The organism is Finegoldia magna ATCC 29328 (genome assembly GCF_000010185.1).
GTDB lineage: Bacteria > Bacillota > Clostridia > Tissierellales > Peptoniphilaceae > Finegoldia > Finegoldia magna_H.
This window is the reverse complement of the sequence record NC_010376.1, coordinates 1,648,872-1,764,214: the sequence shown is the minus strand read 5'-3', so window position 1 is coordinate 1,764,214 and position 115,343 is coordinate 1,648,872. Positions and strand designations below refer to the sequence as shown.

The 115,343-nt window shown below is 34.8% G+C and carries 94 protein-coding genes (2 of these 94 cut by a window edge); 61 read left to right on the top strand and 33 right to left on the bottom strand.

The genetic code is table 11. The features are described 5' to 3' along the window. From FMG_RS08325 to FMG_RS08290, 8 genes are all read left to right on the top strand, one after another. Positions 1 to 222, top strand: partial view of a hypothetical protein gene (locus FMG_RS08325; protein ID WP_041250632.1) — the final stretch only. 822 nt of this gene lie to the left of the window's left edge; 222 of the gene's 1,044 nt are visible here — the last part of the coding sequence; its start codon lies beyond the left edge, outside the window; it ends in the stop codon at positions 220 to 222. 2 nt (positions 223 to 224) lie between these two features. Further along, the gene (locus tag FMG_RS08320; protein WP_012291213.1) at positions 225 to 911 is read left to right on the top strand and encodes an ABC transporter ATP-binding protein; all 687 of its coding nucleotides are present in this window, start codon (positions 225 to 227) and stop codon (positions 909 to 911) included. 81 nt (positions 912 to 992) lie between these two features. Continuing rightward, entirely contained in the window at positions 993 to 1,871 is an 879-nt protein-coding gene (locus tag FMG_RS08315; protein ID WP_012291212.1) for a CPBP family intramembrane glutamic endopeptidase, read from the top strand. A 122-nt stretch (positions 1,872 to 1,993) separates the two neighbouring features. Next, positions 1,994 to 3,082, top strand: coding sequence for a cysteine desulfurase family protein (locus tag FMG_RS08310; RefSeq protein ID WP_012291211.1), 1,089 nt, complete (start codon positions 1,994 to 1,996; stop codon positions 3,080 to 3,082). After that, on the top strand, positions 3,075 to 4,175 hold the full coding sequence (mnmA, locus tag FMG_RS08305) for a tRNA 2-thiouridine(34) synthase MnmA (RefSeq protein WP_012291210.1): 1,101 nt from the start codon (positions 3,075 to 3,077) through the stop codon (positions 4,173 to 4,175). The genes FMG_RS08310 and mnmA overlap by 8 nt, the downstream gene beginning before the upstream one ends. A 111-nt stretch (positions 4,176 to 4,286) precedes the next feature. Then, entirely contained in the window at positions 4,287 to 4,547 is a 261-nt protein-coding gene (locus tag FMG_RS08300) for a type II toxin-antitoxin system RelB/DinJ family antitoxin (protein ID WP_012291209.1), read from the top strand. An 81-nt stretch (positions 4,548 to 4,628) separates the two neighbouring features. Beyond that, positions 4,629 to 5,051, top strand: coding sequence for a hypothetical protein (locus tag FMG_RS08295; RefSeq protein ID WP_012291208.1), 423 nt, complete (start codon positions 4,629 to 4,631; stop codon positions 5,049 to 5,051). Positions 5,052 to 5,111: 60 nt separating this feature from the next. Next, a complete protein-coding gene (locus FMG_RS08290) occupies positions 5,112 to 5,468 on the top strand; it encodes a hypothetical protein (RefSeq protein WP_012291207.1) in 357 nt (118 codons plus the stop codon). A 30-nt stretch (positions 5,469 to 5,498) separates the two neighbouring features. On the opposite strand, the gene FMG_RS08285 is transcribed toward FMG_RS08290, so the two are convergent. Next, positions 5,499 to 6,020 (bottom strand): cysteine hydrolase family protein, encoded by a 522-nt coding sequence (locus FMG_RS08285; RefSeq protein WP_012291206.1) that lies wholly within the window; start codon positions 6,018 to 6,020, stop codon positions 5,499 to 5,501. Positions 6,021 to 6,184: 164 nt separating this feature from the next. Here FMG_RS08285 and FMG_RS08280 point away from each other — a divergent pair, with 164 nt between their 5' ends. From FMG_RS08280 to FMG_RS08255, 6 genes are all read left to right on the top strand, one after another. Continuing rightward, a complete protein-coding gene (locus FMG_RS08280; protein ID WP_002838702.1) occupies positions 6,185 to 7,834 on the top strand; it encodes a putative manganese-dependent inorganic diphosphatase in 1,650 nt (549 codons plus the stop codon). Between the two features lie 19 nt (positions 7,835 to 7,853). Continuing rightward, positions 7,854 to 8,807 carry a ketopantoate reductase family protein gene (locus FMG_RS08275; RefSeq protein WP_012291205.1) on the top strand — a complete coding sequence of 318 codons (954 nt, stop codon included), beginning with the start codon at positions 7,854 to 7,856 and terminating at the stop codon, positions 8,805 to 8,807. A gap of 244 nt (positions 8,808 to 9,051) precedes the next feature. Continuing rightward, complete coding sequence (locus tag FMG_RS08270) at positions 9,052 to 14,877, top strand: FMN-binding protein (protein ID WP_012291204.1); 5,826 nt, start codon at positions 9,052 to 9,054, stop codon at positions 14,875 to 14,877. Next, positions 14,874 to 15,557 (top strand): ferric reductase-like transmembrane domain-containing protein, encoded by a 684-nt coding sequence (locus FMG_RS08265; RefSeq protein ID WP_012291203.1) that lies wholly within the window; start codon positions 14,874 to 14,876, stop codon positions 15,555 to 15,557. The genes FMG_RS08270 and FMG_RS08265 overlap by 4 nt, the downstream gene beginning before the upstream one ends. 178 nt (positions 15,558 to 15,735) lie before the next feature. Further along, positions 15,736 to 16,095, top strand: a complete 360-nt coding sequence (locus FMG_RS08260) for a hypothetical protein (protein ID WP_012291202.1) — start codon at positions 15,736 to 15,738, stop codon at positions 16,093 to 16,095. Between the two features lie 104 nt (positions 16,096 to 16,199). After that, the gene (locus FMG_RS08255) at positions 16,200 to 16,706 is read left to right on the top strand and encodes a DUF6568 family protein (protein ID WP_012291201.1); all 507 of its coding nucleotides are present in this window, start codon (positions 16,200 to 16,202) and stop codon (positions 16,704 to 16,706) included. A 15-nt stretch (positions 16,707 to 16,721) separates the two neighbouring features. Here the strand turns inward: FMG_RS08255 and FMG_RS08250 are convergent, their stop codons facing one another. Together FMG_RS08250 and FMG_RS08245 are read right to left on the bottom strand one after the other, a co-directional pair. Next, on the bottom strand, positions 16,722 to 17,129 hold the full coding sequence (locus FMG_RS08250) for a DUF3139 domain-containing protein (protein WP_012291200.1): 408 nt from the start codon (positions 17,127 to 17,129) through the stop codon (positions 16,722 to 16,724). A gap of 103 nt (positions 17,130 to 17,232) precedes the next feature. Then, a complete protein-coding gene (locus FMG_RS08245) occupies positions 17,233 to 17,475 on the bottom strand; it encodes an AbrB/MazE/SpoVT family DNA-binding domain-containing protein (protein ID WP_012291199.1) in 243 nt (80 codons plus the stop codon). Between the two features lie 128 nt (positions 17,476 to 17,603). Between FMG_RS08245 and FMG_RS08240 the strand changes: the two genes are divergently transcribed. Then, positions 17,604 to 18,020 (top strand): DUF3139 domain-containing protein, encoded by a 417-nt coding sequence (locus FMG_RS08240; RefSeq protein WP_012291198.1) that lies wholly within the window; start codon positions 17,604 to 17,606, stop codon positions 18,018 to 18,020. 23 nt (positions 18,021 to 18,043) lie between these two features. Here the strand turns inward: FMG_RS08240 and FMG_RS08235 are convergent, their stop codons facing one another. From FMG_RS08235 to FMG_RS08225, 3 genes are all read right to left on the bottom strand, one after another. Continuing rightward, entirely contained in the window at positions 18,044 to 21,463 is a 3,420-nt protein-coding gene (locus FMG_RS08235) for a pyruvate carboxylase (RefSeq protein WP_012291197.1), read from the bottom strand. A gap of 11 nt (positions 21,464 to 21,474) precedes the next feature. After that, positions 21,475 to 21,894 carry a deoxycytidylate deaminase gene (locus FMG_RS08230; protein WP_012291196.1) on the bottom strand — a complete coding sequence of 140 codons (420 nt, stop codon included), beginning with the start codon at positions 21,892 to 21,894 and terminating at the stop codon, positions 21,475 to 21,477. Between the two features lie 141 nt (positions 21,895 to 22,035). Beyond that, a complete protein-coding gene (locus FMG_RS08225; RefSeq protein ID WP_012291195.1) occupies positions 22,036 to 22,413 on the bottom strand; it encodes a type II toxin-antitoxin system HicB family antitoxin in 378 nt (125 codons plus the stop codon). A 103-nt stretch (positions 22,414 to 22,516) separates the two neighbouring features. Here FMG_RS08225 and FMG_RS09740 point away from each other — a divergent pair, with 103 nt between their 5' ends. From FMG_RS09740 to FMG_RS08215, 3 genes are read left to right on the top strand one after another with little or no spacing between them, the layout of a single operon-like run. Next, positions 22,517 to 22,660, top strand: a complete 144-nt coding sequence (locus tag FMG_RS09740) for a hypothetical protein (protein WP_158297417.1) — start codon at positions 22,517 to 22,519, stop codon at positions 22,658 to 22,660. 42 nt (positions 22,661 to 22,702) lie between these two features. After that, positions 22,703 to 22,921: a type II toxin-antitoxin system RelB family antitoxin gene (relB, locus tag FMG_RS08220; protein ID WP_002838701.1), complete on the top strand. Its 219-nt coding sequence runs from the start codon at positions 22,703 to 22,705 to the stop codon at positions 22,919 to 22,921. Further along, a complete protein-coding gene (locus FMG_RS08215; protein ID WP_002838725.1) occupies positions 22,918 to 23,178 on the top strand; it encodes a type II toxin-antitoxin system RelE family toxin in 261 nt (86 codons plus the stop codon). The genes relB and FMG_RS08215 overlap by 4 nt, the downstream gene beginning before the upstream one ends. A 109-nt stretch (positions 23,179 to 23,287) precedes the next feature. Here the strand turns inward: FMG_RS08215 and FMG_RS08210 are convergent, their stop codons facing one another. Genes FMG_RS08210 through ybaK form a run of 3 tightly spaced genes read right to left on the bottom strand, consistent with a single transcriptional unit; the run spans position 23,288 to position 26,368 of the window. Continuing rightward, positions 23,288 to 24,598 carry a hypothetical protein gene (locus FMG_RS08210; RefSeq protein WP_012291194.1) on the bottom strand — a complete coding sequence of 437 codons (1,311 nt, stop codon included), beginning with the start codon at positions 24,596 to 24,598 and terminating at the stop codon, positions 23,288 to 23,290. Beyond that, a complete protein-coding gene (locus FMG_RS08205) occupies positions 24,591 to 25,895 on the bottom strand; it encodes a glutamate--cysteine ligase (protein ID WP_012291193.1) in 1,305 nt (434 codons plus the stop codon). Before FMG_RS08205 ends, FMG_RS08210 begins: the two co-directional genes overlap by 8 nt. A gap of 2 nt (positions 25,896 to 25,897) precedes the next feature. Continuing rightward, positions 25,898 to 26,368 carry a Cys-tRNA(Pro) deacylase gene (gene ybaK, locus FMG_RS08200; RefSeq protein ID WP_002838699.1) on the bottom strand — a complete coding sequence of 157 codons (471 nt, stop codon included), beginning with the start codon at positions 26,366 to 26,368 and terminating at the stop codon, positions 25,898 to 25,900. Positions 26,369 to 26,494: 126 nt separating this feature from the next. On the opposite strand from ybaK, the gene FMG_RS08195 reads away from it, so the two are divergent. Then, positions 26,495 to 27,253 (top strand): MBL fold metallo-hydrolase, encoded by a 759-nt coding sequence (locus FMG_RS08195; protein ID WP_002838696.1) that lies wholly within the window; start codon positions 26,495 to 26,497, stop codon positions 27,251 to 27,253. A gap of 171 nt (positions 27,254 to 27,424) precedes the next feature. Next, positions 27,425 to 30,112, top strand: a complete 2,688-nt coding sequence (locus FMG_RS08190) for a calcium-translocating P-type ATPase, SERCA-type (RefSeq protein WP_012291192.1) — start codon at positions 27,425 to 27,427, stop codon at positions 30,110 to 30,112. A gap of 241 nt (positions 30,113 to 30,353) precedes the next feature. Here the strand turns inward: FMG_RS08190 and FMG_RS08185 are convergent, their stop codons facing one another. The 9 genes from FMG_RS08185 to FMG_RS08145 all read right to left on the bottom strand — a co-directional run bounded on the left by FMG_RS08185 (position 30,354) and on the right by FMG_RS08145 (position 38,856). Beyond that, positions 30,354 to 31,310 (bottom strand): ABC transporter ATP-binding protein, encoded by a 957-nt coding sequence (locus FMG_RS08185; RefSeq protein WP_012291191.1) that lies wholly within the window; start codon positions 31,308 to 31,310, stop codon positions 30,354 to 30,356. 1 nt (position 31,311) lies between these two features. Next, the gene (locus FMG_RS08180; protein ID WP_012291190.1) at positions 31,312 to 32,271 is read right to left on the bottom strand and encodes an ABC transporter ATP-binding protein; all 960 of its coding nucleotides are present in this window, start codon (positions 32,269 to 32,271) and stop codon (positions 31,312 to 31,314) included. Further along, positions 32,268 to 33,083: an ABC transporter permease gene (locus FMG_RS08175; RefSeq protein WP_012291189.1), complete on the bottom strand. Its 816-nt coding sequence runs from the start codon at positions 33,081 to 33,083 to the stop codon at positions 32,268 to 32,270. The genes FMG_RS08180 and FMG_RS08175 overlap by 4 nt, the downstream gene beginning before the upstream one ends. Continuing rightward, positions 33,083 to 34,033 (bottom strand): ABC transporter permease, encoded by a 951-nt coding sequence (locus tag FMG_RS08170; RefSeq protein ID WP_012291188.1) that lies wholly within the window; start codon positions 34,031 to 34,033, stop codon positions 33,083 to 33,085. The genes FMG_RS08175 and FMG_RS08170 overlap by 1 nt, the downstream gene beginning before the upstream one ends. A gap of 53 nt (positions 34,034 to 34,086) precedes the next feature. Further along, positions 34,087 to 35,691 carry an ABC transporter substrate-binding protein gene (locus tag FMG_RS08165; RefSeq protein ID WP_012291187.1) on the bottom strand — a complete coding sequence of 535 codons (1,605 nt, stop codon included), beginning with the start codon at positions 35,689 to 35,691 and terminating at the stop codon, positions 34,087 to 34,089. Positions 35,692 to 36,443: 752 nt separating this feature from the next. After that, a complete protein-coding gene (locus FMG_RS08160) occupies positions 36,444 to 36,971 on the bottom strand; it encodes a hypothetical protein (RefSeq protein ID WP_012291186.1) in 528 nt (175 codons plus the stop codon). Positions 36,972 to 37,060: 89 nt separating this feature from the next. Further along, positions 37,061 to 37,579: a hypothetical protein gene (locus FMG_RS08155; protein ID WP_012291185.1), complete on the bottom strand. Its 519-nt coding sequence runs from the start codon at positions 37,577 to 37,579 to the stop codon at positions 37,061 to 37,063. 1 nt (position 37,580) lies between these two features. Beyond that, positions 37,581 to 38,225, bottom strand: coding sequence for a hypothetical protein (locus tag FMG_RS08150; RefSeq protein ID WP_012291184.1), 645 nt, complete (start codon positions 38,223 to 38,225; stop codon positions 37,581 to 37,583). Then, complete coding sequence (locus FMG_RS08145; protein WP_012291183.1) at positions 38,209 to 38,856, bottom strand: ATP-binding cassette domain-containing protein; 648 nt, start codon at positions 38,854 to 38,856, stop codon at positions 38,209 to 38,211. Before FMG_RS08145 ends, FMG_RS08150 begins: the two co-directional genes overlap by 17 nt. Positions 38,857 to 39,022: 166 nt before the next feature. Between FMG_RS08145 and FMG_RS08140 the strand changes: the two genes are divergently transcribed. Next, the gene (locus FMG_RS08140; protein ID WP_012291182.1) at positions 39,023 to 39,850 is read left to right on the top strand and encodes a hypothetical protein; all 828 of its coding nucleotides are present in this window, start codon (positions 39,023 to 39,025) and stop codon (positions 39,848 to 39,850) included. A gap of 67 nt (positions 39,851 to 39,917) precedes the next feature. Here FMG_RS08140 and FMG_RS08135 read toward each other — a convergent pair whose 3' ends face one another. Beyond that, positions 39,918 to 41,348, bottom strand: a complete 1,431-nt coding sequence (locus tag FMG_RS08135) for a cell wall-binding repeat-containing protein (RefSeq protein ID WP_012291181.1) — start codon at positions 41,346 to 41,348, stop codon at positions 39,918 to 39,920. A gap of 44 nt (positions 41,349 to 41,392) precedes the next feature. Beyond that, positions 41,393 to 41,941: a hypothetical protein gene (locus FMG_RS08130; protein WP_012291180.1), complete on the bottom strand. Its 549-nt coding sequence runs from the start codon at positions 41,939 to 41,941 to the stop codon at positions 41,393 to 41,395. A 413-nt stretch (positions 41,942 to 42,354) separates the two neighbouring features. On the opposite strand from FMG_RS08130, the gene FMG_RS08125 reads away from it, so the two are divergent. After that, positions 42,355 to 47,868: a G5 domain-containing protein gene (locus FMG_RS08125; protein ID WP_012291179.1), complete on the top strand. Its 5,514-nt coding sequence runs from the start codon at positions 42,355 to 42,357 to the stop codon at positions 47,866 to 47,868. Between the two features lie 114 nt (positions 47,869 to 47,982). Here FMG_RS08125 and FMG_RS08120 read toward each other — a convergent pair whose 3' ends face one another. Continuing rightward, a complete protein-coding gene (locus FMG_RS08120) occupies positions 47,983 to 48,831 on the bottom strand; it encodes a hypothetical protein (protein WP_012291178.1) in 849 nt (282 codons plus the stop codon). A 200-nt stretch (positions 48,832 to 49,031) separates the two neighbouring features. Here FMG_RS08120 and rbsK point away from each other — a divergent pair, with 200 nt between their 5' ends. Then, on the top strand, positions 49,032 to 49,910 hold the full coding sequence (rbsK, locus tag FMG_RS08115) for a ribokinase (protein WP_012291177.1): 879 nt from the start codon (positions 49,032 to 49,034) through the stop codon (positions 49,908 to 49,910). Positions 49,911 to 50,121: 211 nt separating this feature from the next. On the opposite strand, the gene FMG_RS08110 is transcribed toward rbsK, so the two are convergent. Beyond that, complete coding sequence (locus FMG_RS08110; protein ID WP_012291176.1) at positions 50,122 to 51,108, bottom strand: LLM class flavin-dependent oxidoreductase; 987 nt, start codon at positions 51,106 to 51,108, stop codon at positions 50,122 to 50,124. A 197-nt stretch (positions 51,109 to 51,305) separates the two neighbouring features. Between FMG_RS08110 and FMG_RS08105 the strand changes: the two genes are divergently transcribed. The 10 genes from FMG_RS08105 (at position 51,306) to FMG_RS08060 (ending at position 62,277) form a co-directional block, all read left to right on the top strand. Next, the gene (locus FMG_RS08105) at positions 51,306 to 52,169 is read left to right on the top strand and encodes a polyphosphate kinase 2 family protein (protein WP_012291175.1); all 864 of its coding nucleotides are present in this window, start codon (positions 51,306 to 51,308) and stop codon (positions 52,167 to 52,169) included. A gap of 9 nt (positions 52,170 to 52,178) precedes the next feature. Further along, positions 52,179 to 53,033 carry a beta-carotene 15,15'-monooxygenase gene (locus FMG_RS08100; RefSeq protein WP_012291174.1) on the top strand — a complete coding sequence of 285 codons (855 nt, stop codon included), beginning with the start codon at positions 52,179 to 52,181 and terminating at the stop codon, positions 53,031 to 53,033. 111 nt (positions 53,034 to 53,144) lie between these two features. After that, positions 53,145 to 54,581, top strand: coding sequence for a UDP-N-acetylmuramoyl-L-alanyl-D-glutamate--2,6-diaminopimelate ligase (locus FMG_RS08095; protein WP_012291173.1), 1,437 nt, complete (start codon positions 53,145 to 53,147; stop codon positions 54,579 to 54,581). Between the two features lie 549 nt (positions 54,582 to 55,130). Then, the gene (locus FMG_RS08090; protein WP_012291172.1) at positions 55,131 to 56,276 is read left to right on the top strand and encodes a double-cubane-cluster-containing anaerobic reductase; all 1,146 of its coding nucleotides are present in this window, start codon (positions 55,131 to 55,133) and stop codon (positions 56,274 to 56,276) included. Positions 56,277 to 56,466: 190 nt separating this feature from the next. Continuing rightward, a complete protein-coding gene (locus FMG_RS08085) occupies positions 56,467 to 57,927 on the top strand; it encodes a flippase (protein WP_012291171.1) in 1,461 nt (486 codons plus the stop codon). A gap of 441 nt (positions 57,928 to 58,368) precedes the next feature. Beyond that, a complete protein-coding gene (locus FMG_RS08080) occupies positions 58,369 to 59,310 on the top strand; it encodes an AEC family transporter (RefSeq protein ID WP_012291170.1) in 942 nt (313 codons plus the stop codon). 106 nt (positions 59,311 to 59,416) lie between these two features. Further along, complete coding sequence (locus tag FMG_RS08075) at positions 59,417 to 59,887, top strand: PTS sugar transporter subunit IIA (protein ID WP_012291169.1); 471 nt, start codon at positions 59,417 to 59,419, stop codon at positions 59,885 to 59,887. Next, positions 59,880 to 60,155 (top strand): PTS sugar transporter subunit IIB, encoded by a 276-nt coding sequence (locus FMG_RS08070; RefSeq protein WP_002838763.1) that lies wholly within the window; start codon positions 59,880 to 59,882, stop codon positions 60,153 to 60,155. The genes FMG_RS08075 and FMG_RS08070 overlap by 8 nt, the downstream gene beginning before the upstream one ends. Positions 60,156 to 60,180: 25 nt before the next feature. Further along, complete coding sequence (locus FMG_RS08065) at positions 60,181 to 61,539, top strand: PTS ascorbate transporter subunit IIC (protein WP_012291167.1); 1,359 nt, start codon at positions 60,181 to 60,183, stop codon at positions 61,537 to 61,539. Between the two features lie 27 nt (positions 61,540 to 61,566). Then, a complete protein-coding gene (locus FMG_RS08060; protein WP_012291166.1) occupies positions 61,567 to 62,277 on the top strand; it encodes a transaldolase in 711 nt (236 codons plus the stop codon). Between the two features lie 245 nt (positions 62,278 to 62,522). Here FMG_RS08060 and FMG_RS08055 read toward each other — a convergent pair whose 3' ends face one another. The 6 genes from FMG_RS08055 to FMG_RS08030 form a co-directional block, all read right to left on the bottom strand. Then, positions 62,523 to 62,831: a type II toxin-antitoxin system RelB/DinJ family antitoxin gene (locus FMG_RS08055; RefSeq protein ID WP_012291165.1), complete on the bottom strand. Its 309-nt coding sequence runs from the start codon at positions 62,829 to 62,831 to the stop codon at positions 62,523 to 62,525. A 350-nt stretch (positions 62,832 to 63,181) separates the two neighbouring features. Further along, entirely contained in the window at positions 63,182 to 64,207 is a 1,026-nt protein-coding gene (locus tag FMG_RS08050) for an ATP-binding protein (RefSeq protein WP_012291164.1), read from the bottom strand. A gap of 13 nt (positions 64,208 to 64,220) precedes the next feature. Beyond that, a complete protein-coding gene (locus tag FMG_RS08045) occupies positions 64,221 to 67,457 on the bottom strand; it encodes a type I restriction endonuclease subunit R (RefSeq protein ID WP_012291163.1) in 3,237 nt (1,078 codons plus the stop codon). A gap of 12 nt (positions 67,458 to 67,469) precedes the next feature. Continuing rightward, positions 67,470 to 68,702, bottom strand: a complete 1,233-nt coding sequence (locus FMG_RS08040; protein WP_002840701.1) for a restriction endonuclease subunit S — start codon at positions 68,700 to 68,702, stop codon at positions 67,470 to 67,472. 1 nt (position 68,703) lies between these two features. After that, on the bottom strand, positions 68,704 to 70,443 hold the full coding sequence (locus FMG_RS08035; protein ID WP_002840827.1) for a type I restriction-modification system subunit M: 1,740 nt from the start codon (positions 70,441 to 70,443) through the stop codon (positions 68,704 to 68,706). Between the two features lie 14 nt (positions 70,444 to 70,457). Then, complete coding sequence (locus FMG_RS08030) at positions 70,458 to 70,685, bottom strand: helix-turn-helix domain-containing protein (protein ID WP_002841002.1); 228 nt, start codon at positions 70,683 to 70,685, stop codon at positions 70,458 to 70,460. Positions 70,686 to 71,030: 345 nt separating this feature from the next. Here FMG_RS08030 and secA point away from each other — a divergent pair, with 345 nt between their 5' ends. The 11 genes from secA to FMG_RS07975 all read left to right on the top strand — a co-directional run bounded on the left by secA (position 71,031) and on the right by FMG_RS07975 (position 83,428). Then, a complete protein-coding gene (secA, locus tag FMG_RS08025) occupies positions 71,031 to 73,760 on the top strand; it encodes a preprotein translocase subunit SecA (protein ID WP_002840721.1) in 2,730 nt (909 codons plus the stop codon). Between the two features lie 354 nt (positions 73,761 to 74,114). Continuing rightward, a protein-coding gene (gene prfB / locus FMG_RS08020; protein ID WP_187362817.1) for a peptide chain release factor 2 occupies positions 74,115 to 75,210 on the top strand; the annotation gives its coding sequence in 2 pieces (ribosomal slippage) (positions 74,115 to 74,186 and positions 74,188 to 75,210; 1,095 coding nt in all). Between the two features lie 62 nt (positions 75,211 to 75,272). After that, positions 75,273 to 76,664, top strand: coding sequence for a beta-Ala-His dipeptidase (gene pepD / locus FMG_RS08015; RefSeq protein ID WP_012291162.1), 1,392 nt, complete (start codon positions 75,273 to 75,275; stop codon positions 76,662 to 76,664). A 12-nt stretch (positions 76,665 to 76,676) separates the two neighbouring features. Then, a complete protein-coding gene (locus FMG_RS08010; protein ID WP_002837085.1) occupies positions 76,677 to 76,988 on the top strand; it encodes a DUF1292 domain-containing protein in 312 nt (103 codons plus the stop codon). Further along, on the top strand, positions 76,978 to 77,814 hold the full coding sequence (locus FMG_RS08005; protein ID WP_012291161.1) for a Cof-type HAD-IIB family hydrolase: 837 nt from the start codon (positions 76,978 to 76,980) through the stop codon (positions 77,812 to 77,814). Before FMG_RS08010 ends, FMG_RS08005 begins: the two co-directional genes overlap by 11 nt. After that, a complete protein-coding gene (locus FMG_RS08000; RefSeq protein WP_002837087.1) occupies positions 77,807 to 78,247 on the top strand; it encodes a peroxiredoxin in 441 nt (146 codons plus the stop codon). The genes FMG_RS08005 and FMG_RS08000 overlap by 8 nt, the downstream gene beginning before the upstream one ends. Next, positions 78,240 to 79,175 (top strand): TIGR01212 family radical SAM protein, encoded by a 936-nt coding sequence (locus FMG_RS07995; protein ID WP_012291160.1) that lies wholly within the window; start codon positions 78,240 to 78,242, stop codon positions 79,173 to 79,175. The genes FMG_RS08000 and FMG_RS07995 overlap by 8 nt, the downstream gene beginning before the upstream one ends. Positions 79,176 to 79,219: 44 nt before the next feature. Further along, positions 79,220 to 79,642 (top strand): ATP-binding protein, encoded by a 423-nt coding sequence (locus FMG_RS07990; RefSeq protein ID WP_002837093.1) that lies wholly within the window; start codon positions 79,220 to 79,222, stop codon positions 79,640 to 79,642. Between the two features lie 956 nt (positions 79,643 to 80,598). Continuing rightward, complete coding sequence (locus FMG_RS07985; protein WP_012291158.1) at positions 80,599 to 81,657, top strand: DUF5633 domain-containing protein; 1,059 nt, start codon at positions 80,599 to 80,601, stop codon at positions 81,655 to 81,657. Between the two features lie 758 nt (positions 81,658 to 82,415). Continuing rightward, entirely contained in the window at positions 82,416 to 82,889 is a 474-nt protein-coding gene (locus FMG_RS07980) for a site-2 protease family protein (protein ID WP_012291157.1), read from the top strand. A 32-nt stretch (positions 82,890 to 82,921) separates the two neighbouring features. Beyond that, a complete protein-coding gene (locus tag FMG_RS07975; RefSeq protein WP_012291156.1) occupies positions 82,922 to 83,428 on the top strand; it encodes a M50 family metallopeptidase in 507 nt (168 codons plus the stop codon). Positions 83,429 to 83,494: 66 nt separating this feature from the next. On the opposite strand, the gene FMG_RS07970 is transcribed toward FMG_RS07975, so the two are convergent. The 3 genes from FMG_RS07970 to FMG_RS07960 all read right to left on the bottom strand — a co-directional run bounded on the left by FMG_RS07970 (position 83,495) and on the right by FMG_RS07960 (position 85,546). Continuing rightward, a complete protein-coding gene (locus FMG_RS07970; RefSeq protein ID WP_041250672.1) occupies positions 83,495 to 84,643 on the bottom strand; it encodes an MFS transporter in 1,149 nt (382 codons plus the stop codon). Between the two features lie 78 nt (positions 84,644 to 84,721). Beyond that, positions 84,722 to 84,934 (bottom strand): hypothetical protein, encoded by a 213-nt coding sequence (locus FMG_RS07965; RefSeq protein WP_002837078.1) that lies wholly within the window; start codon positions 84,932 to 84,934, stop codon positions 84,722 to 84,724. Between the two features lie 60 nt (positions 84,935 to 84,994). Continuing rightward, entirely contained in the window at positions 84,995 to 85,546 is a 552-nt protein-coding gene (locus tag FMG_RS07960) for a hypothetical protein (protein ID WP_012291154.1), read from the bottom strand. Positions 85,547 to 86,352: 806 nt separating this feature from the next. Here FMG_RS07960 and FMG_RS07955 point away from each other — a divergent pair. After that, positions 86,353 to 87,225: a DUF5633 domain-containing protein gene (locus FMG_RS07955; RefSeq protein WP_012291153.1), complete on the top strand. Its 873-nt coding sequence runs from the start codon at positions 86,353 to 86,355 to the stop codon at positions 87,223 to 87,225. A gap of 103 nt (positions 87,226 to 87,328) precedes the next feature. Here the strand turns inward: FMG_RS07955 and FMG_RS07950 are convergent, their stop codons facing one another. Then, positions 87,329 to 87,781 (bottom strand): hypothetical protein, encoded by a 453-nt coding sequence (locus FMG_RS07950; protein WP_012291152.1) that lies wholly within the window; start codon positions 87,779 to 87,781, stop codon positions 87,329 to 87,331. A 238-nt stretch (positions 87,782 to 88,019) separates the two neighbouring features. Between FMG_RS07950 and FMG_RS07945 the strand changes: the two genes are divergently transcribed. The 13 genes from FMG_RS07945 (at position 88,020) to sdaAA (ending at position 105,451) form a co-directional block, all read left to right on the top strand. Further along, entirely contained in the window at positions 88,020 to 88,559 is a 540-nt protein-coding gene (locus FMG_RS07945) for a sigma-70 family RNA polymerase sigma factor (RefSeq protein ID WP_041250631.1), read from the top strand. A 174-nt stretch (positions 88,560 to 88,733) separates the two neighbouring features. Then, positions 88,734 to 89,399, top strand: a complete 666-nt coding sequence (locus FMG_RS07940) for a nitroreductase family protein (RefSeq protein ID WP_012291150.1) — start codon at positions 88,734 to 88,736, stop codon at positions 89,397 to 89,399. Between the two features lie 190 nt (positions 89,400 to 89,589). After that, entirely contained in the window at positions 89,590 to 90,534 is a 945-nt protein-coding gene (locus tag FMG_RS07935) for a DnaJ domain-containing protein (RefSeq protein WP_012291149.1), read from the top strand. An 18-nt stretch (positions 90,535 to 90,552) separates the two neighbouring features. Then, positions 90,553 to 93,138, top strand: a complete 2,586-nt coding sequence (clpB, locus tag FMG_RS07930) for an ATP-dependent chaperone ClpB (RefSeq protein WP_012291148.1) — start codon at positions 90,553 to 90,555, stop codon at positions 93,136 to 93,138. Positions 93,139 to 93,859: 721 nt separating this feature from the next. Beyond that, on the top strand, positions 93,860 to 94,723 hold the full coding sequence (galU, locus tag FMG_RS07925; protein WP_002838056.1) for a UTP--glucose-1-phosphate uridylyltransferase GalU: 864 nt from the start codon (positions 93,860 to 93,862) through the stop codon (positions 94,721 to 94,723). A gap of 82 nt (positions 94,724 to 94,805) precedes the next feature. Next, on the top strand, positions 94,806 to 95,501 hold the full coding sequence (locus FMG_RS07920) for a LytR/AlgR family response regulator transcription factor (RefSeq protein WP_012291147.1): 696 nt from the start codon (positions 94,806 to 94,808) through the stop codon (positions 95,499 to 95,501). Between the two features lie 7 nt (positions 95,502 to 95,508). Continuing rightward, a complete protein-coding gene (locus tag FMG_RS07915; RefSeq protein WP_012291146.1) occupies positions 95,509 to 96,174 on the top strand; it encodes a sensor histidine kinase in 666 nt (221 codons plus the stop codon). Between the two features lie 79 nt (positions 96,175 to 96,253). Continuing rightward, complete coding sequence (locus FMG_RS07910; RefSeq protein WP_012291145.1) at positions 96,254 to 98,056, top strand: ABC transporter ATP-binding protein; 1,803 nt, start codon at positions 96,254 to 96,256, stop codon at positions 98,054 to 98,056. Next, positions 98,040 to 99,875: an ABC transporter ATP-binding protein gene (locus FMG_RS07905; RefSeq protein ID WP_012291144.1), complete on the top strand. Its 1,836-nt coding sequence runs from the start codon at positions 98,040 to 98,042 to the stop codon at positions 99,873 to 99,875. Before FMG_RS07910 ends, FMG_RS07905 begins: the two co-directional genes overlap by 17 nt. A 53-nt stretch (positions 99,876 to 99,928) precedes the next feature. Beyond that, a complete protein-coding gene (locus FMG_RS07900; protein ID WP_012291143.1) occupies positions 99,929 to 101,962 on the top strand; it encodes a cell wall-binding repeat-containing protein in 2,034 nt (677 codons plus the stop codon). A 232-nt stretch (positions 101,963 to 102,194) separates the two neighbouring features. After that, complete coding sequence (locus tag FMG_RS07895; RefSeq protein WP_012291142.1) at positions 102,195 to 103,742, top strand: cell wall-binding repeat-containing protein; 1,548 nt, start codon at positions 102,195 to 102,197, stop codon at positions 103,740 to 103,742. Between the two features lie 137 nt (positions 103,743 to 103,879). Next, entirely contained in the window at positions 103,880 to 104,542 is a 663-nt protein-coding gene (gene sdaAB, locus FMG_RS07890; protein ID WP_002838071.1) for an L-serine ammonia-lyase, iron-sulfur-dependent subunit beta, read from the top strand. 9 nt (positions 104,543 to 104,551) lie between these two features. Beyond that, positions 104,552 to 105,451: an L-serine ammonia-lyase, iron-sulfur-dependent, subunit alpha gene (gene sdaAA, locus FMG_RS07885; protein ID WP_012291141.1), complete on the top strand. Its 900-nt coding sequence runs from the start codon at positions 104,552 to 104,554 to the stop codon at positions 105,449 to 105,451. A gap of 65 nt (positions 105,452 to 105,516) precedes the next feature. Here sdaAA and FMG_RS07880 read toward each other — a convergent pair whose 3' ends face one another. Next, on the bottom strand, positions 105,517 to 106,068 hold the full coding sequence (locus FMG_RS07880; RefSeq protein WP_002838044.1) for an ECF transporter S component: 552 nt from the start codon (positions 106,066 to 106,068) through the stop codon (positions 105,517 to 105,519). Between the two features lie 152 nt (positions 106,069 to 106,220). Between FMG_RS07880 and FMG_RS07875 the strand changes: the two genes are divergently transcribed. From FMG_RS07875 to FMG_RS07865, 3 genes are all read left to right on the top strand, one after another. Beyond that, positions 106,221 to 112,913 carry a cell wall-binding repeat-containing protein gene (locus FMG_RS07875; protein WP_012291140.1) on the top strand — a complete coding sequence of 2,231 codons (6,693 nt, stop codon included), beginning with the start codon at positions 106,221 to 106,223 and terminating at the stop codon, positions 112,911 to 112,913. A gap of 138 nt (positions 112,914 to 113,051) precedes the next feature. Beyond that, positions 113,052 to 114,335, top strand: a complete 1,284-nt coding sequence (gene murA, locus FMG_RS07870) for a UDP-N-acetylglucosamine 1-carboxyvinyltransferase (protein WP_035110465.1) — start codon at positions 113,052 to 113,054, stop codon at positions 114,333 to 114,335. Positions 114,336 to 114,398: 63 nt separating this feature from the next. Continuing rightward, positions 114,399 to 115,343, top strand: the beginning of a protein-coding gene (locus FMG_RS07865) for an SF1B family DNA helicase RecD2 (RefSeq protein WP_012291139.1). The gene runs 1,287 nt beyond the window's last position; the window shows 945 of its 2,232 coding nt (coding positions 1-945); the start codon lies at positions 114,399 to 114,401; its stop codon lies beyond the right edge, outside the window.

Sequence of the window (115,343 nt, the reverse complement as noted above, 5' to 3'; positions counted from 1 at the left end):
TTATCAGGAGCTAGAACCAAGGATATTATGGCACGAAACTCCGTTTTCGTAGTTTTAGTAAATGTTGCAGCATTCTGTTTGCTTTTCGTATTAAACGGATTTGCAATTAATACTTTTTCGGTAGTGGCGTTTATTTACATGATTTTATGTATATTGATATTAGAAATAGTTATGTATTTGATTTTGAAAAAAAGCGATCTGATTGATTTGATAGGTGATTGATTATGATAGAAATAAAAAATTTGACCAAAAAATTCAGCACAAATGGTGAAGAACTTCTTGTATTGGATAATGCTGAAATGAATATAAATGATGGGGACAATATCATTATTTCAGGAGAAAACGGAGCAGGTAAGACTACTTTTTTGAAGATTGTGGGTTTGTTGGATAGGAAATATTCAGGAGATTATATTTTGGATTCCAAATCAGTTGGGGATTTTACCGAAAAAGATATGTCTAAATACAGAAATGAAGTGTTTGGGTTTATTTTTCAGGAATACAATTTGATAGAATCAGAGACTACCTACGATAATATTCTCATACCATTGATTTATTCATCGAAATACAAGAGAGCTGACAGGAAAAAAAGAATTCAAGAGATTAGCGAAGAATTTGAAATAACGGAGATTTTGAACAAAAAAGTAAAGTATCTATCAGGAGGAGAAAGACAAAAAGTGACCATTGCAAGAGCTTTGGTGAATGAGCCGTCTGTTATTCTGATGGATGAGCCTTCAAACACACTTAATCTGAGAATGAAGGACAAGCTGATAGAATATATCGAAGTTTTGAAAAGAAAATCAAAAACTATTGTAGTTGTGAGTCACGACAAGTATTTGACTGATAATTTGAAAAACAAAGATTTTATGGAATATGAACTGGAAGATGGAAAGTTTCACAAAGTTGGGGAATAATTTTAACGATTAAATCAAGCCTAGTGCTTGATTTTTTTATTGCAAGAAAATTTGGGTATATATAATTAACTGGAGGTTTTTATGGAGAATACAAAAAAACTAAAATTTTCTAATCTTTTGATTGCGATTTTACAAGGAGTTATCCTTTTACTTTTGTTCGTGATTCCAGAGCTTGTTGTTGGAGTGATTGGAGGAGTTGTTGCCAAGCTTATAGGATTTGATGGTAATTTCCAAGATTTTTATGTGAAAAATGGGGCGGTTTTTCTTTTATGTGGACAAATCCTGAGGATTATTATTTTCCTTTTAATCATTAAATTTAGAACGAAGATTTTTCAAACGAAATACAATAGGGATTACTTAAAGAAAAGAAAGATTACTTTTTCTGAAATCGTGAAGCTTTTCGTGGTGGGAATTGGTCTTATTGGTCTTATCAATATTACTGTTGCTTTGATGATGTATTTGGGCAAATTCTTCCCACAAATTGTGGCAAGCCTTGAAGTTTACAACAAGGCATCTGAAGAATTGATGAAGGGTAATATGATGTTGTCGGTTCTTGCTATTACGATTTTCGCTCCGATTTCAGAAGAGTTGATGTTGCGCGGGACTTTATTCACAGAAAACGAACGACTTCTTCCTTATAAATGGGCGATTATTCTGAATGGGATTGTGTTCGGAGTGTTCCATTTTAATTTGTTCCAAGGAGCGTATGCATTAATCGGAGGGATTGTGATTTGTGCCGTGTATTATTACACAGAAAGCATTTACGCATCCATTCTTCTTCACATGATTAACAACACTTTCAGCATGGTTATTTCTTCGAATGAGGCTGTGGTGCAAAGTTTTGCTTCGATTTTTGGGATAGTAATGCTTGTGTGTATGGTTTTGATGTTTGTTTTCTTGAGGGATTTCAAGAAGAAGAGAGAACTCAGACATTTGAATTACGAAGATTTAAAAGAATAGATTTGAAATTATCGACAAACCTTGATGTGTAAATTCGCATTGAGGTTTTTTATTGTGGGAAATTAGTGTTGATTTTTTTGTTGAAAAACTATAGTATAATAGCATGTAAGAGAGGTTAGATTATGATTTATTTGGATTATGCGGCGACATCTTTGAAAAGGGTGGAGCTTATTGAATATATTATGAATAATATGATGGATTTTGATGCGAATGCTGATAGTATTCACAAAATGGGAAGGTTATCGAAGAAGACTTTGGAGAATTCCCGTCATGAGATTGCGAAGTTTTTGAATACTTCTGATGATAGGATTGTATTCACAAGCGGTGCGAGTGAATCCAACAATTATATTATCAATAATTTTTCTGATGAGAATTACGATATTATAACTTCCAAGATTGAACATCCATCTATTTTGAATCCACTAGATCACAACAAATCTAATGTAATTTTGATAGATGCACAACAAAACGGTGTGGTTGATTGCGATGAAATTATTCGAAATATCACACCTAATACAAAGCTAATTATTCTTCAACATGTAAACAATGAAACGGGAGTTATTCAACCTGTTAAAAAACTTGGAGAATATTTGAAGGATACGGAGATTTGGTATCATATCGATGCGACTCAATCGGTGGGTCATGAGGATGTCGATGTTGAGGATTTGCACTGCGATTCGTTGTCGTTTTCGGGACACAAACTAGGAGGACTCAACGGATTTGGGGTGTTGTATATAAGGAAGGATTTGGATAATCTGATTTATGCAGGTGAGCAAGAAAATTACAGGAGAGGTGGCACTTCTTTTGTGATGGGGGCATTTACTTTGGAAAAATCTTTGCAAAAATCTGTCGAAGAACGTGAGTATATTGCAAATTTGAAGAAGACTTTCTTGGATAATATACATTTTGATTACGAAATTAATGGTAATGTGGACAATTCTTCATCTCATATTTTGAACTTGTATATTCCGTTTGAGAAGAATGATTTCTTGTTGACTTATTTGGATATGCATGGAATTTGCGTGTCAGCAGGCTCTGCTTGTTCTGCAGGTAGCATCACGAATTCTCATGTGATTGAGAATATGTTTGATGCTCAAAGGGCAGAACATTCAGTGAGGTTTAGCTTTGGGTTTAAAAATACAGAAGAAGAAATATTGAAAGCAGTAAATGTGTTAAATGATTTGTACGAAAAAGGAAAATACAATGGATAATTCGAAAATAAAAGTAGTAGTAGGAATAAGTGGAGGCGTGGATTCGTCAGTGGCGGCACTTTTGTTGAAACAACAAGGCTATGATGTCGTGGGGATTTTCATGAAAAATTGGGACGAGACAGATGATGATGGCGTCTGCACGGCAGAAGAAGATTACAAGGATGCGGTGGCTGTTGCGAATGAAATCGGCATAGATTATTATTCGATTAATTTTGAGAAAGAATACTACGACAGAGTGTTCACCTATTTCTTGGACGAATACAAAAAAGGCAGAACTCCCAATCCCGACATAATGTGCAACAAGGAAATCAAATTCAAAGCGTTCTTGGATTTTGCGATGAAACTTGGCGCAGATTATGTGGCAACGGGTCACTATGCAAGAATTGAACGAGGTGATGACGGAGTGAAGCTACTTCGTGGGCTTGATAATAACAAAGATCAGACGTATTTTCTAAGCCAACTTACACAAGAGCAAATCAAAAACGTAATGTTTCCAGTTGGAGAACTTCAAAAAAAAGAAGTGCGTGAGATAGCGAAGAAATACAACTTGGCTACGGCTGACAAGAAAGATTCTACGGGAATTTGTTTCATCGGAGAGAGAAATTTTAATGAATTTTTGTCACATTATTTACCAGCAAAACAAGGAAACATAGTAGATGTCGATGGAAATATAATGGGCAAACACAACGGACTTATGTATCACACAATCGGTCAACGAAGAGGACTTGGAATTGGCGGAGATGGAGCAGCGTGGTTTGTATGCGGGAAAAATTTGGCGACAAATGAATTAATCGTATGCCAAGGAGAAGACAACCCACTATTGTACTCCAATAAATTATACGCAAGTCAATTTGAAACATCGCTTAATCATTTGGACAGAAATGAGTTCGATTGTACAGCGAAATTCAGATACAGACAAAAAGACATCAAAGCGCACGTCAAATTCATCGACGATACGCATGTGGAAGTCACTTATGACGACACGAAAGCCGTAACACCAGGACAAGCAGCAGTGTTCTACGACGGCGAAGTGTGCATAGGATCTGCGATAATAGATGAAGTGTACAATGGAGATAAAAAATTAATGGTATAAAACAGTCCACTAGATTGTAAAATCTGGTGGATTTTTTTGAGTGAAAATATTTAAAATGTATGTTATTTGTATGTTGTTTGTGATAAAATAATGTTGAAAGGAGCTGGTATTATGGCACAAACAAATATTAATATAAGAATGGATGAAAATCTAAAAAAGCAATTTGATTCATTTTGTTCAGAGGTTGGAATGAGTATGTCAACAGCTTTTAATATCTTCGCAAGAACAGTTGTAAGACAAAGAAAAATTCCTTTTGAAATATCTACAGAAAAAGATCCATTTTACAGCGCTGAAAACATTGAAAGATTAAAAAAATCCATAGAACAAATGGAAAAAACAGGCGGGACTATTCATGAGGTAAACAACAAGTAGCATCCAATTATTACAAAATGTCAAATAGTGAATAAATTGACGATATTTGTGGTAAATATTGTATAAGAAGGAGAGTAGACTATGCAAAAAGAAGAAATAAAAGAAGCAATTGATGTGTGTGACGATTTAATAATAAAACTTGAAGATGTACTTAACGATTTGAAATCGGCGAAAAACTGGGCTATGGCAGATTTTATATTTGGCGATGGTATGATTGGTTTTTTCAAGAGAAGCAAAATGGAAAAAGCTCAAAGCAAACTTCACTTAATCGAAAATCTGTCACTAAGATTGCAAAAAGAATTGTCGGACATCGACTTAGAATTGAAAGATTTTGGAGATTTGTATTCGATGAAGGAGTTCATGCTTGACATTGTGTTCGACAATCCATTTACAGATTGGAGAATTAGAAAAGAAATTAATCAAGTGTACGATTCAACGTATGAATATTTGGAAAATATTGAAATGTTGAGAGATAACTTAACAAAAGAATACAATAAATTGTAAAAATATTTTGGGATAGGTGTTTAAGTTTAATAGAAAGGTTTACACAAAAGGAGGAGTATCATGAAAAATGATAAGAGATTTACAATTGTGGCAATACTTTTTGCAATATCACTTGTGTGCAATGCGTATTTTCTAACTAACATGACAAAGGCTGACGAAGCTGACACTCATAGAATAATTGAAAGATACGTCAAGGAAAATCCCGAAAAAGAAGACGATACCTTAATTAAAGCTACATTAGAAAAGTTTGCCAAGGACGAAAAACATTTGGTGTTGACTCAAGATGGCAAAGACGTAACCAAACAACACGAAGATAAGCTGTTGGAATTCAACAAAAATAAAGACTACAAAGCAGCCAAAGAATACGTCCTCAATGAAAACATATCAATCGGTTATTCAGATGACAATATAAAATAGAAAACAAAAATAGCAGCCATGGCTGCTATTTTACTTTACTACGACTTGTACTCCTTTGAGTATGTCGAATGTTTCTTTGTTTAGTTTTTCATCGGAGCTATCAGTCAAGTTCTCGTCGACTATGACAGTTGCTTCTGGGTTGAATGTTTTCGCCAATATTGCATTGGAAAGTGTGCAGATGTTGGATACAAGTCCACACAATTCTATTTCTGAGAATTGGTGTTCTCTTAAGTAATCACAAAGTTCAATGCTTCCAAATGTTGGTTTTTCGATTAATATGTCTTCTTTTTCTACTAATTCAGCTACTTTTCCGTACAATTTGTGTCCGTTACTTCCTTTGATGCAGTGTTCTACTGGAAGAAATTTGCCTTCTTGTGTGTTCAAATAATTTTCTTCGTGAGTATCGAATGTGAATATGATTTGTTCATTGTCTTCTCTTGCTTTTTTGATTCTCTCACAGATTCTATCTTCGAGTTTATCTGCTCCGTCAAATCCCAAAGCACCGTCTACGAAATCATTTTGAAAATCTACTACGATTAAAAGTTTATCCATTTAAGTCACTCCTTTAAGTTATTATATCTCAAATACAAAATTTTTTACAATAAGTGTTTAAATTATCAAAAGATTGGTATATAATCATAAAGGTTAGGAAAATAAAATTAAATAATCAATCGGCAGAAAAATAATGTTTGATTGATTTTTATGAAGGAGAAAATATGGATAAAATATATATAACTGGGCACAAGAACCCTGATACAGATTCTATCTGCGCGGCGTTATCTTATCAAGAGTTGAAGAAAAGAACTGGAGAAGAAAACGTCGAAGCTATAAGACTTGGCGATGTCAACAGGGAAACTCAATTCGTGTTGGATTATTTTGGGGTGGATGCGCCTACGTTCATGGATTCGATGAAGCCACAAGTCAAGGATTTGAACTTCGATGTGGCAACATGCGTGTCCCAAAACGCGAGCCTTTACAAAGCGACTAATATTATGCAAGAAAAAAACGTCGCTAGTTTGCCAGTAATCGACATCGAAGAAAGACTTCTTGGAGTTGTATCAATTTCTGATATTACAAAATGTTACATGGAAGTGTGGGATGATCAAATCCTTCGCCACTCAGAAACTCCCGTGGAAAACATCATCGATGTTTTGAGAGCGAATGTTTTGAATATTCCAGCAGAAGATAGGGCATTGTCTGGGAAAATGGTAGTAGGAGCGATGGATCCAAAACAAATGGCGAAGTATTTGGAAGAAGATGACATCGTGATTTTGGGTAATAGAGAAGACTCACAAGTAGATGCGATAGATAAGAATGTGTCCATGATTATACTTACTGGTGGCAATAAATTATCAGATGAATTGATAGAAAAAGCAAAACAAAAAGACATAATAGTAATTTCTACGGAATTTCAAACATACATGGCAGCACGTCTTCTTCCACAATCTGTGCCTGTAAATTACGTCATGACAAGAGACGATGTCGTTAATTTCTCATTGACAGACACTGTTGAAGATGTGAAAAACACAATGTCCAAGACAAGATACAGATCATATCCAGTAGTTGACAATCAAAACAAAGTTGTGGGAAATATTTCCAGATATCACGTTATCAATGAAGAAAAGAAAAAGCTAATCTTGGTGGATCACAACGAAAGAAACCAATCAGTTGATGATATGGAATGCTGCGACATCACAGAAATCATCGACCACCACAGAGTTGCAAACGTCGCTACACAAAACCCTGTTTATTTCAGAAATGAACCTGTTGGATCAACTTGTACAATTCTTTCCAAAATGTTCTTGGAAAAAGGAATTGTTCCTACAAGACAAACTGCGGGATTGTTGTGTTCAGCAATAATTTCCGACACATTATTGTTCAGATCACCGACTGCAACTGAAACAGATAGAATGATTTTGGAAAGAATGGCAAAAATCGCCAACATCAACCCAGAAGAATTTGCGATGGAAATGTTCAAAGCAGGAACATCATTAGAAGGAAAATCACCAGCAGATTTGTTAAACACTGATGTTAAGACATTCAACATCGAATCATACACTTGTAGAGTAGCACAAATCTTCTCAATGGATTTGGATAATCTTGGCAAAATCAAAGACAGTTTACTTGAAGAAATGAACAAAATTAGAAACGACAAGAAAGAAGCTACATTTGTACTAATTCTTACAGACATCTTCAGAGAAGAAAGCGAAGTTTTGGTTTCTGGAATGTTCCAAGAACAATTAGCAGGAGCGTTCGATACTAAAATCGACAACAATTCATTCTTGGCAAAGGGACTTCTTTCAAGAAAAAAACAAATGATCCCAAAACTTAACCAAGCTGTGTTAAAATATATCCAAGAGAATTAATTTGAAAGGGAGAGATAAATTGAAAATTACAATTTTAGGGGCAGGAGCAATGGGTTGTATGCTTGCAAAAGCAATCGAATCTCCTGGTAACGAAGTCAATTTAGTAGATCCATATGAAGCTCACATGGAAAAAATCAGAAAAGATGGAATCAGAATTATCGACAGAACTGGCGGCGAAAGCACAGTAAAAGTAACATCTGCAAGTACATCTTCAGAAAATTTGGAAGTTCAAGATGTTGTTGTAATCCTTGTAAAAGGATACGACACAGAAAAGATTTTGACGGAAAATATGAACATCGTGGGAGATCACACAGTCGTAATGACACTTCAAAATGGTATCGGCAACGTCGACATTTTGAAAAAATACATCAAAGAAGAAAACATCGCACAAGGAATTATGTTCATATCTGCATCTATCGAAGCGCCTGGAGTTATCAGCGCAGGATATGATAGCGATAAAATCAACGTAATATTTGGCGCTATCAATGAAAACCACGACGATAAATTGTTCTACGAAATCGAAAAAGCATTCAGCATGAACGACATCAAAACAGAATTAAATCCAGATGTAGACAGAATTATGTGGAGAAAATTATACATCAACGCAATCTACAACCTACCTTGCGCAGTAATGCATTTGTCCACAAAATACACTAGAACTGACGAAAATTCCGTAGCAATATTGAAGGCTATCTCAGACGAATTCATAGCCGTAACTGACAAATTGGGCTACAATTTCGATGGCGACAAACTTTTCAGAAAATACGTCACAGATGCGTTCGAAGAATACGGAGACATATTGCCATCTGCAGCACAAGACACACAAAAACACAGAAAAACAGAAGCAGAATTCTTGAATGGAGCAATCGTAAGACAAGCGAAAAAACTTGGACTTGAAGCACCAGTTAATGAAACAATCTACAGATTAGCAATGGTTCAAATGAGCAACTACGATAATATGTTTAGTTTGTAAAATAAAATACGACAATTATTGCCACCAATAATTTTGGAATTTATCCAATTTTATTGGTGGTTTTTGTTTGTTAAAATAATAAATCAAATAATTCAACATTAAATTTATTTAGAAAAAGTGTTGTGTTTTTTTAGAAAATTTTCTATAATAAAAAAAGCGATACTGATAATCAAAACCATCCATGAGATTTGAAAAAGTTTTATGATGATATCATGCGCAAAAATTTCTTATAGAAAGGAAAAATATGGAAAGAGAAAAACTAAAGAAATGGTTATCCTTTACTCTTGCTACATTAGTAACAGTTGCGATGGCGTTTTCTATTATTTCTTATAATAAAAAACACAAGATAAATTACGCTACAAACAACAAAACACAAATAGCATCTGGTAGTAATGTAGAGGGATTAAAGGACGGCGAATACGAGGGAAATAGCCAGGGATACGGCGGTGATTTCAAGGTCAAAATTAAAATAAAAGACGGAGAGTTGTCGGCAATTAATGTCGTAACTAACAATGAAACACCTGAATATTACGAAAAAGCATCTGTAATTATCGCACAAATTTTGGAAAAAGGTAATACCGATGTGGACTCTATTTCAGGGGCGACGATTTCATCTGAAGCGATCAAAAACGCTGTAAGAGATGCGCTACATAAAGCTGGTTCAAAAAAAGAAACACCAAAACTAGCAGAAAAAACTCAAAAACATAGCACACCAAATGTAGCCACAAAAGGACTAAAAGATGGAGTGTACGAAGCAAGTTCCAATGGTTATGGTGGAAGATTAGCGGTAAGAGTCACTGTAAAAAACGGCAAATTGACAAATATTGATGTGATTTCAAATAACGAAACGCCGTCGTATTTTAACAGAGCATCTTCTGTGATCGACAGAATTTTAAGCACAGGAAGTGTGAATGTGGATTCTGTTGCAGGAGCGACAATATCTTCAAACGCAATCAAACAAGCAGTATCCAAAGCATTGGCACAAGCAGGTTCCAAAGAAAAAGCGAAGATTTCAAAAGTAAATCCAAACGCAAAATCAGGCAAGAAAAGCATCAGAAATCTTGTCGGAAAAATTTCCGTAGGAAGCAAACAAATAAAAGATGGTCAGTATATCGGAGCTGCACAAGGTTTCAACGGGCCAATCAAAGTAAGAGTTACAGTAAAAGAAGGATCCATTGCGAAAATAGAAATATTATCTCATCACGATGATAATCCATATTTCCAAAGAGCTTCTCGTGTAATTTCGAAAATTCTTGGAAAACCTGGAAAAGCAGTGGACACAGTATCACAAGCGACATACTCAAGCAGAGGAATTATAAATGCAGTCAACAACGCATTGTCCAAAGCAGGAGTCTTGCCAAATGCATCCAAGGGAAAAAAGGCAGAAAATCCAAGACAAAACAACAAAAAGCCACAAAATAAACCGGGAAATAATAACACAAATAGTAGCGGCAAAATAAATAACGCAAAACTAAAAGACGGTCAATTCACAGGAGTTGCACAAGGATTTAATGGTCCAATCACAGTTAGAGTTACAATATCGAATGGATCGATTACAAATGTAGAAATATTATCTCACAGTGATGATGCACCATATTTTGCAAGAGCAATGGCTGTAGTTTCACGAATTCTTGGAAAACCTGGAAAAACAGTGGACACAGTATCACAAGCGACATACTCAAGCAGAGGAATTATAAATGCAGTCAACAACGCATTATCCAAAGCAGGGGCAGCACCTAATATATCCAAGGGAAAAAAGGCAGAAAATCCAGGACAAAACAACCAAAACCCACAAAATAATCCGGGAAATAATTCTAATACAAATAGCTCTGGTAGAATAAATGACGCAAAACTAAAAGACGGTCAGTTCACTGGAATTGCACAAGGATTTAATGGTCCAATAACAGTTAGAGTTACAGTATCCAACGGATCGATTACAAATGTAGAAATATTATCTCACAGTGATGATGGACCATATTTTGCAAGAGCAATGGCTGTAGTTTCACGAATTCTTGGAAAACCTGGAAAAACAGTGGACACAGTATCCACAGCGACATACTCAAGCAGAGGAATTATAAATGCAGTCAACAACGCATTGTCCAAAGCGGGGGTTGCGCCAAATATATCGAATGAAAATAAACCAGAAAATCCAAGACAAAACAACAAAGAAGAAGGAAAAGAAAACAACAAAAAACCACAAAATAATCCGGAAGATAATTCTAAGCCTAATAGCTCTGGTAAAATAAATGATGCAAAAATAAAAGACGGTCAGTTCACTGGAATTGCACAAGGATTCAGTGGTCCAATTACAGTTAGAGTTACAATAACAAACGGATTAATCTCGGGTGTAGAAATAGTATCTCACAGTGATGACGCACCGTATTTTGCAAAAGCAATGGCGGTAATTTCAAGAATTCTTGGAAAACCTGGAAAAACAGTAGACACAGTATCCACAGCGACATATTCAAGCAGAGGAATTATAAATGCAGTCAATAACGCATTGTCCAAAGCAAAATCCTCGCCAAACGAATCTGATCAAAAACCAGAAAATAAACCAGAAAAAGAAAATCCAGATAAGAAAAATCCGGAAAAAGAAAATCCAGATAACAATGACAAAGATACGGACAAAAATGGCACACCAAAAATTGACGAAGCTTTGAAAAAATACTACAACGACAATCCACTGAGAGATGGAGAGTATACTGGATGGGGCGTTGGTTACATTAACACAAGGAAAACCAAGACCTACATCAAAGTTAAAAATGGCGAAATAATCGACATCAAAGTAGGAAAAGAATCGGAATACGGAGATGATATGGGTCCATTTAGGAAAAAAGCTGAAAAAGTTTTGGCGTTCTTAAAAGGAAAACAAGGACGATTAAATCTTGCAAAAATGGGATTATACCGTGAGTATTTCGAACAAATTAGAAACAGCAGAGATCCGAAATCAAAAGTAGAACAATTATTTGGCAAAAAATATGGCGTGCTTTTAAATGGACTTTCTGGAAATAACATTAAAACAGAATCTGATTTGACGCTACTTTCAAGAGCCGTAAAAGCGTACATGTCAGACAAATACAACTCAAAAGAAATGTTCGATAGTATATCAGGTGCTACCGTAAGCGCAAGTGGAATTGCACAATCCACAAGAGAAGCGACAGAAAAATCGTCAAATGATTACAAGAATAATTCAGATGTCAAAGAAATCGCCATCATATCACCTAAAAACAAAACAATTAAAGTGAACAAAAACGATGCAGCAGATTTCTCTGAAATGGAGATTATTGTGACTAAAAAAGACGGTTCAGCAGAAAAAGTTAGCTGGAAAGATTTCCAATCAAAAGGAATTTCAATTACAGATGACAAGGGCAACATGATTAGTAAGGATTTGTCAAAATATTCCGATACGAACTTAATCAAAGCAAGAGTTGTTCATAAAAAATCATTGTCATACGATGAGTTCAGAATTCTAATCGGAAATTACAGCAAGGATTACATCGTAGGATTGGAATACAGTGCTGACGGAATCAATTGGTACAGATTGGAAAACGCATCAAAAGATTCTGAAAACACAAACAACATTTCAGACAGACAAATAATTGATGCACCAAAATCATTTGAATTTGCGAAAGTGAGAATTCGTGCAGTATCTAAAAACAACAAAAGATATGAATATACAACAACAAACACTGCATTCGACAACGGTCAAGCAAAATATCATCTAGTAGCGAAAGATAATCCAAATCTTCCAAGTGTAATATTCGTAACATTCAAATTATCGGGAAATGAATCGGACAAGAAACGTGTTGAAGACAAAGAAAAAGAAAATGAACATAAAGAAAAAGAAAAACCACGAGGAAAAGAAGAAATAGAAGTAGGTCCAAAAGAAATCGACACAAGTTTGATGGAATCAAGTGGACAAAAATGGATAGAAGGTCAAGAGATAAGACCGGCCACAGTAACAAGTCTTTTAAAGGGTGCAAATATATTGCCAGAAATAGAAGGATTGCCAAGAGGATTATCATTTGACGGAAAGACCATATCAGGAACGCCACAAGTAAGCTCAGAAGGTTGGCCTGAAGATAACAGAGGATTCAAAACATTCAAACTAAAATTCAAAGCAGAAAAAGGCGATAAAATTTTAGTAAGAACAATCGAATATTGGTTGTACAGAGATAAAGACAGAGATGGAATATCCGATGATGAAGAAAAAGATCACGGCGAGAAATTCACACCACGAAGAGCTAATGGAAAACCGATAATAGTTAATGGTAAAGCTCCAAGCCTAGAAGAATACAAATCAAGATTCTCAAACATACCAAAAGACGGTTCAGTAGAAGTAAGCTTTAAAAATCAACCAGACTATAGCAAAGTAAGCGAAGTTCCACAAAAAGTAGTCCTACAATTCAAAGCAAAAAATGCAAAAGATGTAGGAGAAGCTTTTGTAATGGTAGTAGTCAAAAAAGCCGCTGAAAATGAAAAACCACAAGGAAAACAAGAAATAGAAGTAGACAAAAATGTAATCGACACAAGCTTAATGGAATCAAGTGGACAAAAATGGATAGAAGGTCAAGCGATAAGACCAGCCACAGTAACAAGTCTTTTAGATGATGCAAAAATATTGCCAGAAATAGAAGGCTTGCCTCAAGGATTATCATTTGACGGAAAAACCATAACAGGCACTCCAGAAAGAAGTGACGAAGGATGGCCAGCAGATGGAAGTGGTTTTAAAACATTCAAACTAAAATTCAAAGCACAAAAAGGCGATAAAATTTTAGTAAGAACAATCGAATATTGGTTGTACAGAGATAAAGATAGAGATGGAATATCCGATGACGAAGATACGGATAACGGAGAAAAATTCACAGCTACATTCTCAAATAGACAACCAATAATAGTAGAAGGTAAAGCCCCAAGCCTAGAAGATTACAAAGCAAAATTCTCAAATATACCAAAAGACGGTTCAGTAGAAGTAAGTGTTAAAAAAGAACCAGATTTCAGCAAAGTAAGCGAAGCTCCACAAAGAGTAGTCCTACAATTCAAATCAAAATATTCAAATAAAGTAGGAGAAGCTTATTTAATGGTAATAGTAAGGAAAGCTGTTAAAAAAGAAATAGAAGTAAACCAAACAGTAATCGACACAAGCTTGATGGATTCTAACGGACAAAAATGGATCGAAGGAAAACCAATCAGACCAGCGACAGTGAAAAGTCTTTTACAAGGTGCAAAAATATTGCCAGAAATAGAAGGCTTGCCACAAGGATTATCATTTGACGGAACGACAATAACAGGAACACCACAAGTAAGTCCACAAGATTGGCCTAATGATAACAGTGGTTTCAAAACAATCACACTAAAATTAAAAGCAGAGAAAGACGGCAAAATATTAGTGAGAACATTGACATACTGGGTGTACCGCGACAAAGACCATGACGGAATATCAGATGACGAAGATGGGGATAATGGAGAAAAATTCACACCACAAAGAAATGGAGTGCAACCAATAATAGTCAACGGAACAAGACCTACAATAGAAGATTTCAAAAAGAAATTCTCCAACATACCAGAAGATGGATCGGTAGAAGTAACGATTGAAAAAGAACCAGATTATACGAAGAAAAGTGAAACACAACAAAAAGTTATTCTTATATTCAGAGTGAAATCTACAAATCAGATAACAAAATCATTCGTATTTGTCAAAATCGTAAAACCAGTCGTGGATGACAAAAAGCAAGAAAAAGAAAATCCTGAAAAGAAAAATCCTGAAAAGAAAAATCTAGAAAAGAAAAATCCTGAAAAGAAAAATCTAGAAAAGGAAAATCCAAAGAAGGAAAATTCTGAAAAACAACCAGACAAAAATACTATTGACAAAAAGTCGGAAAAATCTCAACCAAAAAACGAAAAAACTACAACAAAAACTCCAAATAGTGATCAATCAAACCGAGTTGAACTCAAATCAGTCGAAAAAACTAATGGAAAAACTAACGGAAAAACTGATTCGAATATCGACACAAAAAAGCAAGATGAAAAACAAAAGAATTTGGAAAACTTGAAGGAGGAGATTAGATGACTTTAATAATAGGAATACTTTTCACGATAATTTTTTATAGCTTAACAGCAAAGTCAATAAAAAAACACCCAGTAGCATATTATTTGGGAATGTACGCATGGACGGGACTAGTTGTGTGTTATTATAACATGGGTTACGACAGATACTTGCCAACTTGGTTCAACGAATATTTTATGAAAATATTCTCCAGAGGAATATTTGCAACAGCCACATTTATGATAGTAATGTTCGTAGGAACAGTTACAAAACACAATGATTTTACGAAAAAAATGATGAGCATTCGTGGAGAAATGTCTATAATAGGAAGTTTGTTGGTTATTAGTCACAACATAATATTTGGAATACATTATTTTCCAGTGCTTTTCACAAATCCTTCATCCTTGCCACAAAGAGAACTAATCGCATCAATAATAACAATATTTTTATTGTTGATGCTGATTCCACTTTTTGTTACATCGTTCAAATCAGTTCGAAGAAAAATGAATGCCAAAAATTGGAAGAAACTTCAAAGAATGGCGTATCCATTTTTCATTGGAATTTATGTGCATGTAATGGTGCTTTATTCAAATGATTGGAAAGCACACCTCTCTGGAGTTATAATCTATACGATTATATTTGCAAGCTATGTGATATTGAGATTAAGAAAATCAATGTATAAGAAGAAAAAAACACAACGATAATTTGTATTAAGCTGATTGTATAATAAAAAATATCAGAGTTTCTATCAAAGATAATCTCTGATATTTTTTTATTTACTTATAACAATATAACAACATAATTGATAAATAATAATTAATTGTAATAAATATAGAAACATGATATTATAAATATAACAAATAAGATAAATGGAGGGATATTATGCCAGCACAAGAAATGGTAGCACAAGAAATTTATGAAATAACGAGAAATTATGCAGTAGTTACAGCGGTATTTCTAATCATAAGCATTTTAGGCTTGTATTTATCATTAAAACGTAAAGACAATGGTATTTTACACATAATGACAACAGTATTTCTAACAGCTTTGGCATTTGCAATGATGTGTATGAACTTCACGATTACTCTTTTACACGACGGATTTAGCTCCAACGATTCAATGCTTGTGAATTTCTGCCTTTACGGATGGTTATTGTCATTAGTATTGGTGGGTATTAGCGCAATAATATCCAGTAGAAATATCTTAAAACAACGCAAGAAACAACAAAAATTGAATTACTAAAACAACGGCCACCAACAGTAGTTGGTGGTTTTTCCGTCTAAATTTATACAGATTGATTATTACCATTAAATATTATAAAATAAAATAAAAACAGGAGGGAATATATGAAAAACAAATTTAAATTAATCGTTTGCGTGAGCTTTATGTTGGTATTATTTGCAAGTTGCAACCAAAAACAAGATGAGCCTACAAAAAAAGCCACAGGAGTTGAATCCAAAAACGTAACCACAGAAGAAGACAAACAAAAGAAAATCGAAGAGTACGAACAAAACATCAAAGGCGTCAAGGAAATCAAAGTAGCAGAACTTGATGAAGTGAGTGCAGGCAAGGAAATCACAGTGTATCTTGGAAGAAAAACTTGCCCCGATTGTCAAAAGTTTTCAAAAACATTCAAACCTTTCGTATCCAAATATGAAATCTACTACATAGATAGCGTAGCTGGAATCAAAAAATCTCCAGAAGATTTGAAGAAATTCAGAACTGACAACGACCTCAAAACAGTCCCAGCAGTGTTTCGAGTTAAAGACGGAAAAATCACCGATAGAATGAACATCGACGACAAAGTGGGGACTACATCAGAAGAATTACAAAAATTTTTTGATAAGAAATAAGGATAAGCCATAACGTTAGTTATGGCTTGTTGCTTTAGTCTCCCAATCATCATCTAGAGGAGGATATTTAAATTTTTGCATTTCTTCAGGGCTCAGACTCTTAAAATCATCTTTTGACTGAAAATCAATAGCATCTAATCTAATTTTACCACGATTTGAGTAATCGTCATAAATATAAATAAGAGTAAAATCCGCAGGATCTTTTATCTGCACTCTGTATACTTGGTTTCCTTTCATATAATCTTTTATCGCTTTTATCTCTTTTATGTTATCTTCTTTTATACCCTGAGCATCCATATATCTGTACAATTTTTTGTACCCGTAATGTCTTTGAACTGGAACAGCTATAATCCATTTTATAGCTACAAAAGCTACAAGACATATTAGTAGTATTTTGACTATAGAAAACTTTTTCTTTTTCATTGTTTTATTCTCCTTTCTATGATATTATTATACTATAAAATATAAAGGAGGCAAAGGTATGAAAAGATTTTTTTCTATTATTTTATTTATTAAAATTGTTAACTTACCATACTTCTTTTCCTGTCATTTTTCCCCAATCAATATCTTCTTTTGAATATTTCCCATTAAAATCTTCAAACAAATCTTCAATATTCATTTCATCATCAGACGAAATTTCGATTATTAGTTTGTTATCCTTAATTTTTAAATCCAAAATATCATCATCTTTCCAATTTAAAGCATCCAAAATCGACCTTGGAATTTGCAACAAATGAGAATTTCCACACTTAGATAATTTGATTTTCATAATTTCCTCCAAACGTTAAATTATTAATATATAGTATATACTTTTTTTAAAAAATTTTGAATGTCCTTTGATATTCCTCCATCAAAAATATAGTATAATTATAATACAAACACGAAGGAGATTTAAAGATGCAAAAAACAACAAAAACAAACTTCAGAAAAATATTGAAACTAGTTTTATGGGCAGGTCTGATTATATTTTGTATCAATTTAATTATAAAATATCCTGTGCACAGATACATTGGTTTTGACAGAATGTATAAGTACATGGATATGCAGAAAATCCCAAGAAGTGATATCAAAAGTGTGAGGGCTTTCAGATCCACAAAAACGGACGATTATGTTTATTGGGTTGTGTTAAAAGATTTGGAAAATTATAGGTTTGAATATGGATATAATTTGAAAAAAGACAACATGTCGTTGAACATTAGTAAGAAAGAATATGATGATGTGTACAAGTATATTAGTGACGAGGAAGTTGCTACATTAAAATATAAACCACTTAAAGAAAGCATTTACTATTTCAAAAATAAAATAGGATTGTAGATTTGACTCTACAATCCATTTTTTTATTCCAAAACTATTAAAAGTTGGTCTGTGTCGATGGTGTCATTTTCTTTGATTAGGATTGATTTTACAATTCCTTCTGATTTGGATAGTATGTTGGTTTCCATTTTCATGGCTTCTACTACTACTAATGGGTCGTTGACTGATACTTTGTCGTTTTCTTTGACTAGAACTTTTACGACTCTTCCTGGAATTGATGCTCCGATTTCTTTGTCGTTGTTAGGATCTGCTACTGATAGGTTGTCTTCTTCACGTTCAGTGATTTTTGCAGATTCATCGAACACTTTTACTTCACGTCTGTTTCCGTTGACTTCATAAGTGAAGTTTCGGTAGCCGTCTTTTTCCAATCTTCCTTTTTCTATTAGTTTGATGATGAGGATTTTGCCTTCTTCTATTGGAACTTCGACTGTTTCTTTTTCGTTTATTCCTTCGAAGAATGTCGGAGTGTCCATGTAAGTGAAGTTGCCTTTTGTTTTTCTGTAGTCAATGTATTCTTCGAATACTTTTGGATAAAGTGCGTGTGAGATGATGTCTTTTTCGTCGAATTCCATTTTGTATTTGTCTTCTAAATCTTTTTTGTCTTTTTCAAAATCAAATGGGTCGATGTAAAGTCCAGCTCTTTTTGTGATTGGCTTTTCATCTTTTAGTACGATTTTTTGTAATTTTTCGTTGAATCCACGTTCAGGTTGTCCCATCATTCCTTTGAAAAATGATATTACAGAGTCTGGGTAGTCGAGGTTTTTGCCTTTTTCGTATATATTTTCTGGAGTGAGTCCATTTGCCACCATGAATATAGCCATGTCTCCGACCATTTTGGATGATGGTGTAACTTTGATGATGTCACCTAGCATGTCGTTGACTTTTTTGTACATTAATTTTACTTCGTCGAATTTTTCTCCAAGTCCGAACGATTCTACTTGTGGTTTGAGGTTGGAATATTGTCCTCCAGGAATTTCGTAGCGATAAATTTCTGTTGTACCACTTTTCAAATCGCTCTCAAATTGTGAGTAGTATGAGCGAACGTCTTTGTAGTAGTTGCTGATTTTGTCACAGTTCGAAAGGCTGATTCCCGTTTGACGTGGAGTGTTTTCAAGAGCTGCTACGACTGAGTTGAGTGCAGGTTGACTTGTGAGTGAACTCATTGAGTTGAAGCAAGTGTCAACTATGTCAACTCCAGATTCACAAGCGTTGATTATTGTAGCGACTCCGTTTCCTGTGGTGTCGTGTGTGTGCAAATGAATCGGAACAGAAATTTCGTTTTTCAATGCTGAAATTAGCTTCGTTGCGGCGTATGGTTTTAAGAGTGCGCTCATGTCTTTGATTGCGATAATATTTGCGCCGATGGATTCTAGTTCCTTTGCTTTTTTCACGTAATATTCTAGTGAGTATTTGTCTCTTGTTTCGTCCAAAATGTCACCTGTGTAGCAAAGCGTTGCTTCCAAGATTTTTCCTTGTTCAAGTACGCTGTCACACGCAAGTCTCATTCCGTCGATGTAGTTTAGCGAATCGAATACTCTGAACACGTCGATTCCGTTTTCTGCGGCTTTTTGTACAAATTTAACCACGACATTATCTGGGTAATTTTTGTATCCTACGGTGTTGTTTCCACGAAGTAACATTTGGAATAAAATGTTTGGAATTCTTTTGCGAAGTTCTTGTAGTCTAATCCAAGGATCTTCCTTCAGAAATCTGTAGCTTACGTCAAATGTTGCGCCACCCCACATTTCCAAACTGAACAAGTCCTTCATCAATTCATTGGTAGCTTCTGCGATAGGAAGCATATCTCTTGTTCTCATTCGTGTCGCCATCAATGATTGGTGCGCATCTCTTAGTGTAGTATCAGTGATTAGAAGTTTATCTTGGTTCAAAATCCAATCGCTAAGTCCCTTGGCGCCTTTTTCTTCGAAAATATCTTTGGTTCCTGTAGAATTTGTCTTGGTAAATTCTGGTATTTGTGGAATGTTGTAATCTTTTTTGTCGTTATTAATGGAGCGTTCACTGATGAAATTCAACACTTTAAGCTCTTTATCAGTTGATGGTTTGATGTCGAAAAGTTCAGGGTTTTTGGAGATAAATCCCGTGTCACAAGTTCCCTTGTGGAATTCTTCTGTGTTTAGAACATTGATGATGAAGCCGATATTTGTCTTCACGCCGCTGATTTTCGTTTCTCTCAAAGCACGGATTGCTTTGTTGATTGTGTCGTTGAATGTTCTGGAGAAGGCAGTGATTTTAACCAAAAGCGAATCGTAATATGGTGTGATTACTGAGCCTGTGAATCCATTGCCACCGTCAAGTCTCACGCCGAATCCGGAACTTGTACGATACAAATCAATCTTACCTGTGTCAGGCATGAAATTATTCGCAGGATCTTCTGTCGTAATACGGCATTGGATTGCGTAACCATTTGTGTGGATATCGTCTTGTGAATAAATTCCTATCTCATCAGAATCAAAACTTTTGCCGTCTGCAATCAGAATTTGAGTTTGAACGATATCAATTCCAGTGATAAGCTCACTAACTGTGTGTTCTACTTGAACTCTTGGGTTTACTTCGATAAAATAGTGGTTTTCATCTTCGTCCACCAAAAATTCCACAGTACCGGCGTTTGTGTAGCCAACTTCCTTGCAGATTTTGATGGCATCGTTGTGAAGTTCGTTTTTTGTCTTTTCTGAAATCGAAAATGCAGGAGCAAATTCAACAACTTTTTGGTGACGTCTTTGAATGGAACAATCCCTCTCGTATAAGTGAAGAATATTTCCGTGATTGTCGGCTATGATTTGCACCTCAATGTGTTTTGGGTTGCGGATGTATTTTTCGATAAACATATCGTCTGATCCGAAAGCCTTCTTGGATTCGTTTTGCGCGCTGACGAAAGAACTCATCAAATCAGATTCTTTTTCGACAATTCTCATTCCACGTCCGCCACCACCAGCACAAGCTTTTACCATAACTGGATAGCCGATTTGGTTTGCGATTTCCAATGCTTCATTTTTATTTCTGATAGGAGTCTCCACGCCCTCGATAGTTTGTACGCCGGCTTTCTTGGCAACTAACTTCGATTGGACCTTGTCACCTAAACTATGTAGAACGGATTCGTCAGGACCCACGAAAATAATTCCGTTTTCCCTGCAACGTCTCGCAAATTCTGCATTTTCACTCAAAAATCCATAACCCGGATGAATCGCATCGCAGTGTTTGGATTTTGCAATCGCAATGATTTTTTCGATATCTAAATAACTCGACAAAGGTGATGCCGCATCTTTTATCAAATACGATTCGTCAGCCTTTGTTCTGAAAAGGGAAGTCTTGTCCTCTTCGCTGTAAATCGCAACGCTTCTTATTCCAAGCTCACTACAAGCTCTGAAAATTCTTATAGCAATTTCGCCACGGTTTGCCACAAGAAGTTTTTTTATTTTATCCATATTACACCTCTTTAAATTTGGACATATTCAATATTATTTCGGTCTAACAATTCAATCGCATAATCATCTACACGATAAGCCTCGTGATAATAAATCTTGCTAATTCCAGCTTGAATTAAAGATTTCGTGCAGTTCAAACAAGGAAAATGAGTCACATAACAAATACAACCCTTCACAGCAATTCCTTCTTTCGCACAATACAACAAAGCATTCATCTCTGCGTGAATCGTAGCAATACAATGTCCGTCACGCAAAGTGTGACCAACCTCGTCGCAGTGAGGATTGCCACTAATAGCACCATTGTAACCTGTCGATACAATCCTGTTGTCAGAATTCACCAACACACAACCGACAAATGCCCTGTCACAAGTGCTTCGTGTCGCAACATTCAATGCCAAATCCATAAAATATTCATTCCAAGATTTTCTCATACTGACCTCTCATCATCATTAAAAAATTTCTTTACCTTTAATATTATCATAAAAGCACAAAAATCTAAACAGAAACACAGGGAAAATCACACACAAAAAAAGCCACACAATGTGGCTTGGGAAATAAAAATATTTACAAAATTATGCGTTGATTTTCTTTTCAAGAGCTGTGGTCAAAACTTCGGAATAATTGATATTTTGACGATCACAAAGTCTAACCAACCATTCAGGGACTGTAACATTTTTTCTGATGGTTTTGTTGTTTTTGATAAATGGTGTGGGATCAACTTGAATCATTGACGTAAATCCATCTTCGACTTTTATTTTTGTAATATCACTTGGTTTAGGAAGTGGAAGATCTTCATCAATGAAAGTAGCCAACACGCTTTCCAACATTTGATGAGCATTCACCATTGCTTCTTCGATATTATCTCCTTCAGTTCCACCACCAAATTCTGGAAATTCCACCCAATAAGAATCTTCTTCTTTATGAAAAATAGCAGGATATGATTTTAACATCGTCTAACCTCCTTATGCTTTAATAATACGCATAATACGCATAAAAGTCCAGCATTGTATTAGAATAATATAGGAAATAATAAAAATAGAAAGAGTTGAGGCAATGAAAAGTACAACTGCAGAAAATTTCAGGGATAATTTATCCGAAATGATTGATGAATTAATAAAATCAAATGAACAGCTAAAAGTTACAACTAAAAATTATGGTGTCGTGAGCTGTAGACTTGACTTAGTAAAAGATTTATAATACAATTGTGTTACGATGTAACACAATAAAAGGAGTGATTTTATGGCTACTATAACGATTAGATTGAGCGAATCGGATAAGGAACTTTTCACAAATGTTTCAAAAGAAAAAAACAAAACTTTATCCGACTGGGCAAGAGAATCATTATTGGAAAAAATCGAACAAGAGTATGATGAAAAGATAATTAATGAGTATCTGTTAAACAAAGACCAAATGAAATTTTACAGTAATGATGAGGTAAAAAAAGAGTTGGGTATATGAGGGTTATTTATTCAGAAAAATCACTAAAATCCTTGAAAAAACTCGATAAGCCTATTCAAAAAATGATTATTCATTATATGGAGAAAGTAGGTCAATTAGAAGAGCCACGTGCAAGAGGTAAGGCGTTGTCAGCCAATTTGAGAGGATTTTGGCGATACAGAGTGTCGAACTACAGAATTATTTGCGAGATTGATGACGATAAATTAATAATCTGCGTTGTAGAAGTCGATCATAGGAAAAATATATATAAATGTTGAAAAAAGTTATTTGTAGTACGAGCTTTAATTCTACAAATAACTTTTTTATTTGCAAAAATTAAAGAATCATTTTCACACACCAAAAAAAGCCACACAATGTGGCTTTTAATTACTCATTTATGAACAAGTTAGGTGCTGTATAATATTTTCTGGCGCCGCTTACGACGTTATCTTTTCCGATTCGTGTGTAAGGGGCGATGAAGTGTTTGTTGTAGATGAAAAGTCCCACGACTTGTGTGAATTTGTTGAGTACAGGAGATTTTTCTTCGAATTCTAAGAATTCGCACTTATTCATATCGTAATATTCTTGGAAGACGTAGCCTGTGCAGATAAATTCCGGAAGTTTTTCTTTCAAATCATCTTCTCTCATTTCGCGGCCAACGTATATTCCAAGTGAAGCGTAGCCGTCAATTGGTTTGAAGATGTATTTATCCTTGTTCATTATGATTTCGTAAGCGTCACGTTCTTCGATTTTTTTCGTAAATGGAACGTGTTCGTCGATGAATTTCTTTTCTTCAGTGTTAAGTAGCGCTTGTGTTTGTTCGTCCCTGAAGATTTCAAATATAAGCTTGGAGTGCATCAATTGTGACCTGAACGATCCTACCATGAAGAATGCATTGTCCATGTACGCATCCAAGAATGGTTTGATTTCATCTTTTATTTTTAACAATTCTAATGTCACGATTCTTCTGTAAACCAAATCTATCACATAATCTCCGTGGCACAATTTGCCGTCTTTGTATTCCAAATCTCTGATGTCGATGATTTCGCAGTTGAATCCATTTTCTTCGTAGACTCTTTTGAATTCGTCAAATTCGTTTGGAGTTCCCACTTCCAAATTATCCACGATTGCAATGTTTGGTTTCTTATCGGATACGTATTTCTTGTACATATCAGCCGTTTCCCAAACCCATGGAGTGAACATGTCGATATTTTCGACTGAGTGTTTTTCCATGAATTTTTGCATAGCTTTTGTTTGAAGAAGAAGTTGTCCTAGTGTGTTGTCTTCGTTCATCGCAGATGATCCGTCAGTGTTGAGTTCACAAAGCATGTAGTTTACTCCGTCGTAGAACACATCGTAGCGACAAATCGGAACTGGCACATCGTATCCTGGATCGTGAAGCACTAGCTCTTCAATTGTTGGATCCAATTGGAATATTTTACGATATTCAGGATTTTTCACAAATTCTTCGGTGATTTTATCAGTAATGCTCATCAAAATATTTGAAATGTAGACAAAATCTGAGCGATTCCTTTTGTTGTAGAAAAGACCTTGGTAAGTCATAGGGATTGGTTCTCCGTGATAAATCGCCTTTGACACTTTTGTTTTGGCGATAAAATCCACGAAATCCCTGTAATACATGTCCTCGTCTTCTCGTACTATTTTATATAATTCTAATGAATATTCGTCATTATACATCTAAATCCTCCAATTTTAATTCATTTGCAACTACAGCTTCACGAAGCCCTTTTTCCTTGTAAATTTTCTCGAACTGATCTCTTGGATTCATTCCTTTTTCCAACATTTCTTCTAGTGGAATTAAATATCCGATTTCATTTGCAGGAAGTCCATTTTTTGCCATATCCACAAGCATTTTGCAAAACTCTAACATGTTTACATTCATGAATGTAGCATCCAGTCCTTTTTCACGTGCATCTAGTTTTGCTTTCATGCAATTTTCATATGTCATGTTTTTGAATAGCTCTGATAATTTGTCCAAATTAACCTCGTCGTAGAACAATCCTTTGATTAGGGCTACTGCTGAGAAATTAAGTGGATATTTGATTTCGTCCATCATTCGGATTTCAATGTATCGTTTCGCCCTTACATCTGGAAATACTATTGATAATGCGTGGAAAATCAAACCAGTGTCCTTCACATCTTCAAATACTTCCTTGAAAGTTGTCTTTCCGACATAATAAGGCTCGTGGTTTTCATCAATTGAGAAAATCAACGGCGTGTTCAAAATATGTTCGGCGTATTTTTTGTAGCTCAAATCATCATCGAAGCTAAACTTATACATACCAGATCTGTCAGTGTCTGTGTTTTCCCAAATGATTTCTCTCATGTTACGACTTTTTGAAGGCTCTCCTTCGAAAATATATGCGTTGTCGAACAATGTGTAGAAAACTGGAGACAAACAGTTGGCAATCTTGTATTTTCTAACGAAATCTTTTTCTGATGAATAGTCAATGCTACATTGCAAAGAACAAGTGCCCTTCATCATGTTGTGAGCCATGTCTCCTCTTTCGTTGAAATATTTGTACATAAAATCGTATCTTTTCTTAGGCAAGATTTTAATCTCGTCGATTTTAGTCACAGGATGATATCCCAAAGTCACCATAGCTTGGTTTTTCTTATCGAAAATTTCGACAAGTTTTCTCATATTTTTGATGTAAATATCCTTCAAATCGTCGATGTTCCACTTCGATGACAAAGCAACCTCGAACTGACTTCCAGGTTCTGTCGACACTGCCAAATCATCATTTTCAAGTCCAAGGATGTAATCGCCCTCTTTGTAAGCTGCACATCCATGATTGTGAAGTTCTCTGAGAGTTGCACCTACTCCATTATCACCGAAATACGACACAGTCTTCAAAGTATCCTTGTCTACGATGAAATGTTCCATTTCCATTCCTATAGTGAAATCTTCTTTTAGTTTTTCTCCGCTTTTAATGTAGTTAATTACAGCTTCAAGCTGTTTTTCGTAATCCATTTTTACTCCTTTTTAAGGTCCGCCACAGTAATATCACAAATTTTTATCAAATCTTGGGGAGCGATTTTGATTTGCGCACCGATTTTGCCGCCAGACACATAAATATATTCTTTATTTTCACAACTCTCGTCGATAAAAGTCTTAAATTTTGTTTTCATTCCGATAGGAGAACAACCACCTCTAATGTAGCCGGTAGTTTTTAATAAATCTTTTACATGAATCATTTCGAGTTTTTTCACTCCGGCTATTTTCGCACACTTTTTGAGGTCAAGCTCGTCTTTTACAGCTACAACGAACACGAAATTTTCATTCGTGTTGGAAATTGTGACAAGTGTTTTGAACACGTAAGCTTCATCCTCATTTAATTTGCTTGCGACATTTTCGCCACTCACATCGTCTCCTACGGAGTATTCTATATATTTATACCCAATTTTTTGTTTGTCGAGTATTCTCATTGCGTTAGTTTTTTTCATAAACTCATCCTTTCATTATTAATATTATACTACAAGTGAAAATATTTGTTGTTTTATAAAATTTATCGAATATTTACTTGCGTAAATTGTCTGTTTATGGGTAAATATATACGAGGAGGAATTTTAATGGAACACAAATTAAACATTAGATATATATACCACAGTTCATTTTCTTTGGAGTTTGAAGACAAGATTATTATTTTCGATTATTTTCAAGGAACTTTGCCAAAAAATGTGAACGATAAGAAGGTGATTTTCGTGGTGACTCATTCTCACGCAGATCACTACAACGAGAGTATTTTTGATTATGAAAATGCGAGTGACATTACATACATTGTCAGCGAGGATGTTTACGAAGAGGTTTTTGATTATGATACGAAAGACAATGTTGTGTTTTTGGGACAAGATAATATAGAAGAATTGAAAAAGCATTTCGATAAGAAGGTTATTAAGCTTGAAGTTGGTGAATCGACATCTGTCTACGGAGTTGATTTTACAGCTCTTGGTTCGACTGATATGGGAATTAGCGTGTATTTTGAAGCAAACCATTTGAAATTTTTCTTCGCAGGAGATTTGAACAATTGGGTGTGGGAAGAAGACACCGAAGAGGAAAAACAAAAGATGCAACAAGATTTCTCCAAGGAAATCGACAAGATTGGACACGTTGACATTGGATTTTTCCCGGTTGATCCGAGATTAAAGGAAAGATACGATTTGGGTGTGAATGAATTTGTCGACAAATGCAATCCGAAAGTTTTGTTCCCAATGCATTTCACAAAAGATCCGACGATTGTGGACAAATTTATCGACACTCACGATTACGAGGATTGCAAGATTGTAAATATGAAAAAAGAACACGATACGTTTCAAGTTATAATAAAATAATTGATTTAATATAATATTTTTGGTAAAATTAATATAACAAAAGGGAGTAGCTTAAAAATATTGTGTCGTCATTACGGTTGAAACCCGGCACAAGGCCACTTTGGTTAGCAAGACTTTTGCCAGAAATGGTGAAAGTTTTTTTTATTATGTAAATTAACAGGAGGTAAGAGATTGGATTGGTACAAGGAATCTAATGACAGTGTTATCAAAAGTTTGGATACTGACGAAAACAATGGTCTATCCGACAGTAAGGTAGCTAGTTTATTAGAAAAATACGGCAAGAACGTATTAAAAGAAAAGAAGAAAAAGTCCATGGCAGCCAAATTAAAGGATCAATTTTTGGATCCGATGATAATTATTTTGCTATTGGCATCTATTTTATCCATGGCTATTGGGGAAGTCACAGATAGTATTATTATCATCGCTATCGTTATTGTGAATGCGGTGCTTTCGATTTATCAAGAAGGTAAAGCGGAACAAGCGATTGAAGCTTTGCAAAAAATGGCAAGTCCTAAAGCCAAGGTCATCAGAAACGGCAAGATTATGGAAGTGGATTCACAAAATTTGGTTCCAGGAGATATCGTTGAATTGGAAACGGGAGATATTATTCCTGCGGATTTGAGATTGTTGGAATCTACTAACTTGAAAATCGACGAGTCATCGTTGACTGGTGAATCAGTTGCTGTAGAAAAAAATGCGAAGGATGAAATCACAACAGACGCAGGAATTGGCGACAGAACAAATATGGCGTACAGTTCATCTATCGTAAGCTACGGTAGAGCGAAGGGTGTCGTTGTAGAAACTGCACAAAACACAGAAATCGGTAAAATTGCAACGAGTTTGTCAGAAGTTGAAGACGAAGAAACTCCTCTTCAAAGAAAATTGGCACAATTATCTAAGCAATTGGGTATCATAACGGTTGTTGTGTGTGCAATTGTATTTGCGGTTGGATATTTCTTGTATGATTTTGGCGCATTGAACATGTTGATGACTGCGGTATCACTTGCAGTTGCAGCGATTCCAGAAGGACTTCCAGCTATCGTTACAATCGTGCTTAGCTTGGGAATGGGAAGAATGGCAGAGAAAAACGCCATCGTCAAGAAACTTTTGGCTGTTGAAACTTTGGGAACAACTACTGTAATTTGTTCCGACAAGACTGGTACATTGACTCAAAACGAAATGACTGTGAAGAAAATCTACGTCGATGGAACTGATGTCGATGTCACAGGAACAGGATACAAACCTGAAGGCGATTATTTGATTGAAGACCGTAAAATGCAAGAAGATGACATCAAATCTCTTAACACTTTGCTTCACATAATGAGTCTTACAAATGATTCGAAATTAATCGAAGAAGACGGAACATACAAGATTGTAGGAGATCCTACAGAAGGAGCGCTTCACACAGCAGCAGGAAAACAAAACATCACAAAAGAAGAATCCAATCAAAATTATCCTAGAATAGAAGAAATTCCATTCGATTCCGAAAGAAAGATGATGACTACATTCCACGATAAATTCTTATCTGACAAGATTATTTCCTTCACAAAAGGTGCACCAGATATAATTATTGAAAAATGTAGCAAGATTTTAATCGACAACGAAATCAAACCATTAACAGAAGAATTAAAACAAAAATTGTTGAATAAAAACAGCGAGTACGCAAAACAAGCACTTCGTGTACTGGCTTATGCACTTCGTGAACACGATGATTTGCCAAATGAAATTACATCTGAAAACATCGAAAAGAACATGGTATTTGTAGGATTATCAGGAATGATAGACCCACCAAGACTAGAAGTAAAAGATGCAATCGAAGAATGTAAAACTGCGGGAATCACACCAGTTATGATTACTGGAGATTATTTGGAAACAGCAGTAGCAATCGCGAAAGATTTGGGGATTTGTACAGACGACTCACAAGCAATCATGGGAGCTGAACTTAACAACATGACAGACGATGAAATCCGTGAAATCGTCAAAGAAAAGAGAGTTTATGCGAGAGTTTCTCCACAAAACAAAGTACAAATCGTAACAGCATTGAAAGAAAACGGACACATTGCAGCAATGACAGGTGACGGAGTCAACGATGCACCAGCAATCAAAAAAGCAGATATCGGAATTGCGATGGGAATCACTGGAACAGACGTTGCGAAGAACACTTCAGAAGTTATCCTTACAGACGACAACTTTGCGACAATTGTTCATGCAGTAGAAGAAGGAAGAATAATTTACTCGAATATCAAAAAATTCGTATCATTCCTACTAAGCTGTAACATCGCAGAAATTCTTATCGTATTCTTGGCGATAATGTTCAAATGGGACACACCATTTATACCAATTCAATTATTATGGTTAAACTTAGTGACAGACTCATTCCCAGCAATGGCTCTTGGAGTTGAAAAAGGAGAAGCTGACATCATGAACAGAGCTCCTCGTTCACCAAAAGAACCAATCATCGACAAGAACATGAGACTAAGCATTATCGTTCAATCATTGGCTATCACAGTTGCGACATTATTTGCGTACAACTACGGATTGAACCACTTCGATGGCCACATCGAATCTGCAAGAACAGTTGCATTTGCAACATTGATATTATCAGAATTACTAAGAAGTTATTCAGTAAGAAGTGAACACAAATCAGTATTCCAAATCGGAGTATTCTCTAACAAAGCATTAGTAATGGGAACATCACTATCACTATTCTTAATGCTAGCAGTAATCTACATTCCTGGAGTAAATGATGTATTCGAAACAATACCACTTCACCTTGAACACTACAAAGTAATCCTTCCATGTGCATTGTTGCCATTCGCAGCAGGAGAAATATTAAAAGCAGTAAAAAGCAAAAAATAATATATAATAAAAAAGGCGTATCGTGTGATATGAACCCCAAAATCCGGAATACGGATGGAGGGGTTTTTGTATGCCAAAATACATAAAAGAATTTAAAACAAAATTAAACGGAATGTCCCCTGTTATGTACAGATTACATTCCGCTTAAAATATTATTAAATCATTCCGTGTTTACGGGTTCAGGTCATAATGTAAATTATTTTACATATTCTAGTTCTAGCATCTCACTTTTAACTTCTCACTATATATTATGGCATGCCACTTTATGACCGGGGCTTACTTCAACCAGTTTAGGACATTCTTTCGAACAGATTTCTGTTTTATATGGGCATCGTCCTTGGAATACACATCCTTCTGGAAGGTTTATTGGACTAGGAATTTCTCTATTGCCATGGCTTAATATTTTTTCTCCAGTAACTTCTGGTTTTAAAACTGAATTTAAAAGTTCTTTTGTATATGGGTGAAGAGGATTTTCATATATATCTTTTCCGCTTCCTACTTCTAGCATATTACCGAGATACAAAACTCCAATTCTATGGGAGATATGTTGTACCATTGCAAGGTCGTGGGCAATAAAAAGATATGTTAGCCCTAGTTCTTTTTGTAAATCTTCTAGCAAGTTTACAATTTGTGCCTGAATTGAAACGTCCAGCGCCGATATTGGCTCATCGCATAGTATAAAATCCGGGTCAGTGGATATTGCTCTTGCTATTCCGATTCTCTGTCTTTGTCCACCACTAAATTGTCCCGGCTTTTTATACATAATCTCTTTTGATAGTCCTACTTTTTCTAAGAGTTTTATAACTTTATTTTTTGTTTCTTCGTTACTTAGTTGAAGTCTTGTCTTTATTGGCTCTGCAATTATCTCATAAACTGTTAGGGTTGGATTAAGTGAAGAGTATGGGTCTTGAAAAATTGCCTGAATTTCATTTTGCATAGTCTTTTTTGTACTTTTATCCTTTATGTTTTTGCCTTTATAATATACATCACCTTCGGTTATATCGTGTATACTTGTAACACACTTACCTAATGTTGACTTACCTGATCCAGATTCTCCAACTAGGCCAAAGGTCTCTCCTTTGTATATTTCTAGGTCTATTCCGTCTAATGCCTTTAAATATTTTTGCTCTTCAAACACCTTTTCTTTTTTTACAGGAAAGTACTTTTTTAGGTTTTTAATTTCAAAAATCTTTTCCATATTACACCTCAACCATATGACAGTAAACCCTATGGGTAGGGGATACTTCTTTTTTTGATAACTCTTTATTTTTACATATGTCTTGTCTTAAACTACATCTATCATAAAATGGACAGCCCTTTGGTTTTTCTGTTATTACAGGAGGATTTCCTGGTATTGGAACCAATCTTTCTTTTTCTCCAATTCTTGGAAGAGATGCTAAAAGTCCCTTCGTATATGGATGAAGTCCTTTTGTAAATAGTTCTTTTGTTGTTGCCTCTTCCATAATTTTTCCGCCATATAACACCACAACTCTATCACATGTATTTGCTACAACGCCTAGGTCGTGGGTTATAAGTAAAGTTGACTGTGTAGATTTTTCGTTTATATTGTTTAAAAGTGTTAGTACTTGTGCTTGAATTGTAACGTCTAGCGCGGTAGTTGGTTCGTCTGCAATAATAAGTTTTGGTTCTAGGCAAAGGCTCATAGCTATCATAACTCTTTGTTTCATTCCGCCTGAAAACTCATGAGGATATGATTTTATTCTATTTTTAGCGTCGGGAATGCCAACTAGGTCTAAATATTTTATGGAAATATCTCTTATTTCATTTGCACTTAAGTTTTTTCTATGTCTCTTTATAAGTTTGTACATTTGCTTTTCAATTGTAAAAAGTGGATTTAAAGAGGTCATTGGATCTTGAAAAACCATGGATATTTCATCGCCTCTAATACGCCTTAGAGTTTTTTCGTCAGCCTCTAACATGTTTACACTGTCATAAATTATTTCGCCGCTATATTTTGATTTGTCCTTCAATAAATTTAATATGGACTTTGCAGTTACAGATTTACCTGAACCCGATTCTCCTACAATTCCAAGGGTTTCATTTTCGTAAATATCAAAACTTACATTGTTTACAGCGTAGGTTGTGTATTCCTTTCCTGGAAATTCTACATTTAAGTTCTTTATTTCTACTAATTTCATTGTATCTCCTGTCTATAATAGTCTCCAATTACATTAAAGCAAAGTACTGTTAAAAGAATTAAAAGTCCTGGGAAAAGCGCCAAGTATGGTGAAGTTCCTAGATATTGTTGGGCATCTTTTAACATCGAACCCCATGAAGAGTTTGGTTGTCTTACCCCAAGTCCAAGGAAGGATAGGGAAGACTCTGTTAGTATTGCAGAAGCTACATTAACAGTAGCCGCAACTGTAAGAGTGGGAACTATGTTTCTAAGAATGTGTTTTGTCATTATCTTTTGGTGGCCAACTCCAATTAATTTTGAATATGTTACATAGTCTCTTTCTTTAACTGTTAAGGTTTCTGCACGAACTAGTCTTGCAATACCCATCCAGCTAAATAGTCCTATGATAATAATAATATTTTGAATTCCTGGTTTAAGAGCAGCGTTTAGGATTAGTATTAAAAAGAATGATGGAATACTCATTAGTATGTCAACAATTCTCATAATTATCATATCTACTTTACCGCCGAAATATCCTGAAATGATTCCAACGAATGATCCTAATATGGTTGAAATAACAACCGATAGCACACCAACTGTAAGGGAGGCCCTTGCGCCATGTAATGCCCTAGCAAAGTAATCTCTACCTAAGTCGTCAGTTCCAAAAAAATTTTCGCTATTTGGTGGAACCAGTGCATTGGTTATGTCAGTATCTATACCGTTTTTAGGATATAGGTCTGCTAATACAGCAGCTAATATGAAGAGTAGAAGAAGTGTAACAGAAAATTTGACCCTAAGGGGACTTAATTTAAAATTTTTAAAAAGTTTTTTCATTAATTCATCTCCTTTATTCTTGGGTCTACAATTCCGTAAAGTATATCTGAGATTAAGTTTCCAAGAATTAATAATACAGATGCAAACATAGTAGTTGCCATTATTAGAGGGTAGTCTGCTGTAAAGATTGAGTTCATACCAAGTTGTCCAAGGCCTGGCCATCCAAAGATGCTTTCAGTTATAAAGGCACCTGAAACAAGTCTTGGTAAGCTCATTCCAACTAGCGTGATAAGTGGAAGGAGAGAGTTTTTAAGAATACTTTTAAAGAAAAGCTCTTTCTTTGAACTACCTTGGGCAAGTTCTGTCATTACATAATCTTCTTTTAATTGATCCATCACCCTTGCTCTTACATATCTACTAATTACAGCTGTATCACCGATGCTTAAAGTAAGTACTGGTAGGATGGAGTGCTTTATTAGGTCTGCTGTTGTTTCAACACCAAGAGTTCTCATTCCAATTGATGGAAGAAGCCCTAATTTTAATGAAAAAAGATGCACAAGCATCATTGCAAACCAGAATGAAGGTATGGATATTCCTATGTAGGAAAGCAGTGTAAAAATCTTATCTACTATACCTCCTTTGCTCATTCCTGAAATAATACCGATAATTGTACCGACTATAATTGAAATTAAAAACGCACTTCCCATAAGTCCTAAAGTTGCCGGTAGTCTTTCGGTAACCTGATCCAGCACAGGTCTGTGATTTGAAAATGAGTAGCCAAAGTCGCCTTTTAAAATATCTCCTGCCCATCTTTTGTACTGAACAAAGTAACTGTCATTAAGGCCCATGTTCTCTCTGACTCTTTCTATGTCTTCCACTGTAGACTCAGGTGTTATCATTGCCCTAACTGGGTCAGATGGTGCGATTCTTACAAGCAAAAAGGAAACTATGGAAATAGTTATTATCATAGGTATGGTTTGTAAAAGTCGTCTAAGTATAAGTCTTGTCATATTATCTCCTAAATAAATGAACAATCCCTAAAAAGGGACTGTTCATTAGTTAATTATTTTGATTCAATCTTGTTGAAGTAATCAAACATGTGAATAGGTGCAGGGTTTGCTGCATCTAAGTTTTTAAACTCTTTACGAACTGCAAGAATTGATTTTACATTTGCAACAGGATATTCTACTGCATCATCAGCAAGTATTTGTTGGATTTCTTTATATTTTTCTCCACGCTTAGCTTCGTCAGTTTCTACTTTAGCTTGTTTGAATAGCTCATCAATCTTTGGATTGTTGTAATTACTGAAGTTTTCAGAAGAGTCGCTCTTAAATATTGAAGCGTATGAGTCAGGGCTGTCTCCCATTACATATCCGTTTATAGCCATGTCAAAGTCGTGGTTAGATTTATCTAATAACTTTTCGATGAAAGTTGCTCTTTCCATTGGAAGAAGTTCTACATTTATTCCAACTTTTTTAAGCATTTCTTGAATTAATAGACTTTCTTTTTCTTGAGCAGGACTTCCAGAAGTGTACATTAATTTAAGTTCTAAGTTTGCCTTACCAGCTTCCTTTAAAAGTTTTTTTGCCTTTTCTACATTGTAATCATACTTTTCAACATCATCACTAAAGAAACCAGTGTTAGTTGAGAAAACTGAATATGCAGGATCTGCAAAGTCTTTACTTAAATATGTTCCTTGAATTAGTTTAGTTTTGTCAATTGCATATGAAATAGCTTGACGAACTTTTACGTCCTTTAATTTTTCAGAGTTTAATCTGAAGAATAGGTTGTCAACCATTCCTTCAGGGAATGTAACAATTTCAAAGTTGCCATTCTTTTCAAATTTAGCTACGTCTTTAGGTTTGATATATGAAACAGAAATTTCTCCTTTTTCAAGCGCAACCATTGATGCGTTTGCATCAGGAATAACCTTGAAAGCTATACCATCAAGTTTAGCAACATCACCATGGTAGTCTTCAAATCTTTCAACTTGGTATAATTCACCAGTCTTATGTTCTTTGAATTTGAAAGGGCCACTTCCTATTGGTTTTGCATTTTTTGGACTCTTAGCAATTTCTGCTTCTCCTTCGAATACATGTTTCGGAATAGGAGAGATACCAGCTATACCATTTAAGAAAGTCATATCTACCTTAGGTAATTTGTATTCAATTGTCTTGTCATCAACTTTTTTGTATTTAACAACACCAGCATCTGACTTAAGAACATTTTGTCCCTTAGCATTTTGCTTATCATCTAATATACTGTCATAGGTAAATATAATATCATCTGCTGTTATGTCCTTACCATCATGCCACTTTATACCATCTTTTAACTTTAAAGTATAAGTTAAATGGTCTTCAGATGGAGTCATAGATTCAGCTAGACCATCATATACAACTTTCCCTGACTTAACATTGTATAACTTGTCATACAATACATTTGTAATAGTTAATGAAACTCTGTCGTTTGCAAATAGAGGGTTAACAGATGAAGGATCAGATCCAACACCTAGGACCATAAGTCCACCTTTTTTAGAAGAACCTTTTTCAGTTCCTTCAACAGCCGGTGCGTTAGGAGCATCGGTTCCTTTTTTGTCTGCTGGCTTTCCACATGCAGTTAATATGAATGCAAAAGCCATTAAAAATGCAAGTAATTTTAATTTTTTCATTTTTGCCTCCTAAAAGTATTTTTACATTATATAATTTAACATACTTGTTGCTATAGGGCAATACAATTTCTAAATTATATTATTTAATATGAACTTAATGTTTTTAAAAAATTTTTATCAAGTCTATAATCTTGGTGAAAATTTAATAATCTTATTCGCACGAAAGCACAGATCAAGCATTTTGCACGAATATCTAGACTACAAAAATTTGTGATTTCTAAATCTCAAAATCCTGAAATCGCAAGCTCGCTTACGCTCAAGCGGTGCGATTTCTGACGGATTTTTTCGATTTGAAATCAATTAAATTTTTTCCGTATGATATTCTTAGCAAAAAGGCTTGACTGTTTACATAAATTGACACTATACAGCTCGATTGTTTGCTTAAAGGTTTCGCAGAATTTACAGTTGCAGGGCAAGCGTAGGTCAAGTTGTAGCAAACATCTCGCACGAATATCTAGACTACAAAAATAAATAAATTCTAAGCTTGTGAACCTAAAATTGTGAACTCGTGCTACGCACTCAGACAGCACAATTTTTTAACGGTTCACTTCGCTTGAATTTATGCTTATTTTTTCCGTATGATATTCTTAGCTTCGATTGTTTGCTTAGACGGACACAATATTAGGGATTGCAACACGAACGTAGGTCAGATCTCCCGCAGATGTAAGAATCATCACACACCACGTTCATCTCCTAAACACTGTAATGAACACAAAAAAACAGGGAACATTCCCTGTTTTACTATTTACGCGCTATCTTGAAGTTGGCGATGTCATTCCTTTGAGCAATTGACCAGTGACGGCGTCTCTTTCATTTTCGTGTTTTTGATGTAGTGCGTTGTATTTTATTGTGTATGTTTGTGATTGTTTGTCTAATTTGATTTCCCAATTTTCGATGTCTTCTTTTTCAAGGTAATTTTCTTTTAGTTCCATCTCTTTTATTTTGTCTTCGTCCAAGAACACATTATTCTTTCTTTTTTCTTTTGTTTCTGGGTCTTCTCCTTCAAGGTCGAGTCCGTTTTGCACTTTTACTCCATCACTGCTGACGTTTGCTTCGGAGTCGCCGTTTTTTGCGACTATTCCATCTTTTCCAATTTTTGCTTCGGAGTCGCCATTCTTAGCGTTGATTCCGTCTTTTCCGATACTGACTTCTGAGTCACCGTTTTTGATATGTATGCCGTCTTCTCCAGAAGTTTTTACGCCAGTATTTCCAACATTTTTCACTCCACAAGAACTTAGCATTACACATGCCAACAATACTACCAATAATTTCCTCTTCATGATATTATCCTCCTTAAATTTATTATACCCCGTAAATTGATTTGCGACGTGGAAAATGTTTACAAAAAGTCAAAGATGTGTCAAACAAATTACAACAAATTACTGAAAATTAAAATTTTTAAAATGAAAATCGCTGCTACTAATATAATTGCTGAACATAAAACGAATACGCATTCTTTTAATTTAATTATAGGTTCATCAATTTTGGTGTTTTTTTCTATGTTTACTTTGACGATACTTGTAGAAATATAAAATATTATCATACTTACAAAATAATATTCTGTTAGATAGATTGATTTCATTATGAAAAAATCTAAGATAACAGCCAAGACTAAGAATATACTAGATAAGTAGCACATTGATTTTATGGTATCTTTTCTAAGAGATTTAACATTTCTAGGTTGATATAAAAGCAAGAACTTTGATTTGTGTACATTCATAACACTAAAATACAATATGAAAAGTATACTTAATAAAGTAGTGGAGAAATTCAATCCATATAAATTCTGCGGTGATTTTATAGAAGAAAATACACTTATGAAAAGTATTACAATTAGTTCGTATTTAATTTTGTCGCGTAAGATGTAATAAAAAATAAGTTTTGTCATTTTATTCTCCTTTTATATTGGGAGCTTTAAGTAAAAGTGGATTAACACAAAAAAGTATTATAAATGTTGGAATCATGTACCATAATTGCAATTTTGGTAGTAACTTTTCTAAATCAATTCCCAAATTTGGGAAATTCAAACTAGAAAATAATAAAACATAATATGAAATTCTAAGGGCTGTGTACAGTATATTTGATTTTCTTGTATTTTCTGTCAGATAGAAGAATAATGTATCCACAAACATGTAAAAATAAATAATCGAACCATACATAAAGAAAGATTTGATTTCAAGAATATCTACAGAAGTTGGAAATAACAAATAAATTATGAAGATGTATGTAATCGTAGCTTTCTTATACATGAAGTATTTTCTGACTTGGTTTTTGTTAAAGCTTGGGAAAAAGGTCATAAAATCCATTTCTCTTTGAGTTATACTATCAGTTCTTATCTTGAAAAACCCCATAAAAGCTAAGAAAAACGCGAATAAAGCTTTTATCACATAATGGTCTGATGGTAGAGAACTCAAATATTTTAAAAACAAAAAAATCGCTGAGATTATCAAAACGAATTGGATTGCACCTGATATTTTATCTATTTTTATTTCCTTAAAACGTAGTTTCATATCCAATTTAAATATTTCTTTCAAAAATCTCGTCCTCCAGTTGCTTTTTATCTTTTGAATTTGCGAATACTTTTTTTACCTTACCATTTTTCAAAAGCACAAACTCATCACATATATCAATAAGGCTGTCTAAAATATGTGATGAAATCAAAATTGTAGACTTTTCCTTCAATTGAAGGATTAATTTCTTGATTTCATAAGAATATTTCAGATCGATACTATTAAATGGTTCGTCCATAATTATGAGGGAATAATCACCTGTTAAAATGTTAATCAGAGTTAACTTTTTCTTCATTCCTTCAGATAATTCAGAAATTAAAGTATCTTTCTTGTCTTCTAGTCCAAGTTCAACTATTAAATCTTCGGACGTTTTACCGGAAGGGGAGTATTCATTTACAATTTTACAAAATTCACTTACTGTTAAAAAATAATACGGAGATATTTGGGAAGGTATGTATAAAATATCATTTTCGTTATAATCTTGGACATCAAAACTTGCGTTTGCTTTTATCATTCCGGATAATACATCCATCAAAGTTGTCTTACCAGCACCGTTTTCTCCAATCAGTCCTATAATTTTATTGTTTCCTATTTCTAGACTTTCGATGTCTAACTCGAAATTTTTGTATTTCTGATTTATTTTTCGTATAAACATGTGATCTCCTTAACGTAATCAAATACTAGTTATATATATAATAATATATATTTGTAAAAAAGTCACACACGCTAAGTGCCTATTTATAAATTATTTCAATAAATGCTACGTCTGCTTTTTCTCATATTTACTATTTTGCTATGGTATAATAAAGTTGGAGGATAGTATGAGTTATTTTAATTATTGGATAAGTGTTCTAGTGGTGTTTGCAATTATATTTTTGTTTGCCAGAACGATTTCAAATGAAAAGCAAATTGTCGCATTTTTTTCGAAATTAATCTACGTTGTAATTATTCCGGCTAATATTGCGATTAGTTTGAGTGAACTTACGTACAAGAATTTCAACATCAAACTCGGTGTGTTTTTTGTGTATTTGTGGATATTGTCTAAGATTATGACGATGATTTTCCAAATCAACACGAAGGACAAGGATTCGTTGGAACCTGCGTTTATTTTCTCGAATATTATCGTGATGAGGCCTTTTTTACAAAATGTTATGGACAAGAATATTCTGAACAATCTGGTTATAATTTCTTGTGTGATTTATCTTGTGTACATGCTTTACAAGAGAATTTTCAATGTGACAGACTTTTTGATGGCGATGGGTTTTTCTGTAGCTTTTTGTATTTGTGCGATTTACAAGTTCTCATACATACTAACTCCTCTGAAAATTATTCAATCGACAAGTTCAGTTGTGATTATAATAGCATTTGCACTTGCAATTTCAAGTATTGATTTGAAAAGCTTATTGGATTTGACATCCATCATGCTTGCTGTTGTGAATTTGCTGATAATTCCGGTGTTTACATACGTCGTTGTGAGTGCTGTGACGAACAATCAGCAGTTGATTAAATCTATAATTATGTACACTGCGATTGGGCCAACGTTTGTGATTTCGTCCGATTTTTATAAGAAAACGAAAACGAGAATTACGGAGATCGGATTTTTGTTGTCGGTCGTTACGATGTATATTTTGAATTATTTGTTCTTTTAATAGGCGAGGGTTTCGTCTATTTTTTTGCATCAAAAAAAGAGGACATTGTCCTCTTTTGATTTTTTCGTTATTCCAATGGTCTGTAATCTTCTGCCAATGCATCTCTCAAGTATACGAACAATTTGTCGTATTCTTTGATTGCACTGTAGTATTTGTTGTTTGGAAGTACGTAGTATTTTTTGTAATCTTTTGTGAAGGCTTTGATTATGCCTTTTCCTTGTTTGTCGACAAGTGGTTTGTCGATGTCGAGTCCCGATATTAATATTACTTGTGTGGAGTAATTGTTTTTGGTAACTGTGTTGTATCCTCCGATTGTAGTTAATTTGTAAATGGAGTTGGTTTTTTTCAAATATTCTCTAACTGAAAGTGGTAGGACGTCTTTTTTCACAAGCAAGATTGGCGCTTTGATTTTTTGTGCAACTGTCGATGACACGAGTGCATCGGCGAACACTTCACCGCTTGTAGTGATGACTTCTGCTGGGTTTGCGTTCACTCTTTTTGCGACTTCAACGCTGGATTCGTATCTGTCCACACCTGCAAGTCTTGTGACAGGTTTTCTAGTCAAGGCTTCGATTTGGTTTTTCACAGATTGATTTACAGATATTTCTCCACCGACGATTGTCACGTTGTGGATATTTCCCAATGATTTGATGAAATTTGCAGTAGATTGGTTAATGCCATCATTACTTACAAGTAGTATCGGTGCATTTTGGTGTGCTGCAAGACTTGTAGCATACAATGCATCTGCATAATTTGTTCCTGCGGCAAATATCAAGTTAGTGGTTTTTGCACGAGTTCTCGCAGATTGAGCTGATGTGTCGTAACGATTACTTCCCATAATTCTAGTGATTTTTGCGTGTGGGAAATTTCTTTTCAAACTATTTTCAACCTTTTTACTTATAGTATTCACGCCACCCATTAGATAAATCTCGTCCAAGAACATCTTGTCAAGCGCAGATTTGGTTTCGATGGATAATGAATTTTTCCCAGTGTACAAAAGTGGGTATTTGCCCATAGACACATTCGTTGCACTGATTGCATCGGGATATGCGTTGTCGTTGACAAGAATTACCTTGTTTGTATTCGCAAAGTAATGACGTTGCACATTCACTGCAGTCTTCGCCCTGTTTTCACCTTGGAATCTTTGGTGAATAACATTTTTGAACACACCATCTTCGTTAGTGGTGATTTGGTCTTGTTTTTTCTCGTTTTTTTTCTTCTCGGAAGAATCTTTTTTATCCGTTGCATCTTTTTTATCAGATGTATCTTTTTTATTTGACGTATCCTTTGCATCAGATTTTTGATCCTTCGCACCAGCTTGTTTGTCTTTTGCATCTGTCTTTTTGCTATTTGTATCTGCATCAGATTTTGTTGCAGAATCAAATGTATGAGCTTCTATCTTTTCAGAAATTCTATCATTTGTGCTATCCTTGTCTGCAACGCTCACCACAGGCAAACTCAACATACAAGCTAGCATCAAAGCCACCAATTTTTTCATAAAACACTCCTTTTAATTCCTAACTACATCACAACTAATTAAAACTAATTCAAAATGATGAAAAACAACAAAGTTGTACCCATCAGAAAACCAATCGCACTCACGATAATCTTGACAATTGCAGCCGTAATCGTCGCCTTGTTCAAAAAATCGGGTTTGAATTTGTCGTACATCACAACGCTGTACACAAACCCCGATATCACATTTACAATCACGCTAACAACTGGAATTCTCGTATTAAACACAGAAGCCAAGACAATTGTAACCAAAGTGTACACGCTAGCCTTAGCCAAAAACTCTGAGTTCGATATCTTTTCTGCCATATCTTTTTTCAAAAAACTTGTCGCAACCCAAAAACTCAATACACATGAAAAAGGCGACATGACAGTCTTCGAAAAATACGACAATGGAAGCGACAAATTCAAGAAATCTTTCGATGAATTCGGAGGACTAATCCTCATCCACAACATAAATGAAAGTAAACTAATTACTCCCGAAATAATCAACGTGAACATCCAGGCACCTTGTTTCTTTTCTATTGTTTTGATATGTTTTTGTAAACGTGAAAACACTTCACCATAAAAATTTTTCATAAAAACTCCTCTTAATTTATACATTTATTATAACCCAGTACAACAAAGCATTCAATAAATTAGAATTTTCATTCATATACATTTCATAAAACATTGTTAATATTATTTATTGGAACAATTTCTTGAACTAGTCTCATAAAAGAGACGACAAATCACGACTAATCTCAAGCAAACAAATACAATCAAGCAAGCAAAAGGAACAAAAAAATAACGAGCTACATCAAGTTTCAACAAATTTAATAAAGTTTTAAAATATTTTGCAAAATTCTTGAAAAAAATCATGTTTTTTATTGACGTTTGTAATCATTTTAATGTATAATTTTAAGTTGACAGGTAAAGTATTTTTGAAATACTAGCACAATTATAGAATATTAAAAATTAAAAATAAATGAAAAAATAAGGGGGAGAATAACTTGAAAATAAACAAAAAATTACTAATGGCTGCACTAGCCAGTGTAGTAATAGTATCGGCGCCACAAGCAAAAACATACGCCGACACTCAAACAGATGACACACAAGCTGTCACAGAAAAACTAATTGATGATCAAATTGCAAAAACAGAACAACCTGCTGAACAAAACAATTCAGAAAAAGTTAACGCAGAAGAAAAACAAAACCAACAAGAAAGCTCTGAATTAAAAGAAGAAAAGGAAATTAATTCCAAAAAATCAGGATTTGGATCACAAGCATTAAATCATCCAGCACAAGCTACAGCAGTAACAGGCTTGGGCAATGAAGGATTGGGAGTATCAGAAGAAAAAACACCACAAGCTCAAGGAGCAGGAGAAACTTCCGCTCAAAAAGCAACTGACCCAAACTATGGTAAAGATGAAAAGGAAATCAAGGACTATGGATCTGAACGATACAAGACAACAGACCTTCAACCAGGAAATGTAAATCAGACTCAATACAATACTGATGAGAAGAAAGTAAAAGACGGCTTTAAATTTGAATTTAAAAACCCATCTTCAACATCACCAAGTAAGACTGAATATGGTTACCAAATTACCATAGACAAGAAAACTGGTCAAAGAACCTATACCAGTATTACTGTTACAGACGGTGGAAAGGTACCTGTACCAACAGGTGAAAAACCTATGATGGGCCAAGGAGAAAAACTTACTCCTGAATCTCCTGATGTAACATACCAACCAACAGAGAATAGTACGATTGACGCTGGTGGACCGCAAAGAAATTTAAACTACGTAGCTAACGAAGATACCCTAAAGCACATTAATAACAAGGATAACTCCTCCACATCTTTCGGTATGAAAGACAATTACACTCAAGATAACCCAAGAGTTAAGTTTTTTGGAGGTAACTTCGCTTTAGATTACAAAGTAAACCCATGGCCAAATGAAAATGATAAGCTTCAAGAACTAAAGCTAAATCAACAAGGCTCAAAATTAAAAGATAAGTACTTTGTCCAAGGTCAAGATATAGACACAGGGATTAAGATAGATAATGTGGATGATAATGCCAAGGAAAGACTTGTCGGCCAAGTTTATAACCCTATTACAGGAAAAATTGTTCCGGGAGCAAGTGCCTATATTGGAGATGATGGAAATATCCATATCAAGCTACCTGAAGGCGCCCTAAAAAAAGATAAAGATGGCAAGACTGTCATCAATGAAGACTCTATCTTTAATACTGAAGATTATAAAGCTCTTCAAAATCTAGATGTCAAATTCTTTGCCCGTCCAAGAACTAAAGAAGAATTTAAAAAAATAGCAGAAACACCAGACGAATTTGGTGAAAAAGGAACATACACAGGCTCAGAAGCTGGTACTGCCGACATCAACCATAAGGGAACTAATGTCACAATCGACAAGCAAGGCATCGACCGCTACGACCACTACAACCTTATAGGTGGCTTCAAGCTAAACCTAGATGATACAAGATACTACGACCAATCCTTTGAAGATGGCAATGGTGATGATACATCTAAGGTGACATCATCAGCAGTTAAACCAGGCGAGCCTTTTGAAGTTAAAATGGTAACGCCAAAAGAAAATCCAAAACAAAATCAAAAAACTGCTGATGAAATGAACGAAGCTGAAGGCAGAGGAGAAGCTTCTGGTAGGCTAATCATGGACTTTATCAATAAGGAAAATAAGGGCAAGGCAGAAGCAGACCAATGGAAGGTAGATGTAGACCCTCACGATATTTCTAAGTTCACCATCACACCACCAAAATCAGCTAAAGCCGGAGACTTTATAGCAATACCTATAGAATACACTTATACAAACGGATCAAAAGACGTTCACTGGTTCCACTTTGTAGTCCAAGAGTCAACCTACATCAAGCCGGAATACGACGCTCAAGTTAACTACCCAGTTAATGAGCAAACATCAGAGGCAACAGTTCCACAAGATGATAAGAGAATTAAACCAAATAGCTATTCTCTTCCAGATACCCTTGAAACTGATCAAGCTGGTAACAAGCTAGCCATAGATGATCATGGAAATAAGTGGACTGTAAAAGTTGATGAAAAAACAGGTAAGGTTACCGCAAAGCCAGTAGATCCTAAAGCCTTTAACGGTGGGGAAAAGCTAACAGTACCAGTAGTATCTCACTATGTAGATAAACAAAAACCAGGCCAAGACATCACTGAAGAATCATACGCCTACTTCGTAATCGAAGAAAAGGCAAATATGACCGCTCGTTACAATGCCAAGGCAGGTAAATCAGGAGATAAGCTATCTTCAGATGTTATCTTAAATACAGAAGATCACTACAACAGAAGGCCAGGCAAGTATACTATTGATTCACCAACATATACAGACGATAAGGGCAATGTTTGGAATGTCTCAATAGATGAAAAGACAGGTAAGATAACTGCTACAGTACCAAATGCTGAAGAAGGTAAGTCAGTTGACGGGGCCCTACTAAATGTACCTGTAACAGCTCATTATTATGAAGAAGACGGCAAGCTAGAAGTTGGTACAAAGAAGACGGAAGCTCAATTTGTAGCCTATGGTACAAATGGTAAATTAGAAAAAACTGAAGAAATTCCTTTTGAAACTAAGGTAGTAAAAGATCCTAAGCTTAAAAAAGGTGAAATCAAAGTTATTACTGAAGGTGAAAAAGGATCTAAGAAAGTAACTTATACTATTGAAGATTCAAAAATTACTGACACTAAGGAAGAAGAATTAAAAGCACCTCAAGAACGCCTAATCCATGTAGGTGAAGGTGTAAATGACGGAACTCACAAGATCGAAGAAAAAGTTGAAGTACCATTTGAAACTGAAATCCAATTTGATGATAGTCTAAAACCAGGCGAAACTAAAGAAGTTCAAAAAGGTGAAGCCGGAGAAAAGAAAAGAGACGTAACTCTTACAATACAAGACGGCAATGTAACCAAAACTGAAGTTGGGGACTTTACCGAAACTAAAGCTCCTAAAAAGAGAATTATAAAAGTAGGTAGAAATACCGAAGGTAAGGTAGAGCACAAGGAAGAGCTACCATTCAAATATAAGGTTGAAGAAGTAGACACACTTAAAAAAGGTGAATACAAGATTGTAAAACCAGGTAAGGTTGGAACAAAAACAACAACTTGGACAATTAAAAATTCTAAAGTCGAAGGCGAGCCAACTGTAACAGAAGTTGCTGCAGAAGATGCACTTATCCAAGTAGGTAAGGGAACTAATGACGGTACTCACGAAATCGTAGAAAAGAAAGCCTTAGATTATAAAACAAAAATCGAATACGATGAGAACCTAGATGCTGGTCAACAAGAAGTTGTTAAAGAAGGAAATCCAGGAGAACAAGAAAGAACAAATACACTTGTTATCAAGGATGGCCAAGTAACTGAAACTAAAGAAGGCGAATTCAAGACAACTAAAGAAGCAACTGATAGGGTTGTAAAGATTGGTACAAAACCAGTAACAAAAGTTGTAGAAAAACCATTTAACACAGAATATATTTATGACGAAAATCTTGAATCTGGTAAAACTGAAGAAGTAACTCCAGGTAAAAATGGCAAGGTTACAATCACAACAACTTATGACAAGGACCAAAAGAAAGTTGTAACTTCTGAAACAGAAGAAAAAGGTCAAAACAGAGTTGTTAAAATCGGTGGGAAGACTAACGGAACTGAAAAAGTTAAGGAAGAAATTCCATTTGAAGTTGAAGTTAGAAAAGACCCAAGCCTAAAGAAGGGTGAATGGAAATATGCTACTGATGATCAAGGCAATGAATTAAGAGGAGAAAAGGGAGAGCAAGAAAGAACTCTAACTATAGAAAACTCCAAGGTAACAAATACTTCTGAACCAACAGTAACTAAAAAAGCTAAAAAGGCAGTAATTCTAGTTGGTGAAGGCACAAACGACGGTACTCACGAAATCAAAGAAAAGAAAGAATTACCTTTCGAAACTAGATATGAATACGATGACTCATTAGAACCAGGCCAAGAAAAAGTTGTAACTCCAGGTTCTCCAGGAGAGCAAGAAAGAACAAATACTCTTGTAATCAAAGATGGAAAAGTTGTAGAAACTAAAGAGGGTGAATTTAAGACAACTAAAGAGCCTCAAGAAAGATTAATTAAAATCGGTAGAAAACCATCTGAAGGCGAAACTACAAAGACTATCGAAAGAGAAATTCCTTATGAAACTAAGGTAATCTATGATAAAAATCTTGAAGCTGGATTCCAAAAAATTGAAAATGAAGGAAAACCAGGTAAGGAAGAAGTTACAATTACTCAAAAGATAAAAGATTCTAAACCAGTTGGTGAAGCTACAGAAACTACAAAGACTATCACAGAAAAAGAAGATAGGGTAGTAAGAATCGGTGTTAAACCAGTTGTAAAAGAAACTGAGCTTGGAAACAACACTGAATACAGACACAACCCAAAACTTAAAGCTGGCGAAACAAAAGTTATCGAAGAAGGTTCTAAGGGATCTGTAAAATACACAACTACTTTCAATAAGGAAACAGGCAAGCTTGAAGTTAAGGAAGAAAGAACTGAACCAAAGAACAAAGTTGTAGAATATGGTTCTAAGACTGATGGTGAGTTCAAGTACGAAAGCGAAAAAGCTTACGACATCATAATTAGAGAAAATCCAAATCTTGAAGCTGGAAAGACTAATGTTATCCAAGAAGGTAAGCCAGGTAAAACTGAAACTACTGTTAAGATAGAAAACAGCAAGGAAGTTTCTAGAGATACAAAGACAATTACAGAAAAACAAGATAAGATTATCGAAATTGGAACTAAAAATGTCTGCGAAATCCCACCAGTAAAACCAGAAGATCCAACAAAACCAGGTAAAGAAGATCCAACAAAACCGGGCAAAGAAGATCCAACAAAACCAGGTAAAGAAGATCCAACAAAACCAGGTAAAGAAGATCCAACAAAACCGGGTAAAGAAGATCCAACAAAACCGGGTAAAGAAGATCCAACAAAACCAGGAGAAAAGGATCCAGAAAATCCAACAAAGCCAGGAGAAAAGGATCCAGAAAACCCAACAAAACCAGGAGAAAAGGATCCAGAAAAACCAGGAACACCAGGTGAAAACAAGCCAAATGAACCAGGTACACCGGGTGAAAAGCCAAACGAACCAGGTACACCAGGTGAAACTCCAGAAGAAAATGGCAAAAAACCAGAAGAAAACGGAAAGACACCTGAAAACAACGGAAAGACTCCGGAAGAAAATGGTAAAACTCCAGAAAATAACGGAAAAACACCTGAAAACAATGGAAAGACTCCTGAAAACAATGGAAAAACTCCAAACAAACCAAATGAAACACCAAAAACTCCTGAAACTACTGAACAAGGAAAACGCAAAGAAAAAGCAGACATTCCTAATAGAAAATCTGCCAATAAATTGCCAAAAGCAGGTAGTGAAAGTGAAATCATGATGTTATCAATGTCAGCATTGACGACAGCAGCTGGATTCATTGGATTGAAGAAAAAACGTAAAGACAGATAATCTTTAATACAAGATTACAACTCTTATTCAATAATCAAACAAAGCCTAACTCGTATGAGCTAGGCTTTTTGATTGCACACAAAAACCCGACCTCAATAGAGATCGGGTAAAATTTTATCTAAGCATATTTGAAAATGAATTGTAGATTAGTAATCCTACCAAAGTTACCAATAAAATTTCCAATATGAACACTACAATTCTGATTACGATTTGTGCGATGAATGATTTCAAACCAACCTTGAAACTGTCTTTTTCCAAATATAAATCAAGGAAAGTTGCAGAATAAGCTAACATTCCTGTGAAACAACCAATTATGCTTCCGATAAATCCAAGCGGTGTAAGTATGAACATGAATATACCGTTGATTATCGAGAATACACCGCCCTTGACATCTCTTGTGCAAGCAGGTGGAGTTGGTCTCATATAACTTTTCGTAAACATGTAGATTAATCTCGTCATCACGTAGTTGATTAGAGGCACCGTAATCAAAGTAATAATTGAAATTGTAGGTGTGTGGAAAACTTTCGTCAATTCTCCAAGAGAACCTTTTGTTGTAACACTAGCCCAAATAGCACTAGTCAACGCAGCGATCAATCCTGATGTTAAAAATGAATAAATAATTCCGTGCTTTGTCGATGCGTAAAAATCGTAGATTTTCTTGGAATATTGATTGATGAATTTTACACATTTCAAATACCAATCTGGTGAATCGTTTTGCTTGTAGTTCTCATATTCTTCGTTGTCTTCTTTTCTTTCTTTTTGAGTGTATTTTTGGTTGATTTCTTCAAATACATCATCTGTAGATTTTGTAGATTCTTGTGATTCGGTAACATCTGAAACCTTGTTCACATCATCCACACCCTCTACAGGGCTTGATTGGAAGTAATTATCAGAATGAGCAATATCTTCATCTGACACATAACTTTTGAGATTTTGTTTGAAATCTTGTTTCTTATCGTCCATAGTCTCCTCCTATTAATATTTCTTATTTAATAATATACCCATTTGAAAAATATCCATTCATAAATTTGATAAATTATTGTGGCTTTTTTATTCAGTCACATTGTTTTTTGTTTGAATTACAAAATCCAATTTGTATTGTATAATATAATATAGATTATTATGAAAAATTCTAATTGTTTTTATGAAATGAGGAGAGATTTATGGCAATTTTAGTTATAGGAAGCGTGAATGTAGACACTACATATAATTTGGAAAATTTCCCGAAACCAGGAGAAACCATTTCGTCACTTTCGAAGAGCAGATCTGTCGGTGGCAAGGGAGCAAACCAAGCGATTGCTTGCCAAAAACTTGGTGGCGATGTGAAGTTTCTTGCGTGCGTGGGAAATGATATGGATGCAGATTTTATTTTCAAAAATATGCGTGAATACGGTGTTGACACATCAAACATTATCAAAAAATATGTTGACACGGGAACTGCGCTTATAAATGTGGACAAGACTGGTCAAAACCAAATTGTTTTGGATCATGGGGCAAATTATGCGATTTCAATTCAAGATATCGACGACAACATCGAGCTTTTGGATGAATGTGATATTTTGATTTTGCAAATGGAAATTCCACAAGAAGTCAACGAATACGCTATTAAAAAAGCGAAGGAAAAGGGAGTTTTCGTGATATTAAACCCTGCTCCAAGTGAGTTCGAAGTGGAAAATATTTTGGACAAGGTGGATTTGTTCGTGCCTAATGAAAATGAAATTTTGAGATATTCAACCAAAAAAAACATGAAAGAAGCAGCAGATGAATTGCTTGATAAAAATGTAGGATCCGTGATAATAACCTTGGGAGAAAATGGCTCTGAGTATTTTTCAAAAACAGAACACATCAAACAAGAAGCCATCAAGGCAGATGCGGTTGACACAACATCAGCAGGAGACAGCTACATCGGAGCGATGGCAGTCATGCTCGATCAAAAAAAATCAATCAAAGAAGCGATGGAATTTGCCACAAAAGTATCTTCAAAAACAGTAACCAGAAAAGGATCGGGAGAATCCATCCCAACAATAGATGAAATAATGTAGAGCTTTCAGGATTTTTCCTGAAAGTTTTTTATAGAAAATCAAACTAATATTAAATAAACCATCATACACAAATATCAGATATTAGTGCGTGATGGTTTGCTTTTTTTACTTATAGATTATTTCAATATATTATTATTTCAGGACAAAGTCTGTGATTTTTTATTACAACACAAAACCATCCAGAATTTTCTGGATGGTTTTTCTATAAACTCTACTCGTTCAACGCCAAATCTTGTATGATTTCGTAGTTTTCTTTTAATAATTTGAAATCTGGAATGTAGGATGCGGCGATGATTTCGTCTGGATTGTATTTTTGTTTTATTTCCATGAATTGGTCCTTTACGGAATTCACGTCTCCTTCTATTCGAAGGCCTCTTGCTGTTCTTATCATGAATTTTTCGATTGATGTGAGTTCGGGGCTGTTATTAGGGTCAGCTTTTAAGAATGCATCTCTATTGTTTCTGTTTTGGATTTGCAAGAATATGGAGATTGCTTGTTGTTTGATGTGTTCTGCGGCGTCTTTCTCGTAAGCTGCGTTGGCAGATACTCCAAGCATGACGTATGGTTTGTCCAAGTATTTTGATGGTGTGAATTCTTCGCGGTAGATTTTGAGTGCGACTTCGACTGTGTTTGGCGAAAAATGTCCTGCGAATGAGTATGGTAGTCCCAATTGTGCTGCGATGTGTGCAGATGTCATGGAGCTTCCCAAAATATACACTGGAACGTGTGTGCCAACTCCAGGGTATGGGCGCACTTTGAAATTTTCCGCTTCCTCTTCAAAATAGCTTAAAAGTGTTCTGATGGCTTCTTTGAAGTTATCTTCCTTATAAGTGTCTCTGTAGATTAATTTCGCTGTGTCGATGTCTGTTCCTGGCGCTCTTCCGATTCCCAAATCAACTCTTTTGGGATACAATGTTTCGAGCGTTCCGTATCTTTCTGCTACTTGAAATGGTGTGTGGTTAGGTAGCATTACACCGCCTGCTCCGACTTTTATTCTTTGAGTGTTTTCTAAAATATATCCGATAATCAAATCTGTTGCTGAGCATGAGATTGATTTGGAGTTGTGGTGTTCTGCAACCCAATATCTTTCGAATTTTTGTCCGTCAGCCCATTTTGCAAGTTCCAATCCACGATCGATTGATTGTTTTGTTGTTTCATCTACAAATCTTGGTATTAAATTTAATATTGATATTTTCATGAATTATCCCCTTTCTGTTAGTATGAATTTATTATATAAATATGTGATTGTCAAATAAATTTTACACAATACTAATGTGATAGTAAACTATTGAAGAATATTTGAACAAATGGTATAATTAATTCAATAAATAAATTTGTTTTATTTTTACCCAATTTGGATAAATATATAATAACGATATTAAAAGGAAGTATATTATGGATATTAAGAAATACAGGGTAAAACCTAACAAAAATGTTGATTTGGAAAAATTCAGCACGAAAAAAGACGATTCTTATTCCAAAAAAGAAGTTAAGGAAGAAATTCTGCCACAAAATTTGGAAAAGATGTTTGAATTTCAAGAAAAATTATACGCTGAAAACAAAAAAGGAATTTTAGTTGTGCTTCAAGCGATGGATGCTGCTGGCAAGGACAGTTTGGTGAAGAAAGTGTTTACGGCACTTAACCCTGCGGGCTGCAAGGTTACAAGCTTCAAGCAACCTTCAACTGAAGAATTGGATCACGATTATTTGTGGAGAATTACAAAGGCTACTCCAGCGTATGGAGAGGTTGGGATTTTCAACAGATCGCACTACGAGGATGTTCTTGTAACCAGGGTTCACAATTTGGTTAATAAGAAAAACGACGATGATTTTTGGGATAAAAGATTCGAAGATATCAACGCGTTTGAAAAATATTTGGACAATAATGGTATCAAGGTTGTGAAGTTTTTCTTGCATGTTTCCAAGGACGAACAAAAAGAGAGACTTTTGGACAGGATTAATTTGGAAGAAAAACATTGGAAGTTCGCAGCAAGTGACATCTTGGAAAGAGAAAACTGGGATGATTATCACAGGGCATACGAGGATATGTTGGAGCATACTTCGACAGATTATGCGCCATGGTATGTGGTTCCTGCAGATAACAAATGGTACACTAGATTGGTTGTGAGCGAGGTTATGTTGGATTTGTTCAAACAATTGGATCCACACACGCCGAAACTTTCCGAGAAGGAAGAATCGCAACTTGAAAAATGGAAGAAAGTTTTGATGGAACAAGACGAGAAAAACGAGAATTTATAGGAGGAGAATATGTCAGACGATAGAGATTACAAAGGCTTTGAAAATGACGACAGTGAATACACAAAAGACGGCAATTATTTTAACGAAAAAGAAGAAGTAAAAGGAAGTTACAGCGAAGATAAGGACAGTTATTCCGACAGAAATAGCAATTATTTCGAATCTTCACAAGAAGAAAATTATTCTAATAAGAAAGAAGATCATTACGAAAAAACAGACGACAGTTTTTTCTTTGAGGGTCAAGACGATGAAGAAGAACACATTGAAGACTACACTCAAAGACAAAGTTTGGGTTATGCTGGTTTTTGCCAAAAAGTTTTCTCGTTGCTTCACGGACTTATTGAAAATTTCAATAAGAAGGGTGCATTCGTAATTTTGTTCTTGTTGTATGGAGTATTCACATTTGTGGCATCAATGGTGCAATACAAGCTTCACCCAGAAACTGCACAACAATTGCAACAAATCACAAAATCTGGATTGAGTGTGACAACTTTCACCATAATAATTTCGGCTGTGTCAGTTCTTTTCTATTTTGTAGTGTGCAGAATTATATTCCACTTCACTAAAAAAGACATGTCACCAGTTCCAAATCCTGTTGAAAGGGATACGAGACTTGGAGTGTATGTAGCAGTTGAAGCGTTGATTAACATTTTGTTGATGGCACTTCCAACAACAGTCCTTCCTTCAATTGTAGGTATGATAGTTGGAGTTGTGCTTTACTCATCAGTATTCTACGACAGAATTTCTGATGAAAGAATGCTTGCAGTTGGTGTGAAATCAGCAATCGTAAGCATTGTCGCAGGTCTTGTATTTGGACTTATCATAGCAGTCGGTGCAATAGCAGTCGTAGTATCTGTTATGAAATAATAAAATTTGTAGCTGATCACTTGGCTAGGCTGGGTGGTCAGTTTTTTTGTTTTTAAATATGTAGCCCGATGTTATATAATAATATATAAATGAAAACCAAAGGGGAAAATTATGAATTTGACTGATATATTAGATAAAATTGATTATATAGATTACACGAAAAACAACGACGACGAGATTACAAATGTGACGAATGATTCACGAAAAATCGAAAAAGGCGGCGTGTTTGTGGCGATTTCTGGCATGGAATTTGATGGACACCGATTCATTGACAAGGCGATTGCAAACGGCACAAATACAATTGTGGTTACTGAAGATGTGTCACAAAATGAAGGCATAAACTACATTAAAGTAAAAGATGCAAGGATTGCTCTTGCACAAATTTCAAATGTGGTGTGTGATTTTCCATCTAAGAAACTTCGTGTGATTGGAGTCACTGGGACAAATGGCAAAACGACGACAGCTTCCATGATTAGTCACATATTGGAACATTTGAACTCACCATGCACAAACATTGGTACGAATGGAACTTTTATAGCGAAAGAAAAATACGAAACGCCAAACACCACTCCCGAAATTTGCGAAATAAACAAGATTTTGAAGCTTTCTGTGGAGAAAAAAATCGACAACGCTGTTGTGGAATGTTCCAGTCACGGATTGTATTTGCACAGACTAGACGGGATTGATTTCGATGTGGCAGTGTTTAACAATTTATCGATGGAGCACATGGATTTTCACAAAAATATGGAGAATTATTTCGATGCAAAGATGATTTTGTTTGAAAATGCCAAGAAAAAAATCGCAAATGTCGATGATGAATATGGAAGAAAAGCGAAGGCGAGATTTGAAGACGCATACACATTCTCACTGGAAAACGAATCAGATTTCAAGGCGGAAAATGTAGAATTAATTGATGGCAAGATGCATTTTGAAATCAAAAACGTGAAATTTGTACTCAACAGATTTGCGCTGTTTGATGTTTACAATGCAGTGGCTGCGATTGTTGCGGTGAACTTATTGGGATATGAACTCAAAGATATCGCCAAATCGCTGGAAAGTTTTACAGGAGTTGAGGCACGATTCGAATTCGTGAAAAATGACATGGGAATAAATATTGTCATCGATTTTGCACACACTCCAAAAGCATTCGAAAATATCTACAAATCTGTTCCAAACGACAAACGAAAAATCGCAGTTTATGGAATGAGTGGCGACAGAACTCGTGAAATCAGACACGAGGTTGGAAAGATTTCAGCTGAAAACAACGTGTTCTCGGTTGTCACAACAGACGATCCAAAATTCGACACATACGAAAACATCGCCGATGATATAGTAAGTGGGATTGAAGAAGAAAACGGCGAATATGTCAGGATAAAAGACAGGAAATCTGCAATCAAACATGCGATAGAAATGGCAAATGATGGAGATTTTGTCTTACTTTTGGGAAAAGGACAAGAAAACTTCATCAAGCTCAAAGGAAACGAAAAGACACCTTATTCTGAAAAAGAAACAGTCAACGAAGTGTTGGATGAATTGAAGAATAAATAGGTAGTAAAAATACGAACATATCTTCAATAAAAGCAAAAATAGACACCGATACGAACGAATATCTAGACTACAAAAATTGATAAATTCATCGCTTGTGAACCTAAAATCGCAAACTCGCTAACGCTCAAACAGCACAATTTTTTAACGGTTCACTTCGCTTGATTTTATTATTATTTTCTCCGTATGATATTCTTAGCAAAACAGGTAATCTGCTTTTTTCATTGCAATTAAAACGCAGGAAACTTGCAAATCGCTCATCTGTCTACAAAAATTGATAAATTCTAATCTCGAAATCCTAAAATTTGAAGCACGCTTAGCTTACGCGGTCAAATTTTGGACGGATTTCTTCGATTGAATTTAAAACAATTTTTTCCGAATGATTCGCTCTTTTACGATGTTTTTTTGTTTTGAAAAATTTTCCTCATTTTTTCTGCAAATTCATCCATGGGAGAGAGCGAGAGAAGTCATTTATAGAAAAAATCTATAAATAATGATTATCATTTTGTATTATCTAATTTTAAATGATATTATTTGTTACGAGGTGATTAGATGGTAGATTTAAAGAAAGAATTACCAGAGGTTTTTAACGATTTTGCAGATAGTCGTAAAAATGCTTTTTTGAAGGTAAAAGAAATAAAGGATAAGAATATTCCTATTATAGGGATTTTTTGTACGTTTTTTCCACAAGAGTTAGCTGTTGCAGCTGGAGCTACTTGTGTTAGTTTGTGTGCTACAAGTGATGAAACTATTCAAGATGCTGAGAGGGATTTGCCTAAAAACTTATGCCCACTCATCAAATCTTCTTATGGTTTTGCGTTGACTGACAAGTGTCCATTTTTCTATTTTTCTGATTTGGTTGTTGGAGAAACTACTTGCGATGGCAAGAAGAAGATGTACGAATATTTGGGAGAATTCAAGCCAGTTCATGTTATGGAGCTTCCAAATAAGAACACTGAACAAGGTCTTATTTTGTGGAAGGAAGAAATCAGAAAGATGATTAAAACTATCGAAGATTTATTCGGTGTTGAAATCACTGAAGAAAAGTTGAAACATGCAATTGATGTAAAAAACGCGGAGAGATCTGCTGTAAAAGATTTCTATTCTATAATGAAGGCTGATGATTTGCCAATCACAGGTGGAGAATTGTGGCATGTTTTAAATGGTGTGCAATTTGATTTCGACAAGGAAAGTATTCCACAAATGCTTGAAGAATTAAAAGCGAAGGTTATGTCGGAACACAAGCACATTAGTGGCAAGCCAAGAATTTTGATTACTGGTTGTCCTATCGGCGGTGCGACAGAAAAAGTTATCGAAGCTGTCGAAAACAATGGCGCAGTTGTGGTTAGTTACGAAAACTGTGGTGGTGCTAAGGCTATTGATGAAAATGTCGATGTAGACAATCCGGATATGATTGATGCTATTGCTAGAAAATACATGAACATTGGTTGCGCTTGTGTGAGTCCAAACGAAAACAGACTGAAATTGTTGAACAAATTAATCGATGAATATAAGGTTGACGGAGTTATTGACATGCATTTGCAAGCTTGCACTCCATACCAAGTTGAAGGTTTGTCAATTAAGAGATTCTGCAACGATAAGAAAAATGTTCCATACATTGCTGTGGAAACTGATTATTCAAAATCGGATATCGGACAATTAAATACAAGAATTGGAGCTTTTATTGAAATGTTATAACATTTTTTTGAAAAATGTGGTATAATAGTTTATAGAAAAGTCCATATAGGTTATACCTAGAAAATAATCGCCATTATTCTGAGCCGGCGGTTATTTTTTTGTTGTAAATTTTGAAATGTTGTAATAATCTGTATGAATATGTATGATACAATATAGTAAGTATTAATTTTGCACATAGGAGAGGAAAAACTTGGCAAAGCAAAAATCACTAAAATTAAACGCAATGCTTAATTTAATCAAAGTTGGGCTGAGCGTTGTCTACCCGTTGATAACTTTTCCTTACGCTACGAGAATTTTGCAAGTAGCAAACATGGGAAAGGTAAGTTACGGAGATTCAATTATTAAAATATTTATGCTGATTGCATCGCTTGGAATTACCAATTACGCAGTCAGAGAGGGTTCCAAATACAGAGAAAACAGAACGAAACTCAACCAATTTTCGAGGGAAGTTTTCTCCATCAACTTGTTATCGACGTTGATTTCTTACATTTGTTTATTGATATTCTGTGTAGTTTCTGTGAAAATGCACGACTATGCAACTCTTGTTTTCATTCAAAGTTTGAGCATAATATTTGCGACACTTGGAGTTGAATGGGTCAATGCAATCCACGAGGATTATTTGTACATTACAATCAGAAGTATCATAATTCAAACGTTGGGTGTAATTTTATTATTTTTCGTAGTAAAAACACAAGAAGATTACTTAAGATACGCAGGACTTACGGTTTTCGTAAATGGTTTGGTGTGCGTTTCGAATATGCTACATGTGAGAAGATACGTAAGTTTGAAACCGACATTCAAATTAAATTTGAAAAGGCATTTGAAGCCTATTATGCTATTCTTCTCAAATAGTATCGCAGTTTTGGTGTATGTCAGCGCGGACATGACAATGCTTGGCTGGATTTCTGGAGATATTTACACGGGACTTTATGCAGTAAGCGTTAAGGTGTATTCCGTTGTAAAACAAATGCTCGGTGCAATTTACATGGTTACAATTCCTAGACTATCCAAGGCAGCGACATTAGATGACAAGACAGAATTTAGACATTTGTTGACAGAAATTTCAAGCTTTTTGCTATTATTAATGATACCAATGTGTACAGGACTTGGAGTATTATCCAAAAATATCGTCTACATCCTGTCCGGAGAAAAATTTATTGCAGCCACACTTTCGTTGCAAATTCTAGCAGTGTCAGTATTTTTCGCAATAACTGGTGGTGTAATCACAACTTGCATGAACGTTCCATTGGGAAAAGAAGCGCTGAACTTGAAAGCTACGACGATATCGGCGTTTGTAAATGTGGGATTAAATCTAATTTTCATACCACTTTGGCAACAAAATGGTGCAGCAGTGACAACGGCGATTTCAGAGTTAGTAGTAGTTCTTGTGTGCTTATTTGAATTTAAAGAAGCGAAATTCTACTTTGAAATGGACAAATTATTCTATACGATGAAATACGCAGTGGCAGGTGCTTTGTGGATACTTTTGACAAAATTTGTGGTCACAAAATTTATCACACATTACACAATAAACTTACTTGTAGTATTCTTGATAAGTATTCTAGGCTACACATTGATCTTGTTCTTCGGAAAAAATGAAGTATTTATCGAGACATTAAAGAAAACACCACTTAAAAAATTAGTAAAATAAATTATAGGAGCATCAAGGGATGCTCTTTTTTTGTTGTATGGTGAGCGGAAAAAGGTGGTTTGTAGACAGATGAGCGATTTACGAGTTTTTGGTTTTTCATTTAACATTTAGATTTCTTTCGTTTTTGTTGCAATGAAATAAAAGCAGATTACCAGTTTTGCTAAGAATATCATACGGAGAAAATAATTATAAAATCAAGCGAAGTGAACCGTTAAAAAATTGTGCTGTTTGAGCGTTCGCGAGTTCACAATTTTAGGTTCACAAGTGATGATTTTATTTATTTTCGTAGTCTAGATATTCGTGCAAACTGGTTTTCTGCTTTAGTGAATTCTGAAAATTTCGTCGATAGTTTTCCAATCACTTATTTCACACATCAACAACCTAAAATAATACTAGAAAATTCTTGTAATGATGGTATAATTAAATAATTAGATATAGGGAGTGGTTTTTATTTTTTTAGTTACGTTGCAGCAGATTTTGATTATGTTTGTGTTCATGGCGATGGGCTATATTTTTGCGAAAACGGGGTTTTTCAGTAGAGAAACTATCAAAGAAATGACTGGGTTTGTAATGTATGTTGTGGGTTCAAGCGTTATTATCAACGCTTTTAATAGACCCGTTACGCCAGTGCTTTTGAACAATTTTGCAATGACTGCCTTCGCTGCGGTGGTTTTGATGGGTTCATCTATTTTGATTTCTCATTTTTTGTTCAAATTTGATAGATTTTCGAAGAACGAAAACATAAGTACGTACAAATTCGCATCGGTTTACAGCAATTGTGGTTTCATGGGAATTCCTCTGATTGAAGCGTTGCTTGGTGCGGATGGGACTTTTTTCGCAATTCCTTATTTGGCAGTGTTCAATATTTTGTTGTGGAGTCATGGAATTGGTTTGTATGAGATGACTGGAAATGGCAAGATTCAATGGAACAAAGTTGTGAAAAATCCTTGTATTATTTCGTCTGTTTTGGGATTTGTTTTGTTTTTCTTCGGGGTTATTTATAAAATGCCGAATGTTGTGACGAAGCCTGTTTATTATTTGGCTAGTATGAATACTCCTCTTAGCATGATAATTATCGGCGCAAATTTCGTGAGTATTACAGAGCCTTTTCACAAAGACAAGATGGCGTGGGAAGTTTCTTTTATCAGAAATATTTTGTTTCCGTTGATTTATATTGCGATTTTGTTTGTTATTCCGATGAATACAGATGCAAAGATTGCAACGTTGGCGATGGCATCAGCTCCGATTGCAGGAGTAAGTGTGCTTTTCTGTTTGATGTTTAATAAATCTACGGATTTTCCATCGAGGGCTTTGTGTTTGTCGACGATATTTTCGGTGGTGACTTTGCCGGTTATAATTTTGATTGGTAGTTTAATCCTTTAAATTGGTATAAATTTTTGAAGTAGATATATATAAGATTGTGAATATATGGTAAAATAAGGTTAACAATACTTTTGTTAACCATTATTTTTTGTAAAGAGGTGATAATTTGAGCGATTTAATAAAAAAAGAATTGATAAGAATTGAAGATCATGCAAATGATTGGAAGGATGCAATAAGAATTGCAGCAAAAAGTTTGTTGGAGAATGATTACATTAACGAACAATATGTAGAAGACATGATAAAAAGCGTTGAGGCTGCGGGCCCTTACATTGTGCTTGCGCCGAACATTGCAGTTCCTCACGCACGTCCAAACGGTAATGTAAACAAAATGGCGATTGGTTTGACCAAACTCAACGAGCCTGTGAATTTTAGAAACGAAGAAGAAGACGAGGACAACTGGGTAAGAATTTTATTCTGCTTGGCAGCTGTGGATTCTTCATCACACATTGTGGCACTTCAACAATTGGCAGTGCTTTTGGATTCAGATGAAATTACAGATGAGCTTATAAACGCAAAATCTGAAGACGAAATGTTGGATATTATTAACAAAAAATTAGAGGAGAGAAATGATGATTAATATTGTTACTGTATGTGGTAATGGAATTGGAAGTAGTCTTCTTTTGAAAATGAAGGTGGAAGCTATTTGCAAGGAAATGGGAATTGAAGCGAACGTTGAATCTTGTGATTCTAACGCAGCTGTAGGAAAGGGCGCTGACCTTTTCGTAACTGTTAAGGAATTTAAATCAATTTTTTCAGATGATCAAAAAGTAGCGATTGTAAAAAGCTACACTAACAGAAAGAAAATCGAAGAAGATTTGGTTCCAGTATTAGAAGAATTCAAATAAAAATTAAAAAATTTAGGAGGAATTTATGGGATTTTTAAACGTAATAAAGGATATTTTATCTGAACCTGCGTTTTTGATGGGTCTTATCGCGATGGTAGGTCTTATCGCACTTAGAAAACCAGCTCACAAGGTAATGACTGGTACATTAGGTCCAATTTTAGGATATTTAATGTTGGCTGCAGGTGCAAATGTTATCGTAACTAACTTGGATCCATTGAGTCAAATGATTCAACACGGATTCAACATTACTGGTGTTGTTCCTAATAACGAAGCTATCACATCTGTTGCGCAAAAAGTTTTGGGCGTAGAAACAATGTCAATTTTGTTAGTAGGACTTATTTTTAACTTAATAATAGCAAGATTTACTAGATACAAATATATTTTCTTAACTGGTCACCACAGTTTCTTCATGGCATGTCTATTGTCAGCAACTTTAGGTGCAATCGGATTTAAAGGCGTTGCATTGGTAGTAGCAGGTGGATTTATCTTGGGAGCTTGGAGTTCTATCTCTCCAGCAATCGGACAAAAATACACATTGAAAGCTACAGACGGTGACGAAATCGCAATGGGTCATTTTGGTTCATTGGGATATTATTTGTCAGCGTTTATCGGTTCATTAGTTGGAAAAGATTCCAAATCAACTGAAGACATCGAAATTCCAGAAAAATGGAGTTTCTTGAGAAACACAACAATTTCAACAGCGTTGACAATGATTGTGTTCTATTTGATCGCAAGCATCAAAGCTGGTCCAGATTTTGTTGGCAAAATGGCTAACGGTCAAAACCCATACTTGTTCGCAATTATTTCTGCGTTGAACTTCTCAGTTGGTGTAGCAGTAGTATATGCCGGCGTTAGAATGATTTTGGCAGATTTAATTCCTGCATTCGAAGGTATCGCTACGAAATTAATTCCAAATTCTGTTCCTGCAGTTGACTGTGCAGTATTTTTCCCATACGCACCAACAGCAGTTATTTTGGGATTTGCATGTAGTTTTGTGGGCGGATTAATCGGTATGTTTATTTTGGGAGCTGTCGGTGGAGTATTGATTATCCCTGGACTTGTTCCTCACTTCTTCTGTGGTGCAACTGCTGGTATTTACGGTAATGCAACTGGTGGTAGAAGAGGAGCAATGGTTGGTTCATTCATCAACGGATTATTCTTAGCATTCCTACCAGCATTCTTGCTTCCAGTTTTGGGACAATTAGGATTCAACAATACAACATTCGGAGATTTTGACTTCGGAGTTTTGGGAATTTTATTAGGAAAAATCGGAAACGCTATGGGTAGTGTCGGAGTTTATATTATTATCGCTATTTTGGCAGTAGTTTTAATCGCTCCTTCAATTATCACTAAGAAAAACACAGCAATCAACAACGAAGAATAATTTGAACTAGACGAGAAAGAGGTATAAATGAATAAAATTAATACAAAAATTTACTCAGACGGTGCAGTATTAGAAGACATGCTAGAATCATTGGCATCAAAAAAAGTAACAGGATTCACAACTAATCCATCATTAATGAAAAAAGCTGGAATTACTGATTACGTTGAATTTGCCAAGAAAGTTCTAGCTGAAATTACAGAATATCCAGTATCATTTGAAGTATTTTCTGATGATTTGGAAACAATGGAAAAAGAAGCAGACAAAATCTCATCATTGGGAGACAATGTTTACGTTAAAATTCCAGTAACTACAAGCAATGGAACATCAACTGCTCCATTATTGAAAAAACTTAGCTCAAAAGGAATCAAACTTAACGTAACAGCGATCTTCACAGTGGATCAAGTAAGAGAAGTGGTAAACAACTTGACTGACAATGTTCCAAGCATCGTTTCAGTATTTGCCGGAAGAATTGCAGACACAGGCGTTGATCCAATGCCAATCATGAAAGAATCATTGGAAATTTGCAAAACTAAAAAAGGTTGCGAATTGTTGTGGGCATCTCCAAGAGAAGTGTTCAACATTTACCAAGCAAATGAATTGGGAGTAGACATCATCACATGTACTCCTGCAATCATCAAGAAACTTTCATTGATGGGAAAAGATTTGAACGAATATTCACTAGACACAGTGAAAACATTCTGCAAAGATTCAAAAGAATTAGGATTTTCAATTCTTTAATAACACAAGGGCTATCAAAAGGCTCGTTGAATTAGAAATTTAAAAAAACTAAATTAGACAGTCTTTAGGTGGCAAGTTAAAAGGCTAAGAGCAGAGATGTTCTTAGCCTTTTTAATTTGATTAATTATATAATCGTTTCATCAACCACCTAAATTCCGATTTGCACTACTTTTCGTATTTCGTGTATTTGTTAAGTTGAATATCAATATCACGACCTGATTGGTCAGTGATTTTAATTTCATAAATCATAGATTATAATCTTTACGGATGTCTTCAAAAACTGCGCTTGCTTCTCTTGTTCTTTTTGCTTTGATATCCGCGTATCCTTTCTCAAGTTCTGCATTCAGTTCTGTTTCTGATAAAGTTGACATGTCTACAGGACGAGAAGATGGAATTTTCACTTCAAAAGGAAGTCCTCTGTGAAGAATTATCTGTTTATAAAACATATTAATAGCACTGGATGCAGGAATACCAAGTGCAGATAAAATACTTTCTGCCTTTTCTTTTACCTCCGGTTCAATACGAGCATAAAGATTTGCTGATTTTGTTGCCATATAAAACACCACCTTTACGATATTTTTATAATCTTATAATATAAAATTGTACGTACAATAGCAATACAAATAATACATCTTTGCAGTTTAATGATCTCATTCGCTCAGCCTCACTGCGAAAATCTTCTGTGTAGGAAAATGAAGTGAAGATTTTCTTGTTCGAAGCGTCGCTCACAAGAAACATTAAATTTTCTATGATGATATTCAGCTCGATCGTTTTCTCTTTTTTGGATTAACGAAAACAACGATTAATTCTATGTGAATCCTTCCAACGGAACTAAAAAAATAATGACCACACTAGAGGATAGATTGCTCGGTGTGGTCATTTCCTTTTAACTAGCATTCAAGCTTTATTCGATGTTTAATTCTGACATAAGTCCTTTAGAAGGCATAGATGCGTTTTTAAAGGCATTTCTAATTGTTTTTGCTTCTAATTCGCCTTGTGTAGCAATTTGAGAAATAATTGTCTGGGCATTTGATATCTTTTTAGATGGCACTCTCATTCTTATTGCGGTTCCTTTAAAGTTGGTCTCTCCGTATTTTATTCCATGATTATCAATTAACATATAATTTCCATAACTAATAATACAGAAGCTTCCATTTAGATGCTTACAGATTTCATTGACCATATAAAGGCCGAATCCTGAATTTGCCCATTCATCGCTACTTTTTTGCTTCCTTGACGGTATAAATGCTTCTGAAATACCAGCTTTTAATGCCCATTGAAGAGCTTTCTCATTATCAGTAATATACTCTTCGTGAGCATGATTCTGTGTAATACTATTGTAAATGCCTATACCTTCATCTGCTATTGCAATCTCTGCTAATTCAAAGGATGGCCAATACTGTCCACAAACCCACATATTATTAGTACCGGCATGCTCTGGCGTATTTCGAAGTATCTCCCTGATTAAGTAGGTAAGAAGTTTATGTAGCTCTTTATTACCTCTATCAACAATGTGAGCTAATCTTCCAGCTTCTTTTTCTATCAAATTGCCAACAACCATGTAATTTCCATGTGAGATTTCATCCTGCTGTAATTCGTCAACTTTAATTAGAGTTATAGGAATGTAATTTTTACTACCATTTGCTTCGCCCGGCATTTTTCCTATGTCTACTGACTCAGAAATATATTTAAAAAAGCCCATTGTACCTGCATAACTTTTTTCTTCACAACCATGAATCCTAAATGGTATGTCTGGATATTGCATTCTGTAATTACGTATTGTAGCACCCATAATCAGCATAGGTAGAGGATCAAAATTATGCATTTTAGAAAAATCAAAAACAACTTCATCATTTGGAACTTTTTCGTATATATCGTTAGCAAATTTAAGTGTTCCTACAAGTTCCATATCTGGAACGTATATTCTCATCTATAATACCTCCTTACGCAATCCCAATCCAACCATAACCTTGAACTGCCATGTCCATAAAGTGGTTCATGAGCAGAGAAACCTTCGAATCAAACGCTGCTTTATCATAACTTTCAGGTAGATCATCATTCAATGACAATTCCACCTCATACTTCAGCTTGGCACGTGGCTGTTCGTCTTTATACCAATCCACTACAAGAAGACTGCTACGATTATCTACTAATTTCTTATAAAGATTCTTTGCGGAGAGTTTTACCTTTTTTTCCTCAGCCTGTGTTAATTTTTTTCCGGCAATCAGCAAATCATAAATCTCCAATTCTTCTTCCGTAAGACCCTCAGTGTTTGCACGATTGTCTTCTTGTTTCAGCTCTTCAAGAAGTTTTACAAGTTGATTGTAATAATCCTCGTTTTCAGTACCGCCTGCGTTATAGGAATCAATAATGCGTTTGAAACGTTCTGAAAACTTGATTCTTGTACAATTTCTATTTATCATCTGTTCGAGCGCTTGCTCAATATATTCCTTCAAGTCGTTAATCTCAATAGCTTTATACTTAGCAACCTTGATTTCTTTTCTCAATACATCAACATCAACCTTAGAAAGATTAATAGCCTTTGTGCCTTTTATCATGAATTGTGCATTGTTCTCACTGCAAACATCAAAGAAATCCTGACTTGCAGTAACACTACCATCTAATATCTGATTCATTTTTCGCCTTGCACGAGCTACCTTTTCATCATCTATAGTATGGTAGAAAAGCCCGCGTAGATACACAAGCGGTGCAAACTTATCATTGCTCCAATTCTTCTCAAAGATTTCCGGCTTTGATGCTTCGTGGAGATTTTTCAAAGTGTTAAGAATAACCATGAATCTCTCTTTGTCATCATCTTTTGCAACGATAGTGTCATATGCACTTCTTAATGCATCTAATTTATCCAGTGTATCAGAGTTAGCAATTATCTTTTCTAAATCAATATCAAGAGACAACAAGAAAGAATCTGCTTCATCGATTGTGCCGTCAATATAACTGATTAATTGATCAATATCTTTTGCAGGGAATTCTGCTCCGTCATCACCAGCGGCATATTCTGTTAATGCCTTCTTCATGTATTTAAAGACATTTACGTAATCCACGATAATTCCCGCAGGTTTTCCAGGATACACTCTGTTGGCACGAGCAATCGCCTGCATCAGTGTGTGGCCTTTCATCGGCTTATCGAGATAAAGTATCGAAAGATTCTTTACATCAAATCCTGTCAGCCACATCGCACACACGAATACAAGTTGCAGTGAGTCATCAGGATCCTTGAATCTATCCTCAATATCTCTTCCATCTGGCGTGATTTCTTTCATCTTTGTGCGATGCTCAGATATCTTTAATCCTTGCTTAGCAAACTTGGTTTCTTCATCATTTTCCTCTGAAATAATAACAGCCATTTCAACATTATTCATATAAGCAAGAATGCGAGTGAGCTGATCACGTTTTTCCTTTGTAGAAGCGGTGTTACGCTCTTTCAAGATTTTTTGCTTTTCTATTGCCCAGTAATGCTGAACCTTGTCATACATTTTGACAGCAGTATACTTGTCGACAGATACAACCATGCCTTTACCAAGGAATCCTCGTCTTGGGAAGTGGTAGGCAATATCCTGTGCAATCTTTTCTAATCGATCATCTCTCTTGATAACTTCAAGTATACGTGATGATGCATTCTCCAAGAGAAGAGTTTCATCTTCGTTAAGATTTTCTTCCTCGATAATGTCCACAACGTCATCGTCAAGAAAATCATTCTCGAGACCAACTTCCGGAACTCGTCTAGAATAGAACAAAGGCACTGTAGATCCGTCTTCAACAGACTGCGCAAAATTATACTCTGATACATAATCTCCAAACCACTGATTTGTAAGACGCTTTGTACCTAGAAGTGGTGTTCCTGTGAATGCGACAAAGTTAGCATTAGGAAGTGCAGTTCTCATGTTTTCTGCCAAATCCTTATACTGTGTTCTATGTGCTTCATCAACAAGGACAATAATATCGTCACGAGTAGAAAGCACCGGATATTTCTTTGTCTTATCGTATCTGAATTTCTGAATCAAAGTGAAAATAAAAGCCTTATTAGTAGTCAAGAAATCTCTTAACTGCTTGCTGTCCTTTGGTTGGCATTCTTCTTTAGATCCAATAACTTCTGTACGCACAAAATTCTTATGAAGCTGTGCATCCAAATCATCACGGTCTGTAATAACAAGAAACGAGAAATTACCTTGAATCTTACGTTTCACTTTACGTGTAAACATAACCATAGAATAAGATTTGCCCGAACCCTGTGTATGCCAGAAGACACCAAGCTTTCCGTTCAATTCTTCTCTGTTTTTCACAGATTCCATCAAGTTATTTACACCTAAATACTGGTGATTTTTTGCGATAATCTTTATTCTCTGATTTTCAAATAGAATGAAATTTTCCATGTAGTCAATCAGTCTACCTTTGTCTAAAAGACCATCAACAAAATATCTGACAGAACTATCCTTGACATTATTTGCAGAAAGAATTGCTTCTCTATTAAGTTTTTCCTTTTCGCTATCAATCTTGAGCCATTCAAAAAAGAAATCATAGCTTGCATTAAAAGCACCAAGCTTTGTCTCCAAACCATTTGAAAGCACGCAAATCTGATTGAACGCAAATAGATTAGGAATATCTCGCAAATAATCTTTCAGATTTTTGTTGTAGGCTTCCTCAACCTTAACAATGCTATTTTTCAGTTCGATAAACACAAGGGGCATACCATTGATGAAAATAAGAATATCCGGTCTTCTGTAGTAGACCTTACCTTGTATCCACATCTGAGATACCGCCGTGAAAGTATTGTTCTCAGGATGCTCAAAGTCTATTAATTTTACAAAATCAAAATCTTCTTTTCCGTTTCTGCGAACAGTGATTTTTATATTATTACGGATTTGTCTGTATAATTTGTAGTTTGTATCTACGATGTCAGTCCCAGTGTAATCTTGCCTCAACGTCTTTACAATTTCCTCGATTTTATCCTCTTCGATAGCTGGATTGATACGCTTGAGAGAAGACAACATAACATCAGGAAGAACACATTCTTTCTTAGAACTTCTTCCTGTGCCATCGGGTAAAACATCTCTTTTGCTTGGATCGGCATCGCAAATGAGGATGTCATATTCAAATGGTTCAGCTTTTAACTTTGAAAGTATAGCCTGTTCAATATCGTCTTCTGATATAAAATTACGCATATAAACACCTCCTTACACTTCTAATTTCCCACTCATTAGGCGGGGGAGAAGTAAATCTCGTTGCTTTTCTAAGAGTTCATTTTTCTCATAAAGTTTTATTATGCTATCATAAATCGGATACACTATTACATTAAATTTATCAACGTACACCTTATTATAAATAATTTTAAATTTTTCAATATCAAACGGGCTAATATTAGGTTGAGCTGCATTACTACCAGAATACATAACTATTAGTTCTTGTATCCAATTCTGTTTAAATAAACTATATATATATCCAATATTCTTTATTGAAGGTTTCTTTATAAAAAATTTACCAACACGTTGGTTAACAAGTACATTGTCATGTGTCACAATTCCAACTTTTCCAATAGTTGCACCTGTAAGAGCAATAAGGATATCTCCTTTACCAACATAAAAATTTTTTGCCTTTTGAGCGTTATCTTCAGATACATAATCCAGATTCGTTAAATCTATTTTTCCATTTTGTATATCTTTAATTTTAATAACTGGAACGCCTTGGTCAGTCCACCAATCACTTTTGAATGCATATCCGGATGCCAAATTTATAAACTCACCTAGTCTAACTTCTTCCCAACCCTTAGGTATTCCGTTCTCAAATTCCACATCCTCATATCCCGGAAAGCGAAATCTTACAAACCATTCCTTATAGAGATTTTCAGCCATTTGCTCTAAAAGTTTGATTCGCTTGTTGTTGTTTTCGATGAGGTTATCATAGGATGAAAGAATATCTGCAATCCTCTTTTGTTCAGATAATAAATGTGCTCTAAACTTAAATTTAAAGATAGTGTCTAATGTAATACTTGCTTGATTAGCTGCACCTTGCCCTCGTAAAACACAATACGTAGAAAATTGATTTGCCTTAAGAGCATAGTATAAGTATGTGTTATTAAAATCTCTATTAGGAATAATACGAACAATATTTTGATTAAGATATGCCTTATTACATTTGTCAGGGACTCTTACTACTTTTCCAACAATGGAATTTGGATTATTCGCCCATGATCCTACTGTCTGAATTAATATATCGTTGGTATTAATTATAAATTTTTTATATTTATCATTTGGTTCTAAATATACAGAATCATTATCGCTAATAGAATCTAACGTGAAATCAGTTACCCTAACAACCATTTTGCCAGTGTTGGTATATTCATTACTTTTAAAAGCGTATCCTTTGTTATAAGTAATAATATCTCCTAATTTTACTTCTCTTCTTTCCATATCACTCACCCAACAATTCTTTCAGATTATTCGAGATTAATTCTTCAAGTGTCTTTGCCTCAGCACTTAATGCAGCAAACTCAGCATTTAAAGAATACATTTCTTCTTTGAATTCTTCCTGTGTTAAACCATCATCTTCAATCACTACGCCTACATAACGCCCTGCGTTGAGGGAATAGTCTTGGTCGATGATTCCGTCTTCTCCATCCATTGGTGCGGCTTTGCAAAGACCGATAACATCAGCGTATTCGCCATTCGGGAATCTTTCTGTTAGCCAATCAATCTGCGCCTGCCAATATGATTTTGTAAGTACTTCCTTATCATCAGAAGATTCCGGTGCATTGGCAAGCTCTGCTTTATACTCATCAATCAAATCTACAAGTGCCTGTGCATTGCCATGATAAAGCTTTGTGATAACACCAAGGTTTTTAATCTGTTCATCTGAGAATTTTCTATGGGCACGGTCGACCTGGGTAAATACATTTCTTGCATCAATAAACAAGATTTCATTTTTCTTGTCAGTATTTGGCTTTTGCTTATCAAAAAACCAAAGGGTTGCAGGAAGTGTAACGGATGAGAACATATTAGATGGAAGTGTCACCATTTGTGAGATTATACCTTCTTCAATCATTTTCTTTCGGATATCATATTCTGAACCCGATGCATCAGATGCGGAATTTGCCATGACAAGTGCTGCTTTACCTTTTTCGTTTAAGGCAGTCGCAAAGTAGCCTATCCACAAATAGTTTGCGTTAGGTACAGTTTCTTTCTTATCAGATTTTTTCTTTTTTGATTTGCTTTTGTTTCTTGGCACTCCATATGTATTGAAACGATTATCATCAGAAACCTTCTCAACTACAACTTCATCTACGTTGAACGGAGGATTTGCCATTACGTAATCAAATTGTCCGTATGCATTATATGGGTCTGAATAAAATGAGTTCGCTTCTGTGATATCGCCACGTACATTATTAAGAAGCAGATTCATTTTTGCTAGTTTTACTGTATCTGGTTCTTTCTCAACACCATAACAGCGAAACTTCATCTGTTCACTTTCGCTTGCGTTGTGGTTGTGCATGTACCTGGCAGCCTGTACGAACATTCCCCCTGAACCGCAGGCAGGATCTAAAAACTTCTTTTCACCCGGCTGTGGATTCAACACTTCAACCATGTATCGAACAACAGTTGCTGGAGTGTAGAATGTTCCACCATCCTTACCTTCTGCAAGGGCAAAATTACCTAAGAAATATTCGTAGATTTCACCGAAAATATCGATTGTACTGTTTTCTGGAATATCTTTGAAAATACGTACAATGTTAGATAGAAGCTCTGGTTCTTCTTCCGGAACTAACTGAGCGTATACTTCTTTTGGAAGTACTCCATCCATTTTAGGATTTTCATCTTCAATGGCTTCCATTGCTTTCTTTACAAGGGTAGCCTTGTTTGCATCGTCCGGTGCATCATTGATGAAGTCATAATAAGCACACTCTGGAAGATAGAAGCCACATTTCTCAATGGAAATTTCTTTGATGGATTTTTCCATGCGTCCGCCTTTAAGGCGATTGTATTCTGCTTCGATTTCTTCCTTATGTTGTTTATATAAAATATCTGCATATCTAAGGAATATAAGTCCCAAGATAGGCTGTCCATATTTATTTGCAGCTAAATGAGCACTTGCACGCAAAACATCGGCAGAGTGCCATAAGGTGTCTTTTAATTCTTTCAATTCTTTATCTGTCATAGCGTATTGCTCCTTTATTTTTCTGTTTTGTAATCAAGCCAAGCTTGCTCTATTGTTTCATATGGAAGGTTATGTTCTAAGCAAAACGCATTAATGCTTTTCATTGCTTTCAAGTTTGGCTTTGCACGTCCTGATTCCCAGCGATTTACTGTGGAAAAAGCCACACCGATTTTATCAGCAAAATCCTGCTGCGTGAGGAATGAACGTTGTCTAATTCTTTTTATTTCTTCAGGGAAATTCATATGCATCTCCTTTTCATTTATTATTCATAAATATAGCGTTATTATACTAAATAAATATGAATTTTTCTAGTACCTAGTCATTCAAGACATTTTTCTTGAGGGATTTTTATTTATTACTAAAATTTTATCTCACAAATCCCATTAGTAAGTAAGAAAGGATAAATCAAAAAAATTTACATATTAAAAATAATTTTACAAAATTGCACCCAAAATTATATGGTCTGTAATTTATTGGAAAATTTTTTAAGTAATTTCCTTTAAAAGTTGATGTTTTTGTTGTAAATGATATGTTTTAATGTTAAAATAAAAGGTAGTATTTATATATATTAAAGTAAGGAGATTTATATGGGAGTATTTGAATCTATTTTTGGCTCAGCTAATAAAAAAGAGCTAAAGAAAATAGAACCAATTATTAAAAAAATTGAATCATATGATAAGTCTATGCAACAATTATCAGATGATGAATTAAAGCATAAAACTGTTGAATTCAAGGAAAGATTAAAAAATGGAGAAACTTTGGACGATATTTTACCAGAAGCATTTGCTGTAGTTAGAGAAGCCAGCTACAGAGTTTTGGGTATGAAACAATATCGTGTGCAATTAATCGGTGGTGTTGTTTTGCACCAAGGTAGAATTGCAGAAATGAAAACTGGTGAAGGTAAAACTTTGGTTGCAACTTTGCCTGCATATTTGAATGCGCTTAGTGGTAAGGGCGTTCACGTAGTTACTGTCAATGATTATCTTGCAAAGAGAGATAAGGAATGGATGGGAAAGGTTCACGAATTTTTGGGATTAACTGTAGGCGTTATCGTTTATGGTTTGGATAATGATGAAAGACGTGAAAACTACGCTTGTGATATTACTTACGGTACTAATAACCAATACGGTTTCGATTATTTGCGTGACAACATGGTTATTTATAAAAAAGACAAGGTTCAAAGAGGCCTCAACTTTGCAATCGTGGACGAAGTTGACTCTATCTTAATAGATGAAGCTAGAACTCCACTTATTATTTCTGGTCAAGGCGACGAATCTACAGATATGTACATGAGAGCAAATATGTTTGCTAATGGTTTGACTGGACGTATTATGGATCCAGAAGAAGACAAGCCAGATATTTTCGATCGTGAATTCAAGGATGAAACTGTTGATTTCTTGGTTGACGAAAAGAGAAAAACTGCCAGTCTTACAGAAGTTGGTACAAGAAAAGCTGAAGAATATTTCGGCGTAGAAAACTTGTCTGATCCTAACAACATGGAATTAGCTCACCACATCAACCAAGCTTTGAAGGCTAACAATACGATGAAACGTGATATTGATTACGTAGTAAAAGACGATGAAATTCTAATCGTTGATGAATTTACTGGTCGTATCATGGAAGGTAGAAGATATTCTGATGGTCTTCACCAAGCTATCGAAGCAAAAGAAGGTGTTGAAGTTAAGAGCGAATCCAAAACTTTGGCAACAGTTACATTCCAAAACTACTTCAGAATGTACAACAAATTAAGTGGTATGACTGGTACTGCCAAGACTGAAGAAGCAGAATTCAACGAAATCTACAAGATGGACGTTGTTGAAATTCCTACTAATAAACCAGTAGCCAGAGTTGACGAACAAGACAGAGTTTACATCAACGAAAATGCAAAATTCAACGCAATCGTTGAAGAAATAAAAGAAATTCACAAGACTGGTCAACCAATTCTAGTTGGTACTATTTCAATTGAAGTTTCAGAAAGATTGTCCAACTTGTTGAAGAAAAATGGAATCAAACACGACGTATTGAACGCTAAGCAACACGAACGTGAAGCAGAAATCGTAGCACAAGCAGGTATGTTTGACAAGGTTACTATCGCGACAAACATGGCCGGCCGTGGTACCGACATTCTTTTAGGCGGTAACCCAGATTTCATGGCAAAACACGACATGAAAAAACAAGGTTACGGAGATTATGTAATCGAAAGTTTGGATTCATTCTTACCAAGCACAGATGAAGAATTAGTTGCAGCAAGAAATGTTTACAACGAATTGCACAAAAAATACAAGAAAATGACTGACGAAAACAAGAAAAAAGTTCTTGAAGTCGGCGGATTATATATTATCGGTACGGAACGTCACGAATCACGTCGTATCGACAACCAATTGCGTGGTCGTTCTGGTCGTCAAGGTGACCCTGGTAGATCAAGATTTTTCGTATCATTGGGTGACAACTTAATGAGATTGTTCGGTGGAGAAACTATCCAAAAATACGCTGAATCTGGCAAGTTCCCAGAAGATGAACCAATGGAATTCAGAACAATTACTAAAGCAATCGAAAGAGCGCAAACAAAAGTTGAATCCAATAACTTTGGTATCAGAAAGAACGTATTGAAATACGACGACGTTATGAATGCACAACGTAAAGTAATTTATACTGAAAGAGATAAAGTGCTTGATGGTGAAGACATGCACGAATCTATCGTTGCTATGATCAAGGACATCATTTCAAATGCTATCGACACATATTGCCAAGATCCTAAATCAGAAAATTGGGAAATGGAAGCATTGATGACATACCTTAACACATTCATTCCAGAAGGAACTTTGGATCTTACAAGACTCAACAGCTACAACAAGAAAACTTTCACAGATTATGTAATTCAAAAAGCATTGGAAGTTTACAATGCAAAAGAAGAAGCCATCGGCAAAGAAAAATTCAGAGAAATCGAACGTGTAATCCTTCTTATGGTTGTAGATAGAAAATGGATGGATCACATTGATGCGATGGATCAATTGCGTCAAGGTATCGGTCTAAGAGCATTCGGTCAACAAGACCCAGTAAGAGCTTACAACAACGAAGGTTTCGAAATGTTTGAAGATATGAACCACTCTATCAAAGAAGACACAGTTAGAGGAATGTTCAACGTTCAACCAGTTGAAGAAATCGAAAGAAAACAAGTAGCTCACGAAACATCTGCAACAGGTGGAGAAGAAGAAATCAACAAACCAGTAGTTAAAGGTAAGAAAATCGGTAGAAACGATCCATGTCCATGCGGAAGTGGTAAGAAATACAAAAACTGCTGTGGTAAAAACAGATAATAAATAGTGGAAAAGCCCTAGGCGAAATGTTTGGTTTTGATAATTGAACATCAAACATTTATAGCTAAGGATAGGTGAAGTAAATTATCCTTATGCACGAATATCTGACTACAAAAATTGATGATTTCATAATTTTGAGCTCCTAAAATCGCAAGCCTCGCTAAAGCTCGGGCAGTCCGATTTTTAGACGGAGCTCTTCAATTTGAAATCAGAACAATTTTTTCCGTATGATATTCTTAGCAAAAGGATAACTACTTCATATCACAAGCCCACTATTATAAAAACAAATACAAACACAAAGGAGGAGAAATCCTCCTTTTTTGTTCAAAAAATATATGCAATTGGAGGATAAAAATGGACGTATTTTTAATTAACGAAAAAATAGAAAATTTATCTCAAAATCTAAAAGAAATAAAGGAGTCTCTTTGACTTAGAAAATTTAAGAAAAAAATTAGATGAATTGCAACAAGAAACAATGAAGGCGGGGTTTTGGGACGACAGCGACAAGGCACAAGAAATATTTGACGAATTAAATTCCGTAAAAGACGATGTCGAAAACTACGACGAAATCGAAGAAAAAATCGAAGAAGTCAAGATGATGCTTGAAATCAGCAAGGAAGACAATACCGAAGAATACGAGAAAGAAATCTCCAAAACGCTCAAAAATTTGGAAAAAAATGTCGACGAATTCAAAATCAAAACGCTCTTGGTGGGAGAATACGACAGAAATAATGCGATAATGTCAATTCATGCAGGTGCAGGTGGGACGGAAGCGCAAGATTGGGCGGAAATGTTACTGAGAATGTACACGAGGTGGATTGCTGACAAGAAATATTCCTACAAAATCACCGACTACAACCAAGACACAGAAGGCGGCATCAAATCCGTATCACTAATCGTACAAGGAATCAACGCGTATGGATTTTTGAAAAGCGAAAAAGGAGTCCACAGACTTGTCAGGATTTCTCCGTTTGACCAACAAAAACGCCGCCACACATCATTTGCATCGGTGGACGTATTCCCAGAAATCAAGGACAATCACGACATTCAAATCGACGACAAAGATTTGAAAATCGACACATACAGAGCATCGGGAGCCGGTGGACAACACGTCAACATGACAGACTCTGCAGTTAGAATCACGCACATTCCAACCGGAGTTACAGTCCAATGTCAAACCGAAAGATCACAAATCGCGAACAGAAAATACGCAATGGATATGCTTATCGCCAAGCTTATCATGATAAAAGAAGAAGAAAAGCGTGAAAAAATCGAAGACATCCAAGGAAAATACAACCAAATAGCGTGGGGCTCACAAATCAGATCCTACGTCTTCCAACCATACACATTGGTAAAAGATCACAGAACAAACTGCGAAAGTTCACAAGTGCAAGATGTGTTGGATGGCGATTTGGATAAATTTATAAATGCGTATTTGAGCCACAATTAAAATCAAAATTTTTTGTGAGTTTTATTAATTTATTGGGTATATAAAACTTGAGGTGTAATTAAATGAAAAATATAGTATTAGAAAATTTCCGAGAATTGTCAAATGTTCCTCGTTGTTCATTTGACCAAAAAAGAATTAACGAATACTTAGTAAATAAAGCAAAAGAATTGGGGCTTGAATACGACGTTGACGACGAATTAAACATCGTAATCAGAAAGCCTGCAACAGAAGATAAAAAAGGTCATCCAGGAGTTATTTTGCAAGGCCACATGGACATGGTTTGCGAAAAAGAAGATGACAGCGATCACGATTTTACTAAAGATCCGATCGAATTTATTATAGAAAATGGCAAATTAACTGCCAACAAGACAACACTTGGAGCAGACAATGGAATTGCCGTTGCGATGGGAATTGCTATTTTACAAGACGAAAATTTGTCACATCCAGATTTGGAATTGATGATAACAACAAACGAAGAGGTAGGACTTATCGGTGCGAATGCCGTAAGTGAAGATTTCCTAAAAGGCAAATACCTCATCAACGTTGACAGTGAAGAAGAAGGAATCATGACTTGTGGTTGCGCTGGTGGAATTACTTTGAATTCTGAATTTGCAATCAAACGTGAAGATTTTGGGAAATATTTCTACAAAATCGCAATCAATGGTTTCAGAGGTGGTCACAGTGGTCAAGATATTGATAAAAATCACTTAAATGCCATCGAATCCACAGTTCAAATTCTAAAAGAATTGTCAACTCGTCACAATTTGAGAATTGTATCATTAAATGGTGGAACAAAACACAATGCAATTCCAAGAAATTGTGAGCTTATCATTGCAAGTGAAGACGAAATCAAAGACAACGAAATCAACATTGATGGTTTCAAACAAGTCGAAGCAAAAATGGAGTTTATTTTTGAACAAGTAGATTCACAAATTCCAATGGACGAACAATCTACTGAACACATTTTGAATTTCCTAACAACAATTCCAAACGGCGTTGTGGACATGGTAAAAGGAAACGACAATTTGGTAGAAACATCGCTTAACCAATCAATCGCAACAACAACTGATGACAAATTCGTGTTTATGGTATCAATCAGATCCTCAGTTTTGGATAAAATAAGAGAAGTTGAAGATTTGATTACAAATACAACAAAATCAAACAGTGGAATAGTTAAATCTGAAGGATTCTACGAACCTTGGGAATACCGTGAAGATAGCGAACTAAGAGACAAATGTTTGAAAGTTTACAAGGAAGTCACAGGAAAGGACATGCAAGTGAATGTAATTCACGCAGGACTTGAATGTGCAGTATTTTCAAAGAAATATCCGGACATGGACATGATTTCCATAGGCCCTGATATGAGTGGAGTTCACACACCAAAAGAAACTTTGGATTTGGAATCTACAGATAGAGTGTATGAATTCTTGAAGAAATTAGTAGAATCATTATAATGGAGGATAAAAATGAGTGACGAAAGAAATTTAGAAAACGAAGAAATGTATGAAGAAGAAGAGTTAGATACAATCGTACTAACATTAGAAGATGGCGGAGAAATCGAATGCGGAATTCTTGGAGTATTCGAAGTTGAAGGATATGACAGTGATTATATCGCACTTGTATCTGAAGATGACAACGAAATTATGATTTACAAATACGAAGAAATCAACGAAGAAGAAGCTAACTTGGATGTTATCGAAGACGATGCTGAATACGAAAAAGCAAAAGAAACATTCGAATCTCTTTTCGTAGATTTTGATGGAGAAGATGAAGAATAATTTCAAGGCTGTTATGATTGATCTGGACGGAACTCTTCTGACAGACGATAAAAAAATTACTGATTTCAGTAATCAAATTTTACAAAAACTTTATGACAATGGCATAAAGATTATTATTGCAACAGGAAGAGGTCTATCCAGAGCTAAGCAATTAACCGAGAAATTAGATTTTGACAAAATAATCCTTGCAAATAATGGAGCTATTATTCATAGTAGCTCCAACATTGCAACGGATGAGGATTTGATGTTGGAATCTAGTGTGGTGGATGAGCTTAGCACTTTATCAAAAGAGTATGGGATTAGACCGTATTTTTTTGTGGAAAACAAATGCGCACTTCTCATCCAAGATGAAGAAGACAAGAATCGTTTTGTAGATAGCGTGGGAGATATCGGTGAGATTATGACAGTTTCTGAGAGAAATTTGCCGATTGATGACTGCGTGAGTATGATTATGATTGCTGGAAAAAATCACATTTACGATATAGTTGAGCGTATCAAGACCAATCTAAATGTGACATACCACATTCACACGAAATATTTTCCCCAAAATATCAGAATGCTAGAAGTGCAAAATGTGAACACCGACAAATACAAAAGGGCAATTCATGTGCTTGAACATTTTGGAATAAAAAGTGACGAGGTGGTTGCAATTGGCGATGCGCACAACGATTTGGAAATGGTTGTAAACAGTGGGCTTGGAGTTGCAATGAAAAACTCCGACGATATTTTGAAACAAAATGCAGACATCATAACACAATACACAAACGAACAAGACGGACTGGCGAAATTTTTAGAAGAACTATTTGAGTTGAGGGATTATGAATAATTTAAAAGAATTTTTGAACGAAGAATATTATGACAAATACAAGGGCAAAAACTTGGTAGTGTACATCTATCCAAAAGACAACACAAGTGGCTGTACAATTGAGGCGGACGGATTTTCCGAAGTTTACGACGAATTTCAAAAGCTTAACACAGAAGTTGTAGGAATTAGCAAGGACTCTGAAAAAACACACGAAAATTTCAGAAAAAAACAAGGACTAAAACAAGAATTGATATCCGATCCAGAAAGAATATTCTTGAACAATTTTGGCTGTGTGTACAAGGGCAAAATGTACGGCAAAGAAGTTACAAAAACTGAAAGAAGCACATTTGTATTTGACAAGGATATGAATTTGGTCAAAGAATTCAGAAAAGTAAAACCAGACGAGAACCCACAAGAAGTGTTGGATTTCGTACGAGAAAATCTAAATGACTGATAGATATAACATTTACAGCAAATATCTAAAAGAACATTACGGAGAAAAAGTCTACAAACTTCCAATAAAACTGGATTTAACTTGTCCCAACAGAGACGGAAGGTTGGGACATGGTGGTTGCATATATTGTCACGAAGAAGGTGGCAGCTTCGAGAACAAAGAAAAACACCTTTCTATTCGTGAGCAATTGGAAAAAGACAAACAAACCATCGAAAACAAATACAACGCCCACAAATTTATATCGTATTTTCAAAATTATTCCAACACATATATGCCACTTGAATTGTTTCGAAAATACGTCAACGAAGCAGTGGTGGAAGATGTCGTTGCAATCAGCGTATCTACAAGACCGGATTGCATTGTAATTGAACATTTGGAAATACTGAAACAACTTCAACAAGAAAAACACGTCGACATTATCATAGAGCTTGGGCTTCAAACATCTAACAACAAAACTTTGAAGATAATCAATAGACAACACACAGTTGCAGATTTCATTCGCGCTTGTTTGATGATAAAAAAATACGGATTTAGAATTTGCACGCATGTAATACTCGCACTTCCATGGGATGACATGGACGATGTCAGAGAAACTGCGAAGCTTTTATCGGTATTAAAAGTTGACGAATGCAAAATACATTCACTATACATTCCCAAATACACGATACTTGCTAAATGGTATAAAGAAGGAAAAGTGCAGCTCAAATCATTGGACGAATATGTAAATGAAGTTTGCGAATTCTTGAAATATTTGGATAAGGATATCCTAATTCAGCGATTAGTCGGCAGAATGCCCGAAGAAGATTCTGTGTTTTGCAACTGGAATACAAGTCACTGGAAGATACAAGATATGATAATCGAGAAAATGGAACGTGAAAATATTTTCCAAGGTGATAATTTTGACGAAAAAATGGGTATAATAATATAAAGTAAATTAAACTTTTTAAAATGGTTTAAGAAAGGATGATAATAATGGTTAAATTTGTAGTAGGTCCTAAAGGCAGTGGAAAAACAAAATGGTTGATCGACAAGGCCAACGACGAAAAGAAAAACAATAACGGTAACATAATATTTATAGACTCTGATGACAAGCACATCTTTACACTTGATCACTCAGTAAGACTTATAGATGCATCGACATTCCACATCTCAAGTCCAGAAAGTTTGTATGGATTTTTGGCAGGGATTATGTCAAGAGATTTCGATATCGAAACAATTTACGTAGACGGAATTTACTCAATCGTTGACATGACAGAACAACAATTAGAAGAATTCCTAGAAAACTTGGAAGTTTTATCAAAAGAAGCTAACGTTAAGTTCTTCATTGGAATGAACAAAGAAAAATCAAGCTTACCAGCAAAATACCACGAAGACACAGTGGAATTGCACGCATAATACACACACGATAGACCCTTTGATAGGGTCTATTTTTTTGAGGAAAATTGAATGCCGAGACTGTTTCGGTTTATAGTAAAATCAGAAAACTGTTTTGCACGAATATCTGGCTTACGAAAATAAAAAAATCCTTACGCTCATGCCCCTAAAATCTCAAGTGCGTCTGCGACTGGCACGAGTGAGATTTTTGACGGGTCACTTCGCTTGGATTTTTAATTATTTTCTCCAGACGATATTCTTAGCAAAAGCAGTAATCTGATTTTGTTTCACTGACGAGGGAATTTGCCGCTACACGAGGATACGGAATAAAAGTCGTAACACGCTCGCCTGGCTTATGGCAAAATCAAGACAGTTTCTGCTCTGAAAAAATCAGAAAACTGTTTTGCACGAACATCAGGCTTACGAAAATAAAAAAATCCTCACGCTTGTGACCCTAAAATCTCAAGTGCGTCTGCGACTGGCACGAGTGAGATTTTTGACGGGTCACTTCGCTTGGATTTTTAATTATTTTCTCCAGACGATATTCTTAGCAAAAGCAGTAATCTGATTGTTTCGCTGACAAGAAAAGAGAATTTGTCGCTACACGAGGGTACGGAATAAAAAATCTTTTTAACAGGGGAGAAAGAGGAAAAAATCGAAAAAATTGTTGAAATATTAAGAATATATTGTATTACCTAAAATCATATAGTATAATAAAAATATCAATATAAATAGTTGTATGCAAAACTACTTTTGACAAACCAAAATTTGTATACATATTAACAAAAAAATTCAAATTTTTTGTGTTTTTAACGAGGAGTATTTCGGTAGGAATATTTCTTGTTGGGCTAATACGAGTAGATTGTGTAAATGGAATGGCAAGAAATTGCTTGGAAACGGATTTGAAATGTATTTGAAAAGTTGAAGGGAGGCGACAAATTCCACCCGTTGAGGGAAGTTTCCATTGTCATATTAATATGAAATTTAACAAAAAATTATTGGTAGCGGTGCTTGCAGGAACTTTAGTTCTTGGCAGTGGAGTTAGCACTTATGCTACAGCGGACAATACAAATAATGCGAAAATGCTACAAGAAAAAGTTTCTGTAGAAGTTTTAAATGAAATATTGAATAATGTTGATAAAATTATAGAAAAATTAGAAAAAGATTCTGAATTATTAAAATTAGAAAAAGATTCTGAGTTAAAAGAACAAGGAAAAATTTCTGAAGTAGAAAAGTTAAAGATAGAAGTAATAAAAGAAAGAGCGGTCTTTGATAAACCAGCAGTTTTAAATACTGAATATGCAATAGGAATGTTGAGACGTTTTGATGAAGCAATAGAAAAAATCAAACAATTAAAGCCTCAATCTGATTTTGATACTAAAGAAAAAGCAGAAGAAGCAGCCAAGAAAGACTTGGAAACAGAATTAGTGAAGAATGCATTTGACCTAGAAGAAAAAGATGGCAAATGGCACTACACATTAAAATTCAAGGAAATTAAACCAGAACAATCAACTAGTTCAGATAAAAAAGAAAAAACAGAAGAAAAGACTGCCGAAGAAAAGAAACAAGAAGAAAAAGAAAAGAAAGTAGATGGCTTGAAAAATTCGGCAGAAAAACAAAAGGAAGAAGAAAAGAAGAAAGCTGAAGAAGAGGCGAAGAAAAAAGCCGAAGAAGAAAAGAAGAAGGCTGAAGAAGAAGCAAAGAAAAAGGCTGAAGAAGAAGCAAAGAAAAAAGCTGAAGAAGAAGCAAAGAAAAAGGCTGAGGAAGAAAAGAAAGCTGAAGAAATGAAAGCTGAAGCTAAGAAAAAAGCCGAAGAATTCAAGAAAAATGCAGAAAAGAAGAAAGTAACTTTAGTTAGAAAATCAGAAAAAGTAGATAAAACTTCTTCAGACAACAAAGTTAGTAGACCAGTAAAAACTACAACAGATAAGAAAAAACTACCAAAAGCTGGTATTGAACAAGAAGTATTAACATTAGCAACCGCATCATTAGCAGGCGTTCTTGGTGTGTATACTTCAATTAAGAAACGTAAATAAAATTCTAATTTAAAAATAGAAATGGGGTCTTGCGATCCCATTTTTTATTTGGAAAGCACATTGCAGCGATTGTTTCAGTTAAGGTAAATCAGAAAACTGATTTGCACGAATATCTGCTTACGAAAATAAATCGCCCCACAAGACTACGGAATAAAAGTCGTAACACGCATCGTCTGGCTTACGAAAATTGGCAAATTCTAATCTCGAGATTCTAAAATCTCAAACTCGTGCTACGCACTCAAACAATGAGATTTTTTAACGAATTTCTTCGATTGAATTTGACACAATTTACTCCAGATGACTCGCTTAGTTACGAGCTTTTATTAGAATGCTAAGTGTGTTTCTGGGAAAAGCAGTAATCTGCTTTGTTTCACTGACAAGTAAATAAAATCTGTATCTATACAAAAATACGGAATAAAAGTCGTAACACGCAGAATCTCACTTACGAAAATTGGCAAATTATAATCTCGAAATTCTAAAATCTCAAACTCGTGCTACGCACTCAAACAATGAGATTTTATAACGAATTTCTTCGATTGAATTTGACGCAATTTACTCCAGATGACTCGCTTAGTTACGAGCTTTTATTAAAATGTTAAGTGTGTTTCTGGGAAAAGCAGTAATCTGATTGTTTCACTGACAAGGGATATACAACTCATCATCTACTCCAAAATGAGTATATTTTCACAAAATACTTGACAAAAAATAGTGGGGGAGGGTAGAATGAAATCGTAATCATAAATATTCAGGAGGAGACGATGATGATTGAGTTAATCATTAAATACTTGATAATAATTGTACTTGTTTTTTGTCATGAAATGGGACATATTTTAATGTGTATTATTTTCTTTAAATGTAAAGATTGGAAAATAGATATGGGACTTGGTAAGGTTTTATTTGAAACTAAAAGACTTATTATAAGACCTATAATTGTTGTTGGTAAAATACTCCCACAGTTAGATGGGGAATATTATAATAGCAAGAGCAAATTACAAAAAATAATGATTCCATTAGGTGGACCATTATTTAATTTAATAGTACTGATTGTTACAATTCCATTATTAATAAGTGAAGGGAAAATGATAGCTGGATATTCACATCTTTTTCAAGAATCAATAAAGTTTTTATTGCGATTTAATATGGCGCAACTTTTTTGGACTTTGTTGCCAATTTATTATAAAAGAGATGTTCCTAGCGACGGAAGAAGAATAATTGAAATAATTAAAGACTGATTTGTTTTTTATTTTACATAATTGAGGTTATAATGCTTAACTTATTAATGAAAATCGTAATATTTTATTTTGTTTACCAAGTCTCACAAATTCTGCACGAGATAGGACATGCTGTTGCTTATAGAGTAGTATACAAATCAAAAAAATGGAGAATCGAAACAGGAAGAGGCAAGGAGATATTCAAATCTAAAAGAATTAAAATATGTTTATCACTAGCTGACGGAGTATGTTACTTTGATGATGATTATGAAGATTGGTATTACAAGAAAAATTTGATCGTATTTTTGGAGGGACCACTTGTTAACATCATTTTGTTTATATGCATGATTCCTTTTATCTACGATATCAATCATTCCGCTGATGTGAGTAGTTTTTACCGTAACATCGTATTTATCACATTTTATATTAATTTCTGGAAGGCTTTGATTAGTTTGTTACCAAAAGAATATGAAAATATGAAAGTAAATCAAACTGACGGATTGAAACTTCTTAATATTATAAAAGCGATGAAAAACTCACGAAGATCAAACAACAACTAACTAAAAATCCCTTGCCACATGACAAGGGATTATTATAATTTATATCATACTTACGAGCCTCACAAATCACGATACAGACTTTACGGCATTATCATTTCTAAGCATAATTGCACTCAACAATAGTGATGCGGCTATAAACACGAAGATGTATTTGTAATTGAAAGAAGAAATATACGAGTTTGCCAACAAGAATACTACTTCGAAGACATCAGCGAAGAAGCTAAATGCTGATAGCATGGTTGCTCGGTGATTTTTGAAGCCTATTGTGTCTATATAATTGTTTTGGATTTTTTCGATGAAAATCCCCAAGACCGACAAGATTGTTGGAAGTATAATCATCAACAACACTACGGGTTTTCCAGATATCACACATAATCCAGCAAAGAACAATGATGCAATAACTGAAAATAATCGAACTTTGTTCCATGCTTTTTGTTCTCCTAGATATTTTATGATAAATGTTTGTGAAAGTTGAAGTCCCGAGTAAGCTAGGATCAATGGCGACACTATGTTTTCCGAATATCCATTGTCAATTATGACTTTTACATAGAAAAAGTTGATCAATAAAAATGACAAATTAAACAACGACACGATTAACACGATTACTCTAAAAGTTTTATCGTGTACCAATAGTTTCAATGTTTTTGACAAATCAAATTGTTCCTCAGTTTCTATTGAATTGTCGGCATCTGGAATAAAAATAGAAATCACAGTTGCGATTACATTTGCAATTATTGTTACCCAAATCAAAGCATTAATGTTCCATCTTGAATTAATAAAAGGAAACATTACGGTTGATACGATAAAAGCGATCGTTCCCCAATTATAGAACTTCGAAATATTATTACTGTAATTATCGTCGCCGAAAAGCTTGTATATGTAGGCGCTTATTGTTCCGGAATTCAATGCAAAAGCAATTCCTTCAAGCAAGGCTTCCACCGCAAAAAGCATAAAATTATTGGATATCAGTAAAAATATCCTTGCAGTTAGCATAGTAAACTGTGCGAGAACTATTGACTTTTTTAGCCCGATTTTATCGGTCAACACACCCAAAGGAAATTCACAAACCATGCAAGTAACAGACAGTATCGCCTGCAACACGAAAAACTGCGACAAGCTAATTCCTCTATTCGTCCTAACCAACAACGCAACAGGCGCATAAAATATTAAATTGGAAAATAAATTCATTGCGTATATTTTTCTTGAAGTTTTCATACATACATTATAACTCTTTTCAATAAAATATACTTTATCACACACAAAAATCCCTTGCCACATGACAAGGGATTGCGATTATAATGTAGTTCTATCGTTATCTGAGTTCATCAACAATTGATAAACTTGGATTTCTCCGATTAACTTCAATTCTTCAAAGCCACGGCGGCGAAGTTCGTCACGATCGTGTTCGTTTTCGTAATTTGCATTTGTTTTGAAATAATTTTCCAAAATTTCAGAAACTTTATCCTTATTATTTGCGTTTTTAAGTACTTCTTCTCTAATATACATAACATACCTCCTACAATTGTTGCTATCTTACATATAATTATACCCCAAAAACACACAAATCTACCTTATAATATTAATTCCATCTTCCACGACGTATTCCAAATCACAACCACTCAACAAACCATTCATCCACGCACCTCGGAATTCATCGTAAACTTCAGAAGATTCTCCATAGATGTAATACTGTTCATGCACATCAATTCTCTTAATCCAACGGAACTCTCCACCATTTGATTCCACTGGCAAATTCGCCATATCACAAGGCATACCGTCCAAGAATTTATCGGACATAAATTGAAATGCATCAGAAGCATCGCCCGAGAAATTTTCCATCGCACCAAAATCATAGGCGATTTTAAGAGCATCTTCAAGCTTTCCCTCACGTTTAAGTTCACTCAAAACCCTCGCCAAATTATCCTCGACAATTGATACTCTCACTTGTAACCATCCGTGAATATTGTCCGTGTCAATCAAATCCTCCAACGCTCCACGTTCAATATTTTTCAAAACAACATTTTCATCCAACAACTCACTCATCTTGCGTGTAATCTCATCAACGTAATTAATCTTATCGAACATTATATAATGAATTTTTCCTAAAAATCTTGACATATTATACCTCCATTTGTTTGATTATATTATACAGATAATAAGTGCGGATTTCTGTAACCATTGTTACGTGATATAATAAAAGTGAAATAAAAATATATCTCAAAACAAATAAATTGGTAAAAATTTCGGTGGAAATTAACGGAAAATTCAACGGAAAAATAATAAAAACACAAATAATTGCAACAATATTTTACTGGCACACGATATACGATTATAAACCCAGTAAAACAAACTATACATTGATTGAAAAATCAAAAAAGTTGGATTTTGTACGAATAAATATCCTATAAAATATATACTCAAAAAGATTTTCAAAAATCCATTGTATTATTTGAAATTATGTAGTATAATGACCATAAGTCGATAGACTAAAGTGATGAGAAATTTTAATAACAGTAAAATCATGGATAAATATTAACGAATATACGGTGAATAATATAAATAATTGTGAATGGTAATTATGTTAATAAAACCATCACCCTTTTTTCATTGTCTTAATAATGTTTTCATCATTTAACACAATTATAACTACTTATAAAAGTAGCTACAATACATAAGCAGGCCGTGAACTAGCCTAGCTTGTTCTCGTATTTTCATTTTTATAATGAAAACGGGACACTTTTAGTGAATAGTTCAAGTAGAGTATTGGGAAATTATTTCCACATAATTGGAAATAATATGAATTAAGGAATGGCAATGTAATTGCTTGGAAACGAATTTGATTTAAATAGCATTGATTTGCAAAAAAAATTTAAAAGGAGGAGACAAATTCCACCCGAAAGGGAAGTTTCCATTGTCATAATATTATGAAACTTAATAAGAAATTATTAATGGCTGCACTTGCAGGTGCAATTGTAGTTGGTGGCGGAGTTAGCACTTACGCAGAAGAAGCAAGTAACCAATTCACTAATCATGAATACAAACCAACAGAAGAAGAAGCTAAAAAAGATTTTGAAGCAGCGAAAAAAGCAGCAAGAGCAAAATTAGAAAGACTTGGAATTACTAATCCAATGATTTTAAATCAAATTGATAAAGCAAAAAATAGCGCTGTATTAGACAATTTAGTTGATACTGTTGTAAAATCTAATGCTGATTCACATCCTGAGAGAGAAGAAGATAATATCCCAGAAGATAGTCCATACTATAGACAAACACCATTTGCTTATAGAACTAAAGAAGAAGCTGAAGAAGCAGCTAAGAAAGCTTTAAAAAATAACTTATTAAATCCAGATGGAATAAATAACGATTATGAAGTTGTACAAAAAGCAGATGGAAACTGGGATTATGTATTAAAGATTACAGATAAAAAACCAGAAGAAAAGAAACCAGAAGAAAAGAAACCAGAAGAAAAACCATCAACACCAGGTAGACAACCTTCAACTCCAGAAGGACCATATGCACCATATGAACCATCAACTCCTGGTAAAGAAGATAAAAAACCTGGCGAAGACAAAAAACCTGGCGAAGACAAAAAACCAGAAGACAAAAAACCTGGTGAAGATAAAAAACCAGAAGCTAAAAAACCTGGTAAAAAAGAAAAAGAAAACACTGATTCTCCAAACAAGAAGAATAAGAAAAAATTACCAAAAGCTGGTAGCGAAGCTGAAATCGTAACATTAGCAGCAGCTTCATTGTCAAGCGTTGCAGGTGCTTTCATTTCACTTAAAAAACGTAAATAATTAATCTTGGATAACGAACGATTAATATAGAAAATGGGACTAATTTTGGTCCCATTTTTTAATGCGAAAAACTGATACGAGATGTATCAGTTTTTTTTGATTATTATTTGGTGAGTATGTCCAAGTTTGTTGTGTAATCGTCTATCAAGAGTCTTGCGAGTTTTGCTTTTTGAATTTTGTCTTCGATGCTTTTCTTGGATTCAAGTGTTGCGATTTTCTCATTGCTTTTTAGTGTGAGGCTTCCTGTTTCGATTGTTTCGATGGAGTCGATGTTGAATAGTCCGTAGCTTCCATCGTTTTTAGTTATTGGTTTTCTGACTTTGATCATGCAGTAGGTTCCGTTTTTAAAACAAATAGGAGGATTTTTGGTTATGTTCAGTGATTTTTTGATTAATTTTTTCGCTTCAGTGATGTCTAATAATTGGTTGCGGGCGATTTTTTTGATACAACAATCCAATGAACAATAACTTGTAGTGGTGAAATCATTAAAATAAAGTTGGACTGCATTGCCGATATTGTCTACGTATATCGGAATGATTGCTTGTAATTGTTTCATAAATTCTCCTTTTATTTTATGATAATTTTATTATAATAGAACATACGTTCCTACACAAGTGTTTTGAATTGAATTTCACAATGAATTGATTTGTTTTTTGTGGAATGGAGATTGATTTTTGTGAAAATTTTTGTTAATTCATGCTGTTACTATTTGTTTTGATGTTGTTTTTCGTTTCATTCTTGATTTATAAAATTTTCTTATCGATTGTAAAATTGTAAAAAAGGAGATGGAAATCATGAAATACGATGAGATAGATTATATTGTGAACAAGAAAATTTTAAATGACAAGAGAATTTACAAGGCTTTTGAGCCGTTGATTATCAGCAGTATCAAAAATTATTATGATAGGACGGATATTTTTGAGGAGCTTGTGGATGATGGCAAGACCGAGATTATGTATGCGATTATGGAGTATGATGCTTCGAAGAAGGTTCCGTTCAATTATTATTTGAAGCAGAGGTTGAGGTTTTTCTATTTGAAGAAGAATCCGAGAAGAAGTGTTGCATCGCTTAATTTTACGAATGAGGATGGTGATGAAATAATGAATTTGATTGAATCTGATGAGAATATCGAAAAGGATTTTGAGGATAGGTTGGAGATTAAACAGCTTTACGAGAGGGTACGCAAGCTTCCCGAGAAACAACAGAAGATTATTTACGAGAATTTCCTTCGAGAAAAAAGTGCGAGGGAGATTTGCCAAAAATTGAATATGAAACAGTCCACTTTCTACAATACAAGAAGTAAGGCGTTGGAGAATTTGCGCAAGATGTATTGATTGTAGGGTGTGGAATGGGTGGGTTTATATAGATGGAATCGCTGCGATTCCATTTTTTATTTGGGAAAATTTACGGAGTTTTTTCTAATAAGCTGGTGTGTTGTATTTGTAGATTTTGCATGAATTGGTGCGATTTGTGGTATATTATAATATATATATTTTAATGAGGGGGACATGGTGAATATTTTAGAGTTGATGAATAAGAGGCATTCTGTTAGAAAATACATTGATGAAGAGATTGATTCTTCTGTGAAGAAGATTATCGAAGAGAAGGTTTGTGAGGTTAACCGTGAATCGAATTTGAATATAAGGGCTGTGTTTGATGACAAGGAAGGGTTCAATTCGAAGCTTGCAAAGTATGGGAAGTTTGAGAATGTGAATAATTTTCTGATTATGAAGGGTGTCGGCAATGATTTGAGCGAGGTTTGTGGATATTACGGCGAGAAGCTTGTGATGGAGCTTATGAATTTGGGTTTGGGTTCGTGCTGGGTTGCTCTTACATATAATAAGAAGAATATTAAAAAATACATAGAACCAAACGAAAATTTGGTGATTGTGATTGCGTTCGGTATTCCTGCAAATTGGGGTTACAGTCGCAAGAGCAAACTTCCCAAACAAGTGTCAAATGTGAATGAAGACTCTCCACAATGGTTCAAGGATGGTGTGGATTGTGCGTTGAATGCTCCGACTGCGATTAATCAACAAAAATTTATGCTGACTTTGGTTGATGGTAAGGTGAAGGCGAAGGCGAGGTTTGCTCCGTCAGCGAAGGTCGATTTGGGAATTGTAAAATATCATTTCGAAATTGGATCGGGCAAGGATCATTCTATTTGGATGTAAAATTTAATTGAAAAATAAAATTTTGAAATACAAATCAAAATAAAAATCAAAAAATAAATTTGAAAGTCAAGAAATAAATTTGAAAGTCAAAGAAATTTCAAAGATTGAAAATATTATTGATTATGCACTCGTAAGGGTGTATAATATTATTAAGGTCAAAGAAAGTCAAAAACAAAATGGGAGGTTTTTTATGGAATATAAAGATTATTATAAAGTTTTGGGGGTGGATAAAAAGGCGAGCTCCCAAGAAATTAAAAAAGCATACCGCAAACTCGCCAAGAAATATCACCCTGATTTAAATAAAGGCGATGAGAAATCACAAGAAAAATTTAAGGAAATCAACGAGGCTTATGAGGTTTTGGGTAACGAGGATAAGCGTAAAAAATACGATATGTTTGGCTCGAATTATAATTTCCAAGGCGGACAAAACTTCGATCCGAATGCGTATGATTTTGGAGGCTTCGGTGGATTCGGTGGTTTCGGCAAGAATTCTGGCTCGTACACTTACACTACTGGTGGCAGTGGCGGAGGATTCTCGGACTTTTTCAACGCGTTTTTCTCGGGTGGACAAGGTAGCGGCGGAGGATTTTCCGATATTTTCGGCGGATTCAAAGGCGCTGGAAGAAAATCTCAACCAAGGCAAAGATACGACACGGACATTTCCGTTTCCCTATCAGATATCTACAATGGTGTAGAAAAAAGATTGGGACTTATGATTGGAGATAAAAGTATTAATTTGAATTTGAAAATTCCAAAAGGAATTTTGCCTGGCAAGAAGATTAAGGTCAAGGGCGAAAAATTCGGCGTTGACGGGGACATTTACGTGAAGATTAACTTGGTTGATGTGTACAACAAGCTTGAAGATCACAATATCATCAAGAAGGTTGAACTTAAACCATGGGAAGCTTATTTTGGAAAATCAATTAATGTTGAAACGATTAGTGGCGAAAGAATCAAGGTTAAGATTCCGAAAAATATCAAGGCTAATCAAAGAATTAGGATTAAAGATAAGGGATTCGTGGATATGAAAGGTGTCAAAGGTGATTTGTATCTTGAAATTTCCATCGTAAATCCTACAAAATTAAATGAAGAACAAGAAAAATTATATAAACAATTATACGAATTATCTGAATAATGTTAGGGGGTAAGGTTTATGGATTTAAATAAATTCACGCAAAAATCTGTTCAAGCAATTCAAGATGCGCAAAATACTGCGATAAAATTGGGAAATCCAGAAGTTACGGATGTTCATTTGAGTTTTGCGTTATTGTCTGATTCAGATTCAATAGTTGCAAAGACTATTCAAAAAATCGGCGCTGATTACAAGAAAATCGTGAGCGCTTTTAATCAAAAAATAGATTCTCTTCCAAAAAACGACAGTCAATCTAGTGTGTACCCAAGCACTGCTTTCCAAAGAATTTTGTTGAAGGCAGAAGACGAAGCAAAGTCCATGGGAGACAGTTTCATTTCTGTTGAACACATTTTTATGAGTATTTTGGGAGAAAAAAACACTGTTAGTGCTGTTTTGTTGAAAGATTTTAATGTCAACAAACAAAACTTCACATCTAATTTGAAGGATTTGAGAGGAAATCAAAAGGTAGATTCTGATAATCCAGAAGATACAACTGATGTGTTGGCAAAATACGGTCGTAATTTGACTGATTTGGCAAAAGAAGGCAAGCTTGATCCAGTTATCGGTCGTGACGATGAAATCAGACACAGCGTTAGGATTTTGAGTCGTAGAACGAAGAACAATCCTGTGTTGATTGGTCAACCTGGTGTTGGTAAAACTGCGATTGTGGAAGGCTTGGCGCTTAGAATTGTCAATGACGATGTTCCAGAAACTTTGAGAAACAAATCTATTTTTGCATTGGATATGGGAAGTTTGATTGCCGGTGCGAAATTTAGAGGAGAATTCGAAGAAAGATTGAAGGCTGTGTTGAAAGAAGTTGCAGATTCTGATGGCAAAATCATTATGTTTATCGACGAAATTCACACTTTGGTCGGAGCTGGCAAATCAGAAGGTGCAATGGATGCAGCAAACTTGTTGAAGCCAATGCTTGCACGTGGTGAAATAAGAACAATCGGCGCTACAACTTTGGATGAATACAGAAAATACATCGAAACAGATGGCGCATTGGAAAGAAGATTCCAAAAAGTTTTGGTAGAAGAGCCTTCAGTTGAAGACACTATTTCGATATTGCGTGGTATCAAGGACAAATACGAGATTTATCACGGAATCAAAATCACTGACAATGCTGTAATCGCTGCGGCAACTTTGTCGGACAGATATATTACTGACAGATTTTTGCCGGATAAGGCGATTGATTTGATGGACGAAGCGAGTGCGATGGTTAGAACTGAGATAGATTCTATGCCTGAAAGCATCGACGAAACTAAGAGAAAAATATTGCAACTTGAAATCGAACGTGCTGCTTTGAACAAAGAAGACGATGAGATGAGCAAGATCAGACTCGAAAATTTGGAAAAAGAATTGCAAGATACTAAAAACGAGTTTGATGCGATGTATATGGAATGGACTCAACAAAAATCCAAGGTCGACGAAATCAAGGACACAAAATCTGAAATAGAAGCTGTAAAACACGAAATGGAAGAAGCTCAAAGAAAATACGATTTTGAAAAATTGTCTGAATTAAAATACGGAAAATTAGTCGAACTTGAAAACAAACTTGAAGAATTGAACAAGAAAATGGACGAAGATGACAGTTCAATTATAAAAGAAAGCGTAACTGAAGATGAAATCGCAGAAGTTGTAAGCAAGTGGACATCAATTCCTGTGACAAAATTAGTGGAAACAGAACGTGACAAGATTTTGAATATGGACAAGTTGTTGCACAAGAGAGTTGTGGGACAAGATGAAGCTGTAACTGCTGTGACTGATGCAATCATCAGAGCTAGAAGTGGTTTGAAATCGCTCAACAGACCAATCGGTTCGTTTATATTCCTTGGACCAACTGGTGTTGGTAAGACAGAACTTGCAAAAGCGTTGACTGAAAATATGTTTGATGACGAAAAGAATTTGATTCGTATCGATATGTCAGAATATATGGAAAAACACGCAGTAAGTAGACTTGTCGGAGCTCCTCCAGGATATGTTGGATATGATGAAGGTGGTCAACTAACTGAAGCTGTCAGAAGAAAACCATACTCAGTGATTTTGTTCGACGAAATCGAAAAAGCGCATCCAGATGTGTTCAACATTTTGTTGCAAGTTTTGGATGACGGACGTTTGACAGACAACAAAGGTAGAACTGTCGATTTCAAAAACACAATCATCATCATGACAAGTAACATTGGCTCGATGGATTTGATTGAAGGAATTGACGACAACGGAAATATTTCTGATGAAAGCAGAAATTCTGTAATGGACGAATTGAAATCCAGATTCAAACCAGAATTTTTGAACAGAATTGACGATATCGTAATGTTCAAACCTTTGACAAAAGATGACATCTACAAGATTATTGAAAAACAAGTTTCATTGTTGCAAAAACAATTGGAAGACAGACAAATCACTATCGAAATCGACGAATCTGCAGAAGATTTGATTATCGACAAAGCATACGATGTGTTGTACGGTGCAAGACCTGTTAAGAGATTTATCGAATCCAACGTCGAAACAAAACTTGGACGTGAATTGATAAAAGGAACTGTAACTGACAAAGACACTGTCGTTATCACAAATGTAGATGGTGAATTGGGAATTAAAAAGAAATAGATTTTGAGGAAATAGGTAAGATCACAGGTCTTGCCTATTTTTTTAAAATGTAGCACTCATAATAAAAGCTCGTAACTAAGCGAGTCATCTGGAGAAAATTGTGCCAAATTCAATCGAAGAAATTCGTTAAAAAATCTCATTGTCTGAGTGCGTAGCACGAGTTTGAGATTTTAGAATTTCGAGATTAGAATTTGCCAATTTTCGTAAGCCAGACGATGCGTGTTACGACTTTTATTCCGTATCCTTGTGCCGCGACTTTATTTCCGTTACCATAACAAAAAATAGGCAAGTTGCATAACGAGGGAGAAAATTGCCCACACTATATATATTAATAGAAAAGCAGAAAAACTGATTTGCACGAATATCTGGCTTACGAAAATAAAAAAATCCTCACGCTCATGTCCCTAAAATCTCAAGTGCGCCTTCGGCTGGCACGAGTGAGATTTTTACGGGTCATTTCGCTTGGATTTTTGATTATTTTCTCCAGACGATATTCTTAGCAAATTCAGTAATCTGCTTTTATTTCATGGACAAGCTTTTAAAATTTTCACAGCAAAAATAAAAAGATGGAGCTTGCAAATCGGTTTTGCACTTTTTGATAGCACATGCGACTTCAAAATCTTGCGACCACCCCCCCTTATAGCAAAAATCAACATTTCTTGTTACAATATTATTAGAGACAAATGATTTATGGCGTAAAATTTTAACACGAGGAGCGACAATGAAGATAAGAAAAGCGGTTATTCCTGCGGCGGGTTTTGGTACGAGGATGCTTCCTGCATCGAAATCTGTTCCGAAGGAAATGCTTCCAATCTACGATAAACCAACTTTGCATCATATTGTAAAGGAGGTTGTGGATTCTGGAATTACGGATATTTTGATTATTATAAGCAAGGATAAGGGATCTATCGAGGATTATTTTGATGTGAATTTCGAATTGGAATACGAATTGAACAAGAAGTCTTCGGAGATATCAGGAGAAATTCACGAGCTTTCGAAGATGGCGAACATCTACACGATTAGGCAGAAAAAGAAAAACGGGCTTGGCGATGCGATAAAATACGCAGAAAGTTTTGTTGGTGATGAGCCTTTTGCGATTTTGTTGGGAGATGATATTATTTACAATACTTCTGATGAACTTCCTTGCATCAAACAAATGGCTGATATTTACGAGAGGGAAGAATCACCGATTTTGGGTGTGCAAGAAGTTTCGTGGGAAGATGTAGACAAGTACGGGATTGTGAATGGTGTGAAGACTTCGGATAGAATTACTGAGGTTGAGTCGTTGGTGGAAAAACCAAGCCGTGAAGAGGCTACAACTAACTTGGCAATTCTTGGAAGATACATTGTAACGCCGGATATTTTTCCGATTCTTCATGAAACGAAACCCGGCAAGAACAATGAAATTCAATTGACTGATGCTTTGAACAAGCTTGCAGAAAAACGCAAGATGATTGCGTATGATTTTATTGGCAAGAGATACGATGTCGGTAACAAGCTTGGGTTTGTGAAGGCTACGGTTGATTTTGCACTACATGATGAGAAAATAAAGGACGAATTGTTGGAATTTTTACGAGAAAAATAATTATTAGCTATTGGCACAAGTTGTCAGTAGCTTTTTTTATTGGAAAATTATTTGTTGTGATAAAATAAGACAGAGGTGTGTTATGAATATTGCAATCGTAGATGACGAAGAAAATATAAGAAATTTGTATAAGAAATACTGCGAAGAATGGGCAGATATCAACAAAATCGATTTGAAAACTGAACTTTTTTCATCGGGGGAAAATTTCATATTCAATTACGATGAAAATGATTTGATAGATATTTTGTTGTTGGATGTCGAGATGAAAAAAATTAATGGCGTTGAATTATCCAAGAGAATTCGTGAAAAAAATTCCGATATTCAGATTATTTTCATCAGCGGTTATCCAGAATATATCGGATACGGATATGATGTCAATGCTTTGAATTTTTTGATTAAGCCTATAAAAAAAGAGAAACTTTTCGAGCTTTTGGATAAGGCGACTAATCAAATGAACAACAAGGAAAAGTTCATTATCGTAAAGGACGACGGGATTAATACGAAGATTTTGTTGAAGGATATCTTCAGTTGTATTTCGGACAAAAATTACGTGGATATTTTCGCGCAAAATAAAAGTTACAGAATTAGGATGACGTTGACACAACTATTGGATATGTTGGATGACAGATTTTTCAAGGTGAGTCGTTCGGAAATTATTAATATTGAAAAAATCGCAGAAACAAAGAAGGATTATGTTTTGTTGGAAGATGATAGCAAATTTTTGTTGTCAAATGCGAAGTTCAACGAGCTTAACAGAAAAATTATTGAGTTTTATTAGGTGAGATATGAGATTTTTAAGTAAAATTTGGATTTTGTTTTCAAAAAAAGATATTTTTGAATACCAACAACAACTGTTGAACACTCATTATCAAGAAGTGGAGAATATGTATCGTGATATCAGAAAATTTCGCCACAATTACAGAAACCACTTGCAAACTTTGCGCTCTTTTGTGGCTGAAAATGATATGGAATCTATCAAGAACTACTTGGATAATTTGGATGAGAATTTGCATTCAATCGCACCTGTGATTAGGACTGGAAATAGGATGGCGGATGCTATTTTGAATTCCAAGATTACTATGGCGACTAATGAAAACATAAAATGCATCGCCGACTGCAAGATTTCGAATATTTTGGATATAAAAGATATCGATTTGGCGACGATTATCGGGAATTTGTTCGATAATGCGATTGAATCGGTTAGAAATTTGCCGGAAGAGGACAGATTTATCAGGCTTTACATGGATATGAAGGGCAATAAATTGTACATTTCATTTACTAACAAGACAAGTAGCGAAAAGCAGGAGAAGTTTGGCAGAATTTTTAAATCGACAAAGGGCGAGAACAGAGGCCTGGGACTTATTAGTATCGATGAAATCGTCGACAAATACGATGGCTACATCAACAGAAATTCAGAGGACAATGCTTTTACGACGGAGATTTTGATATAGTCATCCCTGTTTTTGATGTGCTTATCCCTAAAACGTAAATACGAGAATATTTCGGTTAATATATTATTGGGAGGTAGTTATGAAGAAAAAATATTCTACAAATGATAATATTAAATTTATGTTCAATCTTGCGTGGAACAACCAAAAAAGTTTGATTTTCATTCTGATAATTATGGCTATCACGACTGCTGGAATTGATATTTTACAGTTGTACTTTACTCCACAAATTATCAAAATGGTTGAAAATTCACAAGATTTCACAACGATTATGCTTACTGTTGTTGTGTTTGCGGTTTTGATTTTCATCTGTTCTGCGACAAAAGAGTCGTTGGATTTGAGAATCTTGCCGAAAAAAATCTACATTCGAACTTTGATGTTAAATCAATGTATCGAAAAATTCTTGTCGATGGATTACGAGATGACATTGGACAAGAATGTGTTAGATTTATCCGAAAAAGCGAACGTAAATCTTGAAGGAAATGACAAAGCTACAGAACATATCTGGCTTACGATGAAAGATATTTTATACTTACTAATCAGCACGAGTGTGTATTTGATTTTACTTGCAAGGCTTCCTATTTTCATAATTTTGGTGTCGATTATCGCCAGTTTGATTAGTTTTCTGTATTCAAAAAAACTTAAACAATGGAAGTACGATAACAGAAAAACACAAGCTAAGTTTGAAAAAGAATTCAACTATATTAATTCAGTTAGTAGCCACAAACACGCCAAGGATATCAGAATGTTTGGGCTTGGAAATTGGCTGGAAGATATTTACGACAGCGTTTTTGTCTTGTACGATGATTTCATGAACAAGATGGGCAACAAAATGTTGATGGCAGATTTCTTGGATTGCGTGTTCAACCTTTTGAGAAATTCCGTTACATATTATTATTTAATAAATTTTGCAGTCAATGGCAAGATTGATGCAAGTATGTTCTTGTTGGCTTTTTCTGCACAAACAAAATTCGGATACGATGTTCAAAGATTGTTCAATTTTTTCAGTGTGCTTTATATGGAAGCGAAGGACATCGCAACTGTAAGAGAGTTTGTAGATTTGGAAGAAAAGTTCAAAAAGGATGGCGGAATCGAATTAAATCCAGATGATGATATTACGATAAAATTCGAAAATGTGGGATATAAATATCCTGGTAGTGACGAATATGTATTGAAGAATGTGAACTTCCAAGTCAACCCACAAGAAAAGGTGGCTGTAGTTGGACTCAATGGATCGGGGAAAACTACTTTGATTAAACTTTTGATAGGATTTTTGGATCCAACAGAGGGTCGTGTGCTTGTCAATGGAATTGATTTGAGAGAACTCAACAGAAGAAAATATTACGAGATTTTCTCTGCGGTGTTCCAAGATTATTCGATATTGCCGGAAACTATTTACATGAATGTAACGCAATCAAAATCCACAGATGATGTGGAAGGCGTAGAAGAAGTGTTGAAATTGGCAGGCCTTTACGACAAGGTTAAGGAATTTCCGAATGGTGTATTCAACACGATTGAAAAATATATCTACCAAGATTCACCGGTCTTATCAGGTGGGGAAACACAAAAGCTACTTCTTGCAAGAGCTTTGTACAGAAATTCTAAGTTTTTGATATTGGATGAGCCGACGGCAGCTCTTGATCCATTAGCAGAAAGAGATTTGTACAACAAATACAACGAACTAACTAAAAACCACACGTCGATTTTTATTTCTCATAGAATGGCTTCGACGAGATTTTGCGATTACATTTTGTTGATTGGAAATAAGGGAATTGAAGAGCGTGGAACTCACGAAGAATTGATGGAAAAAGGCGGAACGTACAAGTATTTGTTCGACACTCAAGCGAAATATTACAGGGAGGACTACAATGCAAAAGAATCTTAAACTATTCAAAGATACTTGGAGTGTTTTGTGGAAAAATTACAAAAAATTAATCATCAGCTACACTCTTAACTGTTTATTCTCGGCAATTTTTCCTTTAATTAGCATTTACGCATCTGCTAGAATGATAGACGGAATCGTCAATAAGATGCCTGTACAATTTGTAGGTAAATGGGCAGTAATTGCGTTGTTGTCAGTGTTTTTCGTTCAAATTATTCTTGCCTTGACCAACAAAATCCAAAACACATACAAGGACAAGAAATACGAGATATTTGTTCATATTTTATCCGAAAAATTCAACGAATTGGATTACAAACAATCCCAAGACACTGATATTATCGGACAAAAATCGAATATAGAACAAAATACACACATCGGCGAGTTTGGAATTATAAGAGTGATGTACGCCTACGATATGATATTGGAATCTTTATTGGCTATGATAGGTAGTTTGGTGTTGTCGTATCAATTTTTAGTGACAAAATGGAACGCACCAGAAAGTTTTTCGTTTCTGAATAGTGCTTGGATAAATGTTTTGTTGATTGTAGTGGTTGTATTTTTATCATGGATTTCACAGAAATTCAACGCAAAAGAATTTGAAATTTGGAACAAAATAGCTGAACAAGGAAAATTCGGAAATCGAGTGTTCACATTTTATTGCTGGGAAATGAAAGACAAAAGCAGAATGCTGGATACGAGAATGTATCGTCAATATAATCTCGCATCTAATATGATCAATGAATGTGGGATTTTCAATCCTGGTGGATTTTTCGATAGAATTATGTCGACAGAAGGTGTCACTTACAAAATACTCAGCGAATTTTTCTCGAAATTACAAGTTTTGTTGATTTATCTTGTCGTAGTATCCAAATCATTGCTCGGAGCTATTTCAATCGGAATGCTCAGCCAATATTTGGGAAGTTTGATAAATTTTACAAGTAATTTGTCGAAGTTCTTGGAAGGCGTTGCAATGTACAAGACAAACACTCCGTATGCAGAACTTATGATGGATTATTTGCACAAAAAATCGGAATTTTACAATGGAAGTTTGACTACGGAAAAAAGAACCGACAAAAAATACGAAGTCGAATTCAAAAATGTCAGCTTCAAATATCCTGGAACTGACAATTGGGTATTGAAAAATATCAATTTGAAATTCGACCTTGGGAAAAAATTGGCGATTGTAGGGCAAAACGGTTGTGGCAAGACTACTTTTGTGAAGTTGTTGATTAGATTTTACGATGTTACTGAAGGGGAAATCTTGTTGAATGGAATTGACATCAAAAAATACAGATACGATGAGTATTTGAAAATATTCTCAGTTGTATTTCAAGATTTTAATTTGTTCGCATATCCATTGGCACAAAATATCGCTTCAGGAATGGATTACGACGAAGAAAAAGTAGTTCAATCACTTAAAGATGTTGGAATGTACGACGATGTTCGAAAATGGGACAAAGGGTTAGACACTTATCTCTACAAAGATATTGACGAAAATGGAATCAGCGTTTCCAAAGGTCAAGAACAAAAAATCGCCATTGCAAGAGCATTGTATCAAGACAGTCCGTTCTTGATTTTGGATGAACCGACAGCGAGCTTGGATCCTATAAGTGAGGCGGAAATTTACGAGAAATTGGGAGAAATAATCAAAGATAGAACGGCGATTTTTATATCTCACAGGTTATCTAGTTGCAAATTCTCCGATAAAATTATCGTGTTTGACAAGGGAGAAATTGCTGAAACTGGAGATCACGATAGCTTGATTTCCAAGAATGGAATGTACAAAAAATTGTGGGATGCACAAGCGGAATTTTACGTATAGAAAATTATATTACTTCCTCGATATATGGTATAATTTTTGTTAAGGAGGAAGGTATGAATAAAAAGAAATTATTGATAGCTTTATTGTTAGCGTTTTCAATGACAACAGGAATTAGTTACGCCGAAGAAGAAATTAATTCACCAAAAGTTGAAGTAAATGACGGACAAGTTAATCCTGAAAACAATTCAAAACAAGAAAATTCTACAGAAAAAGCCAATCAAAAAGAAAACCAAAAAGAAAACAAAAAAGAACAATCACAAGATGAAAAAGAACAACAAAAGGAAGTTCTTACGGAAGAAAACGTAGCTGAAAGAGTCGAAGGATTAGACAGATTTGAATCTGCAAACAAGATTCACGATGAGTTTTTCGAAAAGACACAAGAAGTTGTACTTACATCAAGCGAAGTGTTCGCAGATGCTATAAGCTCTGGCAACATCACTGACGGTAAGATGCCGATTTTGTACACTGAAGGTTCAAAGCTAAACGAAAAGACTAGAGAACAACTTAAGAACAGAAACATCAAAAAAGTTCACATCATTGGTGGCGAAAAGACAATCAGCAAAGATGTTGAAGAATTTTTGAAAAAAATGGGAATCGAAGTTGAAAGAATCGACGGACATGACAGATACGCTGTCAACGCAAAACTTGCAAAGAACAAGAAAGATGCGGACACTTTGGTGTTTGCTAGTGGAGAAAATTACGCAGACAGTTTGAGTTCGGTTGGACTTGCAAACAAAACAAAATCTCCAATCCTTTTAGTTCAAAAAAACACACTACCTACATCAATCAAAGAGTATTTATCTTCAATCGATAAGACGAAAATTTTAAAAAGTTATATCGTAGGTGGAACTAACAGCATTAGCGATTCTGTAAAAGCAGAAATCGACAGCATTCTTAATTTGAAATCTACAAGAATTGCAGGAGCTGACAGATACAAAACAAGCGTTGAAGTATCCAAAATCGCTTATCCAAAAGCCAAAAAAGCTATATTTACAACAGGAGAAGTCTATGCAGATGCATTAGCAGCAGCTCCAGTTAGCCAAAAAATAGACGCTCCAATTGTCTTGGTTCCAAGAAATAATATTCAATTGGAACAAGAAGCAAATTCTTCTAACAAAACTCAAACACACGAAAATTATTTGAAGAATTTGAATGTAGGAGAAAAATCTTACGTATTTGGCGGCAAAAATTCTATTTCAGATGATTGCTTCACAAATATTAAAAATGTTTTATTAAAAAAAGAATTAATCAAAGTTTACAACACAGATAGAAATTTATTCAGATTAAAAGATTACGTTGTTAATAACAAAGCAGTTTCTTTGTTGACAGAAATGAAAGATGCAGCAAAAAAAGTAATCGATGTTGCAGTAAACAAGATTTTGAAAGTTGTAAAAATTGAAGATAAATGGGTTAATTTGTCATTTAATGGAATTAACGGTTGGGTTAGACCAGAAGGATTCAAATATTACAATCCACAAGATTTTTCTACAGTTCATATAAAAGTTCCAAATATAATGAACCAAATCACACCAAAATCACAACGTGGAATTAAACAAAAAGCTGCTCCAATTGGTTGCGAACCAACTGCGATGTATCACGCATTGCAAGCAAAAGGCTATGCGCTTGATTACACATACAACGAATTTTTGAATCAACTTCCAATGAACACTAACGACAACGACAAAGGTTTCTCAAAGAATCCATACGTTTGGGATGAATATTATCATACAAGAGTTATGGCGACATATATGAATCCAGAACCAATGACTAAGTTTGCAAACAAATTTGCAAATGGTAAAGCAGAAAATATTTCTGGTTCAAATATGAGAGATATTTTGGCTGAACTTCAAAATGGAAATACAATCATGTACTACGGAACATTGAGATGGGAAAAACCAAGATGGTCAACAAATGTTTACGGAAAGAGATTTTTCGCAAACAACCACGGAATTTGCATCAACGGCTACGATCCGAAATCAAACAGATTCTACTTGGCAGATCCTTGGTACTCAAACGAAATCACAAAATCATATAGCGAAGTATCGGAAAATTATTTGTCAAGACAAATGGCAGTAGTAGTAAGATAATAAATGGTCTCTTATAGGGACCATTTTTTTATTTATAAAATAATATTAGCAAACTTCATGCACGAATATCACTAATGAAATTTCTGTTTACTAATACATACTATTTCGCTAGGGTATAATATCAAAAAAAAGATTTAACTTTATACTTTTATGGGGTATAATATAACTGTAAAAACTAAAACAGTATCCTAATTAAAAGGGATAGAATATTAGTTGTAGAAGGAGAAAATTTATGAAAAACAAAAAAATTTTAGGTTTGATGTTAGCCACAGTTATGCTAGCAAATATTGTTCCACAAGTATCATTTGCAGATAAAGGTGTGGATGTTGAAAGAATTAAAGGAAACAACAGATATGAAACATCAATAGCAATCAGCAAGCATGCTTTTGAAAAAAGCGACAAAGTTGTCGTAGTTAGCGGAGAAAAATTCGCCGATGCATTGACAGCAGGAAACTTTGCTAATCAAGCACCAGTTTTATTGACTGAAAAATCAAAGGCTTCTTCTGCTTTACAAAAAGAAATCGACAGACTTGGAGCAAAAGAAGTCATTATTATAGGTGGTAAGGGATCTGTATCTGAAAGAGTAGAAAAAACACTTAAAACTAAAGGTAGAAAAATCACTAGAATTTCTGGAGATGACAGATACGAAACATCAACAAAAGTAGCAGAAGAATTAAAATCAAAGAATATTGTATTGGCCAATGGACAAAACTTTGCCGACGCATTGTCAGCAGCTCCTTTTGCTATTTCAAAAAACAAAACTCTTGTACTAACTAACGGAAAAAAATTACCAAAAGGTATTGATGCAAAAAAAGTTAGCACTATAATTGGTGGTAAAAATTCAGTAAATATAAAAGGATTGGATAATGTAGATAGAATTTCTGGAAAGAACAGAAACGACACTTCAATCGAAGTTTTGAAACAAATCGGCAAAACTGAAAAGGCTGTTATCGCTGATGGAAGAGATTATCCAGATGCGTTGTCTGCAGCACCACTTGCAGTTAAAATGAACACAGGAATTTTATTGTCAGATGATTCTGCAATCGACAGCATAAAATCATATATCGACAAGGCAAAAATCAAAAATGTTACTATAGTTGGTGGAGAAAATTCAGTTTCCAAAACACAATATCAAAAATTAACTGGCACATACAAACCAGAAACAAAACCTGCTGATCAAGCTAAGCCAGAAAAGAAGCCAGAAAAGAAACCTACAGAACAATCAAAAAGAGTAAAAGATACCGACCTTTCTAACTTCGACATTAATACACCTCTTTCAGTAAGAGAAGAAGAATTAGCAAAATTGGTAAACGAATACCGTCAATCAAAAGGTTTGAAACCACTAAAAATTTCTAAATCATTGACATTCGTTGCAAGAACTCACAACAACGACCAAAACAAATACTACGACGATAGTTGGAAGGATGACAGAGGAATCGAAGCTAATCTTCATAGCTGGTCAAAAAATGGAAAATGGTCACCTGTAATGTATACAGAAGATCACAAACACCAAGAAGGTATGTGGAACAAACCAAAAGAATTGACAAACTTCAAGGTAGATGGATATGAAATTTCTGCATGGAGTGATTTCACAAGAGAAGATGGAGCTTCAAGAGCTCTTAATATTTGGAAGAGATCTTCAGGCCACAATGCTGTTATTACAGGACTAAAACATTGGAACACAATTAGCGTAATGGGAGTTTCAATCAACGGCAATTATGCTGATATTTGGTTTGCAGATGAAACGACAGATCCAGCAGGATTTTTCAATCTAAATTAATTTGTAATTAAAAAATAAAATTTTAAAAATTTGAGAGGCGATTGCCTCTCTTTTTTTGCGGGAAAATTTTCCTGATTTTCTTTATACAGTGAATTTGATGTGATATAATTGTTACGGAAATTACTTAGGGGGTTTTTATGGGAGAATATAATATATTTGATATTTTGGGACCTGTAATGATTGGACCTTCTAGCTCTCACACTGCAGGCGCATGTAGAATTGCAAAGACTGCTCTTATGATTGCTGGAAATAAGTTCAAAAAAGTTGAGTTTGATCTTCACGGATCATTTGCAAAAACTTACAAGGGTCACGGTACTGACAGAGCTTTGTTAGCTGGTGTATTGGGGATTGAACCAGACGACATTAGACTTAGAGATTCATTTGCGATAGCTAAACAACGTGGAATCGACTATGTTTTCAGAGAAGCCGACTTGGGAGATGTGCATCCAAACACTGCGAAGATTACATTTACATACGAAGATGGAACAACGATGTACATCATAGGATCGTCAATCGGTGGAGGAAACATCGAGATTATTGACATCAATGGAATCGCTGTTCAATTTACAGGAAGCTATCCTACAATTTTATTGAAATACGTGGATGTAAGAGGAATTATTGCGGATATTTCATCTAATTTAGCTAGACATGGTTACAACATCGAAGGAATGAAGACATTGAAACACGACGGAATCGTAACTTTGATTGTTGAATTGGACAAAAATATCGGCGAAGATTTGACAGAAAATTTGTTAAAAGACAAGAGATTTCTTTTCACAAAATATATTCAACGAAATTAAGGAGAGTTTATGTTTGATACATCACTAGAAATAATCAATACCGTTAAAAAGGACAACAGACCTTTTTACGAATACGTTATAGAAATAGAAAATGAGAGAACTGGCAAATCAGAAGAATTCATCAGAAATGAATTGTCACACATGCTAGATGTTATGGAAAAATCTGCGACAGATTTCTTGGAAACACCTTCAGTGACTAACCAACATATGATCGACGGATTCGCACACAAAATGCACGTTTACGCAAATGAAAATGAACCAATAGTTGGACATTTTAATGCAGAAGCAATGGCGATGGCTTTTTCAACATTGGAAATCAGTGCAGCAATGGGCAAAATCGTAGCATCACCTACAGCAGGTTCAGCAGGAATATTGCCAGCGGCTCTTATGAGTTTTAAACAAAGATACAATTGCACACACGAACAACTTATCGATGCAATGTTAGTCGCAATCGGAGTTGGACAATTATTGGGAAAATACGCAACATTTTCCGGCGCTGACGGTGGTTGCCAAGCAGAAACAGGTTCTGCAGCAGCAATGGCAGCAGGGGCGATGATATTTTTAAGAGGAGGCTCCATTGAACAAGTATTCCACGGAGCATCATTTGCAATCCTACACGTATTGGGACTTGTATGCGACCCAATCGCAGGACTTGTAGAATATCCTTGCACATTTAGAAATGCAATGGGTGTTACAAATGCAATGATCAGTGCAGACATGGCATTAGCAGGAATCACAAGTATCGTTCCATTCGAAGAAGTGTGCCAAGCAATGAGAAAAGTTGGAAAAACTCTTCCACCATCATTGAGAGAAACAGGAATGGGCGGAGTTGCAGGAACAAAAACTGGACAAGATATCAGAAGAAAATTTTTGGGCTCATGCAACATCAGTGACGATTACGAAGATTAAAACAAAAAAATTATCCACAAGATTTTATGGATTTATCATAAATTCTTGTGGATTTTTTAATTGAATTATTTGTGCTTGTTTACACTTTTTGCAATCAAAATTGCCAACACAAACGATAAAACAATTTCGAAAGGCATATTCGTAGCGACAAGTCCTCCGAGAAAATATTGTGCTTTGATATGCATAACAGCTTCGATTTGTTTTGCATGACAAATAAACGCCATTCCCAAAACACCAACAGTGTTCATTATACTTCCGCAAATCGCTGGAATTCCGTAGCGAATCACATCGTTTTTGTCTTTTAATTTCTTGTAAACTTGATAAGTTACCACAGCTATCAAAACTCTTGGTAAAACAGAAACCAATGGATTATAAAACATAAATGAAAGAATTGTCGGCGCAATAATATTATTTACCAATGAAAACAAACCGAACAACAATCCCACGAACAAACTAACCCAAGGACCTGCAACCAAAGCAGCAACAATAGTTGGAATATGTAGTGTAGTCACCCTAACAGGTCCAATCGGAATCATACCCAAAGGAGTAAGCCCAAGAACAATCGTCAAAGCGCCAAACACACCGATTTTTGTCAAATCTTTAGTAGTTAATTTCATTTTTCCCTCCTAGAAATCATTTATACAATTATACCACTTATAGATAAAAACATGAAAGAGTAATCTATTTATAAAAAATTCCAATAAATAATATCTAGTAAATGGGGATTCTTCCATATATAATAAAACATGTATGAAAAATAGGAGGTAATATGAAAAAAATCTTAGGAGTAATTCTTACAGCGAGCATGGTAATGAGCTCATTCACACCAGTTCTCGCAGAAGAACAAAACAAAATCAATGTTGACACAATTAAAGGCGTTGACCGATACAAAACATCAGCAAAAATCAGCCAACAAACATTCCCGAATCATATAAAAACAGTTGTACTTGCTAGTGGAGAAAATTTTGCAGATAGTTTGGTTGCAGGAAGCCTTGCAAACAAGGAAAACGCACCGGTATTATTGACACAAAAAGAAAAACTTCCACAAGTCATTAAAGACGAGATTACAAGACTGAAACCAGAAGAAGTAATCATAGTAGGTGGAGAAAAATCTGTAAATATTAAAGGCCTTAAAAATGTTAAAAGATTAGCAGGAAAAGACAGATTTGAAACATCAGTTGAAGTGTACAAACACGTAAATCCCAATGGAAAAGTTGCACTTGCAAGTGGATTGAACTTTGCAGATGCATTGTGTGCAACACCACTTTCCACAAAAGAAAATTTGCCAATTATTTTGACAGATGGACATAATTTACCAAAAGGAATCACAAAGGACAAGGTCGCCTTAATTTTTGGTGGAGAAAAATCAGTAAACATAAAAGGCTTAGAAAATGCGAGAAGATTAGCAGGAGCTGACAGATACGAAACAGCCTTGATAATAGCAAAAGAATTCGGAAATCTTGAAAAATTCGTATTAGCAGACGGAAGAAACTATCCAGACGCATTGTCAGTAGGCCCATTGGCACACAAAAATAATCAACCAATATTGTTGACAGATCCTAGCCACACAGATTTTATCAAACAAATTGTTAGAGATAATAACACAAAAGAAATCACGGTAGTAGGTGGCGAACAATCAATATCAAAGGCACAAATTGAGAGAATCAAAAGTGTCGGAGTAATTGAAGATAAAAAACCAGACACACCTTCAGTCACACCAACACCAAATATTCCATCAACACCAAACATACCAAATAAACCGGAAGAAAAACCCGAAGAAAAGCCAGGTGAACAAAAGCCGGAAGAAAAACCCGAAGATAAACCAGAGGAAAAACCAGGCGACAAGCCAGAAGACAAACCAGAAGACAAACCTGGCGATAAACCAGAAGAGAAACCAGAAGAAAAGCCGGAAGATATTGCAAAAGAAAAAGCCTTAAAAGAAGCAAAAGAAAAAGCCGTTGAAGAATTAAAAAACAATGGAATAACATCAGAAAAATACATTGAGCAAATCAACAAAGCCAAAACAGTTGAAGGCGTAAATGCATTAAAAGATGAAATCATAAAAGCACATAAGAAGAGCGAAGAAGAAAAGCCAGAATATGTAGACATTGAAGATGCTAAGTTATTGAAAGTTTTGAACAAAAACTTAGATGTTAACAGACCTGACGACAAACCAATCACAAAACAAGAAATGGAATCTTTGAAAGAAGTATCCATATTCTTAGACAAGAAGACTAATAAGCCAATATTTACAAAAGAATCCAAAAACACATATTCAATACTAGGAAAAGCCAAGAATTTATCCAAAACAAAAGATTTCAAATTCTCTGTAACTAGAGGAATGAAGAGCTTAAAAGGAATTGAATATGCTACAAATTTGGAAAAATTAAAAGTAAATGAAAATGAGATTTCAGATCTTACACCATTAAAAGACTTGAAAAACTTGAAATATTTGGAACTTCAAAGAAACAGAATTGTAGATGTATCACCATTAGCAAACCTTAAAAATTTAGAGTTCTTAAAATTGTACAACAATATAATTGAAAATGTTGAACCGCTAAAAGATTTGACAAACTTAACTGGATTGGATCTTCACAATAACGTAAAAGTTAAAAAAGAAGGAGAAAAGAGAATAAACTACGATGGAATCACTGATATTTCTTCTCTTAAGAACTTGACTAAGTTGACATTTTTTGACGTGTCTGCAAACAGAATCGAAAATGTAGATATAATACTTGGAATGGAAAAAATAAATAGTCTAGATGTTTCAGATAACAAAATCAAGGATTATTCCAAATTAATCAACTATATTTTACCGAGATTTATGAAACAACAAGAAGGAGAAGGAAGTATAGGATTCCACGGTCAAAATGTAGAACAAAAAAAATCAGTTACTGTTGACAAAAATAAAGTTTCATTTGTATCTGAATACAAAGGGCTTGGAAATTTATTTAATGAATTTGGCAAAGCTTTTGAAATGGAAGATGTTTCTGAGGTTGTAAATGTAACAACTAATGTAGAAGGAGTAACAGCTACTTTTGATGTAAAAAACGATAAGATTAATCTAGAAGTTACAGATGAATTTTTGAAATCAAATGACGGAAAAACTGTGAATGTTAATTTGAAAATTAAATTTGCAGGAGCTTACGGATGGAACTTGAATGACGTAAATTTACAAGTTAAGAAACCAGCAGAGAAGCCAACACCTGAAGAAGAAAAAATAGCGATTATTCAAAACAATACGAACGCAAAACTTCCAGCAAAAGATGCTATTGCTAAGATTAGGGTTATTGGTCAAATCAAAAATATTCCTATTGGTAAATTCATAGTAAAATTGGTTGATGAAAAAGGAAAAGAAAGCTATCCTGAAATTGAAGTTACTGGTAAGGTATCAAGTGATGTCAGAGTTATAAATATCAAAGTTCCAGAAAATACTACTGACAAGGAAAAAACATACGAGATTTTTGTATCATCAACTGGAAAGAAGGAAAATTTCAAAAAAGCGGACTTTACTTTAACTCAAGAAAAATCATCAGGAACACCAGAAGTTGAAAAAACATTCAAGATTGATTCAAGAAACACTGATATTGTAATAACTGTAAATGGCGAAGAAAAATCACAAGCTAAAAAAGGCGACATTGTTATTGTAAAAGCAAAGCATGGAAAAGAAATATCGATGTTTTATGTAAGTGGATTGAATGAAGGTGGAGATCCAATGAAGGTCAACTTCAAACAAGTCGGAGATTCTTACCAATTCATAATGCCAGAAAGTGATTGTACTTTGAATATCGAAACAAAGGACAAGGAAGTTTTAAAAGAAAATATACAAATGTTAAAACTAACAACTCCAAAAAAAGTATCAAAAGATTCATCTACTGCTACAGTTCAAGTAATGGGTGATTTGAGTGGTATTGCAAATGACAAATTTGTAGTAAAACTTGTTGATAACGATGGAAATGAAACATTCCCTAAGGTAAATGTATCAGGTGACGTAAACAAGACTAAGAGAACTGTTTCATTTGAAATTCCTAAAAATACAACAACAAAAGAAAAAGAATACACAGTTTATGTGTCATCCACAGGATCTAAAACTGATTTTGCAAAAGCAACTGTAAAAATAGCACAGGAAAAATCAGATACAGAAGAACAAATTCCAGAAGGAATAAAGGCTTTAGAATTAGAAACTCCAGGAAAATCAGAAAAACTAGATGCAGCTGGTGGAAAAGTTGTTCTAAAAGTAATGGGTAATTTTAAAAAAGTTTCCGATGACAAATTCGTAGTTAGATTGATTGATGCAAAAAGAAACGAAACTTTCCCACAAGTTACAGTCAGTGGAACTGGTGCAAGTAGAACATTGGAATTTGAAGCACCTAAAAATGAAGAACCAACAGAAAAATCTTACAAAGTTTCTGTAAATTCAACAGGCTCGCATACAAAATTCTTCAATGATTCAGTAGAATTAAAACAAAAGGCGGCTGAAAATACAAAAACAACTATTGAAAAAATCAATGTTCTTACACCAATACTAAAAAATGAACAAGAAAAATTAAAAGCCAATATAATTGGTGAAAATGTAAATCCTGATAATTTGAGAGTTTCATTCTACAGACTTGTGAACGGAAAATTTGTAAAAGATCCAACGATAAAGTCAACTTTTGAAAAGTCGGGTAAATTCGAGCAAATTGTTGCAGATAGCATAGCCTTAACAAAAGGCAACGAAGAAGATGTATACAAAATTTTGGTGAGAGATAACGATGATTTGGAGAAATCGTATGAAGCATATTTCAGAGTAAAATACACTGAAGACAAAGCAACTTATGAAGAAATTCTTCCAAGTTATGCTCACGCGTCAAAAGATGGCAAGATAATAGAAGTTGGTTTTGATGAAGAAATCGAAGAAATATTTGATGGAAGCATGAAAGCTGGAATTAGCATCGATAAAAACGCTGATGGAAATTACGAAAAGTTAGGAAACCAAGATACTATTGAGTTGTCAGACAAGAAATTCGTAGTTACACTTAAAAAGCCACTAGATGTAAAAGGTCTTGGAACTAAAAAGGGCAGAATAAAAATAGATCAAGGCGTATTTAGGAAAAAAGGCACTGAAAGCTTGAACAGAGATGTTGATTATATTATCAATATAGGAAAGCCAATCGTTCGTCAATCTACAATCCAAGGCAACAAGGTCATCACAAACAATGATACAAAAGTCACTATTAAAGTGAACGGAATGAATTTGTCAGAAAATGCAAAAGTAAAAGCTGTTATGCAAACAAAACTTTCAAAAGAAGGGAAACAACCTGAAGTTAAAGGGAAAATTTCAGGAACTGGCGATGAACAAACTATAACATTCGAACTTCCAGAAAATAAATCAGATAGAACTGTATCATACGAAATCTTGTACAAACAAGAGCAATATGGAAAATTCGAAAAATTACCTGGAAATAATCCAAAATCCAGAGCAAATTCAATAGTGATTTCGTTATTAGCTGATGGTGTAGATGAGAATGCAGCTACTCTTGCATTTATGAAAATTCAAACTTATGGGGCAACTTCTACAGATAAAGGACAAGTTCCAGATATAACTTACGGAGTGACACCTACAATTCAAGAATCCAAGAAGACATTTACTCACGTTTATGGAACAAACTTAGAAGCTAAGAAAACTAGAGTTAGAATTTTCGATGAAAAAGGAGTTGAATGGTACATCGTAAATCAACCTTCATTAGGAGCTGCAGCATTTAAGATGGTAGTTCCTGCATTGATTGGAATTGATGGCGATGGAAATTATCAAACTATGGAAATAATTGGACCAGGAAGTTTGATTGGAGATCACACATTCACATACAAAGTTGCAGTAGATGGTAAAAACTACGATGATAATGTTGTTGTACGTGCAAAAATTTTGGCTTCTGGAAAAACTGATGCCGGAAAATTTGATTTGGATAAACAAGAAACTACATTGAAGATAAATTACGTAGATAAAGACGGCAATAAAATAAAAGAACCTACAATAAAAAAATCATACAGTTTCTTCGAAGAATGTGCAGCTGGAATCTATCCAGATGTTATCGAACGCTATGCACCTATCAAAATTGTTCGTAAATCAGACGGAAAAGAAATAAATATACAAGGCGTAGACTATAGAGACTACAGAAATCTTCAAACATTACTAGGAGTAAATAAAATTGGTGAAAATCCAGAGTACACTATAGTTTATTATGAAGCGATAACAGTGAAAAAACCATTTAAAATGCCGAAAGAATATGCGAAATTTTATCAAGATTTATTTAATAAATACAGTAAATTCGACAAAAAATATGTTAATTTAACGGACGAAGCAAATGCTAAGTTTGATGCCAACCATAAACCTAAAGTTGATCAAAACTTCACTATTGAAGATATGAAAATGTTAAAAAAATTTGTCGTTACAGATAAGAATATCGATGAAAAAATGATTAGACCATTAGATTATGCTGACAACCTAGAAGAATTTTCCGTTATGTTAAACTCCAAGGATTTAAAAAGAAATGTCACTAATTTTGATTTTATAAAAGATTTAAAAAACTTGAAAAAATTCATATACTTGAATCAAGATGAAAATTTCAAAAAAAATGAGAATTTGGAGAAATTAAACCTTAATTATAATAAAAAATTAGAGTATGTTGACATTAATCATTCTAATTTAAAAAGCTTGAATTTCGTAAAAAACTTGAACTTATCTACTTTAGTTGTTAGAGATAGTGAATTATCAGATATTTCTCAAATAAAAAACATGGATAAATTAGAAAGACTAGAACTTACAAACAACAAGATATCAAATTTAAAAGGCATTTTTGATAACAAAAATAAGTTAGTAACTCTTTATTTAGGTGGTAATCCTATAAGTGATATATCCGAAATATCTAAACTTAACTCGCTACAAGCTCTTTTAGTTGAAAACACTAAGATTAAAAATATTAAATCAATAGAAAACATGACTAATATTCACAGACTATATGTTAATAAAAATGATTTGGATGCTAATTATTTTGAATCTATAAAGAAAATGAACGGATTAAACACTATTAGTCTTGGAAAAATTAACATGGAACAATATAACTGGGTAAAAGATTTTTCTATAAGAGAAGAAGTTAAGGCTAAATTTGGCGAAGACACAGCAAGAGTAATTGATTTTGAAAATTTAGAGATTAATATTGAAGTAAACAAAGAAAATATTAAGAATAACAAAATAACAATAGACAATCCACTATCAAATTGGAATAATGAACCTATTACTGGTGAAGATGCTAATGATATCGAGTTTAAAGATTCAAAATTAATCGTGGATTATGATGGAAATTCTGAAAAGTTGACAAAAAAATACACCATTTATGAAGAAAATTATGATCATACTTTTGGTGATTATGATCAGCCAGCAGCAATATCAGGTAAAATAACATTGAACATAACAATAAAGTAAACTAAATAATTTCACAAAAGCTTCCTTACCGAAGGGGGCTTTTGTTTTGTAAAAAGATTGTAAAACCCTTAAAAATTAGTCAACGATAAATGGATATGATATAATATTTTATATATAAATAAGAAAAACGAATGACTGATGGAGGTTATTTTGGAAGTTATACAAGTAAAAAAAAGTTTAAATTTAAAGGGCGAGGTCAAGATTGACGGCGCCAAAAACTCAGCACTTCCTATTATAGCAGCATCTCTTTTAGGAACTGAGCCTATAATTTTAGAAGATGTTCCAAAGTTAAAGGATGTTTCAATTATATTGAAAGTTTTAGAAGAATTGGGATCAAAAGTAACTTATTTGGACAAGAATAAGGTTGAGATAGATAGTAGCAATGTCAATAATTCTGTGACTCCACACGAATTGATGAACAAGATGAGGGCATCATTTTTGGTGATGGGACCTTTGTTGACTAGACTTGGTCAAACAAAAACATACTTGCCAGGCGGATGTGCGATTGGTTCGAGACCTGTGGATTTGCATTTAAAAGGATTCAAGGCATTGGGTGCTGAGATCGAATCGACAGATGAAAAGATTGAAGCTATCGCAAAAGATGGTTTGATTGGCGGGGAAATTTATTTGGATTTTCCTAGTGTTGGTGCGACTCAAAATATTATGATGGCAGCGACGATGGCAAAAGGCGAAACTGTTATCGAAAATGCTGCGAAGGAACCAGAAATTGTTGATTTGGCAAGTTTCTTGAACAAATTGGGAGCGAAGGTTCGTGGCGCTGGTACTTCTACGATTAGAATTGTCGGCGTTGACAAATTACACGGTGCAAGACACACGATTATTCCGGATAGAATTGAGGCTGCAACTTTCATGGTGGCAAGTGCGATTACTCGTGGTGATGTTACTGTGAAAAATTGTATTTCATCTCATATTATGCCGATTATCGCAAAGCTTCGTGAAGTTGGTTGTGAGGTTATCGAAAACGAGGACGAAGATTCTATCAGAGTTATCGCAACTGGAAGATTAAAAGGAACGAAGATTAAAACTTTGCCATATCCTGGTTTTCCTACAGATGTGCAAGCGCAATTTATGGCGTTGATGACTGTGTGCAAGGGACAAAGCAGCGTAGAAGAAACTGTTTTTGAAAATAGATTTATGCACGTGGAACAACTTCAAAAAATGGGCGCTGCTATTGCGACTGAAGGAAATGAAGCGAGCATTGCAGGAGTCGATTCTCTTCAAGGTGCTACTGTAAAATCCACTGATTTAAGAGCCGGAGCGGCTTTGATTTTGGCAGGCCTTGTAGCAGATGGCACTACAAATGTTACAGATATTTATCACATTGACAGAGGATACGACGATATTGTTTCCAAATTCAAAAAGTTGGGCGCAAATATCGAAAGAATTGAAATCGAAGATTAATAAATTATATAAACAGAGGGATTGTTATTTGAATGAACAACCCTCTTTTTTGTAGGTGAGTGTATGAAATTTACAGCGACTGTCAAAAATATAATATTCGAAAATGAGTCCAATGGTTTTAGGATTTTTTCCGTAGATAAGGACGGGGAAGAGAGAATCATCAAGGGAAATAGTTTCAAAATTATGCCTGGAGATTTCTTGGATATTGAGGCAAACAAAGTTCAAGATCCAAAATACGGCGAGCAATACAACATAATTTCCGTTGAAAGATCCAATAAGCCAAGCATGTACAATATCATCAATTATCTTCAAAGCGGTTTGATTAAAGGAATCGGAGAAACTACTGCGAGAAGAATCGTCGAAGAATTTGGCGAAGATACGATGGAGATTTTAAAAAATTCTCCATCCAAATTATTGCAAGTAAAAGGAATTGGCAAGAAAAATTACAAGAAAATCAAAGAATCTCTCGATGAGAAAAAAGAATACGCAGAGATTTTCTTGTATTTGCAATCGTTGGGGCTAAGTCTTCATCAAGCGAATATTATTTCTGATTTTTACAAGGAAGACACCAAGAAAATTATCATGCAAAATCCATACACTTTGATTGACGACATTAGGGGAATTGGATTCAGGACGGCGGACATCATTGCGCAGAGAATCGACATCGAGCCGGATTCTCCATTTAGAATCAAAGCTGCGTTCAAATATTTTATGGAGAAGGAAGCAAATTCCAACGGAAATTGCTACGTATTGGAAGATGATTTGATAGAAGGTGTCGAAAAACTTCTCGACATTGAAATCAAAAACAGACAAGAAACGTTGGAGTCTTTGATTGTCAGTGGAATTATCGCCATTGATGATACAGATGATGAAAACAGAGTCTACCTTCCACAAATAGAAAAATCCGAGATGAGATGTGCGATGAATATTGCAAATATTTTGAAAACAGAAATCGAAGATGAGTTTGATGTGGAGTACGAGCTTTCCAAGCTTGAATCAGAACACTTG

Bases quoted from the DNA above. Each gene is read 5' to 3' on its own strand.
- FMG_RS08320 (WP_012291213.1), top strand. From the start codon at position 225: ATGATAGAAATAAAAAATTTGACCAAAAAATTCAGCACAAATGGTGAA.
- FMG_RS08315 (WP_012291212.1), top strand. From the start codon at position 993: ATGGAGAATACAAAAAAACTAAAATTTTCTAATCTTTTGATTGCGATT.
- FMG_RS08310 (WP_012291211.1), top strand. From the start codon at position 1,994: ATGATTTATTTGGATTATGCGGCGACATCTTTGAAAAGGGTGGAGCTT.
- mnmA (WP_012291210.1), top strand. From the start codon at position 3,075: ATGGATAATTCGAAAATAAAAGTAGTAGTAGGAATAAGTGGAGGCGTG.
- FMG_RS08300 (WP_012291209.1), top strand. From the start codon at position 4,287: ATGGCACAAACAAATATTAATATAAGAATGGATGAAAATCTAAAAAAG.
- FMG_RS08295 (WP_012291208.1), top strand. From the start codon at position 4,629: ATGCAAAAAGAAGAAATAAAAGAAGCAATTGATGTGTGTGACGATTTA.
- FMG_RS08290 (WP_012291207.1), top strand. From the start codon at position 5,112: ATGAAAAATGATAAGAGATTTACAATTGTGGCAATACTTTTTGCAATA.
- FMG_RS08285 (WP_012291206.1), bottom strand. From the start codon at position 6,020: ATGGATAAACTTTTAATCGTAGTAGATTTTCAAAATGATTTCGTAGAC.
- FMG_RS08280 (WP_002838702.1), top strand. From the start codon at position 6,185: ATGGATAAAATATATATAACTGGGCACAAGAACCCTGATACAGATTCT.
- FMG_RS08270 (WP_012291204.1), top strand. From the start codon at position 9,052: ATGGAAAGAGAAAAACTAAAGAAATGGTTATCCTTTACTCTTGCTACA.
- FMG_RS08265 (WP_012291203.1), top strand. From the start codon at position 14,874: ATGACTTTAATAATAGGAATACTTTTCACGATAATTTTTTATAGCTTA.
- FMG_RS08260 (WP_012291202.1), top strand. From the start codon at position 15,736: ATGCCAGCACAAGAAATGGTAGCACAAGAAATTTATGAAATAACGAGA.
- FMG_RS08255 (WP_012291201.1), top strand. From the start codon at position 16,200: ATGAAAAACAAATTTAAATTAATCGTTTGCGTGAGCTTTATGTTGGTA.
- FMG_RS08250 (WP_012291200.1), bottom strand. From the start codon at position 17,129: ATGAAAAAGAAAAAGTTTTCTATAGTCAAAATACTACTAATATGTCTT.
- FMG_RS08245 (WP_012291199.1), bottom strand. From the start codon at position 17,475: ATGAAAATCAAATTATCTAAGTGTGGAAATTCTCATTTGTTGCAAATT.
- FMG_RS08240 (WP_012291198.1), top strand. From the start codon at position 17,604: ATGCAAAAAACAACAAAAACAAACTTCAGAAAAATATTGAAACTAGTT.
- FMG_RS08235 (WP_012291197.1), bottom strand. From the start codon at position 21,463: ATGGATAAAATAAAAAAACTTCTTGTGGCAAACCGTGGCGAAATTGCT.
- FMG_RS08230 (WP_012291196.1), bottom strand. From the start codon at position 21,894: ATGAGAAAATCTTGGAATGAATATTTTATGGATTTGGCATTGAATGTT.
- FMG_RS08225 (WP_012291195.1), bottom strand. From the start codon at position 22,413: ATGTTAAAATCATATCCTGCTATTTTTCATAAAGAAGAAGATTCTTAT.
- FMG_RS09740 (WP_158297417.1), top strand. From the start codon at position 22,517: ATGAAAAGTACAACTGCAGAAAATTTCAGGGATAATTTATCCGAAATG.
- relB (WP_002838701.1), top strand. From the start codon at position 22,703: ATGGCTACTATAACGATTAGATTGAGCGAATCGGATAAGGAACTTTTC.
- FMG_RS08215 (WP_002838725.1), top strand. From the start codon at position 22,918: ATGAGGGTTATTTATTCAGAAAAATCACTAAAATCCTTGAAAAAACTC.
- FMG_RS08210 (WP_012291194.1), bottom strand. From the start codon at position 24,598: ATGTATAATGACGAATATTCATTAGAATTATATAAAATAGTACGAGAA.
- FMG_RS08205 (WP_012291193.1), bottom strand. From the start codon at position 25,895: ATGGATTACGAAAAACAGCTTGAAGCTGTAATTAACTACATTAAAAGC.
- ybaK (WP_002838699.1), bottom strand. From the start codon at position 26,368: ATGAAAAAAACTAACGCAATGAGAATACTCGACAAACAAAAAATTGGG.
- FMG_RS08195 (WP_002838696.1), top strand. From the start codon at position 26,495: ATGGAACACAAATTAAACATTAGATATATATACCACAGTTCATTTTCT.
- FMG_RS08185 (WP_012291191.1), bottom strand. From the start codon at position 31,310: ATGGAAAAGATTTTTGAAATTAAAAACCTAAAAAAGTACTTTCCTGTA.
- FMG_RS08180 (WP_012291190.1), bottom strand. From the start codon at position 32,271: ATGAAATTAGTAGAAATAAAGAACTTAAATGTAGAATTTCCAGGAAAG.
- FMG_RS08175 (WP_012291189.1), bottom strand. From the start codon at position 33,083: ATGAAAAAACTTTTTAAAAATTTTAAATTAAGTCCCCTTAGGGTCAAA.
- FMG_RS08170 (WP_012291188.1), bottom strand. From the start codon at position 34,033: ATGACAAGACTTATACTTAGACGACTTTTACAAACCATACCTATGATA.
- FMG_RS08165 (WP_012291187.1), bottom strand. From the start codon at position 35,691: ATGAAAAAATTAAAATTACTTGCATTTTTAATGGCTTTTGCATTCATA.
- FMG_RS08160 (WP_012291186.1), bottom strand. From the start codon at position 36,971: ATGAAGAGGAAATTATTGGTAGTATTGTTGGCATGTGTAATGCTAAGT.
- FMG_RS08155 (WP_012291185.1), bottom strand. From the start codon at position 37,579: ATGACAAAACTTATTTTTTATTACATCTTACGCGACAAAATTAAATAC.
- FMG_RS08145 (WP_012291183.1), bottom strand. From the start codon at position 38,856: ATGTTTATACGAAAAATAAATCAGAAATACAAAAATTTCGAGTTAGAC.
- FMG_RS08140 (WP_012291182.1), top strand. From the start codon at position 39,023: ATGAGTTATTTTAATTATTGGATAAGTGTTCTAGTGGTGTTTGCAATT.
- FMG_RS08135 (WP_012291181.1), bottom strand. From the start codon at position 41,348: ATGAAAAAATTGGTGGCTTTGATGCTAGCTTGTATGTTGAGTTTGCCT.
- FMG_RS08130 (WP_012291180.1), bottom strand. From the start codon at position 41,941: ATGAAAAATTTTTATGGTGAAGTGTTTTCACGTTTACAAAAACATATC.
- FMG_RS08120 (WP_012291178.1), bottom strand. From the start codon at position 48,831: ATGGACGATAAGAAACAAGATTTCAAACAAAATCTCAAAAGTTATGTG.
- rbsK (WP_012291177.1), top strand. From the start codon at position 49,032: ATGGCAATTTTAGTTATAGGAAGCGTGAATGTAGACACTACATATAAT.
- FMG_RS08110 (WP_012291176.1), bottom strand. From the start codon at position 51,108: ATGAAAATATCAATATTAAATTTAATACCAAGATTTGTAGATGAAACA.
- FMG_RS08105 (WP_012291175.1), top strand. From the start codon at position 51,306: ATGGATATTAAGAAATACAGGGTAAAACCTAACAAAAATGTTGATTTG.
- FMG_RS08100 (WP_012291174.1), top strand. From the start codon at position 52,179: ATGTCAGACGATAGAGATTACAAAGGCTTTGAAAATGACGACAGTGAA.
- FMG_RS08095 (WP_012291173.1), top strand. From the start codon at position 53,145: ATGAATTTGACTGATATATTAGATAAAATTGATTATATAGATTACACG.
- FMG_RS08090 (WP_012291172.1), top strand. From the start codon at position 55,131: ATGGTAGATTTAAAGAAAGAATTACCAGAGGTTTTTAACGATTTTGCA.
- FMG_RS08070 (WP_002838763.1), top strand. From the start codon at position 59,880: ATGATTAATATTGTTACTGTATGTGGTAATGGAATTGGAAGTAGTCTT.
- FMG_RS08065 (WP_012291167.1), top strand. From the start codon at position 60,181: ATGGGATTTTTAAACGTAATAAAGGATATTTTATCTGAACCTGCGTTT.
- FMG_RS08060 (WP_012291166.1), top strand. From the start codon at position 61,567: ATGAATAAAATTAATACAAAAATTTACTCAGACGGTGCAGTATTAGAA.
- FMG_RS08055 (WP_012291165.1), bottom strand. From the start codon at position 62,831: ATGGCAACAAAATCAGCAAATCTTTATGCTCGTATTGAACCGGAGGTA.
- FMG_RS08050 (WP_012291164.1), bottom strand. From the start codon at position 64,207: ATGAGAATATACGTTCCAGATATGGAACTTGTAGGAACACTTAAATTT.
- FMG_RS08045 (WP_012291163.1), bottom strand. From the start codon at position 67,457: ATGCGTAATTTTATATCAGAAGACGATATTGAACAGGCTATACTTTCA.
- FMG_RS08040 (WP_002840701.1), bottom strand. From the start codon at position 68,702: ATGGAAAGAAGAGAAGTAAAATTAGGAGATATTATTACTTATAACAAA.
- FMG_RS08035 (WP_002840827.1), bottom strand. From the start codon at position 70,443: ATGACAGATAAAGAATTGAAAGAATTAAAAGACACCTTATGGCACTCT.
- FMG_RS08030 (WP_002841002.1), bottom strand. From the start codon at position 70,685: ATGAATTTCCCTGAAGAAATAAAAAGAATTAGACAACGTTCATTCCTC.
- secA (WP_002840721.1), top strand. From the start codon at position 71,031: ATGGGAGTATTTGAATCTATTTTTGGCTCAGCTAATAAAAAAGAGCTA.
- pepD (WP_012291162.1), top strand. From the start codon at position 75,273: ATGAAAAATATAGTATTAGAAAATTTCCGAGAATTGTCAAATGTTCCT.
- FMG_RS08010 (WP_002837085.1), top strand. From the start codon at position 76,677: ATGAGTGACGAAAGAAATTTAGAAAACGAAGAAATGTATGAAGAAGAA.
- FMG_RS08005 (WP_012291161.1), top strand. From the start codon at position 76,978: ATGAAGAATAATTTCAAGGCTGTTATGATTGATCTGGACGGAACTCTT.
- FMG_RS08000 (WP_002837087.1), top strand. From the start codon at position 77,807: ATGAATAATTTAAAAGAATTTTTGAACGAAGAATATTATGACAAATAC.
- FMG_RS07995 (WP_012291160.1), top strand. From the start codon at position 78,240: ATGACTGATAGATATAACATTTACAGCAAATATCTAAAAGAACATTAC.
- FMG_RS07990 (WP_002837093.1), top strand. From the start codon at position 79,220: ATGGTTAAATTTGTAGTAGGTCCTAAAGGCAGTGGAAAAACAAAATGG.
- FMG_RS07985 (WP_012291158.1), top strand. From the start codon at position 80,599: ATGAAATTTAACAAAAAATTATTGGTAGCGGTGCTTGCAGGAACTTTA.
- FMG_RS07980 (WP_012291157.1), top strand. From the start codon at position 82,416: ATGATGATTGAGTTAATCATTAAATACTTGATAATAATTGTACTTGTT.
- FMG_RS07975 (WP_012291156.1), top strand. From the start codon at position 82,922: ATGCTTAACTTATTAATGAAAATCGTAATATTTTATTTTGTTTACCAA.
- FMG_RS07970 (WP_041250672.1), bottom strand. From the start codon at position 84,643: ATGAAAACTTCAAGAAAAATATACGCAATGAATTTATTTTCCAATTTA.
- FMG_RS07965 (WP_002837078.1), bottom strand. From the start codon at position 84,934: ATGTATATTAGAGAAGAAGTACTTAAAAACGCAAATAATAAGGATAAA.
- FMG_RS07960 (WP_012291154.1), bottom strand. From the start codon at position 85,546: ATGTCAAGATTTTTAGGAAAAATTCATTATATAATGTTCGATAAGATT.
- FMG_RS07955 (WP_012291153.1), top strand. From the start codon at position 86,353: ATGAAACTTAATAAGAAATTATTAATGGCTGCACTTGCAGGTGCAATT.
- FMG_RS07950 (WP_012291152.1), bottom strand. From the start codon at position 87,781: ATGAAACAATTACAAGCAATCATTCCGATATACGTAGACAATATCGGC.
- FMG_RS07945 (WP_041250631.1), top strand. From the start codon at position 88,020: ATGAAATACGATGAGATAGATTATATTGTGAACAAGAAAATTTTAAAT.
- FMG_RS07940 (WP_012291150.1), top strand. From the start codon at position 88,734: ATGGTGAATATTTTAGAGTTGATGAATAAGAGGCATTCTGTTAGAAAA.
- FMG_RS07935 (WP_012291149.1), top strand. From the start codon at position 89,590: ATGGAATATAAAGATTATTATAAAGTTTTGGGGGTGGATAAAAAGGCG.
- clpB (WP_012291148.1), top strand. From the start codon at position 90,553: ATGGATTTAAATAAATTCACGCAAAAATCTGTTCAAGCAATTCAAGAT.
- galU (WP_002838056.1), top strand. From the start codon at position 93,860: ATGAAGATAAGAAAAGCGGTTATTCCTGCGGCGGGTTTTGGTACGAGG.
- FMG_RS07920 (WP_012291147.1), top strand. From the start codon at position 94,806: ATGAATATTGCAATCGTAGATGACGAAGAAAATATAAGAAATTTGTAT.
- FMG_RS07915 (WP_012291146.1), top strand. From the start codon at position 95,509: ATGAGATTTTTAAGTAAAATTTGGATTTTGTTTTCAAAAAAAGATATT.
- FMG_RS07910 (WP_012291145.1), top strand. From the start codon at position 96,254: ATGAAGAAAAAATATTCTACAAATGATAATATTAAATTTATGTTCAAT.
- FMG_RS07905 (WP_012291144.1), top strand. From the start codon at position 98,040: ATGCAAAAGAATCTTAAACTATTCAAAGATACTTGGAGTGTTTTGTGG.
- FMG_RS07900 (WP_012291143.1), top strand. From the start codon at position 99,929: ATGAATAAAAAGAAATTATTGATAGCTTTATTGTTAGCGTTTTCAATG.
- FMG_RS07895 (WP_012291142.1), top strand. From the start codon at position 102,195: ATGAAAAACAAAAAAATTTTAGGTTTGATGTTAGCCACAGTTATGCTA.
- sdaAB (WP_002838071.1), top strand. From the start codon at position 103,880: ATGGGAGAATATAATATATTTGATATTTTGGGACCTGTAATGATTGGA.
- sdaAA (WP_012291141.1), top strand. From the start codon at position 104,552: ATGTTTGATACATCACTAGAAATAATCAATACCGTTAAAAAGGACAAC.
- FMG_RS07880 (WP_002838044.1), bottom strand. From the start codon at position 106,068: ATGAAATTAACTACTAAAGATTTGACAAAAATCGGTGTGTTTGGCGCT.
- FMG_RS07875 (WP_012291140.1), top strand. From the start codon at position 106,221: ATGAAAAAAATCTTAGGAGTAATTCTTACAGCGAGCATGGTAATGAGC.
- murA (WP_035110465.1), top strand. From the start codon at position 113,052: ATGGAGGTTATTTTGGAAGTTATACAAGTAAAAAAAAGTTTAAATTTA.